An 82,560-nucleotide genomic window follows, 5' to 3' on the forward strand; every position below is an offset into this window, starting at 1 on the left:
TTAACTTCAAGTGCAGGCATGATGTTTTCCATCGCTTGTTCAAAGACTTCTAAAGCATCGTTACCAGTTTGTTCCTTAACAAGGTCAAGGGCTTGGTAGAGAATCTTAGAAGCAGTTCCCCGCTTACCATCCAACATCAAGTGGTTGATTAAACTCGTTACCAACTTGGAGTTGTAAATTGGATCTGGTAATACTTCTGGCTTTGCAATGTGTCCCTTACGTGGCATTACTCAATTCCTCCTTCTTACTTCTTAGGCTTCTTAGCACCGTACTTAGAACGGCTTTGCATCCGGCCATCAACACCGGCAGTATCAAGCGTACCACGGATGATGTGGTAACGAACCCCAGGTAAATCCTTTACACGGCCCCCACGAATCAAGACAACTGAGTGTTCTTGAAGGTTGTGACCAATCCCTGGAATGTAAGCCGTAACTTCGATTAAGTTAGAAAGACGCACACGGGCGTACTTCCGTAAAGCTGAGTTAGGCTTCTTTGGCGTCATCGTCCCAACACGGGTAGCAACCCCACGCTTTTGTGGAGATGGCGTCTTAATTTCTTCCTTCTTGAAAGTGTTGTATACGTAACCAAGAGCAGGTGACTTTGACTTACCCTTGTGGCTCTTACGACCCTTACGAACCAATTGGTTAATAGTAGGCATAATGTTCCCCTTCCTGAATTTTAAGTCCACACATCCAGGCGGTTCTTTTTTGTGAATAAAAAAAGTGCTGGATGATATTTAATTTTTCGTGCTTTCGGCCGCCAGACTTTCATCTGCCAACCGACAGACACGCCGCTGCTTAAAGCACCTTTAATAAATTAACACGTTGCCCGGGCCAATGTCAATAATTCTTTGGTTTTTTAACCAATTTTTCGGGTATTTATTGACTAGGAGGCACAATATGATTACGATTTACTATTTATTTGGTCCAATCTGGGCATCATTTATCATTACCTGGACGCAACGAACCATCTTTCACCCCACTGACGTTACTCGTCGCTCACACTGTGATTGGTGTTACCATCCACTAACTTGGTGGCAATTACTTCCCCTCCTAGGCTACCTCTTCCAACGGGGGCGTTGTCGATACTGTCAAACCCCGATTGATCCATATTCCACGATTGGTGAACTCTTAACTGGTTACCTTTGGTTTTTATTACATGCACAGCTAGCCATGGCACAATTGATTTTTTTAACGACCAGTGCGTTAATTTTAGCCACGACTGACTATTATGGACAGTGGATTGATTTGCGCTGGTTAATTGGGCTCCTTTTCATCCCTCCTTGGCCATATCCAAAATTTGAATTAATAATCGGCAGTATTGGACTAACAATCCTATTAATTACCATCAAAAAACGCCACTGGCTGGGCAGTGGCGATCTGTGGCTATTTGGAATTTTACTTTGGTGCCGTGGCTTACTCCAGACCGCCGTTATTTTACTCATCGCTTGTAGCTTAATTTTGCTCCACCCCAAAATCTGGCAACATCAACCGGTCCCCTTTGTTCCCAGTTTACTCATTGGATGTCTGATTGAACTCAGTTATTGGAACGGGTTTTAAATGCGTCATAAATGATGCGGGCAGTGGATCAATCAATGATTCTAAATTTTGAAAAAAAACACTAAAATCCAAGCTAACGCCAAGCCGAACGACAATAATTCAAAAGCTGTTAGGGATAAATAATGGATATACTGAAAACCAATGTACTCGATTGCCATTACTCCCCCGATAGCATCGGATAAATGAATGAATTGATGACCAAGCATCGGCATACTCCAGCGAATTACAATAATAATTAACAGTAATCCATACACTAACCACATCGCAATTTGGTCATGGAGCCAATGAAACCGGTCATTATTCGGGAATAAGCTACCCCCATTAAGCAGGTTGCTTCAAAATACATTAACATCCGCGTTAACAAGACACCCTTGGTCGGAAAGCGATGGCGCAAATTAACAAATAAGTAATCAGTTAACGCCATCATTAACAACCCAGTTAAAATCAGCGTTAAATTAAATTGCCAAGCGGCCCCGCTTCGTTGGGTTCCTAAATAACTAAAATTATGGCGCCACCAATCACGATTCCCATTCGTTAACATTGACAGGACCACTCCACCAAGCATCATAATTGTCATCAAATTGATCATAATCGCCGGCGAAATTGTTAAGCCGAGGTTAATCATCATATAATTCATTATCGCAAAGCAGACCGTAATTAAAATGATACTCGTGTAAATATCAAACTGCGCTCCAACAAACATTTGATCAATGGTCCAGAAAATCGTAAATTCCGTCACCATTAATACAATCCCCACCGCAATTGCTACCGGAATAAACATCCGCCAAGTAAATTGCCGGGCTCCGGCTTGATGATGACGTTTTTGGGCAATAAAAGCTCCAATAAAAATCACCCAGCTGCATAAACTTCCTAATACGGTGACCATATTTCCAATCGAATTTCCCCGCCCCAGTAATGGAATTTGTTCAACCCCAGTAGCTAACTGTTGCGCAAAAATTAAACTTCCTAACAAAACCGCTGGTAGTAAATACCACCAAATTTTAATTACGGGGACTAATTTAGTCGCCGCTTGGGAGCGCATCACCAATTCATCCGGTTGTAATTCAACTTCCACTGTTTCATTGGTTAATCGTCGTGCCACGTCATCAGGCACTTCAAATTCAAACTTCTGCATCTTTTTTTTCCTCCCCTCATAGCTTATCATATTCTCGCTTGCGGCTCTAACTCTCATCAATTTCTCATTAAAACGATTGACAGTCCCCTTTCATCTCGCTTAACTTAACGTTATTAATTATTATCATAGGGGAGTCTTATCATATGAAAAAACCAATCATTGCAATGCCAGCGGATACCTTCACCCAAGCAACTGACATTATTAACCTTCGAAATGCCGCCTTCTCACCAGATCCTGCCATTCAAGCAATTACTAAATCTGGCGGAACCCCACTTATCTTGCCAACCGTGGCCGCTGAAAGTGCTCAAGATTACGTTGACTTATTTGACGGACTCTTATTGCTGGGGGGCTTTGATGTCGATCCAACGTTTTACGGTGAGGAGCCTCACTATGAACTCGGTGAAACCTTCCGGAAACGTGATTTATTTGAAATGGCATTACTCAAAGCGACCGTAGCCGCCGGAAAACCAGTCATGGGCATTTGTCGCGGCTTACAACTCATTAATGCCGGCCTCGGCGGAACCTTGTACCAAGATTTATCTGAGAACCCCGATGCCAAATTAAAGCATTCGCAACTTGCACCTGGAAATTTACCAACTCATCATGCAAATGTTGCTAATGATAGTCGCCTGGCTGAAATTGTCGGTGACCGCGTTTATGTCAACTCACGTCATCACCAAGCCGTCAAACAAGTGGCGCCTAGTTTAAAAGTCAGCGCCTGGGCCGATGACCAAGTCGTCGAAGCAATTGAAAGTGTTGATTCCGATCAAATTTTAGCCGTCCAATGGCATCCTGAAAATATGTATAAGCATAATGAAGAATCTCAATTACTCTTCAAAAACTTAATTGAACGTAGTGCTCGTACGCATTAATAGGCTACGATGCAAAAAGGCGTGATGACCAAATCGGTCATCACGCCTTTTATTATAAATTATTGTTCGTCATTTAGTTGGGTTTCCATTTCCCGGATTGAAGTAGCTGGTGTTACTTCGTAGCCAGGTTCCGGAGTCCGGACGCTAACTTCACGCGGCTTGATACCACGGTAAGTTCCCATCCCAGTCCCGGCTGGAATAATCTTCCCGATAATAACGTTTTCCTTGAGCCCAACCAACGGATCGTTCTTGCCCCGGATAGCAGCATCCGTAAGCACCCGCGTCGTTTCTTGGAAGGAAGCGGCGGATAAGAAACTGTTTGTTTCCAAGGCCGCCTTCGTAATCCCAAGGATAACTGGCCGAGCGGTAGCTGGTACACCACCTTCAACTAACGTCTTGTAGTTAGCATCCCGGAATTGGTTAATATCCATTAATTGACCTGGTAAGACGTCCGTGTCACCTGGATCCATGACCCGCACCTTACGGATCATTTGCCGAACCATGATTTCAACGTGCTTATCAAGCAAGTCAATCCCTTGCATCCGGTAAACCTTTTGGATTTCAGCTAACATGTACGTTTCCGTTGAAAGAACGTCGCGAACCCGAATTAATTCCTTCGGATCAACTGAACCTTCGTTTAATGGGAAACCACGGCGGATTTCGTCACCTTCAGCCACCTTCATCCGTGTAGCCATTGGTAACGTGTACGTCCGCGTATCAGCGTCACCCTTAACCGTGACATCCTTCGTTTGGTCAGCTGGGTTTTCTTCAATCGAAACAATTGTCCCCGTAACTTCAGAGATAACGGCCTTCCCTTTAGGATTCCGTGCTTCCACAATTTCGACGATCCGTGGAAGCCCTTGGGTAATATCGTCGTTACCAGCAACCCCACCAGTGTGGAAGTTCCGTAACGTCAATTGCGTACCTGGTTCCCCGATTGATTGAGCAGCCACCGTCCCGATTGCTTCACCGGCTTCAACTTGATCACCCGTGGCAGCGTTACGTCCGTAACAACGTTCACAAACCCCGTGGTCCGTGTTACAAGTGAAGGCCGTCCGAATCGTTACCTTTTCAACGCCCGCATCCACAATGGCTTGTGCCATAGCTTCATCAACCAAGACATTCTTATCAACAATCTTTTCACCCGTTTGTGGATCAAAGACTGACTTCATCGTGTAACGACCCAGAACCCGATCGTAAAGCGGTTCAATCATTTCGTCGCCGTTCGTAATCGCGGTTACGTCTAATCCACGATCCGTACCACAGTCTTCTTCCCGGACAATTACGTCTTGGGAAACATCAACTAACCGCCGCGTTAAGTAACCAGAGTTGGCCGTCTTGAGGGCCGTATCCGTCATCCCTTTCCGCGCCCCGTGTGAGGAGAGGAACATTTCCAAGACAGATAAACCTTCCCGGAAGTTAGAGATAACTGGTAATTCCATGATCTTACCAGATGGTGAGGCCATCAAACCACGCATCCCGGCTAATTGCGTAAAGTTAGAAATGTTACCACGCGCCCCAGAGTCAGACATCATGTTGATTGGGTTATGGATATCCATGTGTTCAATCAGCTTGTCTTGCACGGCGTCCTTGGCATCATTCCAAACTCCGATCACCCGGTCGTAACGTTCACTATCCGTAATCAAACCACGCCGGAATTGCTTCGTGATTAAGGCCACTTGCTTGTGGGCTTCTTCAATAATACCTGGCTTTTCCTTCAAGTCAGTCACGTCGGTAATCCCAACCGTAACCCCAGAAATCGTTGATTCGTAGTAACCAAGGTCCTTCATGTCATCAAGTAATTGTGACGTGACCGTAACCTTGTACTTCTTGTAAACTTCAGCAATGATGCTAGACAAGAAACCAACCTTAAATGGCGCAACCACTGGCGTATTTTCAAGGTAATCGTGAATATCTTCACCCTTGTCTAAGAAATACTTATCAGGCACACCATTCGTCAAGTTGTCCATCGTGGGTTCGTTAATGTAAACGTAATCTTCAGGCATGATGTTGTTGAAGAATAACTTCCCAACACTCGTTACCATAATCCGACCACGTTGTTCATCCGTAAATGGCTTGTTAGGGTAGGATGACGTTTGCACCCCAACCCGCGTTTGTAATGAAACATAACCATTCTTGTAGGCTAACATGGCTTCGTTCAGATCCTTGAAGATCATCCCTTCACCTTCACGGGCCTTATCTTCAATGGTCATGTAGTAGTTACCGATAACCATATCTTGAGAAGGTGCCACGATTGGTTCTCCATCCCGTGGACTCAAGATGTGGTGGGCAGCTAACATTAATAACCGTGCTTCGGCTTGTGCTTCCGCAGAAAGTGGCACGTGGATGGCCATTTGGTCCCCGTCGAAGTCGGCGTTGTAGGCCGCACAAACTAATGGGTGTAACCGCATTGCCTTCCCAGAAACCAAGATTGGTTCAAAGGCTTGAATCCCAAGCCGGTGTAACGTAGGGGCCCGGTTCAAGAGCACTGGGTGTTCCTTAATGACATCTTCTAAGACATCAAAGACCACTTCGTCCCGGTTATCAATCATCCGGCGCGCGCCTTAGGATTGTTAACCAATTCCCGCTTCGTTAATTCGTGAATAATAAATGGCTTGAATAATTCCATCGCCATTGGTACTGGGAGACCCATTTGGTTCATCTTCATAGATGGACCAACATCAATAACGGAACGACCAGAGTAGTCAACCCGCTTCCCAAGTAAGTTTTGACGGAACCGACCTTGCTTCCCCTTCAATAAGTGGGAAAGGGACTTCAATGGCCGGTTACCTGGACCCGTAACCGGACGACCACGACGACCGTTATCAATTAAGGCATCGGCCGCTTCTTGTAACATCCGCTTTTCGTTTTGGACGATGATTCCAGGGGCGTTAATTTCTAATAACCGCTTTAACCGGTTGTTCCGGTTAATAACCCGCCGGTATAAATCGTTCAAGTCAGACGTTGCGAACCGCCCACCTTCAAGTTGCACCATTGGCCGTAAATCAGGTGGCATGACCGGTAAGACATCCATTACCATCCACGCTGGGTTGTTCCCCGCCTTTAAGAAGGCTTCTAAGATATCCAACCGCCGTACGGCCCGCGTCCGCTTTTGACCAGTTGCTTCTTTCAAGACCGCCTTTAATTCCGCCGTTTCCTTTTCAAGGTCAACGTCTTCTAATAAGCGCTTGATAGCTTCAGCCCCCATTTGGCTTCAAACCGGTCGCCGTATTCCGCTTTCTTTTCACGGTAATCAGCTTCTGATAATAATTGCTTCTTTTCTAATGGCGTATCACCTGCATCAACCACCACGTATGATGCAAAGTAGATTACTTCTTCCAATGACCGTGGGCTCATATCTAAGACTAACCCCATCCGGCTTGGAATCCCCTTAAAGTACCAAATGTGCGTAACTGGGGCTGCTAATTCAATATGACCCATCCGTTCCCGACGAACCTTGGAGCTGGTAACTTCAACTCCACATCGGTCACAAACACGGCCCTTGAAACGTTGCCGCTTGTACTTACCACAAGCACATTCGTAGTCCTTCGTTGGCCCGAAGATTCGTTCATCAAAAAGCCCATCTTTTTCCGGCTTTAACGTCCGGTAATTGATTGTTTCTGGCTTCTTAACTTCCCCGAAAGACCAACTACGGATCTTATTAGGAGCGGCTAAGCCAATCTCCATACTTTCAAAATTATTGACATCAATCAAAGGATAATCCTCCTATTTCAATCACAACCACCAACAAAGGTTAGTTAGGCGTTACTTCATCCGTTGCTTCCACCGCTGTGGTTGCTGGTTCAGTTGATTGGTCTGCGTTTTCAGGTGCTTGATGCGCCATCTTCCGCAAGTCCTTCACGTCTTCATCCATGTTCTTAAGTTCGATTTCTTGCCGGTTGCTATCTAAGACGCGCATGTCTAACCCAAGAGATTGTAATTCCTTTACAAGCACGCGGAATGATTCTGGCACCCCTGGCTTTGGAATTTGTTCCCCATTGATAATGGCTTCGTAAGTGTTAACCCGACCAACCACATCATCAGACTTGTACGTTAAGATTTCTTGCAACGTGTAGGCAGCCCCGTAAGCTTCAAGCCCAAACTTCCATTTCACCGAACCGTTGGCCCCCAAATTGGGCTTTCCCACCAAGTGGTTGTTGCGTAACTAATGAGTAAGGTCCAATTGAACGAGCGTGAATCTTGTCGTCGACCATGTGCGCTAACTTCAAGTAGTGCATGACCCCAACAGAAACCCGTTGTTCAAATGGTTCCCCAGTCCGACCATCGTAAAGGATCGTCTTACCGTCTGCTGGTAATCCAGCTTCTTCAATTGCTTCCCAAACGTCAGCATCCGTGGCCCCGTCAAAGACTGGCGTGGCAATGTGAATCCCTAATTCGCGAGCGGCCATCCCAAGGTGAAGTTCGATCACTTGACCGATGTTCATCCGGGATGGAACCCCCATTGGACTCAACATAATGTCGATTGGCGTACCGTCTGGCATGTATGGCATATCTTCTTCAGGAACAACGATTGAAACCGTCCCCTTGTTCCCGTGCCGACCGGCCATCTTATCACCAACTTGGATCTTCCGCTTTTGGGCGATGTAAACCCGGACCATCATGTCAACCCCTGGTGATAATTCATCACCATTTTCACGGGTAAAGATCTTCACGTCTTGGACGATCCCGCCACCACCGTGTGGAACTCGTAATGATGTATCCCGGACTTCACGTGACTTTTCACCAAAGATGGCATGTAAGAGCCGTTCTTCGGCTGATAATTCCGTAACCCCCTTTGGCGTTACCTTACCAACTAAGATGTCACCATCGTTAACTTCGGCCCCAACCCGGATAATCCCATGTTCGTCAAGGTCACGTAAGGCGTCAGCCCCAACGTTTGGAATTTCCCGCGTCATTTCTTCTGGTCCAAGCTTCGTTTCCCGCGCTTCAGATTCAAATGATTCAATGTGAATTGACGTGTAAACATCATCCTTCACTAAGCGTTCGTTGATGGCAATGGCATCTTCGAAGTTGTAACCTTGCCAAGTCATGAAGGCAATTAATGGGTTTTGACCAAGGGCTAATTCCCCTTGTTCCATTGATGGACCATCCGCTAAGACGTCATCGGCATCAACATGTTCGCCGACCTTAACAATTGGCCGTTGGTTGTAGTTCTTACCACCGTTAGAACGACGGAACTTCATTAGCTTGTAAGTATCTAATGAACCATCTTCTTGCCGTACCCGAACTTCCTTAGCGTCAACATATTCAACTTCCCCGGCGTGCTTAGCAATTAAAGCCACCCCTGAGTCATGCGCGGCCTTGTATTCAATCCCCGTCCCGATTAATGGAGCGTGAGGATTTACTAATGGCACCGCTTGCCGTTGCATGTTGGCACCCATGAGGGCCCGGTTGGAGTCATCGTTTTCCAAGAATGGAATACATGCGGCGGCAACCGAAACTACTTGCTTTGGTGAAACGTCCATGTAATCAACGTTTTCCGCCGTCGTTTCAATTGAGTCTTCCTTGTCACGCACTAAGATTGTTGCGTCAGCAAAAGAACCATCATCGTTCAACTTCGTGTTGGCTTGGGCAATGATGTAGTTATCTTCTTCATCGGCCGTTAAGTAATCAATCGTATCCGTAACCTTGTGCGTTTCCCATGAAACCCGCCGGTATGGAGTTTCAATGAATCCGTACTTGTTAACCCGTGCGTATGAAGAAAGGGAGTTGATTAACCCAATGTTAGGACCTTCCGGCGTTTCAATTGGACACATCCGACCGTAGTGCGTGTAGTGCACGTCCCGAACTTCATAACCGGCCCGGTCCCGCGTTAAACCACCAGGACCAAGGGCAGATAACCTCCGCTTATGCGTTAATTCACCTAATGGGTTCGTTTGATCCATGAATTGAGACAATTGTGATGAACCAAAGAATTCCCGAATTGAAGCAACCACTGGGCGAATGTTAATTAATTGTTGTGGCGTTACCGTGTTAATGTCTTGAATTGACATCCGTTCACGAACCACCCGTTCCATCCGTGCTAACCCAATCCGGAATTGGTTTTGGAGTAATTCACCCACCGAACGGATCCGCCGGTTACCCAAGTGGTCGATATCATCGGTTGAACCAATCCCTTCTTGTAAGTTCAAGAAGTAGTTAATCGACGCAATGATATCAGCTGGTAAAATGTGCTTCGTTTCTAAGTCGATGTTTCCATTAGAAACCACTGGCACAACCTTTTCTGGATCGTTTGGAGCGTAAACCAAAATCTTTTGTAATTGAACTGGTTCCGTCACCACTGCTTCGTCAGATGGCGTATACGTAATCATCTTGAATTCGTCGTTTTCTAACGCAGGTTCCAACGTCTTCAAGACTTCCTTCGTAACCACATCACCCTTGTTTGCCAAGATTTCACCCGTTTCCGGATCAGCTAACGTTTCCGCTAACGTCAATCCTAATAAACGGTACTTCATCTTCAACTTCTTGTTCGTCTTGTAACGACCAACCGGGGCCATGTCGTAACGCTTAGGATCAAAGAACCGCGTCGTTAAGAGGTTCCGTGCTGAATCAGCCGTCTTTGGTTCCCCTGGACGAAGCCGTTCATAAATATCCTTTAAGGCTTCTTCGACCCGTGAATCTTCTGGTTCCTTGTGGACATCCTTATCAACCGTCGCGTTCAAGGATTCACTTTGGTTCCCTAACATGTCGATGATTTCATCGTCAGAACCAAATCCAAGCGCCCGAATTAATTCCGTAATTGGTAATTTCCGCGTCCGGTCAATCCGTACATAAGAAATTCCCTTGGCATCCGTTTCGTATTCCAACCAAGCACCCCGGTTTGGAATGAAGTTGGAACCGAAGTTTGGCCGTCCGTTCTTATCAGCTTCTTGGCTAAAGTAAACCCCTGGGGAACGAACTAATTGAGAAACAATTACCCGTTCAGCCCCGTTAATAATAAACGTCCCTTGTTCCGTCATTAATGGGAAATCACCAAAGAAGACGTCTTGAGATTTAATTTCACCTGTTTCATGGTTCGTCAACCGCAACGTTACGTGTAATGGTGCGGAGTAATTTGCGTCGTGTTCACGCGCTTCAGCCACCGTATACTTAGGTTCTAAAAGTTGGTAATCCACGAATTCCAATGATAACTTCCCTTGGAAATCATCAATTGGCATAATGTCGTTAAACATTTCGCGTAAACCACTTTCCATGAACCACTTGTAAGAATCACTTTGGATTTCGATTAAGTTTGGTAATTCCAAAACTTCCTTAATCCGAGAGTAACTCCGCCGTGTCCGGTGTTTTCCGTAGTTAACTAAATGTCCAGCCAAACTGTTCACCTCTCTAAGTTTGTTGCTTAGACCCAGCACTTAGAATGTTACATTTTGATTACATTTTTCAAAATGACTGCATTTTAAGCAAAAAAAGCCAAAAACAGCCGGTGACTGTCTTTGGATTTCGTATAAAGAAGGCTATGGACAATAGATCACAGCCCTCACTGAGTCCTGAATTACATACTAAATAATGATACTGTGTTTTAATTGATTTGTCAACGATTTAACGTTGTTTCATCCCATTAATTAAGACATCTAACAAGATGGTTTTTCGTTGCGCACTGGAAACTGCATTTCCCCCTAACAAATGGACCGTTCCATAAAACGGCGTCATCATCGACAAGTAGATTTCAGCCGCTTCTTGCGGTCGTACATCAGGCCGCAATTGACTCCCCGCCCGTTCAAAAAAGACCGCTAACGGGCGCAGATAATTAACCGTCATTGCTAAATCGAGTTTTCGTTGTGCACTCAATGATAATTGATCCCGCGCTTCTAAGTAAATCGAGTAGATACTTTGTGGATGCATCTCTAACATCAAATCTGTAACCTTTTCAAATTGCGTCAACAACGCCGGATCGTTTTCGCTTGCAATCTGTTGTAATCGCTCCCGAACTTGTTGCCCGTAATCATTCATCACTTCTAAAAACAACGCTTCTTTGTCTGCAAAGTGATGGTAAAGTGCTGGTTGCGTAATCCCAATTTCAACCGCAATATCACGCGTCGACGTCAAATTATACCCACGATTTAAAAAGAGCTTCGTTGCCGTAGTCAAAATTCGCTTATGGGTTAAATCTCGTTGAGTTTCTCGTTTCACCGTGTCACCTCCAATTCAGCTGTTTGTACAATCCCATTCACCTTAAAGTCCAGTTGCCCCCGTTTAGCACCAATCGTCAATTGATCCCCCGTTTGCAACGCGTTACTTAGCAACAATTTACTCAACGAATTTTCTACTAACGTTTGCAATGATCGCCGTAATGGTCGGGCCCCATATTGGCGGTTATAACCATCGTTAGCAATTACATCTAAGGCCGCCGGAGTAAATTTCACCGTTACCCCAAGGTCCGCTAATCGCGATGTTAATTGTCGTGCCAATAACTTTACAATTTGCCGTAATTCAGCTGGCGTTAAGTGCTTGAACACAATTAACTCATCTAACCGGTTAATGAATTCGGGCTTAAAATGTAATTTAACTTGTTCCCGAATCACTTTTTCCATTGCTTGGTCATCCGTGGAACCAGCTCCTGCAAACCCAACTGTTTTCTGATCTTGTAACACTGTTGCCCCAAGGTTCGAGGTCATGATAATGATTGTATGACTAAAGTCAACCTTCCGCCCTTGGGCATCCGTTAAGAACCCATCATCTAAAACTTGTAACAACAAATTAAAGACTTCCGGATTTGCTTTTTCAACCTCATCAAACAAGACCACTGAATACGGCTGACGCCGCACTTGCTTGGTTAATTGGCCCCCTTCTTCGTAGCCAACATATCCTGGGGCGGACCCAACCAAGCGACTGGTGCTATAACGTTCCATGTATTCTGACATATCAAGCCGAATCATCGCTTGTTCATCACCAAACACTTCGGCCGCTAACGCTTTGGCTAATTCCGTTTTTCCAACCCCCGTTGGTCCTAGGAACATAAACGAGCCAATCGGCCGGTTCGGATTTCTTAAACCACTTTGACTGCGACGTAAGGCATCCGCAATCGCTACGACCGCTTGATCTTGCCCAATCACCCGCTGATGCAACGTTTTATCCAACCGTAACAGCCGTTGTTTCGCTTGCTGGGTCAACTTACCAACCGGAATCCCGGTCCAAGCCGCCACAACCTTTGCCACCGCCGCCGGAGTAACTTGCAATTCATAATCAACCGTTGCCATTGAAGCGGTTGGTTCCGAGGCTGAATTTACTTCTAACTGCGCCTTTAAAGCTAATTCTTCCCGCCGTAATGAGGCCGCCCGATCGAAATCTTGCGCCAAAATTGCTGCTTCTTTCGCAACTTGCACTTCAGCCAAACTATCTGTCGCGCTCGGTTGCTTAACTTGCGGTTGCACGTGGTCCAACCGCGTCGCAGCTGCTGCTTCATCGATTAAATCCAACGCTTTATCCGGCATAAATCGATCCGGTAGATACCGCGTTGCTAAATCAACGGCCGCTTGTAACGTATCATCTGGCAATCCAACTTGATGATATTGTTCATATTGTGAGCGAACCCCTTGCAAAATCCGTAACGTCGCCGACCCATCCGGTTCATCAACCCGAACTTGCGAGAAACGCCGTTCAAGCGCCGCATCCTTTTCAATGTACTTGCGGTATTCTTCAAGCGTGGTCGCCCCAATCACCTGCACTTCACCGCGTGCCAAAACTGGTTTCAATAAATTAGAGGCATCAATTGCCCCCTCAGCCCCACCAGCTCCAATCATCGTGTGCAACTCATCAATAAATAAAATCACTTTGCCATCTTGACGAACTTCACGCAAAATCTTTTGTAACCGATCTTCAAATTCACCCCGAAATTTTGTACCAGCAACTAATGATCCCATTTCTAAGGCAACCAACCGGTAATTTTGTAATGTTGTCGGAACTTCATTCGCCGCCAATTTAGCAGCAATCCCTTCAACAATCGCCGTTTTACCAACTCCGGGTTCCCCAACTAAGACTGGGTTATTTTTCGTCCGCCGACTCAAAATTTGCAACGTCCGTTGAATTTCTAGCTCCCGCCCAATCACCGGGTCCATCCCGTGTTCCGTCGCTTGGAGTGTTAAATCACGACCAATTTTATCAAGCGTTGGCGTTCCTTGCACCGCCTCTTGTTGAGCTCGTTTAGCCTGCGCATTTCGCTTACGTAACAACCGTTCACTAATTCCCAACCGTTTTAACAAGTCTTGGCGCGCTTCTTTTAAATCAATTCCTAAATCATAGAGAATCCGGGATGACAAAATTTCATCTTCGGCTAACAACGCGAGTAATAAATGTTCCGTGCCGACTTGCTCACTTTGCAGGCGACTCGCTAATTCTTGGGCCACCCGCAAAACTGATCGGAGCTTAGGTGAATTAGGTAACTGTACCCCATTAGCAACTAGTTCGCGCCCATAACCGGTAATTTGTTCAATCGCTTCACGAATATCAGCGCTCATTACCCCCCAGCGTTCAAACGCATGCGCAGCAATTCCAGTTTCTTCCATACTTAGGGCCAATAATAAATGTTCCGTTCCTAGCACTTGATGCCGAAACAAATGTGCCTGTTCCTGGGCAATTGCCAAGACATTTAAGGCACTTGGGGTATACAAATTCTCTTCCATTCCGCTACCTCTTATCCTTCATACCGCAAGCGATTTAGCAACATCTTCATTACATGCGCCCGTAACCGTTGCCGCGCATAACGATCACTCATCGCTAACGTTTGCTCATCAATCATCATTAGCATTAAGTTACCTTCACGCTTCGTTACAACTTTTTCTTGATATAACGTCTGAATCATTGCCGTCGCATCTCGTTCCGTCAATAAATCGCCAATCCCTTTTAATAAGGTATCCAAAATATCAACATCATCTAACAAACTGACCCGTTCAATCCGAATGTAACCACCACCACCACGTTTACTTTCAACTAAGTAACCTCGTTGGGGGGTAAAACGAGTTTTAATCACATAATTAATTTGCGAAGGCACGACATCAAAATGATCCGCAATTTCTGAGCGTCGAATTTCAACCGTTGGCGATTCACCTAACACGGATTTCAAATATTGCTCAATAATATCGGACATACTTTTTTTCTTCCATGATTCAACCTCCATTCTTCTGACTTTTATTGACCATTATTGTACCATAGGAGACCTTGCAAATAAAACAAAAGCGCCCGTTGTCGCAGGTTTAGCGACTAACGAGCACTTAAATAGTTTAGCTAGTAGATTTATTACTTGTTGTGAACAAAATCAACCACGTTCCGACCAACAACCTTGTTGTCCTTTAATTCTTGAATCATGTCGTTGATTTCTTCTAACTTCCGCGTCTTAACGATTGGCTTAACCTTACCTTCAGCCCCAAATTGGAAACATTCAGCTAAGTCTTGCCGCGTCCCAACTAAGGAACCGGCCACGATAATTCCGTCAAGCACCGTCTTAGCAATGTTAAGCTTCATGTCACCTTGTGGTAAAGCCACGGCAACTAACTTACCATCTGGCCGTAAGGAATCAACCGCTTGATCAAAGGCTGATGCAGCCACAGCCGTAACCACAGCGGCATGAACCCCACCAACTTTAGCTTGGATTTGTTCAGCAACATCCCCATCATGACGGTTGATTAAGACTTCCGCCCCATTTTCCTTGGCAGCTTGAAGCTTATCTTCGTTCCCATCAACTACAACGACGTGAGCGCCGAAGACATTGTGCGCAAATTGAACGGCCAAGTTACCAAGGCCACCAGCACCAACAATTGATACCCATTGACCTGGCTTAACATCAGCCACCTTCAAAGCCTTGTAAACCGTTACTCCGGCACAAGTTAATGATGTTGCTTCAACTGGGTCAAGGCCTTCTGGAACTTTAACGGCGTAGTCAGCAGCAACAATACATTGTTCCGCCATTGCCCCATCAGCCGTGTAACCAGCGTTAACGACTTGACGACAGAATGTTTCCCGACCCGTCAAACAGTATTCACAGTGACCACAACCCTTGTAGAACCAAGCAATTGATACCCGGTCACCAACCTTTAAACTCGTCACACCTGGAGCCACCTTAGAAACCCGGCCAACCCCTTCGTGACCAATAATCCGACCTGGCTTGTCACCAAAGTCACCCGCGGCCACGTGTAAGTCCGTGTGACAAAGACCACTGTATTCCATATCAACTAAGCTTCGCCCGGCTTAAGGTCCCGTAATTGGACATCCTTAACCGTAACGTAACCATCAACTGGATCATTAACAACTGCTGCTTTCATAATAGACACACCTCGTAAATTAAGTTTGTGATTTATTTTACAAGTTAATTGTAACCATTTTCATGACAAATGACAATCTTTTTTTTGTGATTTACCTCACATTTCAATCCAAGTGACTGATAGTCGCCGGCGCCACTAGGGATAATTGATAGCCTTGCAAGTCTAACACCGCGCGAATCGCCAAGGCCGAGGTGCCTAGCAACGAGACTTGTTGCGACCCTTGAACGCGCTTGATCGTGACCGTTGTTCCATGATTAAGCAACCATTCCTTAACTGCCACAAAAATTGCCGGCACCGCATCGAACAACGGCGAAGAAAAGAACACCACATCCGGACCAAACGAGGTAATCGCATTAAATACCGTTTTTCCTAACTGCTCTACCGTTTCAGCCAAACGTGGGCCGGTCGCTACTGACTGTTGTTGATAAATCGCTTTTAAATCATCCCAGGCAAGCGGCCAGTTTTGATCAACATCACGTAAAATCAAGGATAAAAACGCCTCTTCTGAACAAATCGTTTCGACTTTTACTAATCCTTGGTTCGTCGTCACCAAACTACGTCCAATTTCACCAGCCATCCCATGATTACCATGATACAAACGATTACTTGTAATAATCCCCGATCCAATTCCGCGGTGAATACTAATCGCCAAAATATTATTCGCTTGCTGACACAAATTGAAATCCCGTTCAAAAACCGCCGCTGCGTTCGCTTCATTTTCAACAACCACTGGCACTTGATACTCATCTTGGAAAAAGGTTTGTAAATCGATGCCACGGAAATTGATAAACGGCGAATCAACCACTTGATTATCATCAACAATCCCATGAATCGCAAACCCCAAGCCAATTAGTCCCTGCTCAGCGACCGCCACCTGTTGCATTTGGGTAATAACATTTTTAATTAATTGCAGCATTGCCAGCGCATCCAATTGTGGGGTATCAAACTCCGCAAAATCCAACACTTCGCCATTCAAATAATTTGCCATCGCCCGCGTGTGGTAGGTTCCAATTTCAAAGCTAATCACATAGCCATATTCACGCTTTAACCGAATTAAATCTGGGCGCCGGCCCCCATTATTCGTCGACTCTCCACTGCCAATCATTTCAACTAATCCCATCGTCGCTAGCTCAGTATACAATGATGAGACCGTCGACTTATTCAAACCCAAGTTACGCGCAATATCAGCCCGTGAAATCGTCGTATGCTGAAATAATTGTTCCAACACTCGTTTTTTTATTCGCCGTATGCATTGCGGCTTTACTTATCGTTGGCATAGTCCCTCCTCTTGTTCATTCTTTCATCTTATTATACCAAGCTTTTGTGCAAACGTTTGTCCAATCAGCGCCCTAAATAAAAACTGCGACCAAATTCGGTCCCAGTTTTAATTTAATTAAGCATTGCCGTTTGCTTTGTCACGCAACCATTGTTCAATTGCTTCCAATGATTTACCTTGCGTTTCAAATACCAATGAGTGAACGAACCAAATCGCTACGAAACATAATGCTCCATAAAGAATAAATAATGATCCCTTACCAAACAAGCTTAATAACATTGGGAACGTAGTTGAAACTACTGCATTTGATACCCAGTTAACACTTGAACAGAAGGAGTTACCGATCCCCCGAATGTTAAGTGGGAACATTTCCCCAATCATCGTCCACATAATTGGTCCCCACGTCCCAGAGAAGAACGCAATGTAAACTACCATGGCAATCACCGTCACATATGATGCAAATTGTGATTCGGCCGTATGAGCCAATCCCCAACTCATAATTAATAAGGAGATTCCCATTCCAAGACCACCAACAATCAACATCCGCCGCCGACTAACCTTGTTCATTAAGCTAATCCCAATCCAGGTCACGATAATATTAAAAATCCCAATGTAAATGTGATTCATCAACGCAAAATCAACACTGAAGCCAGCATCCGTGAAGATAGTCGGTGCATAGTAAAGCACCGTGTTACAACCCATGACTTGTTGCAAGATCGCTAACCCAACCCCAGCAACTAAGGCTGGGCGAGCCATCTTACCAAATAATTCTTGGAAACCACCGGACTTAATTGCCGCTTGTTTCCGAATGTCAGCTAAGTCTTGTTCAACCACCGCAACATCATCTTGGTTCATATTCATCAAGACGGCCCGAGCTTCATCATCCCGATGATTCCGAACTAAGTACCGTGGTGATTCTGGTAAAATAATCGCCCCAAAGAACAATAAAACTGATGGCACAACGGCTAAACCAAGCATCCAACGCCAACCAGTCACCATATCAGCTAACCAGTAGTTAAACAAGTAAGCCAACAGCAACCCTGTCATAATCATAAATTGGAATAATCCTGACATCATCCCCCGCTTAGCAACGGGTGATAATTCAGCCAAATAAGTTGGGATCATTGCGGAAGCAGCCCCAACCCCCATCCCAAGGATTACCCGGGTAAAGAAGAGACTCCAGAAATCTGGCGAAATCCCTGACCCTAAGGCTCCGACAAAGAAAAGAATTGACGTTAACATTAATAACTTCCGCCGTCCAAACTTATCCGAAAACGGTCCAATAAAGATGGCCCCAATAAAGGCCCCAACTAAAACCGAGGAAACAATCCAACCTTGTTCCAAACTTGACAGGTGTAATTGTTTTTCGATAAATAAGATCGCCCCAGAAATTGATCCGGTGTCATATCCAAATAAAATTCCACCTAATGCAGCATAAAAATAAATCCAACCTGCTGAGATACGATGTTTCATGTCCCTTTACCTCCTCAGACATCCATCGAGTTAGTTGTTTTATCAAACTTACGAGTTGAATTATAAAAGCGCTTTCACAACTTTGTCAATAACCAGATTACAAATAAAAATAGCTTAAAACCGTCATTTCCCCCGTTATTAAATGAAGTGATTTTCTAAGTCCCTCAGATAAAATTAATTTTTCACTGAAAACGCTTTACTTATTTCGCTACAAGGCGTATATTACGTGGTGAGGTTAGTTGTTTAACAAAACTAATTTATTTGCTGTTAATTTTAGGAGGTACTCAGATATGAGTGATTTATGGCAAGGTATTAACAAGATTGAATACGTTGGTAACAAAGGCGATGTTAAATCTGGTTTAGGTTTCCAATACTACAACCCTGAAGAAGTAATTCTCGGGAAGAAGATGAAGGATTGGTTACGGTTCTCGGTTGCTTACTGGCACACATTTGATCAACGTTTAGTTGACCCATTCGGTGATGGAACGGCTATCCGTCCATTCGACGGTAAGTACAGCGACCCAATGGACCTCGCGCTTGCAAAGGTTGATTACGCATTCGAATTTTACCAAAAGTTAGGTGTTAACTTCTTAGCCTTCCACGACCGGGACTTAGCTCCTGAAGGTGACACATTACGTGAAACGAACAAGAACCTTGATAAAGTGGTAGACAAGATTGTTGAATACCAAAAAGACACTGGCATGAAGGTCCTTTGGAACACTTCAAGCCTCTTCACAAACCCTCGTTTTGTTTCTGGGGCTGCAACTTCTCCATACGCTGACATTTACGCCTACTCAGCTGCCCAATTAAAGCACAGTCTTGAAATTGGTAAGCGGGTTGGTTCTGAAAACTATGTCTTCTGGGGTGGTCGTGAAGGTTACGAATCACTTTGGAACACGGACATGAAGCGGGAACAAGAACACATTGCTAAGTTCTTCCACATGGCCAAGGACTACGCAAACGAAATTGGTTTCGATGCACAAATGTTACTTGAACCAAAGCCTAAGGAACCAACGACGCACCAATACGACTTTGATGCTGCTACGACGATTGCTTCATGAAGGAATACGACCTTGATAAGGACTTCAAGCTTAACCTTGAAGGTAACCATGCTAACTTAGCTGGTCACACTTACCAACACGAAGTTCGGGTCGCTCGTGACGCCGGCTTACTTGGTTCACTTGACGCTAACCAAGGTGACAAGTTGATTGGTTGGGACATTGACGAATACCCATCAAACCTTTACGAAACGACCGCTGTAATGACGGAAGTCATCAACAATGGTGGCATCGGACCTCGTGGTGGTTTGAACTTCGACTCCAAGCCACGTCGGACGTCATTTGAACCTGAAGACCTCTTCTACGGTCACATTGTCGGAATGGACTCCTTCGCCGCTGGTTTACGCGTTGCCGCAGCTATGAAGGAAGACGGTTACTTAGATGACTTAGTTGCTAACCGTTACGCTTCATACAACGAAGGTATCGGTGCTAAGATTGAAAGTGGCGAAGCTGACTTCAAGTCATTAGAAGAATACGCCCTTGATATCCCACAAAAGGATCTCTTAGCTGCTACGCACTCTGATCACTTAGAACAAGTTAAGGACACGATTAACCACTACATCGTGCGGACTTTAGCTAAGTAATTAAATTATTTAATCATTTTAAATCACACTTCTCTTATCTTTATCTATCCACTAATAATATTTACAAATACTAAACAGGATCTTTCGCATCACCGCACTCCGGATGCGGAAATCCTGTTTTTCGTTGGAGGAACTAACTTATGAGTGAATACGTTATCGGGGTTGACCTCGGAACCAGTGCCGTTAAAGTTTCAGCTATGAACCACACTGGTGAAATTGTCGCCCAACAAAGCTACGAATACCCATTAAGCCAACCTAAACCCGGATACAGTGAACAAAATCCACAAGATTGGCTTTATGCTACGACGATTAGCCTTGATCGCTTAATCTTGAATAATCAGCTTAAACCCGAAGAAATTGCCAGCATCTCCTTCTCCGGCCAAATGCACGGATTAGTCCTATTAGATGAACATAACCAAGTCCTCCGTCCAGCAATGTTATGGAACGACACGCGGACAACGGCCCAATGTGAAGAAATCACGGCTAAACTTGGCGATGAATTTGTTGATATCACTGGTAATCAACCCCTCGAAGGCTTTACCTTGCCAAAATTACTTTGGGTTAAAGAAAACGAACCTGAAATTTGGTCCAAAGCCAAAACCTTCTTATTACCAAAGGACTATGTTCGCTACTGCATGACTGGTGAATTGGGCATGGATTACTCTGATGCCACTGGGACGGTCTTGTTAGACATCCATACTGGTCAGTGGAGTGAAAAGATTGCTGAAGCCTTTGATATTCCAATGTCGATGTGTCCCCCACTAATCAATTCAATTGACTTAGCCGGTCACATTTCTGAATCTTACTCGACCTTCTCCGGCCTCTCAACGGCAACGAAAGTCTTTGGTGGCGGGGCTGATAATGCCTGTGGGGCAATCGGAGCTGGGATCTTACAACCTAATATGGTCATGTCATCAATTGGGACCTCTGGGGTCGTCTTGAAATATGAACCAGATAATCAAGTTAACTATCATGGGCAAATTCAATTTGAAGATCATGCGATTCCCGATACTTACTATTCAATGGGAGTTACATTAGCCGCTGGTCACTCTTTGAATTGGTTTAAAAAGACTTTCTATGCTGAAACCGACTTTAGTGAGATGGTAGCCGCCGCTGCCAAACGGCCATTAGGTGCCAACGGCTTACTTTTCACCCCATATGTAGTTGGTGAACGGGCCCCTTACGCTGATGCCGATATCCGCGGTAGTTTTATCGGAGTTGATAGCATGCACACGAGTGCTGACTTCGTTCGGGCCGTCATGGAAGGAATCACGTTCAGCTTCAAGGATATTATGGCTATCTACCAAGCCAATCAGCGGGACTTCGATACCGTCGTCGCAATTGGTGGGGGCGCCAAAAGTGAACTTTGGCTCCAAATGCAAGCCGATATCTTTAACAAAAAAAAGTCCTGGCCTTAGAAAATGAACAAGGTCCTGGCCTCGGTGCCGCCATGATTGCGGCCGTTGGTTTAGGTTGGTTCGACTCACTCCAAGATTGTGCCAAGGAATTTGTGCACTTTGGACGTGAATACCAACCAATTCCCGAAAATGTGGCTAAATACCAAGCGCTGTATGATATTTACCACCAAGTTTATAAGCAAACGAAGAGCTTATCTCACCAATTATTAGCCTTCCGGCGCAATTAAACGCTTGATCCTCTCCAAAATATGGAGAGGATTTTTTATTGACATTACTTCCCATAAACGATATAATTACTATGTTAATTTGATGCGGAAGTAGTTCAGTGGTAGAACATCACCTTGCCATGGTGGGGGTCGCGGGTTCGAATCCCGTCTTCCGCTTTACCCAACCCTTAAGTCGTGAATAAAATTCACGACTTTTTTATTTTTATCCCCCATTTATTTAATTCAGGAGTATAATAAAGAAGTTATTTCGGGAATTAGCTCAGCTTGGTAGAGCGCGTCGTTCGGGACGACGAGGTCGCAAGTTCGAATCTTGTATTCCCGATTTTTCAACTAGCACCCGAGGGACTCCCATTTCCCTCGGGTGCTTTTATTTTTAAATTTTCAACAAATTTGGTTGACAAACCAAAATCAAGGTGTAAAATGTTAAAATAATTACAGAATAGTTAAAAAAACAATTAAACACTGAAGAGAAGAGTAGTGACTAACAATCCAATCCAGAGAGCTTCAGGTGGTGAGAAGAAGTGTTTTGAAGGTCATGAAGATGAGCTCTGAGTCAGATTGACGGGTCAACATTGGCTGGTCAATCCGGTAGCAACCGATATATTGCAGGGTATTTCCAATTCCTTTGGAGTACCTACTAAGGTTGCTAATGTAAATTAGTAATAAACACAGGGTGGCACCACGAACGCTTTCGTCCCTCGATCATTTTTTTGATCACGGACGGAGGCGTTTTTTATTTTTCCCATGAAAGGAGTCCTGATTTATGACCGCTAACGCTAGTAATGGTTTCTTATTACAAACCCACCGATGGATTAATCACGTTCAAACCAATCCCCTGAAACTTGCTATTGTCAATCTAATGCCCACCAAACTCGCAACGGAGCGGCAATTTTTAACCCAATTTAATCGCTTAGACACTGATGTCGAAATAACGTTTGTTTATCCCGTTACCCATAAATTTAAAGGTACGCCCCGCGCAGATATCCAAAGCGCATACACTTCCCTAGCCACCATTGCTGAGCAACACTTCGATGGCGTCATTATTACGGGCGCCCCCGTCGAACATTTACCCTTTGAACAAGTCGACTATTGGGATGAATTCCAGACGATTTGTGATGCTGAACACCACGCCCACCAAACTTTACTAGAATGTTGGGCCGCCCAAGCCGGTTTGTTTAATGATTTTGGGATTCCAAAACAACCCGTTAAGCATAAAGTATTCGGTGTCTACCAAGCCGATACCACTTCCGATGAATTTGCCAATTGCCTCGGGGCGGGAGGACTCTTCAAGATGCCGCAATCCCGCCATACGACCAGTTTAATTAACCCGACGACGTTACCAAATGACATAGCAATTGTCGCTAGTAACCACCAAATCGGGCCCTTAATTTTACATTCCCGCCACCATCGGCGTACTTATGTCACTGGTCATCCCGAATATGAAAAAAAACGACTCTCAACCAAGAATATGAACGTGATCTAAAGAAACACTTGCCCATTCAGCCACCTCTTAATTATTTCCAAGCCAATGGGCAAATCGACTATTCTTGGCAATCCTCAAGCCAAACCTTTTATCAAACTTGGCTGAATCAAACTAAGAAAGCAGGTAATTAATTATGAGTAAGCAACCACAATATCATTTCGAAACTTTACAAGTCCACGCTGGGCAACATGTTGACGAAACCGGCGCCCGCGCCGTGCCAATTTACCAAACTACTTCTTATGTCTTCAAAGATGCCGACCAGGCGCTAAGCGCTTTAGCTTAAGGGAACCGGGCAATATTTATACCCGGTTAACTAACCCCACGACGGCAGTAGTCGATGAACGCGTGGCCGCCCTGGAACACGGAACCGCTGGAATCACCTTAGCCTCGGGCTCGGCCGCCATTACCGCCGCCATCTTGAATATCGCTAAGGCCGGCGATGAAATCGTCTCTGCTAGCACGATTTATGGTGGGACTTACGATCTTTTTGCGGTTACCTTACCTAAATTAGGGATTACGACTAACTTTGTTAATCCCGACAATCCCAATAACTTCGCTGCTGCAATTAACGAGCACACGAAAGCTCTTTACGTTGAAAGTATTGGGAATCCGGGAATTAATTTAGTTGATTTTAAAGCCATTGCCAAAATTGCTCATGAGCACGGGATTCTCTTTATCGTCGATAATACCTTTGGCACTCCTTACCTCGTTAAACCATTGGATCTCGGCGCTGATATCGTGATCCATTCCGCTACGAAGTTTATCGGTGGTCACGGTACCACGATGGGAGGCATCATCGTAGAAAATGGTCAATTTGATTATCACGCTAGCGGCCGCTACCCGGACTTCACCACCCCCAACGCTCAATATGACGGGTTAGTCTTTGCCGACCTAGCACCAGCAGCTTTTACCACTAAAGTTCGAGCTGAAAGCGCCCGTGACTTAGGCGCCGCCATTAGCCCCTTTAATTCTTTCTTACTCCTACAAGGTCTTGAATCCCTCTCACTCCGGGTCGAACGCCACGTTGAAAATACCAAGAAAATTGTCGCCTTTCTCGCTAATCACCCCAAAGTCGCTTGGGTTAATTATCCGGAATTACCCGATAGTCCTTACAAGTCACTGGCTGATCAATATTTCCCGCACGGTGTTGGTTCCATCTTCACCCTCGGCTTAACTGGTGGTGAAACCGCCGGTAAGGAATTAATTAGCCACCTTAATTTATTCTCCTTACTCGCTAACGTTGCCGATGCTAAATCATTAATTATCCATCCTGCTTCAACGACCCACGCTCAATTAAGTCCCGCCGAATTAAAAACCGCCGGCGTAACCCCGGATTTAATCCGTGTTTCAGTGGGAATTGAAAACGTTGACGACTTAATTGCTGATTTAGATCAAGCACTGAACCAACTTTAATTTAAAGCATTAATTTAACTACCTTTTTTAGAAATTATTATCTTGAAAAAGGTAGTTTTTTACGACCATTAACGTTATTCTAAAAAGCGAACTTTGGTTTAGGGAGATGATGAAACATGAATCAACGGCAAATCGGAATTTTACTAGCGGTGAGTGGCGCCTCGTGTTGGGGCCTTTCCGGCGCGTCATCACAGGCATTATTTAGTAGTACGAATGTTGATCCATTATGGTTGGTGGCGTTGCGGATGTTAGGAGCAGGGATTATCCTCACCGCCTTTTCCTTAATCAATCAACGGAGCGCCCTTACCAAATTAGTCACGACGAAACGCAATTGGACGACATTAATTATCTTCATTTTATTGGGGGTGATTAATTCACAATTATCATATTTTTTAGCGATTAAACATAGCAATGCGCCCACTGCGACCGTTTTACAATATTTATCACCATTATTAATCGTATTATGGATGGCAATCCGCCACCACCAATCACCCCGCCGAACCGACCTATTTTCAATGGTCATTGCCATGATTGGGACCTTTTTACTTGTCACCGGTGGGCATTTCGACCGGCTAGCCATTACGCCCCTCGCGCTCGTCCTCGGCTTGTGGGCTGCCGTGGCATCGACGATTTATACGTTACAACCCCGGGAGTTATTAACACAATATTCATCCCAAGTCGTTTCGGGGGTGGCGATGCTTTGCGGAGGGCTCGGATTACTGCCCGTCTTACTCACCCAGCCCTGGCCACACTTATCACTTGCCGGTTGGGGATTAATCATGTATATTATCATCGGTGGAACCGTCTTGGCTTATACGCTCTTTTTACAAAGTGTCACGTATGTTAGCCCGATTACCACTGGCATGTTGAGTGCATTTGAACCACTCGTTGCTACTGCTGTCGCAATTGGATTTTTAGGCACGCAATTAAGTCTCGGGTCATTAACCGGAATCGTGTTAGTCATTATGACCACGTTCATCCAAGCATTCCCCGACACGGTCTTGATGCGGCGCCAAAAAGGAGTTAAATAAATGTCGAACTTACCAACCGTCGCCTTCGTGTGCGTCCACAATTCATGCCGGAGCCAAATTGCCGAAGCCTTAGGTAAGCAATTAGCTGCCGATACTTTTACCAGTTATTCAGCCGGTACGCAATTAAAGGATCACATTAACCCCGATGCCGTCCGGCTGATGCAACAAATTCATCAGCTTGATTTACCAGCCACGCAACGGCCCAAATTAATTGATGAATTACCACCGATTGACATCGTCATTACGATGGGGTGTGATGTTGAATGTCCAACGCTTAACTGTCGCTATCGGGAGGACTGGGGCTTAGATGACCCTACCGGCCAAAGCGATGACGTCTTTGCTGACACGATTGCGACCATCGAAGCCAAAATTCTCGAATTAAAATCCCAAATCGAAAACCACAAATTACCGTTTTAACAAAAACGCGCCGTTTCCAAGTTTGGAAGCGACGCGTTTTTTAGCTAATCATTCGGTTGTAGCAATCGTTCAAATTGCTGAATTTTTGCTTGAACTTGTTTCAACATTCGTCCTCGATAGGGAGCTAACTTTAATGCATGGTAGCCAGTTAAACTTCGGGTTCGATAATCCGGATCATACAATTTAGGTGGTTTAGTATCTAAGTTAGCATGCCAACTTTTTAATCCACGATGTAAATCGTTCTTCCGCGCATAATTAAAACTTGCCCCGTTGATAATCCCCGGTAAATCAGGAGCTTGTATCGCCACTTCATTTAAAAAAAATTGCCGGCTTGATCAAGAATAAATTCGGTTTGAAAATTAATCACCACTTTAAAATTGGCGGGTACTACTTGCCCCAGTTTAATTTTATTATGTAACCGCGCCGATTCATGACAAGTATACTGGCGCGGCGATAAGGTTTTAAGATACTTGGCTAAAGCTTGGGCATCCGTTTGACCAGCTTGACCATAATGTTGTTGGACCCATAACGCTTGTTGGGCCGAAATGATGTAGCGAAATTGATGAATTTGACGCTTTAACTCACCATCTACGTCTTGATTTAACATTGTCCTCCCTGGAAACGCCTTGCGTACCACCCGCGAAAATGTCGTCCACCAGCGATCATGCGGTGCTAACTCAATTTGATGAATCAACTCCGTTTCAACCGCGTTAATTTCTAACGGCATCTTTAATCGGTGCATAAATTTTGCCAACCAGCGCCGGGCACAGTTGGGTGTTGCTAAGTAGCTCACTAACCACCATTTGACCCGCTCATTTACTTTCATCTTATCTCCTGTCATTAGTCGTCTCCCAAATCATTAATTGTGCATACTTGATATTAATTTAATTATTCTTCACAAGAATCCCTTTAAAATCAATCTGATCGCGTAACGCTTCGTAAATTGGCCGACCACCAAGAAAATCAATCACTAAATATGCGACAAAGGTTACTAGTAGCATCGGTAAAATTTGATCAACCGTCCCGACCATTTCACATAATAACATCACCGCAGTAACTGGCGCTTTTTCAATCGCGCCAAAGTACCCCGCCATACAAATCACTACAATATTAGCGTAATTATCAATCGGAACGATTTCTAAGCCAATCATGACCGTCGCTCCAATCACCCCTAATAATGCTCCTAACACTAAAATCGGCATAAAAATTCCCCCCGGCACCGATGCACCATATGACACCATCGAAAATCCAAACCGGATGATTAAAAAGACGACCATTAAACTCAGCATGCTAGTTGATTCATGCATCAATTGGGTAATAAAAGCTGGCGTAAAGAAGCGATTAATTAAATTATGACTGCCCCCTAAAAGAATTGGTTGCCATAATCCAATTGGAATTACTAATAATAAAGGAATCACACTATGATATTGACGAGGTAACTTATCCAGCCACCCATAAAGTCCTCTTAAAGATAGTAACGAGTACTGATAAACGTAACCTAACACGCCTAAAAGCACCCCAACCACGATTAGCGCACCATACGCGTTAACTGGTAAGTTAGTTTTAATCGGTAAATACAAACACGGCTGCGTCCCAAAGAACAAAATCGTTACTAAATCAGCGGCTACCGTGGCTGATAAGGCCGGGATAATTACTTTCGGTTTAAAATTAAACGTAATTTCTTCCACTAAAAACAAAACCCCCGCAATCGGGGCACTAAACGCAGCCGCTAACCCAGCGGCCACCCCACAAGCTAATAATAAGTTTCGTTCGTCCTCGTCAGCTTTAAAAACATCCTCCGCTAAGCCTTGGCCAACGGCTGCCCCCATTTGAATACACGGACCTTCCCGCCCTAAGAATAAACCAGGACAAATTACTAATAACCCCGCGACAAATTTTCGCCAAAGAATTGACCACCAGGCCATTTGATTTTGCTTTAACATAATTGCTTCAATTTGCGGTACACCCGAACCAACGATATTCGTTAAATACGGACCAATCAACTTCCCCACTCCCCAACAATTAAGCACCATCAAAACTCCGTAGGGAATGATAATTACTGGATGCAACCGCAAATACGGATAGAGAACATACAAAAATTGCAACGTATGATCAATTATTAATCGAAAGATACTGACAATTAAGCCCGTAATTACTCCCACTAATAGCCCCTTCAAGAGTTGGGATAATAATTTCGAGGAAAACGGTCGATTTAAAATTTGCCGAGGTTTCAATTTAATCACCTTCAATCTAACTTTTAACTGCTTTGTACCAATTTTACACCCAAAAATAAAAAGAGCCCCAGCTTTCTTTAGCTGCGGACTCCCGTAATTAACTAATTTTATCCAATCGCAATGGTCCCATTGACAACTAAGACAATTGCCACCACTGCTAAGAGGGTAACTAACGTCATCACTAGTTTTTCAACTCCACTAATCCGGTGATCATTTTCCCGGCAACCTTGGTAGTAAATAATAAACCCAGGAATAAAGGAAATTGATACTAACAGCACTTCTTGCCAGCCGGCTAAAAACATGCAGGCCAACTGGAAACCAGCCGCCAGCACCCCAATCAGGAATTGTCCCCATTCCTTATGTTCAGCTGAGTACTTCATTTGATATAACCCAACTAATAAGTAAGAGAATAAAATGGCGGCCGCACACAATGAATAAGCAAATTTGTAAGCTTGTTGCGTAAAGAGCAATGAGAACAAGAAGATTGTTTGTAAGACCCCAGTAATCATCAATGAAGCCGTGGGGGCATTCTTATCATTGACCTTTCCCCACAATTTTGGCATCACCCGATCTTTGGCAACTAACATCGTGGTTTCAGCTGGCAACATCGTCCATGATAACCAAGCAATCACCGTTGAAATAATTAATCCTAGATTAATGGCCACGCCACCCCAGTGACCAACCACTAATTCCAATGCATTCCCAATCGCTGGTTGACCAGCATTGGCCAATTGCGTCCGCGTTAAGACCCCATATGGCAAAATTGAAATCATGACATAAACAATCACTAACAGGACAAACCCGATAATGGCAGCTTGTTCTGATTCTTTCCGACTCTTAGCCCGGTGCGCCATCACCGACGCCCCTTCGACCCCAATAAAGACCCAAATCAAGGTCATTAATGACCCTTTCATTTGGTCCCAAATCGAACCGGTGGTCGTTCCTCGCGTCGTATTGTTGACTACTTGACCCCAAAAATCAGCCGTAAACATTTGCGCCTTAAAGAAAATCATGATGACAATGATGAACAGCAAGAGTGGTAACAGCTTAAACGCCGTCCCAATCGTATTAATAAAGGAGGCTGATTCAACCCCACGATTAACTAAAAGCGTTAAAATCCAACAAAAGATAATGGCGACTAAAATTGATGGTAAATTTTGGCCCCCTTTAAACAGCGGGAAGAACGTCCCTAACGCTGACATTAACATCGTAGCAAAGGCAATATTACCTAGCCAAGCCGATAGCCAGTATGACCACCCAGAAATAAATTCACCGAGTGGACCAAAGCCGGCCCCAGCATAAGAGAAAATCCCTGCTTCTAAATCCGGGCGCTTATTCGAAAGGTTGTTTAATGCTAACACGAGCATCAAAATCCCGAAACTAACAAATCCCCAAGCCAATAACGCCGGCCCGGGAGCTGAAGCAGCAGCCACGTCACTCGTAATCCCAAAAATTCCCGTTCCAATACAAGAACTAACAATCAACGCTGTTAGCCCCAGCCGGCCAATCCCTTGTTTTTCATCCATAATGATCTCTCCCATCTTTTTAAACCAAAAGCGGCGGGTTGCTAAGTTGGTTTTTAGTTACCATCAGCTCCCCTCCGCTTAACTTATTTCAACAAACTGTTGTTAAATGTCTTCCCGAACTAATGGGCATGACATACACCGTGGACCACCCCGGCCCCGAGATAATTCACTCGACCGAACTTCATGAACTAAAATCCCGTGTTCGCGTAATAATTCGTTGGAGACATAGTTCCGGTTGTAGGTCACTACTTCCCCTGGTGCAATTGTTAACGTATTTGAACCGTCATTCCATTGTTCCCGTGGCGCCACAATTGGATCCCCGTTCCCCGTTGGGATCAGGTCAATTTCTGATTTATTAAGAACCGTCTTTAAGACTTCCTTAATATCAGTGTGATGTTCAAACGTGGTCTTGCCGTTGTCACCCAAGCGCACAATCCAGTTATCAACGTGCCCGTTTTCATCAAGGATGGCTGGGTGAACCGTAAATTGATCATGATTAATCATCGTAAAAACCGTGTCTAAATGCATCATGGCATGGTTATGTGGAATTGAAATGGCCACAATCGTGTCGTAATCAGAATTCTTGAACAGATGACGACCAATATCTTCAATTGCATCCGCCGTCGTCCGTTCGGAAATCCCAATAGCTAAGACGTGGTCAGAAAGGACCAATTCATCCCCACCTTCAATGTGAGTTTCATGATTCCGACTCCGCCAAACTGGGACTTGTCCCGCAAAGCGCGGATGATGATTAATAATGTATTCCGTAATCAAGGATTCCCGTTGTCGGGCTGGAAAGGTCATCCGGTTAATCGAAATTCCTTCCCCAATCGCTGCTTGTGGATCCCGCGTAAAGTAGGCATTCGGCATTGGATCCATTAAGAACGGCCAATCTTGGTTTTCGGCTACTAATTGTAAGTCCGGCCGGGCAATATCAATTTCGTTCGACCGTACCCCTTCAATAATTTTGTCAATCATTGTTTGCCGATCCATACTTGATAAATATTCCACTAATGCGTCGTGGGTTGCTCCAGCCACGTACCCAGATTCAGCCACCATCCGTTGCAAAAATTCCTTGCAAACGTCATCGTCAGCAATTGCTTCAGCGGCTAATTTTTCAAAATAAAGCACTTCGATATCTTGATCACGTAAGGTTTGCGCAAAGAAGTCATGCTCTTCCTGCGCAATTGGTAAATATGGAATATCATCAAAGAGTAAGCGTTCCATTGAATCCGGCGTTAGGTTTTCAATTTCACGTCCGGGACGGTGGAGCATTACCGTCTTTAACTTCCCAATTTCTGAAGTTACATGAATTGGACTTGTCATTTCATTCACCTTCCTTAATTAACTATGAATTCGCGTTCCTAATTTCCCGGCTAAGGCATCATCTAAACCACTTAATGAAGTAATGATTGCTTCCCGTTCAGGATGTCCAGCGACAAAGGCAAGACAGGCTTCAATCTTTGGTAACATCGAACCCGGCGCAAATTGGCCTTGGACAATGTATTCTTGGGCCTCCGCCACTGATAAATCGGTTAATTTCTTTTCCGTTGGTTGATTGTAATTAACGTAAACATAGTCAACCGCCGTTAAGATGATTAACTTGTCAGCAGCTAAATTATCAGCTAGCAATGCACTTGAACGATCCTTGTCAATCACGGCTGGCACCCCTTGCAAGCCGGATGCGGTTTCTACGACGGGTACCCCGCCACCACCACCAGCGATTACCAAATCACCGTGTTCGATGAGCGCTTTAATACTGTCTAACTCAACAATGCGCGTTGGTAATGGTGATGGCACCACTTGCCGATACCCACGACCAGCATCTTCGACAAACGTGTAACCTTTTTCAGCAGCAACTTGATCTGCTTGCTCTTTTGTATAGAAGTCACCAACCGGCTTTGTTGGATGTTCAAAAGCTTGGTCAGCTGGATCAACAACTACTTGAGTAATTGTTGTGACAACATTCTTTTTCACCATTTGATGGTGTAATTCGTTTTGGAGACTTTGTTGTAAGTGATAACCAATGTAACCTTGGCTCATCGCCCCACATTCAGGGAATGGGAAGGCGGCCGTTTTACCATTTTGCGCCGCATAATCCATCCCAAGATTGATTTGTCCAACTTGGGGACCATTTCCGTGACTAATGACAACTTGATTACCGGCTGTAATTAACCCAATTAATGATTCTGCAGTCTGCTTAACTAAGTTCAATTGTTCAGCGGGGGACTTACCTAAGGCATTCCCGCCGAGCGCTACAACTACCTTTGCCATCGTTCGCTCCTCCTTTAGTCACCTAAAGTGGCCACCATTACCGCTTTAATCGTGTGCATCCGGTTTTCAGCTTCCCGGAAGACCACTGATTGTGGACCTTCAAAGACTTCATCGGTCACTTCCATTTCAGTTAAACCAAACTTAGCTTCAATGTCCTTTGCCACGTCCGTATCAAGGTTGTGGAAAGCAGGTAAGCAGTGTTCGAAGATTGCATTTGGATTTTCGGTTGCTTCCATTACTTCCTTCGTAACTTGGTATGGTTGTAATAATTCAATCCGCTTCTTCCACATTTCATCTGGTTCACCCATTGATACCCAAACGTCAGCGTAAATTACGTCCATGCCCTTAACACCGCTCTTGATATCGTTAGAAACCACAATCTTGGCCCCAGTCTTAGCTGCAATTTCATTGGCTTTGTCTAAGACTTCCTTCGTTGGGTTTAATTCAGCTGGGGTAACCACGTGGTATTCCATCCCCATCACAGCTGCCCCAAGCATCAACGCATTCGAAACGTTGTCTTGCCCATCACCAACAAAGGCAAACTTAATATCTTGGTATGGTTTCTTTAGAACTTCGTGCGCCGTTAAGAAATCAGCTAAAACTTGCGTTGGGTGATCTTCATCCGTTAACCCATTCCAAACTGGTACACCGGAGTATTCCGCCAACGTTTCCACATTGCGTTGTGAAAAACCACGATATTCAATTCCGTCAAACATGCCACCTAATACCCGAGCGGTATCCTTAACTGATTCCTTCTTCCCAATGTGCGAGCCGGAAGGTCCAAGGTAGGTTACGTGAGCCCCTTGATCCTTCGCCCCAACTTCAAACGCACACCGCGTCCGAGTTGAACTCTTTTCAAAAATTAAGGCAATGTTCTTACCAACTAAATGCTTTTGTTCCGTCCCAGCATACTTGGCCTTCTTCAGGTCTTCCGCTAAGTCCAGCATGTATTCCATTTCCCGCGTGTTAAAGTCGGATAATGTCAAAAAAACTGCGATTCCGTAAATTAAAAGCCATGATGTGGTTCCTCCTTTGTTTTCTTTAACTACATCTGTAACTTAAGTTTAGTAAGCGGTTTCAAAAATAATTGTTTTTTCCCCGCTTTAATCAACAACTTTTCTTTATTTAACACTTTAAAAATTAACTAATCGTTTACTTCCCCCTAAAACATGTATAATATTTGTAATATTATTTTTTAAATTTAATTAAGTGAATATTATTGCGCCTCAATGAAAGCGCTTACTTATCAGGTGAAATTCGCGTTTATTCATCAATATTCAACTTTATTCAAGGAAGGTATTAATTATGAATTTCTACATCATTGAAAGCGATATTAAAAATCAGCAATTGTTTACTAACTTAGTCGAAGATGATTTCGAAAATTCAATTTTGGGTATCACCGCTGATTTTACGCAAGCATATGATCAACTGTTACAATTCCGCGTAGATGTGCTCATTCTTCCGTTCGCCGCTGAAAATTCGGGCGGGGGTACAGGCGTTGATTTAATCACGCGTCTGCGCCAAGTAAACGTCCGTCCTAAAATCATTATTACGGGTCCAAATGATCATCAAATTAAATCACAAGCTTATCAAGCCGGGGCGTTAGTCTACTTACAAACCCCAATTAATGTTGATGAAGCGGCCCAATTGTTAAAATTAATTAGTACCCAAGTAACCTTAACTACCAAGTTACGAACTATTTCGCAACTTTCTTCGATAACTCAACTACAACTTCATCAACAAGTTAGCCGCGATCAAATCGAACATGTCTCTGATATTTTACGTTTCTTAGGAATTGCGGCCGAACCTGGCAGCCATGATATCTTAAAAATTATTCGTCTAATGGTTTATCAAAAACTAAATTTTAATGACATCGATTTTGAACGTGATTTAAAATTTGATGACCGAGAAAAGAAAAATTCATTACAGCGAATTCGGCGAACCCTTAAAGTAGGTATTACCAATCTTGCAGCCATGTGCATTGATTATCCCGAAAATGAACTTTTACTGGAGTATGCTAATAATCTATTTGAATATAAAAATATTCATGTTGAAATTCAGCGATTAAACCAAGAGCAACCTGATAATAGTCAGCTTTCTTTACCACACTTTTTTGATGGATTACTACAAGAAGCACTAAAATATGACCAATAAAAATCGGCATCTGATCTCAATTTCAACGATCAGATGCCGATTTGATTTATTTAGTAGTTAGATATTGCTGAATAAAATTTTTGACGGTGTTAGCCGCAATTTCATTAGGACTAATAATAATTAATGTATCATTTCCAGCCAACGTGCCAACAATTAATTTTTCATTAGGGTGGGTATCAAACTCCCCTGCAACGATGGTGGCAAAATTAGAATTAGGGGTCGTTTTGACAACATTCATAAACTTTACGGTTGTTACGCTTTCTACCCATTGTTTAATCATTTGAATTAAGCGCCATTGGTCCCGCGTTACTTGTAATTCTAATTTTGCATAGTGCGTACCAACTTGGTGATCATGAACCTTAACAATGCTCAATTCTTCTAAGTCACGCGATACTGTAGCTTGCGTAACTGTATAACCTTGCTGATTTAATAATTTAATTAACTCTTGTTGATTTTTGATGATGTTTTTAGTTACTAATTGTTCTATCGCTTGTCGTCGTGCTTGATATTCCATAGTTCCTTCATTCCTTTTCGTATGTCAACATTCAAGTTATTAAGCAGATAGGTGCAGTTAAAGTCATTTAATTTATTATGCATTTATAATTGCATAAATAATGCAAAAGCGCAACCAATAAACGTATAATCACCGTATATTATTGACTTTAAACCCTTAAGATGTTAAATAAATAGTAAGGAGGCGTATATTATGCAAAAAGTAATAATCGATCAAGAATTTTGGAATTTATTTCCCGCTGCCCAGATTAATATTTTGTTTGTTGATGGGATTGATAATCATGACACTACCTTATCCATAGTCGAGCGTGAAAAATTGTTAACCGAAGCAATGGAAACTGCTAAGCAATTATATTTGAACGATGACTCATTTAAAGATAATCCGTTGATTGATGAATGGCGACAAATTTTCAAACAATTCACTACCAAAAAAGGCGCTCGTGCATCGATTGAAGCATTATTGAAACGGGTACACAATGGTAAAGGGGTTACTCCGGTTGACCCACTTGTCGATCTTTATAATTTCGTTTCTATCAAAAATGGTGTGCCAGTTGGAATTGAAGATCGCGATAAAATTGCTGGTGATTTACATTTAGGGTTGGCTCATGGTGGCGAAAGTTTTCAACCAGTTGGGGCTGAAAATGATGATCCAGCACGGGAAAACGAACTAATCTATTACGATAACGATGGTGCTGTTTGTCGTTCATTAAATTGGCGCGATGCCCAACGGACAATGTTAACAGCTGATTCGAAAAAAATCGTAGCTGTCATGGAAGCAATTAATGACGATCAAATCACGCGAACCAATGATGCTATGAAACAACTTGCTAACTTAATCGAAAAATATTTTGGAATTAAACCAACAGGAATTTTCCAACTCACGAAGGACAATCCCGTAGCCACAATTGAATAATTTCCACAAAAAAGACGCTGACTTTCGCCAGCGTCTTTTTTTTAGATATGCGGATAAAGAGAATGGAACTCACCGCACTATCCCTTTAATACCAGCATTTCAATCTTCTAATTATCCTAAATGTGCCAATTACGTGCCTCATTTAATTTGTCCACAAATCCATCATTTGATTATCTAAATCACGATCGGCTTTAACATAGGTTCTCGTAAAAACAGCCACACTATTTCCTAATTTTGAAGCCGCCCATGGGTAAGACATTCCAGGTTTATTAGCTAACTTAGTACTGACAGTATGACGGAAGCTGTACATTGATAATTGCTTACACTCAGAATCAATTTTAAGGTTATCGCATATCTTATGTAACATATCATTAAAGCTATGCTGAGAAATCGGACGTCCTTCCGCGCATTTCCGATAATCTCCTAGATTTATAAATATCCGACCGGTATCATTATCAATTTCATGATCATTCAGAAATTCTAATTGCTTTAATTGATACCGACTCAATATCTTAACTAATTCCATTGATAATGGTAAACAATCCCGTGATTCCCCTTGTGGACGGCTTTTTAATGCACCATTTAATTCACCTGTCATATCTGACCATGAATCGTGGATTCTGAATAGCTTTCTTCCATCTACTTCAATTAAATCTTTAAACGTCAGCGCCTGAATTTCTCCTGGTCGCATTCCTGTCTCCATTGCAATTAATATTGCTAATCGAGTTCCCCAGCGAGAAATATGTAGACTTTGAAAATCAGAAATAATCTGTAATTTAATTCGTTTTAAATCATCATCAGTGAAGACATATTGTGATTGTCCAATATTAAAATCACTCGTCCGGAAAAACTGTTTCAATGCATTTTTTGGAACTGGATTGGTTTTAACAACAGTTCCAACCAAACTATCAAAGTAACATCTTAAATGATTTAATCGAGTAGCCAATGACGATTTCGAGCTAACTCCCGCCCGAGGATTATCCGTGATAAATTGATGCGCAAACTGATTAATACAGTTAGTATTTAATTCACCAATCTTCTTACCTTGAAAATACTTACTGAATACCTTGAGCGAATACTTCCAATTATTAAAAGTAACTGGTGATATTGTGATTCGTTTTGATTCCACAAATTTTTCAAATGAAGTAACAAAATCTAATTTACCATCATTTAAACGATACCCTTGCTCAAATTCAATAAAAAGCCTTCGTTCTAATTGAGTTGCCTCTCGTTTACTTTTAACATATTTAGTTGGCAAACTAACTCGTTCATGAGTTATTGGATCTCATGGCTGAACTCTAACTTGCCAAAATCCTTTTCGTTTCCCTGTTGTAATCTCTTTTATCATTAAATATCCTCCATAATAGGAAGACCGCACATTAACGACACTGTTAATTGTACGGTCATTTTACTATTTAGTCCACTTAGTTTTCCGAACAAATCCTTGTTTAATTAACCAATCTTCAACTTCTGGAAGATAATAATACTTTCGACCAGTACTACCAAGTTGTCGATAAGGCATGCCATGCTTAATCATTTTATACATCATAAATGAGCTAATCCCTAACTCATGTTGTAATTGGGCCCCATTTAAAAGTTCTTCACTAAGCATCATCAATCTTTACCTTCCGTCTTCCTTGGTGTACGATTAACCAAAGGATTATTTTTATTATTCTTTATTTTGAAGAAGTCACTAGTAACTTTGGTCGGTTTAGTGACTTCTTTTTCTTTTTCAATCAATCCTGTTGCGGCATTCCAATAATCATCTATCCACCATCGATTCGCCAAAACTTCTTGTCTAATTTTATTAATTTCAGTGTTAACGTTTAACGATGGATGGAATCCATCCAACTCATTAACTTTGTCAAAATAATCTAACAATAATTCTTCAAAGTAATCTAGCCCATCTTGTCCATACACTCGATATATCTTGTACATTAAACTAGCTCCACCACCATTTAAAAAAATAACGGATACTTCTTGTAAAGCTCTTTAATTCATCTTTTCCCAACGTAACTAATAATCCATCATGCGATTTAATTTCTAGCATGTGCCACAATTTAAGTAACTCGCCATTCTTAATTAGTTTCCAGCGACTAATAATTTGTGTTACTAACAATTCATTGAGATCATTGAAACTATCGCAATCTGATATCTGTTTTCCGATCTTCCTAGCTAGCTTGTGCTTAAATTCACCCTCAAGCCTAATCCAAGATTTAAACCCTAGAGCTCTTTCATAAAAAGGTCCTAACTTATCTATTTGTTCTTTTCGTTTGTCATAAAACCTTCCATATGCATCGCTTGATCTAGAATTTATAGTTATTCCCGTTGTTTCAAAATTCTTAGCAAACTCACCTATCGTCGGTGTTTGATTATTTTGATTCTTAACCTGAATTTTTCCGTCTTTAACATCTTGATATAGTTCACTCAAGATCACATCAGAATTATAAACATCAATTGCAATATCTATTCTCGTTACGTGGCCACCTAAATCGTAAACTTTACCAATCAACTCTTGCCAACGATAACCAAGCTCCTCGTAATTCGTATATAAATCAAACAATCGTTTACCAGTTGCATCGAAATATATCAATAGTCCCTGTTTTAAATCATAATCCAATTCTCCAGCACGCCACATGATTTGAATATTCTTACCAGAGTCACCCCATCCAATCGCCCTATCATAGCTTCTATTTCTTGGTAACTCCTCCGAAAATGGTCCTAATGTTCCTTTAAGTCTAAGCTCATCTACAATCTGATTAACTCTATCCCATTGGCTCATTCCATCAATATTGGGCACTGACAACGTTATTTGATCAATATCAGTTTCTATCAAACACATATTTTATCCCCTCCAAACTATCATAACCCCCCTTATAGTATGCGGGGGTTTGTCCTAAAAACTAACTTTATTTCAATTGCTTCTAATCACTTTTTGGCAACGTTATTCTTAACGTTATTGTTGCCTTATGCTTATGATTAACCATTATTCAAAACAACCAGTTAACCCAACGCTTTCGGTTGTACATTCACTGACTTCCGCTCCGCGCTCTTTCCCGCCACTCCAGCTGGTGCTTCGTTATGGTCAATCGATTGTCGCTACAGTCACCATTGTTAATCTGGTTGTTTTGTCGATAAGTAATAGTAAAGCATATATGCAACAATCACCGGTGGCATTCCCTTACCAGTGAGGATGTCGAAGCAATCTATGACAAAAGTTCTATATGGACCTTTCACACACTTAATAAGGGATTTTCTGACCGTTTGATCTTGGTCATACGTGGTTAATCCTACTGATTTAATCAATGGTTTTAATTCCATGGCAAATAATTCTTTCACACTAATTTGCCCGCGCAGACCATTCTCAACTAACTTCTCCATTTCCGGATAAGCTCCGGCATCCTTAAACATTTCTCGCAATTGATTATAAAAATATTCATATTGTTCAATATCACCATTCAACAGTTCACGATCAGTTTCTAACTCCGTTTCTTTTGTCTTTAGACGATCTCTCCAACGATTAAGTGCCTCCCTTTGATGTTCAATTGCTTCAATCTCTTGTTGAGCACCTGCTAACTTTTCTAATGTTTGTTCATACTTAATTACATTTCCCATTCTATTTTGTCCTTTCTGATCAACAATTATCCATACAGCAATTAACACACCGGCAATTAAAAATATCACCGCCAACCACAATGGTAAAATACCAACAAATGTTATAATTTTTAAAATAATGCCAAAAACAAATTCAATCTTATCCATCATTGCGGTTATTACCTTTCAACTTATTAACTACTTTGCCAGTAAAACTAGGATTAAGCCACGTAAATGATCTACCATTATTATTTATCACACTTGCATATGTCTTGTCGACGTAATCTTAACCTTAATAACATCCCCAACTTTTAAATCTTTAGCTTGCCGACATTTAATCATATATTTCCCGCCATTAAGTATGCCACCCATAACCTCAATCCGAACATTAAGTAATGTTTCGTCTTTAGGGTTGTCGTTTAATTTGGTCACCCTTAATTTTGCTTCTTGCAACAATGCAACTAACTTTGGATTAACGATAACATTGTCACTCGCTTTCCACTTGACAGATGTGTCCCCCATGAGCACACTCCTCCTTTCTTATTTGTTGCCTCTATTTTTCCACTTAATCTTTAGACACACTAAGTGGACACCTTAAACAAAAAAAAGACGTGTCAACCACTTGGTATGACACGCCTAACTTCAATCTAATTACTCGGACACTTATTATTTTTTACATTAATTTTTTGAATTAAACCATAAACTAACTCATTAATAGCCAATACAATTTCCTCATCTCCTTTGGAATAAATTTGCATTTCTTTTAATCTGTTAACTAACTTATGGATTAACGAATCATAAACCTGCTTAATATCTGTTGAATCCAAATATTCTATATCATCAGATAATAAATCCTGAACCATTGCAATATAAGGAACATTATTAATAGCCTTATCTAATTGGATTAATTTTAATGCTTTTTTGCTTATCCACGTTTCTCCCTTTATTTTTCTCTTATTAATACCCGTTTCATAATTTTCAGTTAAGTCAACCGGTAAATTTTTAAATCCGTAATGTCCCCTTTCAATTCTCTTACGAAGAGTATCCGCTTTAACACCAACTAACTTAGCTGCATCTTTTAATCTAATAAATTCATCATTTTGACTCATTTGATATGAACTCCTTAATAATTTATTTATCAACATTATATAATCATTTTGGGAATAAAATTTTAATGTAGGCACACAATAATTACACGTAATTGACAAATAAGGAGCCACCTGAAATCCAATAGTGGAAATCTGGTTGCCCCTTATTTTATTTAGTTATGTTTATACTTTTTCACTCCAATTAATCCCATTAATACTGTAATTAGTAATCCTAAAATTCCAATTTTAGGATTAGCTTGATTAATACTTTCTCCTGTTTGAGGCAAAGTGTTGGACATATCTTGTAATTTGTCATCAGTTTTATCAACCTGTTTATTATTAGTAGTACTAATAATCTCATGACTAACTTTTAAATTAAACTCCTTATTCGAGGTATTATCTACTTTTTCAAACAAAATCATACTATTAACATCATTTCCTGTGACAGATAATATTAGCTTTTCTGGTTGAATCAACGGTTCGCCTACTTCATGCGTTGGTAACGTCAATGTCGGCTTTTCCGGTTGAATCAATGGTTCACCTACTTCATGCGTTGGTAACGTCAATGTCGGCTTTTCCGGTTGAATCAATGGTTCACCTACTTCATGCGTTGGTAACGTCAATGTCGACTTTTCTGGTTGAATCAATGGTTCGCCTACTTCATGCGTTGGGATTACATTACCTATAACTTTAACATTAACAATGGATTGAAGTTTTTGATGATTATCTGTAGCTTTAATAACTACTTGATAATTACCTTCATGATCAAAATCAACATCACTTCCAACAATATCAAACTTCAATGCTGAAGTTTTAGGCATAATCTTAGGGTTAATTAAATTTAATAATTCATCATTATTCTTTACTTCACCAACTTTAAAACTAACTGTTTCTGGAACAATTAGTTCTTCATTTGGATATCCTGGAACTAACTTTCCATCTTGAACCATAAAAATTTGCTTATTAGACGGTGTTATCGTTACGTTTCCTAAATCAGCTTGTAACCGTGATGGTCCTTCTTTATGAGTTATTACTACCTTATAACCATCCGCATTAGCTAAAGTTACAACTTTATTTGGTTGAGTTTGACTAGCAATAATGTGATTACTATAAACAGATTTACCCTTTGAATCATAAATATCAATTGTTGAATAAACATCATCCCCAAATGCCCAATGTGGTTGTACTGGATAAGATTGGATTGTTAACGTACCTGTACCATTATTATCACTAATGGTGTTAAAAATAACATTGCTACCACCCATTAACGTAATTTGTTCAATCATAGCTGATGCCCGTTGGGTTAACTTAGAGTTAGCTAATTGTAACGCTTTATTACTTAAATTATTTACTAATTCTTCAGCTTGTTTTAATTGAGTTAATGTTATTGACGGTTTCAATTGTGAATATGAATTATCCGTAAATAAATCACGTACTTTCGTTAAAATATTATCAGTTAACGTCATTGATTGCGATTGTATACTATCAGATTTCACATATACATATGGATTCAGCAAAGAGATCGTACCATCGTCACTTATTAATGTATAAACCCCTATTGGTAAATCAGTAAAAGTTAAATCTCCGTTTGCTGGAAGTTCAAATTTCTTAATGATTTGATTACCGTTTCGAAGTTCAAACTGGTGTCCTTTAGCTAAGCTAGGATTTGTAAATGTTAATTTGGTCGTCCCAGTTAATCTAGTTTTCAATAAATCATTAGTTGATACCAATGACAATTCATTCTTAAGACTATCTTGATCCCAACCTAACTGAGCAATTACATTATTAATTTTATTTTTATCCACCACTTGGGCTAATGGAACTATCGGTTCAGAATTAGAATTAGCTAAATTTAACATCGTGACTTGGTCAATTGGAACCCCCATTAATAAAAAGTACGGTGTTACATCAACATTATAAGAATCTTTAAATGATTGAATCCAATCTTTACCTAAATCACTGGAATTTTTACCATCATTCGCAACTTTACGATGATATTCATTAAAAATTTTCCAACTATCAGTATTTTTATAATCAGCTAAACTTAACAATAAAATCAATCGTTCTCGTAATCCAACTTGATTAAAGTTTTGGTGTTGTGTCAATACCTCTTGAATCACTTGTTGGATATTTTTTTCTTTTCCACCATCATAAATCCATGACTTATGGCTAAATTCTTGATTAGTTGGATAGGTATACTTAGCTTGGTAAATTGTTCCATAAACATTATTAAAATTATCAATAATTTGCATCCAATCAGAAGGAACTTCATAACCATGAGCAATTTCATGCAATGTTAACCAACCAATTGTTAAATAAGAAGCCACTGATGAACCATTGATTGCAATCCAACGACCACCATTATAATACGCAGCACCAATTCCATTTTTATCGGGCATTGCAAAATAACGTCGAACAACTGGATGACTACTTTGGTTATACTGAATTCCCGTTAACTCTGCATACAATTTAAAAACTTGTTGATCATATTGATTTAATAAATCATCCATATTAGTTTGCATAACTCGCAAAATATCCGAATATGGAATTTGAAGTTGTATATTGTAAGCCTGCATTAAAGCATATGGACTCTTACTAGCATCCCATTTCGTTTGAACCGTTTCTTGTTTAGAATCATGTGAAAAAAATAGGTAATTCATCAATCCTACCACTAACAATACGATACTGAACTTGGTATGACCCAGTTGATGGAGTTTTAATATATGGAACATTATCCGCTTCTGCTGTCACAGTCACCCAATCATCACTACTTTTTAAATTAATTAATTGTTCGTTTTTACTACTAGAATCAATTAAATCTAGTGTTAATGTATCTGTTGCTTTAGGTGATTGTGTTACTTTAACCTGAATTTGTGCCCCCTTTGTCATCGTAATTCCTAATGCTTGTCGATCCATACTATTTCCCATTGGTCGGCCTTCTCGATTAGTTGCTTCGTTAGGAGCTATACTAAAGACATCAACAGTCTTAACTACTCCATTATCAATTCCACTTGGCCGGTGATTAAATAGATTGATTGCCTCGGTTACTTGATCTAACAATCGCTTTCGTTGTTCAGACGATAGATACGTATTACCGGTTACAGTTTGTTGAACTTGTTGTAAATCACTTTCCGAAATTCCCAATGCTAACTGATTACGATTATTTCCCTTAAACAAGGATTTAACATTTTCAGTTAAATTAACATAATCTGTTAAGTTCAATAATGTTCCTTGATTAGTAACTTGATAAGTAAATGTTTTAGGCTGATTTAAATCCGTATATTTTAAATTTTCTGTGGATGGTTGAATTCGACCTGGTTCGTCTTGAAAAATTGAAAAGGTATCATTAGCTTGTAATTGAACTTCTTTTTTTAAAGCTTACACCTTTGTTTCCAATAAACTCATGTTGATACAAATTATTCTGATTTCTATTTACGGAAACCCTACTATAAACATTATTACCATAGTAATCATGCGGATTATATCCGTTTCCAGAAATTATTAATTGACGATTATTAGTATCATAACTAACAGTTCCATACTGCCAATTACCAACTCCTGTTAACCTCCATTCATCAGTGGAATTTTCAATATTTTGATTTCCATCTCCAATTGGTTGTTTTAAATTTTCCAATGGAATAAATGGTTGAACCTTTAATGTATTCTGCTTACTATCGTCAGTACTAATACCGACATCGGCACCAGTATCAGCATGCACAATCATTGGCGTTCCGACCATTACACCAAAACCAATTAATGCAGAAACTAATCCAACGTGTAACTTAATTAATTTATATTTAGGATTAATTTGAGTTTTATTCTTCATTATTTATAACCATACCTCTATACGATATTGAATTACATTTATATAATTATTATATGATAAACCGAATAAAATTCGAACTTTAAAATAACATTATATAATTTACTATATATGGTATTCAGATATTAATTACTTAGTAAAATTATGCTTAATATCGTTTATATATATTAACAATATCCCGATAATAGTTATGTACTTTTTAAACATATGATACATTATAAATATAACGAAACCATCCATTCCCTTTAATTCTACTGACATATTCTATATCTCATCAGTTTAGATAACTCCTCCTGCTAGTTATACCATTTTCTAACTACGATAAATTACGTTATTTTTAATAACCGGGTAAAATTATTTTAAACTCGTTAGATAGTGTAGTCCTCTTTCACCTTTCTATCACAGATTTTAAATCATAATTACCATCACATGCACAAAATTGCACACAAAAAAACCGAGCCAAAGCCCGGTATCATCGTATTTATGCGGTTTTCCTATGCAAGCACCGGCACAGCATTTTCAACAGTGTGCCACTTTAACTTTAATTAACTATTTCAAAACATCTTAATTCAATTTAAAACACCTTTATATCAACGTTTCAAACATTTAAGAAACTCCAATAATGCGGATAAAGGGATTCGAACCCCCACGCCACAAGGACACAAGAACCTAAATCTTGCGCGTCTGCCAGTTCCGCCATATCCGCAATATAAAAATGGGGGATACAGGGCTCGAACCTGTGACATCCTGCTTGTAAGGCAGACGCTCTCCCAACTGAGCTAATCCCCCGTTTGACAACTACTTAAATATACCGTAGTTGCCAAAAATTGTCAACTTAATTTTTAATTTTCTGCATCCGGATCAAAGGATTCACCCTTCGTCCGCCGTGATAAGTCAACTTCCTTTAATGGAATTAGCTTACTACCGTACTTAACCTTGTAGTAAATGTAGAAGCCCAATACGATTGGTAAACTCATGTAAGCAATCAACAAGCCCATCCAATCAAGGTTCACGATGGCATTAATATCTTGCCCCCCAATCACGATGATACTTAAGATAATCGCAAAAATAGGACCAAATGGATACCAAGCCGCGTGGTACTTCAATTCCTTCAAATCATGCCCTTGGGCCACAAAGGCTTTCCGGAAGCGATAATGACTAATTGCAATCCCTAACCAAGCAATGAAACCTGATAACCCAGAAGCGCTAATCAATAAACTGTACGCTTGTTCACCAACAAATTGTAATAGCCAAACAGCAATCCCAATAATCGTGGTGGCCAATAAAGCGTAAATTGGAATTCCCCGTCGGTTAACATAACCAAATTGCTTAAAGGCAAATCCTTCCCGCGCTTGGGAGAATAACATCCGCGATGAGGCATACATCCAAGAGTTAGCCGATGAAAGCACGGCTACTAAAATGACGGCGTTCATCACACTGGCCGCCGCTGCTAAGCCAGCCCGCTTAAAGACTAACGTAAATGGACTCGTCACGATATCTTGCACATCCGCACTTAATAAGTTTGGATTCGTATATGGTAAGATGCAAGCAATCACAAAAATTGTAAAAATGTAGAATAATAAAATCCGCCAGAACGTTGACTTAATCGCCTTAGGTACACTGTGTTCTGGATTATTCGTTTCCCCAGCGGCAATCCCGATCATTTCTGTTCCTTGGAAAGAGAACCCAGCCACTAAGAACACACTAATAATCCCAGAAATTCCATTCACGAATGGGGCTTTCTTATAGGTAAAGTTACTTAAATCAGTTGGGCCTTGTCCACCCATAATTCCGAAGATAACTAACACCCCGACAATTAAGAAGGCCACCACAGCTAACACCTTAACGAGCGCTAACCAGAATTCCGTTTCCCCATATGATTTCACTGATAAGAAATTAATCAAGAAAATCAGAATAAAGACAACCCCCGAGAAAACCCACGCCGGTAAATGCGGGAACCAAAAGTTCATCACAATCCCGGCCGTCGTAACTTCAACGGGAACAGTAATTGCACAGTTCAACCAATAGTTCCACCCCAGGGCGAACCCCGTGGCCGGACTCACGAATTTTGAGGCATAGGCCGCAAATGAACCCGTTAACGGAATATAAGTGGCCATTTCTGCCAGCGACGTCATTAAGAAGTACACCATCATCCCCATAATGGAATAGGCTAATAACGCTCCCCCTGGACCAGCCTTCGTAATAGCTGACCCACTCGCAATAAATAATCCGGTCCCAATTGATCCCCCAAGGGCAATCATTGAGAGGTGACGTGATTGCAAGGTCCGCTTAATTTCACCTTGCCCAGCGTCAGTTTGCTTTGACATTTGTTCTCCTCCTTTATGTCAAAATAAAAAGGTCTTTTCCAACGTTCCGGAAAAGACCTGTATCTTTAACGAAGCGCTCCGTGATTTCCACGACAGTGAATTGCTTCTTCAACAATCCCCCAACTCCTTACCGGACAAACAGTAAGTTGTTTCGGCACGTTTCCCTTTCTGATTAGTTCCAGCGTTTGTCCACCTAGCTAATCATACTGATGATTCATGCGACCTCTTCAAAACTAAAATATTAATCTGTTACAAATTATACACAATTAGAATTTAATTACAAGTCCAAAGCCGATTTTCTGCGTCATAATTAAACCCCAGTTTTTGTAAGACACGTTGCGATGCCAAATTATTTGCGGTGGTTTGAGCCATAATCGGTCGCTGCGCAACCTGGGCGAGCACTTGTTTCACAGCCTTGGTCATTAAACCACGGTGCCGCTCTGCTGGTAATAAACCATAACTTAATTCTAATTGTTCCGCCACCAGCATTATCACTACTACCCCAATTAAGTGGTGTTGCTTAAAAATCCCCCACCAAGTACCATTCTTTAACCAATTTGTCAGGGCCCACTGTAAGGCTGTTGCATCATTCACCACTAAGCCCATTGCGCTCCCTAATTGATCTTGCAATAACAAAGCCCGCACTAATGATGCATCCGCGACCGTCAATAAATTCAATTGGTATTGTGATGACAACTCCATTATAATTACCCCTATCAAGTGAAAACGAGGACACCCATTATGCAACTAGAAACCATCCATCTTACTGAGCACGCCAGCTTAACGTTATACCGCCAAAGTTGGTTTGCCCATCAACAAGTTCCAGCCTTACTTATCATTCCCGGCGGTTCTATGAAAATGTTCCCCGTTGAATCAACCGAAAAATTGGCCCTGGCTTGGAGTGCGCAAGGCTATCAAGTTGCCGTGTTACGATATACGTTAATTTCCGATGGCCGAAATAAACCTTTATACCCGCAACCACTGATCGACCTTGCTAAAGCGGTGCAATATTTGCGCACCCATACGAACGAATTCCATTTGAATGGACAAATCTTTTTAAACGCCTTTTCGGCTGGCGGTCATTTAGCAGCCCTATACAATAATTATTGGTCGACCGCTTGGCTCCAACAACTAAGTAAAGTCCCCAATGAACTCGCTCAACCAAACGGCCTGATCCTTGGTTATCCAGTCATTAATTTACACGCCGGATTTCCCACTGACCAAGTCACCATCCAACAATGGACGGCCGATGAACGTTTCATTGATGCAAGTACTACGGTTAATGCTAACTGCGCCCCCACCTTCATTTGGACCACCCTTGACGACCCCTTTGTACCGGCCAGCAACAGTTTACAATATTTTAACGCCTTATACCAAGCACAGGTGTCGGTTGAAGGCACTTTTATCCCCACGGTCCACACGGGATGACCCTAGCCCAACCTAACAGTGCCCGCAAGGATAGTGAAATTGATCCCCATGTGGCCACCTGGTTTAAACTTGCGCATCAATGGATTGATAATAGGTCGTGAGCCACGCAAATAAAAAGCGGTCGGAAAATCCCGCCCGCTTTTTATAGTTTAAATTAATGAATATCTTGTATAACGCATCCGTTGCATGGTTGGGGCTAACTTCACGTAGAAGACTTCCATGATTTGTAACCAAGTATAACCTAATAACATTGCGCCAATTGTATCCGTTGGAAAGTGTGCATATAAGTACACCCGTGAAATTGCTAACAGAGCTACGAACACAATCGTAATAGCAATCGTTACCCGCCGTTTCAAATCATTTTGAATAATTGGTACTACAACTAATAAGACAATCCCGGCAATCAAGAATGTCCCTAACGTGTGCCCACTTGGGAAACTAAACCCATCATCGGCAGCTAAGTGTTGGGCTGGCCGCGCCCGTTGAATCAAATGCTTAATAATCCAGCCCCAAGCATCACCCGTAACCAGCGTCGCGAATGACCAAAGTGCTGCTACTTTAAACTTCAAGCCCCATAATAAAACGGCTAATAATAATCCCCACAACAAAGTCATCTTAGGACTTCCTAAAAATGAAATGAACTTCATGTAAGCGGTCATAAAGCCACTCGGGTGATTACTAGTAAAAAGCGTTTGGAAAGCTGCATCAACGGTGCTAACCAATAAGGCATTGCGCCAAACCATAAACGCTAATATTAAAAAAATGACCCCGGAAACAATAAACCGAAATTTCCGGCCATGATCAAATTGAATTAACATTTCGTTACCTTCTTTTCTTTCAAGATTCAATAATAGTTAAATTGTATCACAAATCACGTGGCTTCGATACGTGGGGTTTCGGACGTAATAACTGACTGATTGGTTTTGGACCTATAAACTTACGCCCATAAATAGCGGCATTAATTAAGTCACCAAGCCCAAAGCCAACCGACAAGGCTCCCGCAATCACTAAGACTTGGTACAGATACGTCATGGCCAACGCTTGATTTCCTAAGGCTAAGGCCCGAATCATCCGATATGATTGGCCCCCAGGCACAAAATTAACTAGCGCTGGTACATTATAAATAATCATCGGCAAGCGTTGCCGGCGGGCTACCAGCATACTAAAAATCGAAATCAACACCGCTCCAATCATATTGCTTAACGCCAGCCCTAAATGCCACCATTGATTAATCAATAAATATGCCAACCAACATACCGTCCCGATTAACCCTGACGGAATATAAGCCCGCTTGGGAATATTTAACATCATCCCAAAGGTCACAGCGGCCACAAAACTCAAGCCACCTTGAATCCACCATGGTACTGTTGTCATCAATTACTCCTTTCTACGCCACATATCGTAAAACCAACACAATCGCACTTGCAATTGCCGCCGCCGTTAATAATGCTTCCAAAGCCCGTGACGGACCACTAATTAAGTTTCCGGCGACAAAATCACGGGCCGCATTCGTTAATGGGATCCCAGGTACTAACGGCATAATACTTCCAATAATCGTCGCATTGGCATTCGCGACAATTCCAACTTTTTGGAGAAGCATCGCACTAACTCCAACGACCACGGCTGCACTAAATTCACTAATATATTTAATTTGAAACTTACGGAATAATACCAAAAAGACCCAGTAACCAATCCCACCGATGAGGGATGATTCAATTACATCCCCGTAATCGCCAGTAAAAATCACTAATAACGCCCCACTTAAGACTGCCGCCGCCACACATTGTAACCATTCCGGCAGATTCGTTTGATCGCGATCGATAGCACTAAGTTCCGCATACGTTTGCGCCAACGTTAATTTTCCATTTACAAACCGTCGCGAAACATCATTCACTTCGGCCACTTTCCGGAGATTGTTTTTCCGGACCCGAATATCAACCGCTTGCGCATTGGGGAGATGATCAGATGACGCAACCATTCCCGTGACGGTCGTAAAAACCTGGAAACTCTTCAAGCCGGCAGCCCGGCCCATCCGATACACCGTATCATTAACCCGATCCATATTCGACCCATTTTCAATTAAAATTTGTCCCGCTAAGATACAAGTCGTAATCGCTAAATTACGTGTTTCATCATCCATCCATCAAGCCCCCTTCGTCATTATGTTACTAAGATATCATTAGCTGATGTTGTTATCCATGAATTATTTGGTATGATTAAGGAAAATTAATTTAATTGGGAGAAATTTAATGCACGAACATCCGCAAATATCACGTCAACGGTTTTTAAGCGTGACCGTTTTAAACGCTGTCATTACCCTAGCTGAAATTATCGGAGGCCTTATGGCGGGCAGTTTAGCCTTACTATCTGATGCCGTTCACAATTTAACCGATACCTTATCGATTGTGCTCGGCTATGTCGCCAGTCGGATTAGTACCCGGCCGGAAAATCAGTATCAAACCTATGGCTACCGACGAGCGGAAATTTTAGCCGCCCTGTTAAATGCGATTATCTTGGTAATCGTGGTCATTGGCTTACTTTACGAAGCATCGTGCGCTTTGCCCACCCTGAACCAATCAACGGGCCGCTCATGTTAACGGTCGCCATCATCGGCTTAATTGCGAATATCGTTTCACTATTCCTATTACACGCCGGGGTTAATCATAGTCTCAATTTAAAGGCGACTTACTTACATATCTTAGGTGACACGTTATCATCTGTCGCCGTGATTATCGGCGCCCTGGTCGTCACCCTCACCCAAGTCACGTGGGTCGACCCGGCATTAACCATTTTAGTGGCTTTATTAATCGCCAAAGAAACCTTGCCCGTCATTAAACAAGCGAGCTTAATTTTAATGCAAACCGGCCCCAAAGTTGATTATGACCAAATCACCAAGGATTTAACGGCGTTACCAGGGGTTAATCATATTCATCACCTCCATGCTTGGATGTTAGATGAACACACCACCGCGATTTCACTGCACATTAACTGTACAAACCAAGAATTAAGCCAAATCGAACCCCTCTACCAACAAATTGAAACCATTCTGAAAACTAAGTATCACTTCAACCATGTTACGATTCAAGCCGAATGTCACCGTGGCGAGGCTGAGTCATTAATCGCAAACGAAATTGATCACTTTGAACACTAAAAACGCTCCTAGCTGAGATTAACTCAACTAGGAGCGTTTATTTGAAACCATTATTTAGAATAACTTCCCAACGAAATAGTGAATGGCCACGGTAATCAATCCAATGATAATATTGCGGAGCATGGCCACTTTCGGGTTCCCATCACCAAGGCGGGCACTAATATAACCAACTAAGGCGCTGGTAACCATCACCGCGAGGATCGTCATCGGCCACTTCGCCACCCCAGGGGTAAACGTCATGGCAACTAGTGGTAAGATTCCCCCAAGACCAGCCGAAACTAAGGATGAAAAGGCCGCATCCCATGGATTTAAATAATGACCTAATTCAACATTGTATTTCACCTTCACTACGGTTTCTAACGGCTTTTTCGCTAATAAATCTTGGGCAATTGCCGCTGATGTTTGCGGCGAGATTCCTTTAGCTTCATAATATTGCGTCACCGCTGCTAATTCCCCAGCAAAATCCGTTTTTAATAATTGCCGTTCTTTTTCCACGGCTGCTTTTTCGGTATCTTTTTGGGTGCTAACGGAAGCATATTCCCCCGCCCCCATCGAAAAAGCGCAGGCCAGTAAATCGGACAACCCCGCTACGAAAATCGTAAACGAATTCGTCGTGGCCGCCGCCACAGAAACCAACACGCCGACAACGGTTAAAATCCCGTCATTGGAACCTAAAACTCCGGCACGGAGGGTATTCAACTTTTCTTCCATCGTTTGTTTTTGATGCTTTGCCATTGAACTGACCTCCTTAACGGGCAATTAATTGACCAATGATAAAGGTTACTAACATCGTTAATAAACCTGATGCCACATTCCGCAACACGGACTTTGGTCGGTTTGATTCGCCTAACACAGCAGCGGTATACCCGGTAATCACAAGGGCAATCGTCACGGCGACCATCGTTAACCAAATCCGCCAATGATCAGGAGATAACGTCACCGCCGCAATTGGTAAAATCGATCCCAAAGGGAAGGAAATAAATGAAGCTAACGCCGCTGCATATGCACTTGTGTATTCATGCGGGTTAAAGCCATAGCGTTCTTGCACAACCGTTCCGACGGCATCTTGTTCCATTAATTCTTGCGTGGCTTGATGCGCTAGTTGCGGATCAATGTCTTGGTCAATAAATTTTTGTTTTACAAAGTCAAATTCCCGTTGGTAATCTTCTTCAAGGCGTTGTGTTTCATTTACTAACGCCATTTTTTGCGAATCACTTTGGGTGCTCACGGAAATATATTCCCCCGCGGCCATTGAAATGGTACCGGCTAAACTCCCCGCTAACCCGGAAATCAAAATCGAAAACGGATCTTTTGTGGCCGCCGCCACCCCGATAACAATCCCGGCGACCGAGATAATTCCATCGTTGGCTCCCATGACACTGGCCCGCAAAACATTAATTTTTTGCGCTAAGGACATTTTTTTCTTCATTGTTGCTTCCTCCCTTTATTCGCCCTTTAATTTACACCTTATCAAGCGCTAACTCAAGTGTTAAAATAAAGAAAAAGCGCTTACAAAAAGGAAGTGATTTAATTGCGTTACCTAACTTCACCTAGTAACGACATTCGCTATAATTTAGCCTTGGAATCCTATTTAATGAAACACGCAGATTTAACTGAACCGATTCTTTATTTTTACATCAATTCGCCCTGCATTATTTTAGGCCGCAATCAAAATGCATATGATGAAATCAATCTTGATTACGTCAAGCAACACGACATTATCGTCACCCGGCGCACCTCTGGGGGTGGCGCGGTCTTTGATGACCTCGGGAATGTCAGTTTTAGCTTTATTACTACCGATGATGGTCATTCCAATGGTAATTTTGCGAAGTTTACCACTCCCGTTTTAAAGGCGCTACACCAACTGGGCGCGACTGACGCTACCCTAGCTGGCCGTAACGACCTTGAAATTAACGGACAAAAATTTTCCGGTAATGCGATGAAAATTGAGCGCGGACGGATGTTTTCCCACGGCACTTTAATGTATGATGTGGACCTTGACGTGATTGAACACGCCCTCACCGTCCCGGATGACAAAATCGCCGCCAAAGGGATTAAATCGGTGCATGCCCGCGTGACGAATTTAAAACCCCATTTTGCCCCGAAATATCAACATCTAACCATTGAAGAATTCCGTGATACGTTAGCCAAGGCTATTTTACACGTAGATAATCTATCCCAGGCCAAGTTATATGAATTAACTCCGGCCGACCAAGCCGCCGTGAACGAACTAACTCAACGTGTTTACCAAAATTGGGACTGGGTCTATGGCAAATCACCAAGCGCCACCATCCAACACCGGCACCACTTCCCCGCGGGCACGGTTGATTTCCGGTTAACCGTTGACCATGGTCACATTACCGACTTACAGGTCTACGGGGATTTTCTCGGACAACAAACTCCGCAAGCTTTCATCGACCGCCTTGTCAACGTCCGCTATGAAGCCCCAGCCATCAAACGGGCCTTACAAGGTTTCGACTTTGCGGGAACGTTTGGCCAGATTCCGGCTGCTGCCATTATTGATTTACTACTTAAACCAGCTTAACCAAAAAACAGGTGCTTAAAAATTAGCACCTGTTTTTCATTAAGCTTCGTTATCAGCTCGAACAACAGTGACTGAAACCCCAGAGTGTTCCACAATTTCAGACGCTTGGGAACCAATCGTCTTCCGCGATCCTGGTTTACCAATTGACCCAACGACAATTAGGTCTGGATTAAATTCTGGCACCACGTGGTTACAAATTCGTTCCGCTGGTTTATCACCTTCGTCAACAATGGCCGTGATTTGTTTTGGATCAACCCCATAATCAATCGCCGCTTGCACATATTCTTGAATCCGGTGTTCCAATTTATCACGACTGTCATGCACGTATTCATCATCCAAAATTTGGAACACATTCACGCGCTTCGTTTCAAAAATTGAAACAATTCCTAATTCCGAGCCATCTCGCTTGGCCTTATCAACTGCATAGTAAAAAGCTGCTAAAGCATCCGGGGCTTCATCAACCCCAACTAAAATCTTGTGAAACTTCTTTGGTTTAATTTCCATTTCAAAACTCCTTTTTGAATTGGATCATGCTACTTCTTTATCATACGAGAATTTGCTATGATTGTAAACACTAGTATGTGAGCCCGTGTAAAGTTTCCGAATGCTAAGCTTTGAATTCCGTGCGGCGTTAGGTACTAACGTCGGAGGAATTTATGCTTAGCACTAGGAAACTTAGGGCGAGCATAATTACAAGTATGAAGAGAAAGTTTAGACTCGCGTTAGAGCGACCCTGCGAACATGATTTCAAATGTGAATAGAACACTCAACATCACACGTATCACTAATCAATCCAACCATCATACCTCGAGGTCATCCCATGGAAATCCAAATTCAACCCTTTAACCAATTAACTACCACCCAACTGTGGCAAATTTATCGCCTCCGGGCCACCGTCTTTACCGGCGAACAACATATCGTCGTCCCCGATCCTGATGAAGCTGATTTAATTGCCCTCCATGCCCAAGGAAGAATCAAAGGTGAATTACTTACCTATGCCCGAGCATTTGTGAATGATGATGCCATTCACCTTGGTCGCGTGGTAACCGCTCAAGACGCCCGTGGCCATGGTTATGCTAAACAACTGTTAACCCAACTCATCATCCAAGCCCAACGCCAATGGCCCAATTTACCGATCACCTTAGACGCCCAAATCACTGCCCAAGGATTATACGAAAAATTAGGCTTTCAACCCGTCGGCGACCAATTCATGGAAGCGGGCTTACCCCATCAAAAAATGATTTTACCTTAAACAAAAACGAGCTAACCAAAAGTGGTCAGCTCGTTTTAATTATTCTGCCGTTGCCTTTACAGCCGGCTTCGGTTTATTATTCTTGCGGTTCTTTTTAAACGTTGGTTTCCGCTTATTACCATTTCCCTTTTGATCAACTGATCCTTGGTTTTTATGATTGGACTTATTCAACCGTTTCTTAGGTTGATTATCATTTAAAATCGTCACCATTGGAATAATGACTGGTCGCCGGCCCGTCCGGTCATACAATAACTTTTGGAGCCGGGAAACAATCGTCCGGTTTAACGCCCGCCGATCAATCGTCTTGTGGTTCTTAAACGTATTTAAGATCGCCCAAAAGACTTCGTGGTTGGCGGCACGAATCAAGTCTTGTGATTCGTGCATGTAGACAAAGCCTCGCGAAACGATATCTGGACCGGCCACAATTTGGAAGTCCTTTAAGTCGACGACCGCAATTGCCGTCACAACCCCTTCTTCGGACAACATCCGCCGTTCACGAATTTCTGGATCGCCTACGGCATCATTGACATCACGTCCATCAATGTAAACATTCCCCATGGATTCAATGTGGTCCGCAATCCGCGCCGTATCCTTCGTTAAGGCTAAAACATCCCCATTTTCCATGATGAACGTATTTTCCTTTGGCACCCCCGTTAATTGGGCCAATTCAGTATGAATCTTTTGCATCCGGTATTCACCGTGAACAGGCGCGAAGAATTTGGGCTTCATCAACCGGAGCATAATTTCTTCATCTACTTGGCCCCCGTGACCAGACGTGTGAATGTTGTTCACGTATCCGTGGATCACATTGGCCCCAGCTTCTTCTAACTTGTTAATTAACGTGTTCACACTCGTCGTATTCCCTGGAATTGGGCTACTTGAGAAGACCACCGTATCATCCGGTTGAATCGTAATTTGCCGGTGCGTCCCACTGGCAATTCGACTCAAGGCCGCCATTGGTTCCCCTTGGGATCCAGTACACATCACCATTACTTGTTCGGGTGGATAGGAATTTAATTCACTTGGATCAATCAATGAGTCATCTGGAATCTTTAAGTAGCCTAATTCACGACCAGCAACAATCGCATTTTCCATACTCCGCCCAACAACGGCAATCTTCCGACCTTGCCGAATCGCTTCATCACTGGCTTCACGTAACCGGTAAACATTGGAAGCAAAGGAAGCGAAGATAATCCGCCCTTTAATTCGTTGGAAGACTTTACGGACGTGGATATCAACCCACCGTTCAGACTTCGTAAATTCTGGGCGTTCAGCGTTAGTACTATCAGAAGTCAATAATAAGACCCCTTCGTCACCAAGCTTGGCCATTTGTTGCATGTTCGGAGCTGGTAAATTACCAACTGGGGTTAAGTCAAACTTAAAGTCCCCGGTTTGAATAATCGTTCCTTGGGGCGTGTGGACCGCAATCCCTAACGTATCTGGAATTGAGTGCGTCGTCCGGAAGAAACTAATCCATAACTTCTTAAAGTGGACTTCGGAAAATTCATCAACTTCGTGAAATTCCGTTTCCCGTAATAGGTGCTTTTCTTCTAACTTCCCCTTAATTAAGGAAATCGCAAAGGGACCTGAGTAAATCGGCGCCTTCACTTTTTGCAAGAAGAATGGCAAGCCCCCAATGTGGTCTTCGTGCCCGTGGGTAATAAAAATCCCTTTAATCTTATCCTTGTTTTCAACTAAGTAATCATAGTTTTGGATTACGTAGTCAACTCCAAGTAAATCGTCTTCTGGGAATAAGACTCCACAGTCAATAATGATAATTTCATCTTGGAACTGGACCGCATACATATTTTTTTCCAATTTCACCTAAGCCACCAACGGCAAAGAAGGCGACTTCATTATTATTAATATTTAATTTGCGCATAGTTCTCCTATCTTTCTCGTCTGCCCGAACGCAACTTGTTAAGCTTCAATATGACGTCCGGAAATGACGTGTTTTTACTATTAATTCGTACAATTAAATTATTATCCAGTTTACCATATCTAGGCACTGAATGCGTACAAATAAGTTAATTTATCCGCGTAACTTCAAGTATTCATTAAGTCACTAATCCTTTGATATTCAAGGCTAATAGCGCTATAATAACGTTCGCATTTAAATTTATTAAATAGAAAGAAGGCGTCTGTAATTGCAAACTGATATTCATGGACATCCCTATCATCGGAAGTTGCTCGTTGCCGTCCTAACCATCGGTACTTTTTGTACGTTTTTAACTGGGACCTTTTTAGCCACTGCTTACCCGGCCATTATGAAGAGTTTTGATATCTCAACGGCTACGGTGCAATGGTTAACGACCAGTTTTATGTTAGTGAACGGGATTATGATCCCCATTTCGGCTTGGTTAATTAATCGCTTAAATTCGCGAATTATGTATTTATTCGCGATGACGTCCTTTTTAATTGGGACCGTTACTGCCTTCTTCGCCCCTAGTTTCCAAGTTCTGTTAATTGGGCGGATTATTCAAGCCCTAGGGATTGGGGTCTCAATGCCCTTACAACAAACGATTATGCTCTCGATTTTTCCACCAGAACAACGGGGCGCCGCCATGGGGGTCGTGGGGTTAGCGGTTGGATTAGCCCCCGCCATTGGACCGACCCTCTCCGGATTAATCGTTGATAACTTAACATGGCGGGACCTATTCGGTTTGATGATCATTCCAATTATTTTAGTCATTATCTTAGCCCTCTTCTTTATGAAACCGGTCTTAAAGATTCATCAACAACCGCTTGATATTTGGTCTATCATTTCTTCCACAATTGGATTTGGGGGCTTATTATACGGGGTCTCTGAAGCTTCATCAAAAGGCTGGACGGATAGCTTAGTCCTTGGCTTTATCTTCGTCGGTTTAATTTTTATTCTCTTATTCTTACACCGGCAATTAAAATTAGCCGATCCATTCTTGGATATCCGGGTCTTTAAGCACCCTGAATTTGCGATTGCCTCCGTTATTTCCAGTATGGCTAACCTCGCCATGGTCGGGGTTGAAATGCTGTTACCCCTTTACATTCAAAATATCCGCGGCGAAAGTGCTTTCCACTCTGGTTTAATGCTTTTACCGGGGGCCATGATGATGGGGATTATGTCGCCAATTACCGGCCGGTTATTTGACCGCTTCGGGGCTCGTTACCTAGGATTAACCGGATTAACCTTATTAACGATTGGGACCATTCCATTCTTAACGTTAACCGCGGAAACGCCAACGTTATCAATTATCATCTTCTATGCCATTCGGTTATTTGGGATTTCAATGGTCTTCATGCCGGTCACTACCTCAGGGATGAACGTCTTACCAATCCAAGAAATGTCCCACGGGACGGCGGTTAACAACACGTTCCGGCAAGTTTTAAGTTCGATTGGGACAGCCGTCATGACCACTATCTTAACCAATGCCACCAATGCTAGCAAACCAGCTAAATCGTTATTAACTACGAACCCCTTACAATTTAAGGACGACATGATTAACGCTTCCCTCGCTGGATTCCATGCTGCCTTTGGGATGGCCATCCTGTTTGCCGTGATTGCCTTTATTTTAAGTCTCTACTTAAAGCCAGGTAACCGGGCGCGTGAAAGCAAACTTAATCAATTCAAGCAAGGAGGCGCTCAAGCATGATTTTATTCATTACCATTGCCGGGGTCCTCGGCTTTTACTGGTTTGCCGCCGTTGATCAAAATCGTCCCCATAGGTGGTGGTATGCCACCGTGGCCCTCATTATCTTAGTCGGCAGTGTGATCACCTTCGTGTTACACGACAATCAACACCTCGGGATGACCACGACCACGAAAGCACACACGGTCAAATTAGCTTCGATGAATGATAAGATTAACCTCCTTGTTTACCAACCAATTGGCACGCAAGGAGATCGGGTTTATATTTATCAAACTCCAACTAATCATCATCGCCAAATGACCAAGGCTGATATTAATGTGACGACGAAACTTTCGTCCACTAACGGCACCGCCAAAGTCGTCATTACTAAAGACCAATACACTTATAAAACTGGCTTTGATCGGTTCATGTTTGGTATTTTCGGTAATCACAATAATGTTAAGCACACCACTTATCATTTCTATGTCCCAAACGACTGGATTGTCATTAATGCTCGCCAAGCTAAGCAATTAAAGCCAGTGATGTTGCAACATGGCGCCGAAATTCAAGCCCAAGTGCAAGGTGAATTAATGACCCAATTAACTACCAATCAACCGACGAGTGACCAACTCGCGAACCAAACGCGCTCATTAGCCACGCTTGCCGTTAAGCAATATCTTAAATAACCAAAAACTCGCCCCCGGGCGAGTTTTTTTTATTGCAGAATACTAAATAATTTATACTACAATCGAAATTATTTCAAATTGCCAACTATCGACCTAACCGGTAAAATAATGGTGATATTTGAAATAATCGAGGTAATTTATTATGCAATTTTATCCCAAGTGTGGGCACGAACTCAACCCCACCAGTAAATTTTGTCCCAAGTGTGGGCAAGCGATTGAGGTAACAAATCACGTTAATATGTCTAAGCAACCCAAGTGGTTCCAAAAACCTGTCACTTGGATTGCAGCGGTCATCGTCTTAGGAGGTGGTGGTTACGCTACTTACCAACACCACCAAAATCAACCGGTTGCATCATCAATTGCTAAAACTAGCAAATCTAAAAATGCCACCCATACCACAGCTCAAGCAAGCCAGCTTAGTGACCAACAACTCGCGATGGCTGCCTATATTTACCGGCTTCCAGGTGATAATCTCGCCGCTAAATACGAACGGTTCCAATTACTCGCTGATGGCAAAAGCGCTAACCCCCAATTTGAACAACCATCCAGTTTTGAAAACGACGGTGGCCAATACAAAATTCTCGTTGGGATTTCTGGTGGATCTTGGTACACTATCCAAATCAATGGCAATCAAGTTACAATTCAACATTTTACGCACGGCACCAACGATAATAGCCAAACCTTTACTAAAGCCGAGTTACAAAAGGTTTTTGGTTCCCAAACTGACAAATTAAGTGCTGCCATTAAGCAAGTTGGTGGTAACAGCAATAATACTTCCACAACAGTAGCATCTTCATCTTCATCATCTGAATCATTAGATGACCAACTTCGGCGTTGGCATCAAGAAGAACAATATGCTAACGAATACCAAAAAGATCGTGATGGAAATTGGGTCCACTACACTGGTAATGGTCAATTTGAACACGTGGATACACCTCCAGCCGATTGGTTACAACGGACTGGGAATACTAAATAGCGAGGACTAACAAAGTGAATTATTGTCAACATTGCGGTCAGCAATTACCAGCGAATACAAAATTTTGCCCTAACTGTGGCCAACCGGTAACTAATCCGACGCCGCAACGATCGAAACGTCAACAAGTTAGTAATCACCAATCAAAGTCTTGGTGGCTAATCGATGGTCTCCTCTTAGTTGTTGGGATTGGATGGTGGTGGATGGACCAACGCCAAGTGGCCCCGCAACACCCCCACTCCATCGCCAAATCACACACTGATTCTCAAGCTAGCCCCGCTGCTAAGCCAAAACTTAAACTAACGGCTACCGTCCCGATTAACATTTGTTTCAATTGCATTTGTAACTCCTATTGATGATCCTTTAACCATTGACTAACTTGGGTGGAAATTGCATCCCACATTGAATTAAACCCATTGTTTTTTAATTGTTGCAACGTTTGATCCGCTTGGTCGGGATTTTGCGCAATCTGATCGGCGGCTTGGTCAACTTGTTGCAATTTAGCTTGCTTTTCTGCACTTAACGAGCTCATTAGTTGCTGATTTTGTGCTTTTAAATTGTTAATTGTATTTTGCAATGCTTGCAAGTCATGATCATGTTGATACTGCTTTGTCGCACCACGTAATTCTGCTACTTGTTGAGCTAATTTTTGATTATCTCCACGTAATTGCTTAATGCTACTGGAATTTTGCGAAATTTGGCTACTTTGATCCGCATTGTTAATCGCTTGTTGTTCCTGGTTTTGACAAGCCCGCAACACGCCCCCTAAAACCAGCGCAATGATTACAATCCCGCCCAACAATAACCACCGTTTCGAGTGCCGAGATTGCTTTGGCGACGATGGCGATTGAACCGGTTCGCTAGCCGACTTCGGCGTTGCTGCTTGACGTTGTGGCATCACTTGCAGTTGAATTTGATGCAAGGCGCTATGACCATCCGCATCTTCAGCCACTAAGGTTAATAAGTAATCGCCAGGTTGATGAATATCAACACTTTTATCCATCACCAATATGTCTGCATTCACAACTTGTCCCGCATCATTCAACACTTTAGCACCGAGTTGTTGTTTAACTTCATGATCACTTAATGGTTGATTTAACGGCCAAATTAATTGCTCTTTAGTCGTTGTAATTTTAATTGCCATGCTTTTAATCCCCTTTAAGCTATTTTCACCTTACATTTTACGCCTACGAACTTAAAAATGACAAAGCAATCACGAATTTAAACTAATCTTAATTTTGATTGATTTATATCAAAATTAAAACCCGTCCACATCATAGCTCTGGCCGGCTAGTGGGCGGGTTCGCACACAACGCATAGCCACTGTCTAAGTCGGCTTGCTTATCATAAAGATAACACAAATTCCGGATAATACAATCATTGGTAACACTTTCCAAACAACTGTTACTTAGCCGTATACATTGCGTATACCTTTAATATATAAAATAACATTATGTAGTTGCAAATTAAAATCAAACTGCTATTATCAACTTAAGCAAGTTCGACATGGACGGTGGCTGACGAATAGAAAGGAGGTTTTTCCTATGGAAGAATCTTATGAAAGGACTCAGCCTGATGACGCTTTACGAAGCATTGTCGCTAGTTTTAAGGTCACTGAGCTTTCTTTGGAAAGTTTATACCAACTTTCGGAAACGAAAGTAAAATAAAACCCGTCCATCTTACAGTTTTGGCGAACTGATGGGCGGGTTAACTACCTTATCACATAGCCACTGTCTAAGTCGGCTTGCGTTTTTTTATTACAACTATATTGTAACACGTACATTCATCCTGCCAAGGAAAAGTAACACTTTAAATTTTCTGTTACCTAATTTTGGCGGCTAGGACTAACTAAATTTTTCAATTTCCGGCAACAGCGGTGCCTTAAATTCCCGCCGTTGCAAAGTGAACGGATCAGTAAATGCTAATTCAACCGCTTGCAATAATTGATGGTTATCCGCCGTTGGTTCCCCACCATACAAATGATCACCAACTAATGGGTGACCGAGTGATGATAAATGAACCCGAATTTGATGCGTCCGCCCACTATGCAAGCGCAACTTAACTAAGGAATAACCATTTTGTTCAGCCAACACCCAATATTCGGTTCGCGCCGGTTGCCCCGCTTCATCAATCACCCGGGCCGCTTGATCAGGCACCCGTAAAATCGGCGCCTCAATCATCCATGTTGCTCAGGCATCGTTCCGGTTACCACCGCATAATAATACTTTTCCATCGTGTGTTGTTGGACTTGTTGACTAATCATGCTGGTTGCGACATTATGCTTTGCCACTAACATCAAGCCCGCCGTCCCCCGATCGAGGCGCGTTACTAAATGCGGGCGTTGATTGGGGGCTTGTTGAGATACAAGATATCCCGTGACCCGATTTAAAATCGTATCATTCGGTTGCGTCGGCCCGGGCACGGACACTTCACCAACTGCTTTATTAACGACTAACCAATTGTCATCTTCATAAACCGTTTCAAATGGTAAGTCACTCAACGCCACCGTTTCATCCCGTGATTCAGCGGGAAATTTAATCGTTAATGGTTGGTTCGGTAACACTTTCGTCGTTGGGCGTACGGGGCGGTGGTCAACTAATATCGTACCGGTATGTTTTAAATCATTAAACATCCGGTGCCCCATCCCCAATTGGCTTAAGTATTGCTTAATTTTAATTGGCTCCGCACAAGTATAAATCCACGTATTTTCCATTTTAATCCTCTAATAAGTAATCGTATAACATTGCCGTTCGTTGCGGTTGCGCATCCACCCCAAGTAATTCAGCAATCGCGTAAGCAAACGCCATCGCCGTGGCCGGGCCCCGACTCGTCAATAAGTGGTGGGTTTCATCTTTAACCACGAGTTGGTCATGGAGCCGTGCACTCGGTACTGCGGGGGCAATTTCAGTTTCCACCCCAGGGAAACAAGTAAAGTCAGCGTCAGTTAACACCCCGTGTCGCGCGAGCGCAATCGGTCCGGCACAAATCGCCGCATTCCATTGGCCATTGGCTTGGCGGGTTCGTAACACCTCGCCCACCCGCTCATCATCGCGTAAACGTTCCGCCCCGCCACGACCACCAGGTAAGACAACTAACGGGGCTGCCGTCAACTGGTCATGCCACGTTGTATCTGCTTGGATTTTAATTCCATGACCGCCCGTCACTAATTGGTCCCCTAAGGCTACTGTTGCAACGGGAATCGCTAACCGGCGTAAGACATCAACGACCGTTAACGCTTCAATTTCTTCACAGCCATCGGCTAATAAAACTGCCACTGCATTTGTCATTGTAGTTCCTCATTTCTTAATTCGTATGCCGCCACTTTGGATCAGTCAGAACCCGCGCAAAGGTTAAGCCTAAAGGAATAAAGACCATAATTTGAATCGCCTTCATTAACCATTCCGCACTCGTCCCGACATTCATCATCCCAAAGTTAAAAATTCCACGGTATAGATACAACCCCGGCACCATGATTACTACGGACGGAATCGTAATCGCAATCCGCGGATAACCGACCCGTTTCCGGATAATCGAAGCTAATAACCCCGCCGTCAGCGCCCCAATAAAGGCGGCCGCCCCAGCAACTAGATGCATATCAACTAAGGTTAAGCGCAGCGTATTGGCAACGGCCCCAATTAACCCCGCCAATGCCGCCATCCGGACGGTACTATTAAACATAATTGAGAAGCCAAAGACCCCAAAGAAACTACAGATCACCCGTAGTAACATCAAAATCCCCGGCGTCAACATTTGCGGCGCAAAATCTTCCGGATGCAGGCCACACACCATCGCCGTTAACCACCCGGCTAAGGTCCCGACCCCAATCACCATCGTCGCAAACCCGAGTCGTTCTAATCCCGAGCGCATATCAACTTTCGAAATATCCAGCCCACTCGTAATTAAGGGAAAACCAGGAATGATGAACAACATTGCTCCGATGTAGCCGGATTCGTGCCGAAAATTAATCCCGGTCAAGTGATGAATCACTTCAAAGACCCCTAGGTACATGCAACATGCCACGACCACCGCAACGGCGACACTAATCATCACCATGATTTTACGGTCGAGCAGAATCCGGCGCACATAATTCCCAATCCCGGCCCCGAAGAAGGTACACAACATTTCAATTGGTCCCCCACCGAGTAAGAAAACGAAGGCCGCACAGGCAATCCCGGCGGCTAACCCACGTTGCAAGCGCGTATAATTACCTCGTTCATGACTAATATTTTTCAAGCGTTCGTGAATTTCGGCCACTGACCATTCCCGGTTCGAAAGTTCAATTTCTTTTACCAAGGCTTCCAATTCGTTCAGCCGGGTCATATTCACGCCGGAACCTGGTAATGATAAAACTTGCGTATAACTGTGCGTTCCTTCGACACAGGTATAACTGATTGACGTTAAGCCAATATCAGCCGTACAGGTTAGGTTCAGTGCCCGGGCCACGATGTTCATCGCATCCCGCACCCGCCAAGCTCCGGTCCCGCAGCTCAGAATCATGATGCCAATCCGGCCCACCGTGACTGTACGTTCAATCATTGAAGCCTTTAAGGCGGGGAGATCATCATCCGACTGGACCAGTTGATCCCATGGCATTGACATATGTTGTTGGTAATTAGCTAGTTCATCATTGGTATCCAAAAAAATTCCCTTCTCTCTGCTTAAAATCGTAATTAATTATACGCTGTTACGCTTTAAAAGACCAATCAGGCCATGATTTACAAAAAGCGCCAACATTTAACTTACCACAGCTAAATATTAGCGCTTATAACAAGTAATTAGATTGCCAACGGGGGAAATCAATCGTCAGCCAACCTTAAAAGACTAAGCGCTCCATCACATCAACGACTTGTTGTTCATCAGCACTTAAGACGTAATTATGTTGGGTCACGAGTGAAATTTCAAATTGAATTGGCACTTGATCGGTTAAGGTTAAGACCTTAATCCCTGGTTCGTTCCGGACAGCCGGTTCAATCATTAAGGCCACCCCTTCATTTTGGCGAACCAATTCTTTGACCCAGGACACATCTGGCATCCGGTACACCGCCACATCCGGAGCAATCCCGGTGTACTTGCAATACGTTTGGAACGCTTTTTGGTGAATGTACTGTTGGTCATACGTAATAAATTTTTCATCCGCTAATTCCGTAAATGACACGGCTTCGCGATTAGCTAACGGATGATCTTCACTAACAATCAATTTAAATGACGTGGCGGTAATTTGTTGCACATCCAAACCAGCAACTTGAATTGGCTCTAATGACGCAATTAACGAAATATCAAGCTTGCCTTGTTTAACTTCCCGCAGTAAGTCGTGCGACCCCTTGGCGATAATTTTTAGGCGTTTCAAAATTTGATTATCTAAATCACGTACCAATACCGGCATCAACTGCCGCCCAATCAATGGCGGAATCCCAATTTGAATTTGTTTTAATTTATCCCGCTCAATTGTTTGGCGGGTGACCGCTAATTGATTCAGTAATAGTTGCGCATTTTCATACAATAATAACCCGCTACGCGTAATCATATCTTCCCGATGGGTGCGATCCGGATTCACGAGCGTGGTTTGAAACTCCCGTTCGAGCCGTTGCACCGATTGCGTAATCGTGGGTTGGGAAACCGAAAATTCCCGCGCGACTTGTGAGTAATTTTTTTAATTTCACCAATTCGATGAAGTATTGTAAATCCCGTGTATTCATGCGGATAACTCCTTACCTTTAATACCTTTTATTATACCAAAAAACGCCAACAACTCGGCGCTTCTCGGGAGATTGTTGACGTTTGATATGGTAAATTTGATTGATTTAATTATGTGGATATTGATGATTCAATTCGTAAACTAATTCCGGTTCTTGGCTAATCCGAGTGTTACGGTTTAACTCATCAATCATCGTCATTTCAGCTGGTGATAATTCAAAGTCATAAATTGCGGCATTTTCCACAATCCGTTCCGCATGAGCAGACTTCGGAATAAAGGAAATCCCGCTTTGGTATTGCCACCGTAAAATAATTTGCGCTGGTGACTTTTGATGTTTCGAAGCCAATTCAGTTAACACCGGTTCATCCATCATCCGCCCGCGGCCAAGCGGCGCCCAGGCTTGCGTCACAATGTCGTGTTGCCGATCAAATTCGAGCATCGCGGCTTGATTAAACCAAGGGTGGCGTTCTAATTGGTTGACCACCGGCATTTCGCGCGCTTGCGTCGCCAAATATTGTAAGTGAATCATCCCGTAGTTGCTTGTCCCGATTGATTTAACTAAGCCGGCCGCCTTTAAGTCTTCTAGAGCGCGCCAAGAATCAAAGAATGTTTCGTGAATTGGCCAGTGCAGCAACAATAAATCAACATAGTCTAATTGCAATTGCTTTAGTGATTCTTTAAATGAAGCAATCGTTGTATCGTATCCTTGATTAGCTTCACTAATCTTCGTCGTAATAAACAATTCTTCGCGCTTAGCTGGTAACTTAGCCAAGGCGTTCCCAAGCATCGCTTCATTGCCATACATTTGGGCCGTATCAAACAGACGATACCCCGCATCAAAAGCCGCTTGAATGGCTTCATCTAAGGTTGCTTGGTCGGTAATTTTATAAACCCCAAAACCTTGCTTGGGCATTTGATGACCATCAGCCAATGTAAAATATTCTTGTTTCATTTGTATTCTCCAATCAATTATGTAACCGTATAACTTTTATTATAGCGTAAAATTTATTGAAATTTGTACCAAAAAAGAGTTCTGACAAAATCTTAGCTTTTTGTCAGAACTCTTTTCATTTATTTGGTCCGTTTATGTCAGAATTTGTGAATGGATTGTAATTTTTAAGGATAAGATTTAAGGAAAAGATAAACTTGCCGGACCATTTTAGAGAGGAGGTAAATGATTACTTAATGTTGATAAAGTCAATCTTGAAGAGCCGAGCTAAACTTTCAAGTTGGTCTTCACTCAACGCTAACGTTAAGACCGTGTGGTGACCACCACCATACTTCATCCATTGCTTGGATCCTTCTGCTACCCCAGCTTCAGGAACCCACATTTGCTTAGCAACTGGAAGCTTTGGCATTTCAGCTTCTGGCGTCGTGCAGTCAACTGGGTAACCAATGAACTTGTAGCCATCATCAAAGTATGAAAGCGTAATGTCGTAACCCTTACCTTCAGCCCCCGTGAAGACTAACCGAGCTGGGTCATCCTTACCACCGATACCTAATGGGTGAACTTCAACCCGTGGCTTGTCGGAAGCTAATGTTGGGTCAACTTCAAGCATGTGTGAACCCATGATGCTTCGTGACCAGCCCGTAAGTCAAGCGTGTAGTCTTCCATCAAGGCCGTTTGCTTGTTGTCAGCGGCAATCTTAAGTAACCGGGTTAACCCAGCCATCTTAAAGTCACCTTCTGGACCAAATCCGTAACCGTCAATCATCAATAATTGCACAGCCAAACCAGGTAATTGGTCAAGACCATTCAAGTCTTCGAACGTGTCCGTAAAGGCATCGTAGTTGTTGTCATCCAAGAACTTCTTGATTCCTAAGTATTCCCGTAATTGGTAACGAACTGACTTAACGTAAGCATCGTGGTCATTGTCACCTTCAACTAAGTCAAACTTAGCTTCCAAGTCCTTGTAGGCAGCATCGATTTCTTCTTCAGAAATAGCATCTACTACATCAACTAATTCCTTAACTGGGTAGTAGTCAACCGTCCAACCAAGCTTGATTTGAGCAGCAACCTTGTCACCTTCCGTTACGGCAACGTTCCGCATCGTGTCCCCGAAGCGAGCAATCCGAATGTGGAAACTTTCATTGTAAGCCACGGCCACGTGTTGCCAATCAGCAATTTGTTGTTGAACTGGTTCGTCGCCCCACCAACCGTAAACTTCCGTCGTAGGTACATCAAGCCGTGAATTAATGTAGGCATATTCACGGTCACCGTGCGCACTTTGATTTAAGTTCATGTAATCCATGTCGATTGTATCGAATGGAATGTTGTTTAAGAATTGCGTTGATAAGTGAAGTAATGGCTTTTGGAGTAATTCCGTTCCCCGAATCCAGTTCTTAGCTGGTGAGAACGTGTGCATCCAAGTGATTACCCCGCAACATCATCATCGTAGTTAGCTTCCTTCATAAACTTCGTGATAGAGTCTGCCGTCGTTGCAACTAACTTAAATTCAACTGGGAAGTCCAACTTGCCCGAGTTATTTAAACCATCAACAACCTTCTTGGCATCTTCTTCAACGGCTTGTAAAGCTTCTGGGCCGTAAAGGTGTTGACTACCAACAACAAACCAAAACTTGTAATTCTTTAATTCACGCATAATTACAACTCCTTTTAATTAACACACCTAATTTAATGATCAACAGCTTCACGCTGTTATTAAACCGCTTACATTCATTATAGTAAACGAGTTATACGGATAAATAAATACATTTTTATAATTTGTATTAAATTTATTTGTTAAGACCTTGTTCTTCGATTTGTTCAAGTGTCTTTCCTTGCGTTTCAGGAACCCGTGTCTTAACGAATAATACCCCGAGGACACAAATGATACCAAAGACTGCAAAGACTGCTTCTTGAGACATAGCACCCGTCATGATTGGGAAAATCAAACCAACTAACCATGATCCAACCCAGTTCATTGAAGATGCTAACCCGGCAGCACGCCCCCGAATTGAAAGTGGGAAAATTTCACCAACGATAACCCAGGTAAGTGGTGCCCAAGTAAATGAGTAAAATGCAACATAAAGACTTAAGAACACAACAATCATCATCGGACTAACATTTGGCATCAATTTATGAATAATCGCTGGCATGAAGAATGATAGGGCCATCACCGTCCCACCAGTCATAATTAACGTCCGCCGCTTAATCTTGTCGGCGATTGCAATGAATAAGAGTGAACCTAACACTAAGATTACCCCTTGAACAATTGGCCAAAGTAAGGCTGATGAAGCAGCGTTACCCGTTGCTTTTTCAACAATCAGTGGAATGTAGTAGAAGATTGCGTTTGCACCTTGGAATTGTTGGAAACTAGCAACCCCAACCCCTGCAATCACAAGATAACGATATTTCTTCGAGAAAAGCGTCCCCCAAGAAACATTCTTAGCAGCACTAGCTTCTTCCTTCGCAGTGTCTTTAATTTGATTAATTTCAGCTTCAACTTCTTGCTTAGATTCACGAATCATTCCAAGCACATGACGCGCAGCTGATTCATCACCATGTTGCAATAAGAACCGTGGTGATTCAGGTAACCGAAGTACCCCTAAATAAAGAATTAATGCGGGAACCGCCGCAAAGAACAACATTGAGCGCCATGCCCAATGGCCAGGTAAATCTTTAAGTAAGAAGTCCATAATGTATGAAAGCAACATCCCGGAAACAATCATCGTTTGGTTCAAACCTGATAATCGCCCACGCATCTTAGCCGGTGCCATTTCTGACATGTAGGCTGGCACCAATGCTGAGGCAGCACCAACGGCTAACCCTAAGAAAATCCGCACCGCAATTAAGAAGAACGAACCCTTATTAGGCGCCATCGATGAAAGAATTGACCCTAAAGCAAAGATAATTGCTGAATATAGAATAACTTTCCGTCGTCCCAAACGGTCAGATAATTGACCAGCTAAGGCACCACCAAAAATAGCCCCGAACATAACTGAAGAAGTAATCCAACCGATTACCCCAGACGAAGATGATAATCCCCAGTCAGTTTGTAAGAATGGCAAGGCTCCTGTCATAACCCCAATGTCATAACCGAAGAGAATCCCACCAAAAGAGCCAAAGAAATAAATAAATTTGTTTGAAATAGTTTTTTCTTGTTCCATATTTCTCACTCCGCACTCCAAAAGTAAAGCAATATTCAAAATCTGTAAGCGATTTCATAAACAACTTTAACATAGACACGGACAAATTCAAGACGAATTACTAAAAATTTATAAATAAATTATTTGTTTATTTGTGAAAAAAAGCGAACAAATGCCGTTTTAATAATCTTTAAAACCACACAAATTTTCAAAAATAATTTTTATACGCTTGATTTATACGGACAACTAAAATAAAATGTAAGCGTTAACTTAATTGCATTCAAGAAAGGAATGACTAACATGGATAAGCAAACAATAGTCACTAAAATTGAAAATGCACAAACAGCGCTGGGGATTGAATTAGGATCCACTACTATTAAGGCTGTTTTAATTACTGATACTTACGAAACCATCGCTAGCGGTAGTTATGTTTGGGAAAACGAACTTGATCACCAAATTTGGACCTACCCATTAAGTAAGGTTTGGGAAGGAATTCAAACTAGTTATGCTAAGCTCGCTGCTCAAGTCAACGCCGACTACGGTGTCGCCTTAACTAAGATTGGTTCAATTGGGATTAGCGCCATGATGCACGGATACATGGCCTTTGATCAAAACGACCAATTACTCGTCCCATTCCGGACTTGGCGGAACAACATTACTGGTGAAGCCGCTGAAAAGCTAACGGAATTGTTTAACTTCAACATCCCAGAACGTTGGAGTATCGCCCACTTATACCAAGCAATCTTAAACAAAGAAGATCACGTTAAAGACATCACGTTTATCGATACCTTAGATGGTTACGTAACGTGGCAATTAACCGGCGCCAAGAACACTGGGATTGGTGATGCCTCTGGGATGTTCCCAATTGATGAAGCCACGCATGACTATGACGAAGCCATGTTAGCCCAATTTGCCGCCCTGCCGGAAGTCGCCCAATACGACTGGGATATTAAAGACTTATTGCCAGAAGTATTAGTTGCCGGTCAAACGGCCGGGCACTTAACCGAAGCTGGGGCTAAATTATTAGACCCAAGCGGAACACTGCAACCAGGCGCCGTTTTCGCTCCTTCTGAAGGGGATGCCGGCACGGGAATGGTTTCAACCAACGCCGTTCGGAAGCGGACGGGGAACGTTTCCGTTGGGACTTCCGCCTTCTCAATGGTGGTCTTAGATCAACAATTGTCTAAAGTTCACCGTGACATTGACATGGTAACTACTCCCGATGGTGCCCCAGTTGCCATGGTTCACATTAACAACTGTTCATCGGAAATCAATCAATGGGCTAGCGTGTTCAACCAATTCGCGAAGGCATTAGGCGTAAACCTTGCACCAAACGAATTATACGAAAAGCTCTTTGACTCCTCCTTACGTGGGGATCAAGATGCGGGGGGCTTGGTTTACTACGCTTACCTCTCGGGAGAAAACATTACCCGAGTTCCATCCGGTCGTCCGCTGTTAGTTCGGCGTCCCGACAGCAATTTCAGCTTGGCCAACCTGTTTAAAGCTCAACTTTATTCTGCCTTTGCCCCATTGAAGTTAGGAATGGACATCTTACTGCGGGAAGAACACATCCGCACTGACAACTTAATTGCCCAAGGGGGACTCTTTAAGACGCCAGTCGTCGCTCAACAAGCGCTCGCTGACGCTCTTGACACCCCAATCACCATCATGGATAACGCAGGTGAAGGTGGCCCATGGGGGATGGCGGTCTTAGCTCTTTACACCAAGGATCAACAAGGCCTCAATTTAGCTGATTACTTAGACCAACTTGTCTTTGTCAACAGCGAAAGTTCGACCCTCTCCCCTGAACCAGCTAGCGTCAAGGGATACGAAAAATTCATCGACAATTACAAAGCTGCCCTGCCAGCCGAACGCTTAGCTGGTGACAACTTACCATTAGATTAACGGAGATATTAACCATGCTTGAAGAATTAAAACAAGAAGTTTATGAAGCTAACATGCAATTACCTAAGTTAGGCTTAGTTACCTTTACTTGGGGGAACGTTTCAGGGATTGACCGGGAAAAGGGACTCTTTGTCATTAAGCCATCTGGGGTTGATTATGATGAATTAAAGCCCGAAGACATGGTCGTAGTGAACTTAAAGGGTGAAGTTGTTGAAGGTGATTACAACCCATCATCTGACACGCCAACGCACACCTACCTTTACAACCATTTCCCTAAGATTGGGGGATTGTGCACACCCACTCACCATGGGCGGTTTCCTTTGCGGCTGCTAAATTGGACATCCCAGCATGAACACGACGCACGCCGACACGTTCTACACGGACATTCCAGCCGCAGACGCTTTAACGAAGGAAGAAATCGAAGAAGATTACGAAGGTAACACTGGGAAGACGATTGTGAAGACGTTTGAAGAACGGGGGCTTGATTACGAAGCCACGCCAGGGACGTTAGTTTCACAACACGGTCCATTCACATGGGGGCCAACGCCAGCTAAGGCTGTTTACAACGCAAAGGTCTTAGAAGTCGTCGCCGAAGAAGACTTCCACACGATGCAAATGACGATGGACAACACGAACTTGCCACAATACTTATTAGACAAGCACTACTACCGGAAACACGGAGCGAACGCCTACTATGGTCAAAACAGTGCCCACTCAAAGGATCACGCTAAGCACGAATAAAGCTTAAATGGTTCAATTTAAGGTCGATGTTTAATCACATCGATCTTTTTTGTATAATAAGCATAGAATACTTTAAGGAGCGATGGAATGACGCAAAACAAGTACGACATTGTTAAGCAAGGTTTAAAAACTGCCATTGAAAACCACGAATATGAAATTGGTGCTAAATTACCGACTGAATCTGAATTAATGGCCCAATACCAAGTGAGTCGGTACACGATTCGGCGCGCTGTTGGGGACCTCCAAAACGACCATTACATTTACCGGATTCAAGGGGGCGGGATGTACGTTGATGACTGGAAAAGTCGCCCCACGCGCACGACCGGCAAACATAAATTAATCGGGGTTATCACCACCCATTTAGCTGACTATATTTTCCCGCAAATTATTAGCGGGATTGACCGGTCCGTTTCCGCCCATGGGTACTCGATTATCGTTAGCAACACACATAATAACCCCGATCGAGAACGGCAAGGGTTGGAACGGATGCTCGAAAATCAAGTTGCTGGGTTAATTATCGAACCAACCCAAAGTGCGTTAGTTGGCCCTAATATGGACTTATACGACCGGATTAAGGAACTAAACATCCCAACCATTTTTATTAACGCTCACTATCCGCAACTTAACTTCCCCTACTTAGAAATTAAGGATATGGAAGCTGAGGAACAAATGGTCAACCACTTAATTGACCTTGGACACCAACGGATTATGGGGATTTTCCAAGTTGATGATATGCAAGGAACCCATCGGATGAAGGGCTTTATCAATGCCTATATGCAACATCCTGATATTTCTTATTTAAGCAAAACGATCATGTATCAATCCGGTCAAGATATGACTAAAGTGTTAGAACAAGTCGCTCAAGAACTTGAACACCCTACCACGCGCCCAACGGCATTAGTTTGTTACAACGATGAATTAGCCATTCAAATTATTGATTTAGTTCGATCAATGGACTTGCGCGTCCCAGAAGATATTAGTATTACTGGGTTCGACGATTACGTCTTAACTCGCTACATGACTCCACGCTTGACCACTATTCAACACCCCAAAGAAAAAAATGGGGCTTGATGCCGGTCAGATAATTATTAAGTTAATTAGTGGCGAACCCGTCCAATCCATCAATTATGATCCAGAACTAATTTTTAACAACTCAATTAAACATCATTAAACGAAAAAGACACCGTCACGGAATTCCTTCCATAACGGTGTCTTTATTTATATCGTATGTAAATACTCTAAGAGCCCTTGATTAAAAGCTTGCGGTTGTTCGGCCATTGGGCAGTGACCACTTTGATCAATCGCCAAATGCGTAATCAAGTCATTTTGTGATTGCAATACATCCGCAAACTCCCCGTTAAAATACGGACTTTGGTTCGCCGTAATCATCAACATTGGGACCGGCGTGGCCACCACACTTGGGCGCCAATCTTGTTTGGCATGGTGGTATAACAACGGTAAATGTTCTGCCCGGACAAACGGAAATTGTTGCTTCACAATCGCTAATTGCTCAAACACCTTTTGATCAATCCCCTTTAACGTTTCCCGGCGATTCCCATGATTTTTCAAAACCAATTGATAATTAGCCCGCGTGGCATCGATATAACCGTACGGCCACTGTGGCGTATTCAACATCTTCGGTGATTGATCTACGCCCACAACGGCTCGTAAGGCAATTTCCGGGTGCCGTTGCAATAGTCCATAAATCACACTGGCCCCCATCGAATGACCGACTAAAATCGGGTTCATTAGTCCGATCCCTACCATTAACTCGGCTAAATCATCAATCAGCGTCGTGATTTCAACTAACTCTTCATCGCGACTCGAAGCCCCATGGTCGCGCTGATCGTAAGTAATTACCTGATACCCCGCGGAGACTAGTGGTGCTAATTGATCAGTCCAAATTTGTTGGTAGCCACCAAAGCCGTGAATCAACACGATTGGTTGCCCATCCCCGAGAATTTGATAATTTAACTTTTTCCCATCACGTAATTGATAGCGCATCTGGCACCTCCGTTAGCACAAATTCCATAAACAACGTCGCAATCAACATATCAGCTGAACCCCCTAAACTCAAGTAACGGTCACTAAATTCAGTCTGCAATGCCGTTAATTGGTTCATGCCGGCAGCCGTGGCAACGCCACCAAGTTGCTCAATTTTCGCGACTTTATCTTGCAACCACGTAATCACTTTCGGATCTTTAGCGCGGTGAACGAGGGTACTATCTTCAATTTGGGTCGCAATTGCCAACAAGGTCGTTAAAATCCGCGTTTGCCAATCCCCGCTGGTCGCTTGTAAGGTTGGGAGACCAATTTGAAAGACACTTGGATAACCAGCCGCCGCCTCACCCCGGATACCAGTAATGCCATATTTCAAATATTGGTTTTCACCGGCCGTGTGATCTTGGTCCGCTTTCATTTTGCCTAAATCATCCGCAATTAAATCCACCAACATCTCTTTCACGGTTTGTTGCACCCGCTCAGCCGTTAACGCACCTTGTTGCCATGCATAACCAGTCGCGGCACTTAACACACCCAGGGTAAACACGGCTCCTTTATGCGTATTCACACCGTTCGTGGTCGCAAACATTTGTTGCTCGGCCCGTTTACCAAATTCCCGCACCGTCTGAAATAACTGGGTTAAATCCGTTCCTTGGAAATACAGGCCGGCAACGCACTGTTCGTTAGGTAATTTGTCATTGAAAGCGAACTATCAATAAATAAATAGTGATCCATATCTAAATGCGCCCCATGTTCTACCGGATCGACCAAGCCCGGTTTCGGCCACGTGGAAACTTCATATAGCAAGGCTCGTTCCGCTTGCTGAGCTAACCATGCCGCGCGCTGACTTTGTTCATGCGCAGCTAACACTTGTTGCATCAACTCACTGGAGCGTTGTTGTAGTTGGGCCACACTATGCGTTCGAGCCCGCCCGCAAGCTTTCGCTGGTTGCTCACAAATCAAACACTTTCGCACCGGAGCGTCCACGGCTTGGCGATTAATTACTGTGGCCACCCCATCAACTTCATGCAAGACGTCAATATCTAACAAGCGATTCGCTGGTTGTTTAGTTTCTAATTCAACCATCGCTTGTTTCACTGCTAACGCTGGCGCCGGCACTAAGTAAAACCGTTCGGGACCCGTCACTGCTGTTTCCCAACTAATTGGAATCGTAACCCCCCATCCCGCTTGCACCAAAGTTACTTCTAATTGTTCCATTTCACAGTTAAAAAAAACGCTTGAATGGTTTCATTATTTTTAATTGGTCCCGCTAAATTCAATTTCACGGCGAGTACCGTTTGTTGCTTCGTCATTAATTGTTGTTGTACGGCGACGCGCCGATCCCGGTTGGCCAATACCGCCGGAATTTCGACTGCCGTTCCTGTTTCAAATAAGTTTTTCATCATACTCTATATTGTATCCAAAAAGAAAGAGGCTGGAAATATTTCTCCTGCCTCTTTGTTGTTTTAATTGGTTAGTAGGTTGGTAACGTAGTTGTTCTACGGCAACCTCGCAACTACGCTTGCCCAGTAAACGCCTAGTGCCATCTACTGCAGCCTTGTAACTTCGCTTGCCACGCGGAATCCTAGTTCCTAACTATGACAAAGTCGCCGCCGGTCTATCTTCTACGGCAACTTTGTAACTTCGCTCGCCGATCAGGTGACTAGGACTAACTGGAAACGAACCTCGACGTGTGCCACGTCAAGCCCCGTTCCCGAGTTAGCCTAACGTCACCTTTGACGATCGGCTCGCGACCTAGTCTTTAATTTGCTTAATTTCGTCGATCACTGAACCATCACGGTATTCAACCACCGCCACTGTCCGGTCCGTGTATTCAACTGGCTTTGGCTTTCCAACCGTCTTTTCCGCCTTCGCTTGTAATTCTTCAATTGAAACTAATGGAACTGAAGGGTGCTTCTTAAATTCAGCAATCAAGTCTTGGCGGGCTGGGTTCACAGCAACCCCAACTTCTGTTACGACTACATCAATTGATGAACCTGGCGTCGTAATTGAGTTAACGGCTGGCACAATTGTCGCAATCCGGCCCCGCGTTAATGGTGCCGTGATAATCGTCATCTTCGCCGTTCCGGCATCTTGGTGACCACCAACGGCGCCCCGGATTTCCCCGTTTGAACCAGTTAACACGTTCACGTTAAAGTCCGTGTCAATTTCAAGCGCCGACAGAATGGCAATATCTAATTGGTCAACCATGGCCCCCTTATTGTCAGGATCAGCGTACCATGAACCGTCAATTTCGATTTGACCAGGGTTCTTCTTCATGCTTGAAGCCGCCCCCTTATCAAAGTCTTGCACGTCCATTACTTTCTTAACTAAGCCTTCTTCTAACAAGGAAACAATTGGTGACGTCGTTCCCCCACACGTAAAGGCCGCCGTGATATTGTGGTCAAGCATTGATTGCCGTAAGAACCGAGTTACGGCTAAGGAAGCCCCACCAGTCCCCGTTTGGAAGGAGAAGTCTTGTTTGAAGTAAGGTGAGTTAACAATCACATCATTAACCATCTTAGCAATCTTCAATTCCTTCGGGTTCTTAGTGAACCGCGTGGCCCCACTCCCAATCCGGTCAGGGTCCCCAACTTTATCAACCTTCACCACGTAATCAACTTGCGTTTGTTGAATTGAAGCTGGTGTGTTTGGGTAATCAGCAATCGTATCTGTTAATAAGACCACTTTATCCGCGTACTTAGCGTCAATTAAAGCGTAACCTAAGGAACCAAAGGCGGAATCACCTTCCATCCCATTGGCATTCCCCATCCGGTCCGCATTTGGTACCCCGATGAAGGCCACATCAATCTTAATGTTCCCATTTTCGATTGAACGGGCCCGGTTACCGTGGGAACGGAAGATGACTGGGTTCTTCATCAAACCATGCGAAATGGCTTCCCCAAGGCTGCCCCGCATCCCCGAACTCGTAATGTTCGTAATTACGCCGGCCTTAACGGCTTCGATCACCTTATCATTCATAATCCCCGTTAAGGATGATGGTGCTAACGTTAAGTCCTTGTAACCAAGTTCAATAATCTTGTCCATCACCATGTTAAAGACAAAGTCCCCATTCCGGAAGTGGTGGTGGAATGAAATCGTCATCCCGTCCTTTAAGTTGGCCTTGATGACATCTTCGATTGATTCAACTAACTTGTCATCCCCCTTCGTAACCCGAACCTTGTGATCCGTGTACGTTACCACTGGGTGACCAATTTCCGTTGATTCAAATGGCTTGTAGCCCATTTCGTTTAAAACCGTGTCTGAAATTTCACGTCCGACCTTATTCTTCAATGTATTCACCTTCCTCGTCAATTAAGTGTGATGCCTTTGCTAACCGGATTACTCGTTGGGCCCGTAATACAACTGGCCGGTCAACCATTTGACCATTCATTGAGATAACCCCTGACCCCTTGGCGTTAGCTTCTGCAATTGCTGCTTCAACATCCAAGGCGTTTTCAATTTCTTTCTTCGTTGGTTCGTAAACCTTGTTCACCCAATCAATTTGCCGTGGGTTAACCAAGGACTTCCCATCAAACCCAAGTTGGTGAATGTATTCCGTTTCGCGTTGGAAGCCTTCCACATCATTCATGTTCGTGAAGACCGTATCGAAGGCTGACACCCCAGCTGCCCGAGCCGCGTGTAAAATCATCTTCCGCGCAAAGTCTAATTCGGCCCCATCTGGGTAACGGTGCGTCTTCATGTCCGTCGTGTAGTCTTCAGCTGATAAGGCTAACCCCATCATCCGGTCAGTACTTTCGGCGATTTCTAAGGCCTTCATCACCCCACGGGCACTTTCAATGGCGGCCATCACCTTCGTGCTACCAACTTCTTTACCAAACTTCTTTTCCGCTTCTTCAACCACGGCAACTAAGTCCTTCATCATTTGCGCTGATTCAACCTTTGGTAACCGCACAACTTCGATGCCGGCTTTCACCATCGCAAAAACGTCGTTGCGGAAGAATTCCGTATCAATGCCGTTAACCCGCACAACTAATTCGGCGTCACCATAATCTTGCGTTTGTAAGGCTTGGTAAACTAACATCCGGGCCGCGTCTTTTTTCGGCCATTGAAACGGAGTCTTCCAAGTCAAACATAATTGAATCGGCACCGTAAATTCCGGCGTCCTTAACCATCCCAGCATTGTTACCGGGTACGAACATCATTGTCCGACGTAAACGTTCTTCCATGCTTATAGTACCTCCCAGTTTGGTTCATCAACCGTACCTAATGCCCGTTGAATGGCTGCCATCATCCGGGCCTTAATAACACAATCTAAGGCTCCTTTATCAACGACTTTGACGTTAACATCCGTCACATCATAGCTCGCCAACGTATCAGTCACGACCTTTTTAATGTCATCACCGTACAATGAGGCAACTGAAGAATCTAAATCAATTTGAATCCCCGTCCCTTGACTCAACGTGATTTGCACGTCAGAGGATTCTAACGTTCCGGCAATTGCCGTTTGCTTAATTTCCATAAACTATTTCCATCCCTTCTGTTCAATGCGCTTCCCTAACTCCGCCAAGTGCGCTTTTACAAACGTCCTGGTCGTTGCTGGTAAAACTTGATCCAAATAAGCCACATCCTGGGTCACAATCGCTTGCCGAACTTTGGTGGCTGAAATCACTTCGCCGCCAAGTTCCAAGCGTGGCACCGTCACCACCGCCACTTCAGGTGGTAAGACTTCGTGCATCGCTTGATTGTAACTATCAGTTGTTTTCGAAAATGGCTCAGTTCCCACATACCGTTTCTTGATATGCAAGGCCGGCACAATATTCCGTTTAAATAAACTCACATCTAATACCGCTTGGTAATGGCCTTGGTCTTGATCATCTTTTAAGAAGTAAGCCGGGAACGTCGCCGCACTAATCATATACTCACCGCTTGAGACGACGGTGACATTCTTGAATTGGGCCGTCCCTTGCTTAACTAAATCAAACCGTTCTTGGTACGTAAAGATTGATGAGTCATCTTGCAAGACAAATACATAGACATGATCGTTTTCCCGACTAGCCGTTTCGACTAGGTATTGGTGCCCCTTCGTAAACGGATTGGCATTCATCACAATGGCGGCGACCTGCTCACCGTCATCGGCTACGGGAATCGTGGCTAGGTAATCATCAATGCCCCCGGGTCCCGTTTCTAAAATAGCCCCGTCATTTGATAAGGCTAATTCCTTAAAGCCAACATATTGAAAACTTTGGCTGTATTGTGGCTTCGTAAAGACAAATAAATGATAGCGACCCAACATGGCAGCTTGCGTAATCAAATGACTAACCACTTGATTAAACATCGCTCCCCCGTCGCTATACTTACCACAGACGGCAATATATTTTAAAACATTGCCTGCAATCGAGCCGGTCGCAGCCACATCATCACCTTCGACCCATATAAAGGTCTTTTCAATTTGGTCCACTTCACTGGGCGCAAAATTTTGAATGTGATTTAATTCCACAAACTGTTTCCATTTCCGGAAATTACGTGGAATGTGAATGTTTAATTCTTTAATCTCCACTCAGATACCATCCTTTAGTTCATTTCAGCAGCGTAATCAATCACCGCTTGGGACACGGTCTCAACCACCCCATCATCAAAGACCCCCGGAATAATCCGGTCAGCGGTTGGGGTTGTAATCATCGTTGCCAATGCTTCAGCGATTCTAATTTCTAAGCCCGCATCAACTTGATGTAAGTCAGTCGCTAACAAGCCTTTGTAAAGACCAGGGAACGCCAAAATATTGTTGACTTGGTTGGGATATTGACTTGACCCCGTCGCCATCACGGCCACTCCCGCTTGATGGGCAACAGCCGGATCAATTTCCGGTTTCGGATTGGCTAATGCTAAAACAATTGGTTGGTCGGCCATCGCTTGCACATCCGTGCCCGTTAAAACATCCGCATCCGACAAACCAATAAAGACATCCCGATCAACTAGCGCCGCAGATAAGCTACTAAACGTTTCGTGATTATCACTGGCCGCCGCAATTGCGCGTTGATAGTGATTGTAATTGGCTGAATCTGGCAACACCTGCCCATCAATATCAAAAGCGATTAGATCTTTCAAGCCATATTCAAGCAATAACTTAGCGGTCGCTACTCCCGAGGCACCAAGACCATTCAAGACAATCTTTAAATCTTGCACGGGTTTGCCAATCACCTTGGCCGCATTAATTAAGGCTGCTAGCACCACAATCGCCGTTCCTTCTTGGTCATCATGGTAGACCGGGATATCAACGACTTGCTTAAGCTTTTCCTCAATTTCAAAACACCGCGGAGCCGCAATGTCTTCGAGGTGGAAACCGGCGTATGACTGCGAAATGTTCTTTAACGTCGTCACAAATTCATCGACTGACACTTGATCAACCGTAATTGGAATCGCGTTAACACCCGCTAAATCCTTATAAATCAACGCTTTACCTTCCACAATTGGCAACCCACCAGCCGGGCCAATATTACCTAGTCCGAGGACCGCTGAGCCATCCGTGACCATTGCCACTAATTTCCCACTCAACGTATACTTATTCTTAAGTTCCGGATATTTTTCAATTAACTTGGAAATAACTGCTACCCCAGGAGTATAAGCCTTTCCTAAATCTTCCCGACTTTTAATATCAAATTGGGATTCAATATCTAACACCCCATGATGGGCGGCGTGCATTGATAGCACTTCTTCTTGATCCATTTTATCCACCTGACTTTCCTTGTTCATTTTAGCATAATTTTTAAAATATTTAAAATTTAAATCGATTTTTAAAATATTTAAAAAGACTTAAAAATCCGGTACAATAATACCAACGAGAAAGGAACGTTGCTTATGGATGCAAATCATAATTTATTACTTGGGCAACTCGCTCAAGACTATTATTTAAGTAAATTATCAATCAATGATATGACCAAAAAGTACCAGTTAAGCCGGTATTTGATTTTAAAATATTTAGACGAAGCCCTCGCTAATCAAATTGTCACGATTAACATTAACGCCGGGATTAATCGTAATTCCGAGCTCGAACGCAAACTCAAAGAACATTTTGCCATTAATAATTTATATGTCGTCAAAAGTACCGACACTACGCAAGAAGAACAACTTATCTCTTCCTTTGCAGCCCATCAAATCCAAGCCGCCATTCAAGCTGATGACACGATTGGGGTTGCTTGGGGGGAAACCGTCTATTCAGTCATCGACGAATTCAAACCCACCATGCACCAACGGGTCCGCTTCACCCAATTCACTGGGGAAAACATGAAGTACCAGTCATCATCAGGGTCAATGCGAATGGTCCAAAAAGCGGCGGCTAAATATAATGCGCCATACTACGTCATGCCGGGGCCCATTTACATTGCCAATGACCTAATTCGGGAACAACTGCCCTTAGAACCGGCGATGCAAAAGGTATTTGCAATTTCATCTCACATGAACATGCTAATTTCAGGGGTTGGAACGCTAGCTTCCCTCAATTCCATCCAACCATGGCGCGACGCGAAGGAACTCCTCTTCCCTGGAGTCGATTTAGCTCAAATTGCCGGTATGCTTTACGGTCGCCCTTATGACATAAACGGTCAGTTATTGAATCAAACTAACGATAAAACATTTGGCATTGAGGTGGCGACGTTACAAGCTGTCCCGAAACGCTTCGGCATCGTCAAACGTAAATCCAAAGCCCAAGCGACATTAGGGGCTTTACGAGGTAATTTCTTTACTGACTTAATCATTACCGAAGCTGTCGCACTATTAATCATGCATCAAATTGGCAACAAATAATGATACACTTGATCATATTTTATTTAGCTTATGTTTTTAAAAAGACTCCTCAAAATCAGA

The 82,560-nt window shown here is 43.0% G+C and carries 64 protein-coding genes, 4 tRNA genes, 14 pseudogenes and 1 riboswitch (1 of these 83 cut by a window edge); of the genes and pseudogenes, 25 read left to right on the forward strand and 57 right to left on the reverse strand.

Annotated features, from left to right (window positions below):
* Positions 1-227 carry the beginning of a 30S ribosomal protein S7 gene (gene rpsG / locus JCM14505_RS01880; RefSeq protein WP_054652484.1) on the reverse strand. It extends 244 nt beyond the left edge of the window, so 227 of the gene's 471 nt are visible here — the first part of the coding sequence; its start codon is at positions 225-227; the stop codon falls past the left edge of the window.
* A 17-nt stretch (positions 228-244) separates the two neighbouring features.
* Positions 245-658, reverse strand: coding sequence for a 30S ribosomal protein S12 (gene rpsL / locus JCM14505_RS01885; RefSeq protein WP_054652486.1), 414 nt, complete (start codon positions 656-658; stop codon positions 245-247).
* Positions 659-899: 241 nt separating this feature from the next.
* Between rpsL and JCM14505_RS01890 the strand changes: the two genes are divergently transcribed.
* Entirely contained in the window at positions 900-1,559 is a 660-nt protein-coding gene (locus tag JCM14505_RS01890; RefSeq protein WP_054652488.1) for a prepilin peptidase, read from the forward strand.
* 253 nt (positions 1,560-1,812) lie between these two features.
* Here JCM14505_RS01890 and JCM14505_RS01900 read toward each other — a convergent pair whose 3' ends face one another.
* Positions 1,813-2,694, reverse strand: coding sequence for a hypothetical protein (locus JCM14505_RS01900; protein ID WP_054652492.1), 882 nt, complete (start codon positions 2,692-2,694; stop codon positions 1,813-1,815).
* A 143-nt stretch (positions 2,695-2,837) separates the two neighbouring features.
* Between JCM14505_RS01900 and JCM14505_RS01905 the strand changes: the two genes are divergently transcribed.
* On the forward strand, positions 2,838-3,566 hold the full coding sequence (locus JCM14505_RS01905; protein ID WP_054652494.1) for a gamma-glutamyl-gamma-aminobutyrate hydrolase family protein: 729 nt from the start codon (positions 2,838-2,840) through the stop codon (positions 3,564-3,566).
* Positions 3,567-3,625: 59 nt separating this feature from the next.
* On the opposite strand, the pseudogene rpoC reads toward JCM14505_RS01905, so the two are convergent.
* The 8 genes and pseudogenes from rpoC to JCM14505_RS01945 all read right to left on the reverse strand — a co-directional run bounded on the left by rpoC (position 3,626) and on the right by JCM14505_RS01945 (position 18,590).
* Positions 3,626-7,280 (reverse strand): annotated as a pseudogene (rpoC, locus tag JCM14505_RS01910) (DNA-directed RNA polymerase subunit beta').
* Between the two features lie 40 nt (positions 7,281-7,320).
* A pseudogene (rpoB, locus tag JCM14505_RS01915) lies at positions 7,321-10,909 on the reverse strand (DNA-directed RNA polymerase subunit beta).
* Positions 10,910-11,126: 217 nt separating this feature from the next.
* A complete protein-coding gene (locus JCM14505_RS01920) occupies positions 11,127-11,717 on the reverse strand; it encodes a TetR/AcrR family transcriptional regulator (protein WP_054652496.1) in 591 nt (196 codons plus the stop codon).
* The gene (locus JCM14505_RS01925) at positions 11,714-14,206 is read right to left on the reverse strand and encodes an ATP-dependent Clp protease ATP-binding subunit (protein WP_054652498.1); all 2,493 of its coding nucleotides are present in this window, start codon (positions 14,204-14,206) and stop codon (positions 11,714-11,716) included. Before JCM14505_RS01925 ends, JCM14505_RS01920 begins: the two co-directional genes overlap by 4 nt.
* An 11-nt stretch (positions 14,207-14,217) precedes the next feature.
* Positions 14,218-14,700, reverse strand: coding sequence for a CtsR family transcriptional regulator (locus JCM14505_RS01930; protein ID WP_054652500.1), 483 nt, complete (start codon positions 14,698-14,700; stop codon positions 14,218-14,220).
* A 119-nt stretch (positions 14,701-14,819) separates the two neighbouring features.
* Positions 14,820-15,841 (reverse strand): annotated as a pseudogene (gene adhP / locus JCM14505_RS01935) (alcohol dehydrogenase AdhP).
* A 103-nt stretch (positions 15,842-15,944) separates the two neighbouring features.
* Positions 15,945-17,090, reverse strand: coding sequence for an ROK family protein (locus JCM14505_RS01940; protein WP_225352220.1), 1,146 nt, complete (start codon positions 17,088-17,090; stop codon positions 15,945-15,947).
* 144 nt (positions 17,091-17,234) lie between these two features.
* Positions 17,235-18,590, reverse strand: a complete 1,356-nt coding sequence (locus JCM14505_RS01945) for a sugar porter family MFS transporter (RefSeq protein ID WP_054652504.1) — start codon at positions 18,588-18,590, stop codon at positions 17,235-17,237.
* Between the two features lie 290 nt (positions 18,591-18,880).
* On the opposite strand from JCM14505_RS01945, the pseudogene xylA reads away from it, so the two are divergent.
* From xylA to JCM14505_RS01985, 9 genes and pseudogenes are all read left to right on the forward strand, one after another.
* Positions 18,881-20,232: pseudogene (gene xylA, locus JCM14505_RS01950) on the forward strand (xylose isomerase).
* A 140-nt stretch (positions 20,233-20,372) separates the two neighbouring features.
* Positions 20,373-21,877 (forward strand): annotated as a pseudogene (gene xylB, locus JCM14505_RS01955) (xylulokinase).
* Between the two features lie 84 nt (positions 21,878-21,961).
* Positions 21,962-22,033, forward strand: a tRNA-Gly gene (locus JCM14505_RS01960).
* A gap of 92 nt (positions 22,034-22,125) precedes the next feature.
* A tRNA-Pro gene (locus tag JCM14505_RS01965) sits at positions 22,126-22,199 on the forward strand.
* 441 nt (positions 22,200-22,640) lie between these two features.
* Positions 22,641-23,360, forward strand: a complete 720-nt coding sequence (locus tag JCM14505_RS01970) for a homoserine O-acetyltransferase/O-succinyltransferase family protein (RefSeq protein WP_263848927.1) — start codon at positions 22,641-22,643, stop codon at positions 23,358-23,360.
* Positions 23,361-23,368: 8 nt separating this feature from the next.
* Positions 23,369-23,491, forward strand: coding sequence for a hypothetical protein (locus JCM14505_RS09890; protein WP_263848928.1), 123 nt, complete (start codon positions 23,369-23,371; stop codon positions 23,489-23,491).
* Positions 23,492-23,493: 2 nt separating this feature from the next.
* A pseudogene (locus JCM14505_RS01975) lies at positions 23,494-24,773 on the forward strand (O-acetylhomoserine aminocarboxypropyltransferase/cysteine synthase family protein).
* Between the two features lie 116 nt (positions 24,774-24,889).
* Positions 24,890-25,804, forward strand: a complete 915-nt coding sequence (locus JCM14505_RS01980) for a DMT family transporter (RefSeq protein ID WP_054652506.1) — start codon at positions 24,890-24,892, stop codon at positions 25,802-25,804.
* Positions 25,805-26,221 (forward strand): arsenate reductase ArsC, encoded by a 417-nt coding sequence (locus tag JCM14505_RS01985; protein ID WP_054652508.1) that lies wholly within the window; start codon positions 25,805-25,807, stop codon positions 26,219-26,221.
* Positions 26,222-26,265: 44 nt separating this feature from the next.
* On the opposite strand, the gene JCM14505_RS09895 is transcribed toward JCM14505_RS01985, so the two are convergent.
* The 7 genes and pseudogenes from JCM14505_RS09895 to argF all read right to left on the reverse strand — a co-directional run bounded on the left by JCM14505_RS09895 (position 26,266) and on the right by argF (position 33,272).
* Positions 26,266-26,529: a DUF3114 domain-containing protein gene (locus JCM14505_RS09895; protein ID WP_054652510.1), complete on the reverse strand. Its 264-nt coding sequence runs from the start codon at positions 26,527-26,529 to the stop codon at positions 26,266-26,268.
* Positions 26,530-26,534: 5 nt separating this feature from the next.
* The gene (locus JCM14505_RS09900; RefSeq protein WP_082405586.1) at positions 26,535-27,062 is read right to left on the reverse strand and encodes a DUF3114 domain-containing protein; all 528 of its coding nucleotides are present in this window, start codon (positions 27,060-27,062) and stop codon (positions 26,535-26,537) included.
* A gap of 43 nt (positions 27,063-27,105) precedes the next feature.
* A complete protein-coding gene (locus JCM14505_RS02000) occupies positions 27,106-28,464 on the reverse strand; it encodes a ClC family H(+)/Cl(-) exchange transporter (RefSeq protein WP_054652603.1) in 1,359 nt (452 codons plus the stop codon).
* A 98-nt stretch (positions 28,465-28,562) separates the two neighbouring features.
* Positions 28,563-29,981, reverse strand: coding sequence for a basic amino acid/polyamine antiporter (locus JCM14505_RS02005; RefSeq protein WP_054652514.1), 1,419 nt, complete (start codon positions 29,979-29,981; stop codon positions 28,563-28,565).
* Positions 29,982-30,083: 102 nt separating this feature from the next.
* A complete protein-coding gene (arcA, locus tag JCM14505_RS02010; protein WP_054652516.1) occupies positions 30,084-31,307 on the reverse strand; it encodes an arginine deiminase in 1,224 nt (407 codons plus the stop codon).
* 18 nt (positions 31,308-31,325) lie between these two features.
* Entirely contained in the window at positions 31,326-32,255 is a 930-nt protein-coding gene (arcC, locus tag JCM14505_RS02015; protein ID WP_054652518.1) for a carbamate kinase, read from the reverse strand.
* 14 nt (positions 32,256-32,269) lie between these two features.
* Positions 32,270-33,272: pseudogene (gene argF, locus JCM14505_RS02020) on the reverse strand (ornithine carbamoyltransferase).
* A 288-nt stretch (positions 33,273-33,560) separates the two neighbouring features.
* On the opposite strand from argF, the gene JCM14505_RS02025 reads away from it, so the two are divergent.
* Entirely contained in the window at positions 33,561-34,409 is an 849-nt protein-coding gene (locus tag JCM14505_RS02025) for a DNA-binding domain-containing protein (protein ID WP_054652520.1), read from the forward strand.
* 46 nt (positions 34,410-34,455) lie between these two features.
* Here JCM14505_RS02025 and JCM14505_RS02030 read toward each other — a convergent pair whose 3' ends face one another.
* The gene (locus JCM14505_RS02030) at positions 34,456-34,923 is read right to left on the reverse strand and encodes an arginine repressor (RefSeq protein ID WP_054652522.1); all 468 of its coding nucleotides are present in this window, start codon (positions 34,921-34,923) and stop codon (positions 34,456-34,458) included.
* 192 nt (positions 34,924-35,115) lie between these two features.
* Here JCM14505_RS02030 and JCM14505_RS02035 point away from each other — a divergent pair, with 192 nt between their 5' ends.
* On the forward strand, positions 35,116-35,835 hold the full coding sequence (locus JCM14505_RS02035) for a B3/B4 domain-containing protein (protein ID WP_054652524.1): 720 nt from the start codon (positions 35,116-35,118) through the stop codon (positions 35,833-35,835).
* Between the two features lie 142 nt (positions 35,836-35,977).
* Here JCM14505_RS02035 and JCM14505_RS02040 read toward each other — a convergent pair whose 3' ends face one another.
* From JCM14505_RS02040 to JCM14505_RS02105, 14 genes are all read right to left on the reverse strand, one after another.
* Positions 35,978-37,093 carry a tyrosine-type recombinase/integrase gene (locus JCM14505_RS02040; protein WP_054652526.1) on the reverse strand — a complete coding sequence of 372 codons (1,116 nt, stop codon included), beginning with the start codon at positions 37,091-37,093 and terminating at the stop codon, positions 35,978-35,980.
* A 153-nt stretch (positions 37,094-37,246) separates the two neighbouring features.
* Complete coding sequence (locus JCM14505_RS02045) at positions 37,247-37,450, reverse strand: hypothetical protein (protein ID WP_306455172.1); 204 nt, start codon at positions 37,448-37,450, stop codon at positions 37,247-37,249.
* Positions 37,450-37,773 carry a hypothetical protein gene (locus JCM14505_RS02050; protein ID WP_054652528.1) on the reverse strand — a complete coding sequence of 108 codons (324 nt, stop codon included), beginning with the start codon at positions 37,771-37,773 and terminating at the stop codon, positions 37,450-37,452. The genes JCM14505_RS02045 and JCM14505_RS02050 overlap by 1 nt, the downstream gene beginning before the upstream one ends.
* Positions 37,774-37,777: 4 nt before the next feature.
* A complete protein-coding gene (locus JCM14505_RS02055) occupies positions 37,778-38,677 on the reverse strand; it encodes a replication initiation factor domain-containing protein (protein WP_054652530.1) in 900 nt (299 codons plus the stop codon).
* Positions 38,678-38,949: 272 nt separating this feature from the next.
* The gene (locus JCM14505_RS02060; RefSeq protein WP_054652532.1) at positions 38,950-39,600 is read right to left on the reverse strand and encodes a hypothetical protein; all 651 of its coding nucleotides are present in this window, start codon (positions 39,598-39,600) and stop codon (positions 38,950-38,952) included.
* 84 nt (positions 39,601-39,684) lie between these two features.
* Positions 39,685-39,951, reverse strand: coding sequence for a hypothetical protein (locus JCM14505_RS02065; protein ID WP_054652534.1), 267 nt, complete (start codon positions 39,949-39,951; stop codon positions 39,685-39,687).
* A 125-nt stretch (positions 39,952-40,076) separates the two neighbouring features.
* A complete protein-coding gene (locus tag JCM14505_RS02070; RefSeq protein WP_054652536.1) occupies positions 40,077-40,538 on the reverse strand; it encodes a hypothetical protein in 462 nt (153 codons plus the stop codon).
* A 152-nt stretch (positions 40,539-40,690) separates the two neighbouring features.
* Positions 40,691-43,177 (reverse strand): putative mucin/carbohydrate-binding domain-containing protein, encoded by a 2,487-nt coding sequence (locus JCM14505_RS02075; protein WP_054652538.1) that lies wholly within the window; start codon positions 43,175-43,177, stop codon positions 40,691-40,693.
* On the reverse strand, positions 43,152-43,739 hold the full coding sequence (locus JCM14505_RS02080; protein ID WP_054652540.1) for a hypothetical protein: 588 nt from the start codon (positions 43,737-43,739) through the stop codon (positions 43,152-43,154). The genes JCM14505_RS02075 and JCM14505_RS02080 overlap by 26 nt, the downstream gene beginning before the upstream one ends.
* A gap of 124 nt (positions 43,740-43,863) precedes the next feature.
* Positions 43,864-44,343 carry a hypothetical protein gene (locus tag JCM14505_RS02085; protein ID WP_054652541.1) on the reverse strand — a complete coding sequence of 160 codons (480 nt, stop codon included), beginning with the start codon at positions 44,341-44,343 and terminating at the stop codon, positions 43,864-43,866.
* Between the two features lie 620 nt (positions 44,344-44,963).
* Positions 44,964-45,046 (reverse strand) — tRNA-Leu (locus tag JCM14505_RS02090).
* A 10-nt stretch (positions 45,047-45,056) separates the two neighbouring features.
* Positions 45,057-45,129 (reverse strand) — tRNA-Val (locus JCM14505_RS02095).
* Between the two features lie 53 nt (positions 45,130-45,182).
* Positions 45,183-46,667 carry an amino acid permease gene (locus JCM14505_RS02100; protein ID WP_054652543.1) on the reverse strand — a complete coding sequence of 495 codons (1,485 nt, stop codon included), beginning with the start codon at positions 46,665-46,667 and terminating at the stop codon, positions 45,183-45,185.
* A 63-nt stretch (positions 46,668-46,730) separates the two neighbouring features.
* Positions 46,731-46,903, reverse strand: a riboswitch (Lysine riboswitch).
* A 37-nt stretch (positions 46,904-46,940) separates the two neighbouring features.
* Entirely contained in the window at positions 46,941-47,369 is a 429-nt protein-coding gene (locus JCM14505_RS02105; RefSeq protein WP_054652545.1) for a GNAT family N-acetyltransferase, read from the reverse strand.
* A 39-nt stretch (positions 47,370-47,408) separates the two neighbouring features.
* Between JCM14505_RS02105 and JCM14505_RS02110 the strand changes: the two genes are divergently transcribed.
* Positions 47,409-48,095: an alpha/beta hydrolase gene (locus JCM14505_RS02110; RefSeq protein WP_054652547.1), complete on the forward strand. Its 687-nt coding sequence runs from the start codon at positions 47,409-47,411 to the stop codon at positions 48,093-48,095.
* Positions 48,096-48,244: 149 nt separating this feature from the next.
* On the opposite strand, the gene JCM14505_RS02115 is transcribed toward JCM14505_RS02110, so the two are convergent.
* Genes JCM14505_RS02115 through JCM14505_RS02125 form a run of 3 tightly spaced genes read right to left on the reverse strand, consistent with a single transcriptional unit; the run spans position 48,245 to position 50,235 of the window.
* Positions 48,245-48,913 carry a phosphatase PAP2 family protein gene (locus tag JCM14505_RS02115; protein ID WP_054652549.1) on the reverse strand — a complete coding sequence of 223 codons (669 nt, stop codon included), beginning with the start codon at positions 48,911-48,913 and terminating at the stop codon, positions 48,245-48,247.
* A 46-nt stretch (positions 48,914-48,959) separates the two neighbouring features.
* Positions 48,960-49,469, reverse strand: a complete 510-nt coding sequence (locus JCM14505_RS02120; RefSeq protein ID WP_054652551.1) for a threonine/serine exporter family protein — start codon at positions 49,467-49,469, stop codon at positions 48,960-48,962.
* Between the two features lie 13 nt (positions 49,470-49,482).
* On the reverse strand, positions 49,483-50,235 hold the full coding sequence (locus JCM14505_RS02125; RefSeq protein ID WP_054652553.1) for a threonine/serine exporter family protein: 753 nt from the start codon (positions 50,233-50,235) through the stop codon (positions 49,483-49,485).
* Positions 50,236-50,344: 109 nt separating this feature from the next.
* Between JCM14505_RS02125 and JCM14505_RS02130 the strand changes: the two are divergent.
* Positions 50,345-51,246 (forward strand): annotated as a pseudogene (locus tag JCM14505_RS02130) (cation diffusion facilitator family transporter).
* 54 nt (positions 51,247-51,300) lie between these two features.
* Here the strand turns inward: JCM14505_RS02130 and JCM14505_RS02135 are convergent.
* Positions 51,301-51,981 (reverse strand): VIT1/CCC1 transporter family protein, encoded by a 681-nt coding sequence (locus tag JCM14505_RS02135; protein WP_054652555.1) that lies wholly within the window; start codon positions 51,979-51,981, stop codon positions 51,301-51,303.
* A gap of 13 nt (positions 51,982-51,994) precedes the next feature.
* Positions 51,995-52,675 (reverse strand): VIT1/CCC1 transporter family protein, encoded by a 681-nt coding sequence (locus JCM14505_RS02140; RefSeq protein ID WP_054652557.1) that lies wholly within the window; start codon positions 52,673-52,675, stop codon positions 51,995-51,997.
* A gap of 102 nt (positions 52,676-52,777) precedes the next feature.
* Here JCM14505_RS02140 and lplA point away from each other — a divergent pair, with 102 nt between their 5' ends.
* On the forward strand, positions 52,778-53,791 hold the full coding sequence (lplA, locus tag JCM14505_RS02145) for a lipoate--protein ligase (protein WP_054652559.1): 1,014 nt from the start codon (positions 52,778-52,780) through the stop codon (positions 53,789-53,791).
* A 39-nt stretch (positions 53,792-53,830) separates the two neighbouring features.
* Here lplA and JCM14505_RS02150 read toward each other — a convergent pair whose 3' ends face one another.
* The gene (locus JCM14505_RS02150) at positions 53,831-54,295 is read right to left on the reverse strand and encodes a universal stress protein (protein ID WP_054652561.1); all 465 of its coding nucleotides are present in this window, start codon (positions 54,293-54,295) and stop codon (positions 53,831-53,833) included.
* A gap of 316 nt (positions 54,296-54,611) precedes the next feature.
* Between JCM14505_RS02150 and JCM14505_RS02155 the strand changes: the two genes are divergently transcribed.
* A complete protein-coding gene (locus JCM14505_RS02155) occupies positions 54,612-55,043 on the forward strand; it encodes a GNAT family N-acetyltransferase (RefSeq protein WP_054652563.1) in 432 nt (143 codons plus the stop codon).
* 39 nt (positions 55,044-55,082) lie between these two features.
* On the opposite strand, the pseudogene rnjA reads toward JCM14505_RS02155, so the two are convergent.
* Positions 55,083-56,925: pseudogene (rnjA, locus tag JCM14505_RS02160) on the reverse strand (ribonuclease J1).
* A 265-nt stretch (positions 56,926-57,190) separates the two neighbouring features.
* Between rnjA and JCM14505_RS02165 the strand changes: the two are divergent.
* From JCM14505_RS02165 to JCM14505_RS02180, 4 genes are all read left to right on the forward strand, one after another.
* A complete protein-coding gene (locus JCM14505_RS02165; protein ID WP_054652565.1) occupies positions 57,191-58,672 on the forward strand; it encodes an MDR family MFS transporter in 1,482 nt (493 codons plus the stop codon).
* Positions 58,669-59,334 (forward strand): DUF4811 domain-containing protein, encoded by a 666-nt coding sequence (locus JCM14505_RS02170; RefSeq protein WP_054652567.1) that lies wholly within the window; start codon positions 58,669-58,671, stop codon positions 59,332-59,334. Before JCM14505_RS02165 ends, JCM14505_RS02170 begins: the two co-directional genes overlap by 4 nt.
* Positions 59,335-59,476: 142 nt before the next feature.
* Complete coding sequence (locus tag JCM14505_RS02175; RefSeq protein ID WP_054652569.1) at positions 59,477-60,310, forward strand: zinc-ribbon domain-containing protein; 834 nt, start codon at positions 59,477-59,479, stop codon at positions 60,308-60,310.
* 14 nt (positions 60,311-60,324) lie between these two features.
* Entirely contained in the window at positions 60,325-60,663 is a 339-nt protein-coding gene (locus JCM14505_RS02180; protein ID WP_054652571.1) for a zinc-ribbon domain-containing protein, read from the forward strand.
* On the opposite strand, the gene JCM14505_RS02185 is transcribed toward JCM14505_RS02180, so the two are convergent.
* The 8 genes and pseudogenes from JCM14505_RS02185 to JCM14505_RS02220 form a co-directional block, all read right to left on the reverse strand.
* Positions 60,657-61,451 carry a hypothetical protein gene (locus tag JCM14505_RS02185; protein ID WP_054652573.1) on the reverse strand — a complete coding sequence of 265 codons (795 nt, stop codon included), beginning with the start codon at positions 61,449-61,451 and terminating at the stop codon, positions 60,657-60,659. The two genes, JCM14505_RS02180 and JCM14505_RS02185, sit on opposite strands and share 7 nt — an antisense overlap.
* A gap of 700 nt (positions 61,452-62,151) precedes the next feature.
* Positions 62,152-63,020 (reverse strand): annotated as a pseudogene (locus tag JCM14505_RS02190) (RluA family pseudouridine synthase).
* 1 nt (position 63,021) lies between these two features.
* Positions 63,022-63,594, reverse strand: a complete 573-nt coding sequence (locus JCM14505_RS02195) for a DJ-1 family glyoxalase III (RefSeq protein WP_054652575.1) — start codon at positions 63,592-63,594, stop codon at positions 63,022-63,024.
* 16 nt (positions 63,595-63,610) lie between these two features.
* The gene (locus JCM14505_RS02200) at positions 63,611-64,906 is read right to left on the reverse strand and encodes a threonine/serine exporter family protein (RefSeq protein WP_082405591.1); all 1,296 of its coding nucleotides are present in this window, start codon (positions 64,904-64,906) and stop codon (positions 63,611-63,613) included.
* A gap of 214 nt (positions 64,907-65,120) precedes the next feature.
* The gene (locus JCM14505_RS02205; protein WP_263848929.1) at positions 65,121-65,861 is read right to left on the reverse strand and encodes a LysR substrate-binding domain-containing protein; all 741 of its coding nucleotides are present in this window, start codon (positions 65,859-65,861) and stop codon (positions 65,121-65,123) included.
* A gap of 247 nt (positions 65,862-66,108) precedes the next feature.
* On the reverse strand, positions 66,109-66,954 hold the full coding sequence (locus tag JCM14505_RS02210) for an aldo/keto reductase (RefSeq protein ID WP_054652579.1): 846 nt from the start codon (positions 66,952-66,954) through the stop codon (positions 66,109-66,111).
* Positions 66,955-67,180: 226 nt separating this feature from the next.
* Positions 67,181-68,603: pseudogene (araA, locus tag JCM14505_RS08890) on the reverse strand (L-arabinose isomerase).
* Between the two features lie 133 nt (positions 68,604-68,736).
* Positions 68,737-70,110: a sugar porter family MFS transporter gene (locus JCM14505_RS02220; RefSeq protein ID WP_054652581.1), complete on the reverse strand. Its 1,374-nt coding sequence runs from the start codon at positions 70,108-70,110 to the stop codon at positions 68,737-68,739.
* Positions 70,111-70,389: 279 nt separating this feature from the next.
* Between JCM14505_RS02220 and JCM14505_RS02225 the strand changes: the two genes are divergently transcribed.
* From JCM14505_RS02225 to JCM14505_RS02235, 3 genes and pseudogenes are all read left to right on the forward strand, one after another.
* Positions 70,390-71,994 (forward strand): xylulokinase, encoded by a 1,605-nt coding sequence (locus JCM14505_RS02225; RefSeq protein ID WP_054652583.1) that lies wholly within the window; start codon positions 70,390-70,392, stop codon positions 71,992-71,994.
* Positions 71,995-72,008: 14 nt separating this feature from the next.
* Positions 72,009-72,735 (forward strand): annotated as a pseudogene (locus tag JCM14505_RS02230) (L-ribulose-5-phosphate 4-epimerase).
* 87 nt (positions 72,736-72,822) lie between these two features.
* Positions 72,823-73,906 (forward strand): annotated as a pseudogene (locus JCM14505_RS02235) (substrate-binding domain-containing protein).
* A 47-nt stretch (positions 73,907-73,953) separates the two neighbouring features.
* Here the strand turns inward: JCM14505_RS02235 and JCM14505_RS02240 are convergent.
* The 9 genes and pseudogenes from JCM14505_RS02240 to JCM14505_RS02280 all read right to left on the reverse strand — a co-directional run bounded on the left by JCM14505_RS02240 (position 73,954) and on the right by JCM14505_RS02280 (position 81,423).
* Positions 73,954-74,739 (reverse strand): alpha/beta fold hydrolase, encoded by a 786-nt coding sequence (locus JCM14505_RS02240; protein ID WP_054652585.1) that lies wholly within the window; start codon positions 74,737-74,739, stop codon positions 73,954-73,956.
* Positions 74,720-75,358, reverse strand: coding sequence for a triphosphoribosyl-dephospho-CoA synthase (locus JCM14505_RS09905; RefSeq protein ID WP_054652588.1), 639 nt, complete (start codon positions 75,356-75,358; stop codon positions 74,720-74,722). Before JCM14505_RS09905 ends, JCM14505_RS02240 begins: the two co-directional genes overlap by 20 nt.
* Before the next feature lie 17 nt (positions 75,359-75,375).
* Positions 75,376-75,954, reverse strand: coding sequence for a citrate lyase holo-[acyl-carrier protein] synthase (locus tag JCM14505_RS09910; protein ID WP_054652590.1), 579 nt, complete (start codon positions 75,952-75,954; stop codon positions 75,376-75,378).
* A complete protein-coding gene (locus JCM14505_RS09915; RefSeq protein ID WP_054652592.1) occupies positions 75,942-76,142 on the reverse strand; it encodes a citrate lyase holo-[acyl-carrier protein] synthase in 201 nt (66 codons plus the stop codon). The genes JCM14505_RS09910 and JCM14505_RS09915 overlap by 13 nt, the downstream gene beginning before the upstream one ends.
* A gap of 349 nt (positions 76,143-76,491) precedes the next feature.
* Positions 76,492-78,030: a citrate lyase subunit alpha gene (citF, locus tag JCM14505_RS02260; RefSeq protein WP_054652594.1), complete on the reverse strand. Its 1,539-nt coding sequence runs from the start codon at positions 78,028-78,030 to the stop codon at positions 76,492-76,494.
* Positions 78,020-78,926, reverse strand: a pseudogene (gene citE / locus JCM14505_RS02265) (citrate (pro-3S)-lyase subunit beta). The gene citF and the pseudogene citE overlap by 11 nt, the downstream one beginning before the upstream one ends.
* A 2-nt stretch (positions 78,927-78,928) precedes the next feature.
* A complete protein-coding gene (gene citD, locus JCM14505_RS02270; RefSeq protein WP_054652596.1) occupies positions 78,929-79,219 on the reverse strand; it encodes a citrate lyase acyl carrier protein in 291 nt (96 codons plus the stop codon).
* Between the two features lie 3 nt (positions 79,220-79,222).
* Positions 79,223-80,257: a [citrate (pro-3S)-lyase] ligase gene (gene citC / locus JCM14505_RS02275; RefSeq protein ID WP_054652599.1), complete on the reverse strand. Its 1,035-nt coding sequence runs from the start codon at positions 80,255-80,257 to the stop codon at positions 79,223-79,225.
* Between the two features lie 14 nt (positions 80,258-80,271).
* Positions 80,272-81,423 (reverse strand): NAD(P)-dependent malic enzyme, encoded by a 1,152-nt coding sequence (locus tag JCM14505_RS02280; protein ID WP_054652607.1) that lies wholly within the window; start codon positions 81,421-81,423, stop codon positions 80,272-80,274.
* Positions 81,424-81,555: 132 nt separating this feature from the next.
* Here JCM14505_RS02280 and JCM14505_RS02285 point away from each other — a divergent pair, with 132 nt between their 5' ends.
* A complete protein-coding gene (locus JCM14505_RS02285) occupies positions 81,556-82,500 on the forward strand; it encodes a sugar-binding transcriptional regulator (protein ID WP_054652601.1) in 945 nt (314 codons plus the stop codon).
* Positions 82,501-82,560 lie beyond the last annotated feature (60 nt).

Origin of the sequence: Limosilactobacillus equigenerosi DSM 18793 = JCM 14505 (assembly GCF_001311375.1) — a bacterium.
In the GTDB taxonomy this organism is placed as follows: Bacteria; Bacillota; Bacilli; order Lactobacillales; family Lactobacillaceae; genus Limosilactobacillus; species Limosilactobacillus equigenerosi.

What these genes read in the sequence shown, in the direction of transcription:
- rpsL (WP_054652486.1), bottom strand. Translation starts at nt 658, where the DNA reads ATGCCTACTATTAACCAATTGGTTCGTAAGGGTCGTAAGAGCCACAAG.
- JCM14505_RS01890 (WP_054652488.1), top strand. Translation starts at nt 900, where the DNA reads ATGATTACGATTTACTATTTATTTGGTCCAATCTGGGCATCATTTATC.
- JCM14505_RS01900 (WP_054652492.1), bottom strand. Translation starts at nt 2,694, where the DNA reads ATGCAGAAGTTTGAATTTGAAGTGCCTGATGACGTGGCACGACGATTA.
- JCM14505_RS01905 (WP_054652494.1), top strand. Translation starts at nt 2,838, where the DNA reads ATGAAAAAACCAATCATTGCAATGCCAGCGGATACCTTCACCCAAGCA.
- JCM14505_RS01925 (WP_054652498.1), bottom strand. Translation starts at nt 14,206, where the DNA reads ATGGAAGAGAATTTGTATACCCCAAGTGCCTTAAATGTCTTGGCAATT.
- JCM14505_RS01930 (WP_054652500.1), bottom strand. Translation starts at nt 14,700, where the DNA reads ATGGAGGTTGAATCATGGAAGAAAAAAAGTATGTCCGATATTATTGAG.
- JCM14505_RS01945 (WP_054652504.1), bottom strand. Translation starts at nt 18,590, where the DNA reads ATGAAACATCGTATCTCAGCAGGTTGGATTTATTTTTATGCTGCATTA.
- JCM14505_RS01970 (WP_263848927.1), top strand. Translation starts at nt 22,641, where the DNA reads ATGACCGCTAACGCTAGTAATGGTTTCTTATTACAAACCCACCGATGG.
- JCM14505_RS01980 (WP_054652506.1), top strand. Translation starts at nt 24,890, where the DNA reads ATGAATCAACGGCAAATCGGAATTTTACTAGCGGTGAGTGGCGCCTCG.
- JCM14505_RS01985 (WP_054652508.1), top strand. Translation starts at nt 25,805, where the DNA reads ATGTCGAACTTACCAACCGTCGCCTTCGTGTGCGTCCACAATTCATGC.
- JCM14505_RS09900 (WP_082405586.1), bottom strand. Translation starts at nt 27,062, where the DNA reads ATGACAGGAGATAAGATGAAAGTAAATGAGCGGGTCAAATGGTGGTTA.
- JCM14505_RS02005 (WP_054652514.1), bottom strand. Translation starts at nt 29,981, where the DNA reads ATGGATGAAAAACAAGGGATTGGCCGGCTGGGGCTAACAGCGTTGATT.
- arcA (WP_054652516.1), bottom strand. Translation starts at nt 31,307, where the DNA reads ATGACAAGTCCAATTCATGTAACTTCAGAAATTGGGAAGTTAAAGACG.
- arcC (WP_054652518.1), bottom strand. Translation starts at nt 32,255, where the DNA reads ATGGCAAAGGTAGTTGTAGCGCTCGGCGGGAATGCCTTAGGTAAGTCC.
- JCM14505_RS02025 (WP_054652520.1), top strand. Translation starts at nt 33,561, where the DNA reads ATGAATTTCTACATCATTGAAAGCGATATTAAAAATCAGCAATTGTTT.
- JCM14505_RS02030 (WP_054652522.1), bottom strand. Translation starts at nt 34,923, where the DNA reads ATGGAATATCAAGCACGACGACAAGCGATAGAACAATTAGTAACTAAA.
- JCM14505_RS02035 (WP_054652524.1), top strand. Translation starts at nt 35,116, where the DNA reads ATGCAAAAAGTAATAATCGATCAAGAATTTTGGAATTTATTTCCCGCT.
- JCM14505_RS02045 (WP_306455172.1), bottom strand. Translation starts at nt 37,450, where the DNA reads ATGATGCTTAGTGAAGAACTTTTAAATGGGGCCCAATTACAACATGAG.
- JCM14505_RS02050 (WP_054652528.1), bottom strand. Translation starts at nt 37,773, where the DNA reads ATGTACAAGATATATCGAGTGTATGGACAAGATGGGCTAGATTACTTT.
- JCM14505_RS02055 (WP_054652530.1), bottom strand. Translation starts at nt 38,677, where the DNA reads ATGTGTTTGATAGAAACTGATATTGATCAAATAACGTTGTCAGTGCCC.
- JCM14505_RS02060 (WP_054652532.1), bottom strand. Translation starts at nt 39,600, where the DNA reads ATGATGGATAAGATTGAATTTGTTTTTGGCATTATTTTAAAAATTATA.
- JCM14505_RS02065 (WP_054652534.1), bottom strand. Translation starts at nt 39,951, where the DNA reads ATGGGGGACACATCTGTCAAGTGGAAAGCGAGTGACAATGTTATCGTT.
- JCM14505_RS02070 (WP_054652536.1), bottom strand. Translation starts at nt 40,538, where the DNA reads ATGAGTCAAAATGATGAATTTATTAGATTAAAAGATGCAGCTAAGTTA.
- JCM14505_RS02075 (WP_054652538.1), bottom strand. Translation starts at nt 43,177, where the DNA reads ATGAATTACCTATTTTTTTCACATGATTCTAAACAAGAAACGGTTCAA.
- JCM14505_RS02085 (WP_054652541.1), bottom strand. Translation starts at nt 44,343, where the DNA reads ATGAAGAATAAAACTCAAATTAATCCTAAATATAAATTAATTAAGTTA.
- JCM14505_RS02100 (WP_054652543.1), bottom strand. Translation starts at nt 46,667, where the DNA reads ATGTCAAAGCAAACTGACGCTGGGCAAGGTGAAATTAAGCGGACCTTG.
- JCM14505_RS02105 (WP_054652545.1), bottom strand. Translation starts at nt 47,369, where the DNA reads ATGGAGTTGTCATCACAATACCAATTGAATTTATTGACGGTCGCGGAT.
- JCM14505_RS02110 (WP_054652547.1), top strand. Translation starts at nt 47,409, where the DNA reads ATGCAACTAGAAACCATCCATCTTACTGAGCACGCCAGCTTAACGTTA.
- JCM14505_RS02115 (WP_054652549.1), bottom strand. Translation starts at nt 48,913, where the DNA reads ATGTTAATTCAATTTGATCATGGCCGGAAATTTCGGTTTATTGTTTCC.
- JCM14505_RS02120 (WP_054652551.1), bottom strand. Translation starts at nt 49,469, where the DNA reads ATGACAACAGTACCATGGTGGATTCAAGGTGGCTTGAGTTTTGTGGCC.
- JCM14505_RS02125 (WP_054652553.1), bottom strand. Translation starts at nt 50,235, where the DNA reads ATGGATGATGAAACACGTAATTTAGCGATTACGACTTGTATCTTAGCG.
- JCM14505_RS02135 (WP_054652555.1), bottom strand. Translation starts at nt 51,981, where the DNA reads ATGGCAAAGCATCAAAAACAAACGATGGAAGAAAAGTTGAATACCCTC.
- JCM14505_RS02140 (WP_054652557.1), bottom strand. Translation starts at nt 52,675, where the DNA reads ATGAAGAAAAAAATGTCCTTAGCGCAAAAAATTAATGTTTTGCGGGCC.
- JCM14505_RS02150 (WP_054652561.1), bottom strand. Translation starts at nt 54,295, where the DNA reads ATGGAAATTAAACCAAAGAAGTTTCACAAGATTTTAGTTGGGGTTGAT.
- JCM14505_RS02155 (WP_054652563.1), top strand. Translation starts at nt 54,612, where the DNA reads ATGGAAATCCAAATTCAACCCTTTAACCAATTAACTACCACCCAACTG.
- JCM14505_RS02170 (WP_054652567.1), top strand. Translation starts at nt 58,669, where the DNA reads ATGATTTTATTCATTACCATTGCCGGGGTCCTCGGCTTTTACTGGTTT.
- JCM14505_RS02175 (WP_054652569.1), top strand. Translation starts at nt 59,477, where the DNA reads ATGCAATTTTATCCCAAGTGTGGGCACGAACTCAACCCCACCAGTAAA.
- JCM14505_RS02185 (WP_054652573.1), bottom strand. Translation starts at nt 61,451, where the DNA reads ATGGCAATTAAAATTACAACGACTAAAGAGCAATTAATTTGGCCGTTA.
- JCM14505_RS02195 (WP_054652575.1), bottom strand. Translation starts at nt 63,594, where the DNA reads ATGACAAATGCAGTGGCAGTTTTATTAGCCGATGGCTGTGAAGAAATT.
- JCM14505_RS02200 (WP_082405591.1), bottom strand. Translation starts at nt 64,906, where the DNA reads ATGTCAATGCCATGGGATCAACTGGTCCAGTCGGATGATGATCTCCCC.
- JCM14505_RS02210 (WP_054652579.1), bottom strand. Translation starts at nt 66,954, where the DNA reads ATGAAACAAGAATATTTTACATTGGCTGATGGTCATCAAATGCCCAAG.
- JCM14505_RS02220 (WP_054652581.1), bottom strand. Translation starts at nt 70,110, where the DNA reads ATGGAACAAGAAAAAACTATTTCAAACAAATTTATTTATTTCTTTGGC.
- JCM14505_RS02225 (WP_054652583.1), top strand. Translation starts at nt 70,390, where the DNA reads ATGGATAAGCAAACAATAGTCACTAAAATTGAAAATGCACAAACAGCG.
- JCM14505_RS02240 (WP_054652585.1), bottom strand. Translation starts at nt 74,739, where the DNA reads ATGCGCTATCAATTACGTGATGGGAAAAAGTTAAATTATCAAATTCTC.
- JCM14505_RS09910 (WP_054652590.1), bottom strand. Translation starts at nt 75,954, where the DNA reads ATGGAACAATTAGAAGTAACTTTGGTGCAAGCGGGATGGGGGGTTACG.
- JCM14505_RS09915 (WP_054652592.1), bottom strand. Translation starts at nt 76,142, where the DNA reads ATGATGAAAAACTTATTTGAAACAGGAACGGCAGTCGAAATTCCGGCG.
- citD (WP_054652596.1), bottom strand. Translation starts at nt 79,219, where the DNA reads ATGGAAATTAAGCAAACGGCAATTGCCGGAACGTTAGAATCCTCTGAC.
- JCM14505_RS02280 (WP_054652607.1), bottom strand. Translation starts at nt 81,423, where the DNA reads ATGGATCAAGAAGAAGTGCTATCAATGCACGCCGCCCATCATGGGGTG.
- JCM14505_RS02285 (WP_054652601.1), top strand. Translation starts at nt 81,556, where the DNA reads ATGGATGCAAATCATAATTTATTACTTGGGCAACTCGCTCAAGACTAT.